This is a genomic window from Spirosoma foliorum, from assembly GCF_014117325.1.
Lineage (GTDB): Bacteria > Bacteroidota > Bacteroidia > Cytophagales > Spirosomataceae > Spirosoma > Spirosoma foliorum.
Genome location: NZ_CP059732.1, coordinates 3225414 through 3340756, shown reverse-complemented (window position 1 = coordinate 3340756; position 115343 = coordinate 3225414). Strand labels below are relative to the sequence as shown.

98 protein-coding genes and 1 pseudogene (2 of these 99 cut by a window edge) are annotated in these 115343 nt (G+C 46.1%); 58 read left to right on the top strand and 41 right to left on the bottom strand.

Going from position 1 to position 115343, the window contains the following annotated elements; all coding sequences use genetic code 11:
• On the bottom strand, positions 1-505 hold the 5' portion of the coding sequence (gene denD, locus H3H32_RS13990) for a D-erythronate dehydrogenase (RefSeq protein WP_182463294.1). It extends 443 nt beyond the left edge of the window; 505 of the gene's 948 nt are visible here — the first part of the coding sequence; it begins with the start codon at positions 503-505; its stop codon lies off the left edge, out of view.
• Between the two features lie 180 nt (positions 506-685).
• Here denD and H3H32_RS13985 point away from each other — a divergent pair, with 180 nt between their 5' ends.
• Positions 686-2089, top strand: a complete 1404-nt coding sequence (locus H3H32_RS13985) for a four-carbon acid sugar kinase family protein (RefSeq protein ID WP_182463293.1) — start codon at positions 686-688, stop codon at positions 2087-2089.
• On the opposite strand, the gene H3H32_RS13980 is transcribed toward H3H32_RS13985, so the two are convergent.
• A complete protein-coding gene (locus tag H3H32_RS13980) occupies positions 2086-2505 on the bottom strand; it encodes a DUF1801 domain-containing protein (RefSeq protein WP_182463292.1) in 420 nt (139 codons plus the stop codon). The genes H3H32_RS13985 and H3H32_RS13980 overlap by 4 nt on opposite strands.
• A 157-nt stretch (positions 2506-2662) precedes the next feature.
• The gene (locus H3H32_RS13975) at positions 2663-3016 is read right to left on the bottom strand and encodes a single-stranded DNA-binding protein (protein ID WP_182463291.1); all 354 of its coding nucleotides are present in this window, start codon (positions 3014-3016) and stop codon (positions 2663-2665) included.
• Between the two features lie 185 nt (positions 3017-3201).
• On the opposite strand from H3H32_RS13975, the gene H3H32_RS13970 reads away from it, so the two are divergent.
• Positions 3202-3867 carry an SGNH/GDSL hydrolase family protein gene (locus tag H3H32_RS13970; RefSeq protein ID WP_182463290.1) on the top strand — a complete coding sequence of 222 codons (666 nt, stop codon included), beginning with the start codon at positions 3202-3204 and terminating at the stop codon, positions 3865-3867.
• 231 nt (positions 3868-4098) lie between these two features.
• Here the strand turns inward: H3H32_RS13970 and H3H32_RS13965 are convergent, their stop codons facing one another.
• The 3 genes from H3H32_RS13965 to H3H32_RS13955 form a co-directional block, all read right to left on the bottom strand.
• Positions 4099-5577 carry a DEAD/DEAH box helicase gene (locus H3H32_RS13965; RefSeq protein ID WP_182463289.1) on the bottom strand — a complete coding sequence of 493 codons (1479 nt, stop codon included), beginning with the start codon at positions 5575-5577 and terminating at the stop codon, positions 4099-4101.
• 196 nt (positions 5578-5773) lie between these two features.
• Positions 5774-6547, bottom strand: a complete 774-nt coding sequence (locus H3H32_RS13960; protein WP_182463288.1) for an SDR family NAD(P)-dependent oxidoreductase — start codon at positions 6545-6547, stop codon at positions 5774-5776.
• Between the two features lie 100 nt (positions 6548-6647).
• Positions 6648-7463, bottom strand: a complete 816-nt coding sequence (locus H3H32_RS13955; protein ID WP_182463287.1) for a phytanoyl-CoA dioxygenase family protein — start codon at positions 7461-7463, stop codon at positions 6648-6650.
• Positions 7464-7692: 229 nt separating this feature from the next.
• Here H3H32_RS13955 and H3H32_RS13950 point away from each other — a divergent pair, with 229 nt between their 5' ends.
• Positions 7693-8784, top strand: a complete 1092-nt coding sequence (locus tag H3H32_RS13950; RefSeq protein ID WP_182463286.1) for a BamA/TamA family outer membrane protein — start codon at positions 7693-7695, stop codon at positions 8782-8784.
• Between the two features lie 118 nt (positions 8785-8902).
• On the opposite strand, the gene H3H32_RS13945 is transcribed toward H3H32_RS13950, so the two are convergent.
• Positions 8903-9559: a phosphatase PAP2-related protein gene (locus tag H3H32_RS13945; protein WP_182463285.1), complete on the bottom strand. Its 657-nt coding sequence runs from the start codon at positions 9557-9559 to the stop codon at positions 8903-8905.
• 229 nt (positions 9560-9788) lie between these two features.
• Between H3H32_RS13945 and H3H32_RS13940 the strand changes: the two genes are divergently transcribed.
• A complete protein-coding gene (locus H3H32_RS13940; RefSeq protein ID WP_182463284.1) occupies positions 9789-10901 on the top strand; it encodes a BamA/TamA family outer membrane protein in 1113 nt (370 codons plus the stop codon).
• 33 nt (positions 10902-10934) lie between these two features.
• On the opposite strand, the gene H3H32_RS13935 is transcribed toward H3H32_RS13940, so the two are convergent.
• From H3H32_RS13935 to asnS, 4 genes are all read right to left on the bottom strand, one after another.
• Positions 10935-11270, bottom strand: coding sequence for a DUF5615 family PIN-like protein (locus H3H32_RS13935; RefSeq protein WP_182463283.1), 336 nt, complete (start codon positions 11268-11270; stop codon positions 10935-10937).
• A gap of 2 nt (positions 11271-11272) precedes the next feature.
• Entirely contained in the window at positions 11273-11602 is a 330-nt protein-coding gene (locus H3H32_RS13930; RefSeq protein ID WP_182463282.1) for a DUF433 domain-containing protein, read from the bottom strand.
• Positions 11603-11635: 33 nt separating this feature from the next.
• On the bottom strand, positions 11636-12718 hold the full coding sequence (locus H3H32_RS13925) for a complex I subunit 1/NuoH family protein (protein WP_182463281.1): 1083 nt from the start codon (positions 12716-12718) through the stop codon (positions 11636-11638).
• Positions 12719-12812: 94 nt separating this feature from the next.
• Positions 12813-14252 (bottom strand): asparagine--tRNA ligase, encoded by a 1440-nt coding sequence (gene asnS, locus H3H32_RS13920; RefSeq protein ID WP_182463280.1) that lies wholly within the window; start codon positions 14250-14252, stop codon positions 12813-12815.
• Between the two features lie 170 nt (positions 14253-14422).
• On the opposite strand from asnS, the gene H3H32_RS13915 reads away from it, so the two are divergent.
• The 4 genes from H3H32_RS13915 to gloA2 all read left to right on the top strand — a co-directional run bounded on the left by H3H32_RS13915 (position 14423) and on the right by gloA2 (position 16656).
• Positions 14423-14920, top strand: a complete 498-nt coding sequence (locus H3H32_RS13915) for a SixA phosphatase family protein (RefSeq protein ID WP_182463279.1) — start codon at positions 14423-14425, stop codon at positions 14918-14920.
• A 38-nt stretch (positions 14921-14958) separates the two neighbouring features.
• Complete coding sequence (locus H3H32_RS13910) at positions 14959-15963, top strand: IS701 family transposase (protein ID WP_182462186.1); 1005 nt, start codon at positions 14959-14961, stop codon at positions 15961-15963.
• Between the two features lie 106 nt (positions 15964-16069).
• Positions 16070-16261, top strand: coding sequence for a hypothetical protein (locus H3H32_RS13905; protein ID WP_182463278.1), 192 nt, complete (start codon positions 16070-16072; stop codon positions 16259-16261).
• Positions 16262-16266: 5 nt separating this feature from the next.
• Complete coding sequence (gene gloA2, locus H3H32_RS13900; RefSeq protein WP_182463277.1) at positions 16267-16656, top strand: SMU1112c/YaeR family gloxylase I-like metalloprotein; 390 nt, start codon at positions 16267-16269, stop codon at positions 16654-16656.
• Between the two features lie 111 nt (positions 16657-16767).
• Here gloA2 and H3H32_RS13895 read toward each other — a convergent pair whose 3' ends face one another.
• On the bottom strand, positions 16768-17964 hold the full coding sequence (locus H3H32_RS13895) for an aminotransferase class V-fold PLP-dependent enzyme (RefSeq protein ID WP_182463276.1): 1197 nt from the start codon (positions 17962-17964) through the stop codon (positions 16768-16770).
• A gap of 92 nt (positions 17965-18056) precedes the next feature.
• Here H3H32_RS13895 and H3H32_RS13890 point away from each other — a divergent pair, with 92 nt between their 5' ends.
• Positions 18057-18593: a DUF8685 domain-containing protein gene (locus tag H3H32_RS13890; protein ID WP_182463275.1), complete on the top strand. Its 537-nt coding sequence runs from the start codon at positions 18057-18059 to the stop codon at positions 18591-18593.
• A gap of 177 nt (positions 18594-18770) precedes the next feature.
• Here the strand turns inward: H3H32_RS13890 and xerD are convergent, their stop codons facing one another.
• Positions 18771-19691, bottom strand: coding sequence for a site-specific tyrosine recombinase XerD (xerD, locus tag H3H32_RS13885; RefSeq protein WP_182463274.1), 921 nt, complete (start codon positions 19689-19691; stop codon positions 18771-18773).
• 95 nt (positions 19692-19786) lie between these two features.
• On the opposite strand from xerD, the gene aroQ reads away from it, so the two are divergent.
• From aroQ to H3H32_RS13775, 21 genes and pseudogenes are all read left to right on the top strand, one after another.
• A complete protein-coding gene (gene aroQ / locus H3H32_RS13880; RefSeq protein WP_182463273.1) occupies positions 19787-20209 on the top strand; it encodes a type II 3-dehydroquinate dehydratase in 423 nt (140 codons plus the stop codon).
• 70 nt (positions 20210-20279) lie between these two features.
• Positions 20280-21302 carry an aminotransferase class V-fold PLP-dependent enzyme gene (locus H3H32_RS13875; RefSeq protein WP_182463272.1) on the top strand — a complete coding sequence of 341 codons (1023 nt, stop codon included), beginning with the start codon at positions 20280-20282 and terminating at the stop codon, positions 21300-21302.
• 109 nt (positions 21303-21411) lie between these two features.
• Positions 21412-21987 (top strand): MarC family protein, encoded by a 576-nt coding sequence (locus H3H32_RS13870; RefSeq protein WP_182463271.1) that lies wholly within the window; start codon positions 21412-21414, stop codon positions 21985-21987.
• Positions 21988-22360: 373 nt separating this feature from the next.
• Positions 22361-23395, top strand: coding sequence for a glutamine synthetase beta-grasp domain-containing protein (locus H3H32_RS13865; RefSeq protein ID WP_182463270.1), 1035 nt, complete (start codon positions 22361-22363; stop codon positions 23393-23395).
• Positions 23396-23524: 129 nt separating this feature from the next.
• The gene (locus H3H32_RS13860; protein WP_182463269.1) at positions 23525-25714 is read left to right on the top strand and encodes a glutamine synthetase III family protein; all 2190 of its coding nucleotides are present in this window, start codon (positions 23525-23527) and stop codon (positions 25712-25714) included.
• Between the two features lie 153 nt (positions 25715-25867).
• Positions 25868-27040, top strand: coding sequence for a M28 family metallopeptidase (locus tag H3H32_RS13855; RefSeq protein ID WP_240543766.1), 1173 nt, complete (start codon positions 25868-25870; stop codon positions 27038-27040).
• Between the two features lie 128 nt (positions 27041-27168).
• On the top strand, positions 27169-27732 hold the full coding sequence (locus tag H3H32_RS13850; protein WP_182463268.1) for a hypothetical protein: 564 nt from the start codon (positions 27169-27171) through the stop codon (positions 27730-27732).
• Positions 27733-27837: 105 nt separating this feature from the next.
• Positions 27838-28302: a pyrophosphohydrolase domain-containing protein gene (locus H3H32_RS13845; RefSeq protein ID WP_182463267.1), complete on the top strand. Its 465-nt coding sequence runs from the start codon at positions 27838-27840 to the stop codon at positions 28300-28302.
• Entirely contained in the window at positions 28303-29550 is a 1248-nt protein-coding gene (pepT, locus tag H3H32_RS13840; protein WP_182463266.1) for a peptidase T, read from the top strand.
• Positions 29551-29676: 126 nt separating this feature from the next.
• Positions 29677-29898: a DUF2281 domain-containing protein gene (locus tag H3H32_RS13835; protein WP_182463265.1), complete on the top strand. Its 222-nt coding sequence runs from the start codon at positions 29677-29679 to the stop codon at positions 29896-29898.
• Positions 29898-30281 carry a type II toxin-antitoxin system VapC family toxin gene (locus H3H32_RS13830; RefSeq protein WP_182463264.1) on the top strand — a complete coding sequence of 128 codons (384 nt, stop codon included), beginning with the start codon at positions 29898-29900 and terminating at the stop codon, positions 30279-30281. The genes H3H32_RS13835 and H3H32_RS13830 overlap by 1 nt, the downstream gene beginning before the upstream one ends.
• Before the next feature lie 4 nt (positions 30282-30285).
• On the top strand, positions 30286-30924 hold the full coding sequence (locus tag H3H32_RS13825; RefSeq protein WP_182463263.1) for a ribonuclease H1 domain-containing protein: 639 nt from the start codon (positions 30286-30288) through the stop codon (positions 30922-30924).
• A gap of 117 nt (positions 30925-31041) precedes the next feature.
• Positions 31042-31863, top strand: coding sequence for a tRNA1(Val) (adenine(37)-N6)-methyltransferase (locus tag H3H32_RS13820; protein ID WP_182463262.1), 822 nt, complete (start codon positions 31042-31044; stop codon positions 31861-31863).
• A 36-nt stretch (positions 31864-31899) separates the two neighbouring features.
• The gene (locus H3H32_RS13815; RefSeq protein WP_182463261.1) at positions 31900-32190 is read left to right on the top strand and encodes a nucleotidyltransferase family protein; all 291 of its coding nucleotides are present in this window, start codon (positions 31900-31902) and stop codon (positions 32188-32190) included.
• Positions 32180-32533 (top strand): annotated as a pseudogene (locus H3H32_RS37500) (HepT-like ribonuclease domain-containing protein). The gene H3H32_RS13815 and the pseudogene H3H32_RS37500 overlap by 11 nt, the downstream one beginning before the upstream one ends.
• Before the next feature lie 4 nt (positions 32534-32537).
• Positions 32538-33533: a glycosyltransferase family 2 protein gene (locus tag H3H32_RS13800; protein WP_182463259.1), complete on the top strand. Its 996-nt coding sequence runs from the start codon at positions 32538-32540 to the stop codon at positions 33531-33533.
• Between the two features lie 45 nt (positions 33534-33578).
• On the top strand, positions 33579-34181 hold the full coding sequence (locus H3H32_RS13795) for an inorganic pyrophosphatase (protein ID WP_182463258.1): 603 nt from the start codon (positions 33579-33581) through the stop codon (positions 34179-34181).
• A 116-nt stretch (positions 34182-34297) separates the two neighbouring features.
• On the top strand, positions 34298-36064 hold the full coding sequence (sppA, locus tag H3H32_RS13790; RefSeq protein WP_182463257.1) for a signal peptide peptidase SppA: 1767 nt from the start codon (positions 34298-34300) through the stop codon (positions 36062-36064).
• Positions 36065-36154: 90 nt separating this feature from the next.
• Positions 36155-37348, top strand: a complete 1194-nt coding sequence (locus H3H32_RS13785) for an AraC family transcriptional regulator (protein ID WP_182463256.1) — start codon at positions 36155-36157, stop codon at positions 37346-37348.
• Positions 37349-37459: 111 nt separating this feature from the next.
• Positions 37460-38659 (top strand): acyltransferase family protein, encoded by a 1200-nt coding sequence (locus H3H32_RS13780; RefSeq protein WP_182463255.1) that lies wholly within the window; start codon positions 37460-37462, stop codon positions 38657-38659.
• A gap of 21 nt (positions 38660-38680) precedes the next feature.
• Complete coding sequence (locus H3H32_RS13775) at positions 38681-40630, top strand: pyrroloquinoline quinone-dependent dehydrogenase (protein ID WP_182463254.1); 1950 nt, start codon at positions 38681-38683, stop codon at positions 40628-40630.
• Between the two features lie 22 nt (positions 40631-40652).
• On the opposite strand, the gene H3H32_RS13770 is transcribed toward H3H32_RS13775, so the two are convergent.
• Positions 40653-41855, bottom strand: a complete 1203-nt coding sequence (locus H3H32_RS13770; protein ID WP_182463253.1) for a DUF6563 family protein — start codon at positions 41853-41855, stop codon at positions 40653-40655.
• A 391-nt stretch (positions 41856-42246) separates the two neighbouring features.
• Between H3H32_RS13770 and bioB the strand changes: the two genes are divergently transcribed.
• A complete protein-coding gene (gene bioB / locus H3H32_RS13765; protein ID WP_182463252.1) occupies positions 42247-43242 on the top strand; it encodes a biotin synthase BioB in 996 nt (331 codons plus the stop codon).
• 232 nt (positions 43243-43474) lie between these two features.
• On the opposite strand, the gene H3H32_RS13760 is transcribed toward bioB, so the two are convergent.
• Complete coding sequence (locus tag H3H32_RS13760; protein WP_182463251.1) at positions 43475-44236, bottom strand: hypothetical protein; 762 nt, start codon at positions 44234-44236, stop codon at positions 43475-43477.
• A 385-nt stretch (positions 44237-44621) separates the two neighbouring features.
• On the opposite strand from H3H32_RS13760, the gene H3H32_RS13755 reads away from it, so the two are divergent.
• Positions 44622-45413 carry a UDP-2,3-diacylglucosamine diphosphatase gene (locus H3H32_RS13755; RefSeq protein ID WP_182463250.1) on the top strand — a complete coding sequence of 264 codons (792 nt, stop codon included), beginning with the start codon at positions 44622-44624 and terminating at the stop codon, positions 45411-45413.
• Between the two features lie 17 nt (positions 45414-45430).
• Here H3H32_RS13755 and H3H32_RS13750 read toward each other — a convergent pair whose 3' ends face one another.
• The 4 genes from H3H32_RS13750 to H3H32_RS13735 all read right to left on the bottom strand — a co-directional run bounded on the left by H3H32_RS13750 (position 45431) and on the right by H3H32_RS13735 (position 48370).
• Positions 45431-46159 (bottom strand): carboxypeptidase-like regulatory domain-containing protein, encoded by a 729-nt coding sequence (locus H3H32_RS13750; protein WP_182463249.1) that lies wholly within the window; start codon positions 46157-46159, stop codon positions 45431-45433.
• 259 nt (positions 46160-46418) lie between these two features.
• On the bottom strand, positions 46419-47252 hold the full coding sequence (locus H3H32_RS13745) for a phosphatidate cytidylyltransferase (protein WP_182463248.1): 834 nt from the start codon (positions 47250-47252) through the stop codon (positions 46419-46421).
• The gene (locus tag H3H32_RS13740; protein WP_182463247.1) at positions 47233-47451 is read right to left on the bottom strand and encodes a putative signal transducing protein; all 219 of its coding nucleotides are present in this window, start codon (positions 47449-47451) and stop codon (positions 47233-47235) included. The genes H3H32_RS13745 and H3H32_RS13740 overlap by 20 nt, the downstream gene beginning before the upstream one ends.
• Before the next feature lie 37 nt (positions 47452-47488).
• On the bottom strand, positions 47489-48370 hold the full coding sequence (locus H3H32_RS13735) for a CPBP family intramembrane glutamic endopeptidase (protein WP_182464333.1): 882 nt from the start codon (positions 48368-48370) through the stop codon (positions 47489-47491).
• 246 nt (positions 48371-48616) lie between these two features.
• Between H3H32_RS13735 and dusB the strand changes: the two genes are divergently transcribed.
• The 6 genes from dusB (at position 48617) to frr (ending at position 53582) form a co-directional block, all read left to right on the top strand.
• Positions 48617-49609 (top strand): tRNA dihydrouridine synthase DusB, encoded by a 993-nt coding sequence (gene dusB, locus H3H32_RS13730; protein WP_182463246.1) that lies wholly within the window; start codon positions 48617-48619, stop codon positions 49607-49609.
• 88 nt (positions 49610-49697) lie between these two features.
• Positions 49698-50606, top strand: coding sequence for a DMT family transporter (locus H3H32_RS13725; RefSeq protein ID WP_182463245.1), 909 nt, complete (start codon positions 49698-49700; stop codon positions 50604-50606).
• Positions 50607-50649: 43 nt separating this feature from the next.
• Positions 50650-51156 carry an acyl-CoA carboxylase biotin carboxyl carrier protein subunit gene (locus tag H3H32_RS13720; protein WP_182463244.1) on the top strand — a complete coding sequence of 169 codons (507 nt, stop codon included), beginning with the start codon at positions 50650-50652 and terminating at the stop codon, positions 51154-51156.
• 18 nt (positions 51157-51174) lie between these two features.
• Positions 51175-52128, top strand: a complete 954-nt coding sequence (locus H3H32_RS13715; RefSeq protein WP_182463243.1) for a sugar phosphate isomerase/epimerase family protein — start codon at positions 51175-51177, stop codon at positions 52126-52128.
• 65 nt (positions 52129-52193) lie between these two features.
• Positions 52194-52925 carry a UMP kinase gene (pyrH, locus tag H3H32_RS13710; RefSeq protein ID WP_182463242.1) on the top strand — a complete coding sequence of 244 codons (732 nt, stop codon included), beginning with the start codon at positions 52194-52196 and terminating at the stop codon, positions 52923-52925.
• 96 nt (positions 52926-53021) lie between these two features.
• On the top strand, positions 53022-53582 hold the full coding sequence (gene frr / locus H3H32_RS13705; protein ID WP_182463241.1) for a ribosome recycling factor: 561 nt from the start codon (positions 53022-53024) through the stop codon (positions 53580-53582).
• A 105-nt stretch (positions 53583-53687) separates the two neighbouring features.
• Here frr and H3H32_RS13700 read toward each other — a convergent pair whose 3' ends face one another.
• The gene (locus tag H3H32_RS13700; protein WP_182463240.1) at positions 53688-53942 is read right to left on the bottom strand and encodes a hypothetical protein; all 255 of its coding nucleotides are present in this window, start codon (positions 53940-53942) and stop codon (positions 53688-53690) included.
• A gap of 189 nt (positions 53943-54131) precedes the next feature.
• On the opposite strand from H3H32_RS13700, the gene H3H32_RS13695 reads away from it, so the two are divergent.
• The 5 genes from H3H32_RS13695 to H3H32_RS13675 all read left to right on the top strand — a co-directional run bounded on the left by H3H32_RS13695 (position 54132) and on the right by H3H32_RS13675 (position 69452).
• On the top strand, positions 54132-55325 hold the full coding sequence (locus tag H3H32_RS13695; protein ID WP_182463239.1) for a glycosyltransferase: 1194 nt from the start codon (positions 54132-54134) through the stop codon (positions 55323-55325).
• Between the two features lie 221 nt (positions 55326-55546).
• Positions 55547-56386, top strand: coding sequence for a TolC family protein (locus tag H3H32_RS13690; RefSeq protein WP_182463238.1), 840 nt, complete (start codon positions 55547-55549; stop codon positions 56384-56386).
• Positions 56387-56395: 9 nt separating this feature from the next.
• The gene (locus H3H32_RS13685) at positions 56396-58585 is read left to right on the top strand and encodes a GumC family protein (RefSeq protein WP_182463237.1); all 2190 of its coding nucleotides are present in this window, start codon (positions 56396-56398) and stop codon (positions 58583-58585) included.
• Between the two features lie 107 nt (positions 58586-58692).
• The gene (locus H3H32_RS13680) at positions 58693-65394 is read left to right on the top strand and encodes a polyketide synthase (RefSeq protein ID WP_182463236.1); all 6702 of its coding nucleotides are present in this window, start codon (positions 58693-58695) and stop codon (positions 65392-65394) included.
• 5 nt (positions 65395-65399) lie between these two features.
• Entirely contained in the window at positions 65400-69452 is a 4053-nt protein-coding gene (locus H3H32_RS13675; protein WP_182463235.1) for a non-ribosomal peptide synthetase, read from the top strand.
• A 239-nt stretch (positions 69453-69691) separates the two neighbouring features.
• Here H3H32_RS13675 and H3H32_RS13670 read toward each other — a convergent pair whose 3' ends face one another.
• The 5 genes from H3H32_RS13670 to H3H32_RS13655 all read right to left on the bottom strand — a co-directional run bounded on the left by H3H32_RS13670 (position 69692) and on the right by H3H32_RS13655 (position 77619).
• On the bottom strand, positions 69692-72259 hold the full coding sequence (locus H3H32_RS13670) for a glycosyltransferase (protein WP_182463234.1): 2568 nt from the start codon (positions 72257-72259) through the stop codon (positions 69692-69694).
• A 442-nt stretch (positions 72260-72701) separates the two neighbouring features.
• Positions 72702-74141: an MOP flippase family protein gene (locus H3H32_RS13665; RefSeq protein ID WP_182463233.1), complete on the bottom strand. Its 1440-nt coding sequence runs from the start codon at positions 74139-74141 to the stop codon at positions 72702-72704.
• 55 nt (positions 74142-74196) lie between these two features.
• On the bottom strand, positions 74197-75150 hold the full coding sequence (locus H3H32_RS37495) for a T9SS type A sorting domain-containing protein (protein WP_240543765.1): 954 nt from the start codon (positions 75148-75150) through the stop codon (positions 74197-74199).
• On the bottom strand, positions 75092-76528 hold the full coding sequence (locus tag H3H32_RS37490) for a hypothetical protein (RefSeq protein ID WP_240543764.1): 1437 nt from the start codon (positions 76526-76528) through the stop codon (positions 75092-75094). Before H3H32_RS37490 ends, H3H32_RS37495 begins: the two co-directional genes overlap by 59 nt.
• A gap of 83 nt (positions 76529-76611) precedes the next feature.
• Positions 76612-77619 carry a T9SS type B sorting domain-containing protein gene (locus H3H32_RS13655; protein ID WP_182463232.1) on the bottom strand — a complete coding sequence of 336 codons (1008 nt, stop codon included), beginning with the start codon at positions 77617-77619 and terminating at the stop codon, positions 76612-76614.
• Between the two features lie 128 nt (positions 77620-77747).
• Here H3H32_RS13655 and H3H32_RS13650 point away from each other — a divergent pair, with 128 nt between their 5' ends.
• The 4 genes from H3H32_RS13650 to H3H32_RS13635 all read left to right on the top strand — a co-directional run bounded on the left by H3H32_RS13650 (position 77748) and on the right by H3H32_RS13635 (position 82167).
• Positions 77748-78497 (top strand): 4'-phosphopantetheinyl transferase family protein, encoded by a 750-nt coding sequence (locus H3H32_RS13650; RefSeq protein ID WP_182463231.1) that lies wholly within the window; start codon positions 77748-77750, stop codon positions 78495-78497.
• Between the two features lie 113 nt (positions 78498-78610).
• A complete protein-coding gene (locus H3H32_RS13645) occupies positions 78611-79564 on the top strand; it encodes a hypothetical protein (RefSeq protein ID WP_182463230.1) in 954 nt (317 codons plus the stop codon).
• A 303-nt stretch (positions 79565-79867) separates the two neighbouring features.
• Positions 79868-80407 carry a gluconate 2-dehydrogenase subunit 3 family protein gene (locus tag H3H32_RS13640; protein ID WP_182463229.1) on the top strand — a complete coding sequence of 180 codons (540 nt, stop codon included), beginning with the start codon at positions 79868-79870 and terminating at the stop codon, positions 80405-80407.
• Between the two features lie 41 nt (positions 80408-80448).
• The gene (locus H3H32_RS13635) at positions 80449-82167 is read left to right on the top strand and encodes a GMC oxidoreductase (protein WP_182463228.1); all 1719 of its coding nucleotides are present in this window, start codon (positions 80449-80451) and stop codon (positions 82165-82167) included.
• 188 nt (positions 82168-82355) lie between these two features.
• On the opposite strand, the gene H3H32_RS13630 is transcribed toward H3H32_RS13635, so the two are convergent.
• The 6 genes from H3H32_RS13630 to H3H32_RS13605 form a co-directional block, all read right to left on the bottom strand.
• A complete protein-coding gene (locus H3H32_RS13630) occupies positions 82356-83567 on the bottom strand; it encodes a glycosyltransferase (protein WP_182463227.1) in 1212 nt (403 codons plus the stop codon).
• 372 nt (positions 83568-83939) lie between these two features.
• On the bottom strand, positions 83940-85070 hold the full coding sequence (locus tag H3H32_RS13625) for a glycosyltransferase family 4 protein (protein WP_182463226.1): 1131 nt from the start codon (positions 85068-85070) through the stop codon (positions 83940-83942).
• A complete protein-coding gene (locus H3H32_RS13620) occupies positions 85067-86515 on the bottom strand; it encodes an O-antigen ligase family protein (RefSeq protein ID WP_182463225.1) in 1449 nt (482 codons plus the stop codon). The genes H3H32_RS13625 and H3H32_RS13620 overlap by 4 nt, the downstream gene beginning before the upstream one ends.
• A gap of 130 nt (positions 86516-86645) precedes the next feature.
• Positions 86646-87587 carry a glycosyltransferase family 2 protein gene (locus H3H32_RS13615; RefSeq protein ID WP_182463224.1) on the bottom strand — a complete coding sequence of 314 codons (942 nt, stop codon included), beginning with the start codon at positions 87585-87587 and terminating at the stop codon, positions 86646-86648.
• Positions 87566-88738: a sugar transferase gene (locus H3H32_RS37970; protein WP_305791900.1), complete on the bottom strand. Its 1173-nt coding sequence runs from the start codon at positions 88736-88738 to the stop codon at positions 87566-87568. The genes H3H32_RS13615 and H3H32_RS37970 overlap by 22 nt, the downstream gene beginning before the upstream one ends.
• Positions 88739-89009: 271 nt before the next feature.
• Positions 89010-89519, bottom strand: a complete 510-nt coding sequence (locus H3H32_RS13605) for a response regulator transcription factor (protein ID WP_182463223.1) — start codon at positions 89517-89519, stop codon at positions 89010-89012.
• A 418-nt stretch (positions 89520-89937) separates the two neighbouring features.
• Between H3H32_RS13605 and H3H32_RS13600 the strand changes: the two genes are divergently transcribed.
• Positions 89938-92577: a YfhO family protein gene (locus H3H32_RS13600; RefSeq protein WP_240543763.1), complete on the top strand. Its 2640-nt coding sequence runs from the start codon at positions 89938-89940 to the stop codon at positions 92575-92577.
• A 67-nt stretch (positions 92578-92644) separates the two neighbouring features.
• Here H3H32_RS13600 and H3H32_RS13595 read toward each other — a convergent pair whose 3' ends face one another.
• The 3 genes from H3H32_RS13595 to H3H32_RS13585 all read right to left on the bottom strand — a co-directional run bounded on the left by H3H32_RS13595 (position 92645) and on the right by H3H32_RS13585 (position 95053).
• On the bottom strand, positions 92645-93310 hold the full coding sequence (locus tag H3H32_RS13595; protein WP_182461889.1) for a hypothetical protein: 666 nt from the start codon (positions 93308-93310) through the stop codon (positions 92645-92647).
• A 4-nt stretch (positions 93311-93314) separates the two neighbouring features.
• Positions 93315-93848 (bottom strand): COG3415 family protein, encoded by a 534-nt coding sequence (locus H3H32_RS13590; RefSeq protein ID WP_182461887.1) that lies wholly within the window; start codon positions 93846-93848, stop codon positions 93315-93317.
• A 206-nt stretch (positions 93849-94054) separates the two neighbouring features.
• Entirely contained in the window at positions 94055-95053 is a 999-nt protein-coding gene (locus H3H32_RS13585) for a glycoside hydrolase family 43 protein (protein WP_240543762.1), read from the bottom strand.
• A 370-nt stretch (positions 95054-95423) separates the two neighbouring features.
• Between H3H32_RS13585 and H3H32_RS13580 the strand changes: the two genes are divergently transcribed.
• From H3H32_RS13580 to H3H32_RS13570, 3 genes are all read left to right on the top strand, one after another.
• A complete protein-coding gene (locus tag H3H32_RS13580; RefSeq protein ID WP_182463222.1) occupies positions 95424-96563 on the top strand; it encodes an FIST signal transduction protein in 1140 nt (379 codons plus the stop codon).
• 3 nt (positions 96564-96566) lie between these two features.
• Positions 96567-98096: an ATP-binding protein gene (locus tag H3H32_RS13575; protein WP_182463221.1), complete on the top strand. Its 1530-nt coding sequence runs from the start codon at positions 96567-96569 to the stop codon at positions 98094-98096.
• A 151-nt stretch (positions 98097-98247) separates the two neighbouring features.
• The gene (locus H3H32_RS13570; RefSeq protein WP_182463220.1) at positions 98248-98622 is read left to right on the top strand and encodes an Hpt domain-containing protein; all 375 of its coding nucleotides are present in this window, start codon (positions 98248-98250) and stop codon (positions 98620-98622) included.
• 98 nt (positions 98623-98720) lie between these two features.
• Here H3H32_RS13570 and H3H32_RS13565 read toward each other — a convergent pair whose 3' ends face one another.
• Entirely contained in the window at positions 98721-100316 is a 1596-nt protein-coding gene (locus H3H32_RS13565; protein ID WP_182463219.1) for a right-handed parallel beta-helix repeat-containing protein, read from the bottom strand.
• Positions 100317-100658: 342 nt separating this feature from the next.
• On the opposite strand from H3H32_RS13565, the gene H3H32_RS13560 reads away from it, so the two are divergent.
• The 6 genes from H3H32_RS13560 (at position 100659) to H3H32_RS13535 (ending at position 107448) form a co-directional block, all read left to right on the top strand.
• Positions 100659-102116 carry an O-antigen ligase family protein gene (locus H3H32_RS13560; protein WP_182463218.1) on the top strand — a complete coding sequence of 486 codons (1458 nt, stop codon included), beginning with the start codon at positions 100659-100661 and terminating at the stop codon, positions 102114-102116.
• Positions 102091-102840 carry a TolC family protein gene (locus tag H3H32_RS13555; RefSeq protein WP_182463217.1) on the top strand — a complete coding sequence of 250 codons (750 nt, stop codon included), beginning with the start codon at positions 102091-102093 and terminating at the stop codon, positions 102838-102840. The genes H3H32_RS13560 and H3H32_RS13555 overlap by 26 nt, the downstream gene beginning before the upstream one ends.
• The gene (locus tag H3H32_RS13550; protein WP_182463216.1) at positions 102840-104546 is read left to right on the top strand and encodes a GumC family protein; all 1707 of its coding nucleotides are present in this window, start codon (positions 102840-102842) and stop codon (positions 104544-104546) included. Before H3H32_RS13555 ends, H3H32_RS13550 begins: the two co-directional genes overlap by 1 nt.
• Positions 104506-104874, top strand: a complete 369-nt coding sequence (locus tag H3H32_RS13545; RefSeq protein ID WP_182463215.1) for a hypothetical protein — start codon at positions 104506-104508, stop codon at positions 104872-104874. Before H3H32_RS13550 ends, H3H32_RS13545 begins: the two co-directional genes overlap by 41 nt.
• Positions 104875-105028: 154 nt before the next feature.
• Positions 105029-106180 carry a glycosyltransferase gene (locus H3H32_RS13540; protein ID WP_182463214.1) on the top strand — a complete coding sequence of 384 codons (1152 nt, stop codon included), beginning with the start codon at positions 105029-105031 and terminating at the stop codon, positions 106178-106180.
• Between the two features lie 116 nt (positions 106181-106296).
• The gene (locus tag H3H32_RS13535) at positions 106297-107448 is read left to right on the top strand and encodes an acyltransferase family protein (RefSeq protein WP_182463213.1); all 1152 of its coding nucleotides are present in this window, start codon (positions 106297-106299) and stop codon (positions 107446-107448) included.
• Between the two features lie 181 nt (positions 107449-107629).
• Here the strand turns inward: H3H32_RS13535 and H3H32_RS13530 are convergent, their stop codons facing one another.
• Positions 107630-108973, bottom strand: a complete 1344-nt coding sequence (locus H3H32_RS13530) for a lipopolysaccharide biosynthesis protein (protein ID WP_182463212.1) — start codon at positions 108971-108973, stop codon at positions 107630-107632.
• A 355-nt stretch (positions 108974-109328) separates the two neighbouring features.
• Between H3H32_RS13530 and H3H32_RS13525 the strand changes: the two genes are divergently transcribed.
• Positions 109329-110510, top strand: coding sequence for a glycosyltransferase family 2 protein (locus H3H32_RS13525; protein WP_182463211.1), 1182 nt, complete (start codon positions 109329-109331; stop codon positions 110508-110510).
• A 297-nt stretch (positions 110511-110807) separates the two neighbouring features.
• Here the strand turns inward: H3H32_RS13525 and H3H32_RS13520 are convergent, their stop codons facing one another.
• From H3H32_RS13520 to H3H32_RS13500, 5 genes are all read right to left on the bottom strand, one after another.
• Positions 110808-112007, bottom strand: a complete 1200-nt coding sequence (locus H3H32_RS13520; protein ID WP_182463210.1) for a glycosyltransferase family 2 protein — start codon at positions 112005-112007, stop codon at positions 110808-110810.
• A gap of 10 nt (positions 112008-112017) precedes the next feature.
• Positions 112018-112968, bottom strand: a complete 951-nt coding sequence (locus H3H32_RS13515) for a glycosyltransferase family 2 protein (protein ID WP_182463209.1) — start codon at positions 112966-112968, stop codon at positions 112018-112020.
• Positions 112947-114116 (bottom strand): sugar transferase, encoded by a 1170-nt coding sequence (locus H3H32_RS13510; protein ID WP_182463208.1) that lies wholly within the window; start codon positions 114114-114116, stop codon positions 112947-112949. Before H3H32_RS13510 ends, H3H32_RS13515 begins: the two co-directional genes overlap by 22 nt.
• Positions 114117-114145: 29 nt before the next feature.
• On the bottom strand, positions 114146-114556 hold the full coding sequence (locus H3H32_RS13505) for a response regulator transcription factor (protein ID WP_182463207.1): 411 nt from the start codon (positions 114554-114556) through the stop codon (positions 114146-114148).
• A gap of 204 nt (positions 114557-114760) precedes the next feature.
• On the bottom strand, positions 114761-115343 hold the 3' portion of the coding sequence (locus H3H32_RS13500) for a sensor histidine kinase (RefSeq protein ID WP_182463206.1). The gene runs 539 nt beyond the window's last position; the window shows 583 of its 1122 coding nt (coding positions 540-1122); its start codon lies beyond the right edge, outside the window — the gene reads right to left on this strand; the stop codon is at positions 114761-114763.

The following is a 115343-nucleotide window of genomic DNA, read 5'->3' as shown; positions in this document are numbered from 1 at the left end:
AGCGTAAAACACGCCCATCTACGAAGTTTTTTCGCGTATACTCATTGACTAATAACTCGCCCATCGCTTTCTGACTTCCGTACGAAGATCGGGGCGTAACAACCGTCATGTCATTGACGATTTCGGGCAGAGGGCCACCGTAAACGGCGAGTGAACTGGCAAAGACAAACCGGATGCCAGGGCGTTGATGTCGACAGGCTTCCAGCAAGTACCGGGTACAATCCAGATTCACCTTCCAGCCCAGATCAAAATCTTTTTCCGCATGACTACTCACTACCGCTGCGAGGTGAAACAGAATCTCAGTATCTGCCGTAACTAGTTTTTGAGCAGCTCCTTCTTCTGAAAGGTCCATCTGTAGGCAGCTTATACGATCGTCATTCCCAGGATTTTGGGGCAGAATTAGATCGACTAAAACTAACTTATCAAAAGCTAATGAACTGTTAAGTAATGCTTTGGCCAGCCGTTGGCCAAGGAAGCCAGCACCACCAGTAATGATTAATTGCATAGACGTAAAATTCGAAGTAAGTAGGGCTGACAGTTTCACTACTCTTGATTGTGTAATACGACCTGCTGGCCACTGTCATAAAAAACAGTGAACGCAAGTGCATAGTACTGGTCGCAGTATAAGCAATAGAACCAACTCTGCTTTATTTACTTGTTTTACTTTAAAAGTTCGTTGTAATAGATGTATTTGACTGTAGATCAGAAGGTGGCGCAACTTCCGCCCGACTATCCAGAGGAGATGCTTAGCGCCATTCGGGATGAGTTTGTTCAGAGTGGGAAAACCATTGTGGTGCTTGACGATGACCCGACGGGAACGCAAACTTCCTCTGATGTAACGGTGCTGACATCATGGCGAGTGGCGTTGATTACGGATGAGTTGAAAAAGAAACCGTCCATTTTATTCATTCTCACCAACTCCCGTAGTCTACCCGAATCGGAGGCAATTGGGCTTGCGCACGAAATCGGCACAAACCTGAACGAAGCTGCGAAGGCGAGTGGGAGAGAGATTGTTGTAATCAGCCGAAGCGACTCTACATTAAGAGGGCATTTTCCCGCTGAAGTGGATGCGTTATCTGAGACGCTCAACATGACTGATGCCGTGATCGTTTTAGTGCCTGCGTTTATTGAAGGTGGTCGAATTACGATTGATGATGTTCATTATCTAATTGACAACCAGACGTTAGTGCCGGTTTCAGATACGCCTTTTGCTAACGATGTGGTGTTTGGTTACCAAAACGCCAATCTGAAACAGTGGGTAGAAGAAAAGACCAAAGGAAGTATAAGCGCACAGAACGTTAATTCAATCACCATTGATGACCTCCGACTGGGTGGACCACAAAGGGTGATTGAGAAGCTACAAGCCTGCCCGAACGGATCAGTCTGTATTGTTAACGCAGTTAGTTATCGCGATTTAGAGGTGCTTGTAATGGGATTACTTCGTGCCGAAAAGTCTGGGAAAAAATTTCTGTATCGGAGTTCGGCAACCCTGGTTCCTATCCGTGCGGGCATGGCCTCTGGCAAAATAGTCACTCCGCTAAAACAGAAGACAGGCTCTGGAAATGGATCACTCGTGATGGTAGGCTCCCATGTTCCTAAAACAACCAGTCAACTTTCCTGGCTTCTGGCCAATGGAACAAGTAAAGCAATCGAAGTAAAAGTTAGCGAGGTATTGACGTCAACTGACCCATTGGCGAAAGCCACTGCTATTAGTCAGCAAACCGATAAATGGCTTGCATCAGGTAATGACGTGGTCATTTATACCAGCCGACAGCAGGAAGTTGGCGCAGATTCAGCGAGTAGTTTGACGATTAACTCGACGGTCTCCAATTTTTTAGTCAACATTCTGAAGTTTCTGACAATACGGCCCAAATTTATTGTTGCTAAAGGTGGAATTACGTCCAGTGATCTGGCATCAAAAGGGCTTTCTGCCGAAACAGCATTGGTTTTAGGGCCCGTAATTCCGGGCGTTCCTGTCTGGAAGCTGGATGCGAAGAGTAAATTTCCAGAAATAAGCTACGTTGTTTTTCCGGGTAATGTAGGGGATGAAACCGCATTGCTAGACGTATGCAGAAAGCTTGACGTTTAAGCTGGATACTGGCTTTTTATGTAGTTAATAGCCCTATCTACCATTGTGTCTAGTACCTCTGTATCAATATCTTCCAGCTTTTGTATGTAAATGCAGCTCTTGCCTGTTTTATGCTTGCCCAAGCGTTGCAGTAGTGCCTGTTTATGCTCACTGTCGAATGCCATGTAAAGGGTAATGGCGTTGGCTCTGGCTGATAAGCCAACCAAAGGGGCATCGCCTTCGCGGCCACTCTCATACTTGTAATGGTAACTTCCAAAACCAATAATGGCAGCCCCCCATAGTTTAGGCGCTAAGCCTGTGTGGTTTTGTATAAACTCAACAATTGCCGAACAATCCTGTCGCTTTTTTTCGTCAGAAATACCGGCTAGATAATCGGGTACACTATCCTCCGTTTCAGTTGTTTTGTTCTTGGCCATTGCGTTGGTGTATCGACTGTTATTTCGCTCATCAATAATCAAAAAAATGATCTAAGAATACAAGTTCTGAGCTTCATATTCTTAGATCATTTTCGCTGGTTATGAGTACCTTAATGCCTATTTCAGCAGGCTATGCCTTTGGTGATACTTAATGGATTTACTCGTCGTAATTGGCGTCGTTTCGTTTGTCCAGTAGGATAAGTTGGTCGGCAATGATTTCGGTGATGTAGCGCGTCTTGCCTTCCTTATCGTCATACTGCCGTGTTTTTAGTTTACCTTCAACAAAAACAGAACTTCCTTTTTGGAGGTATTTGTGAGCTACTTCGGCTAGCCCTCGCCATAAAACAACGTTATGCCATTCGGTAGTTGACTGTGATTGGCCTTTGTCATCTTTAAACGTTTCAGTCGTAGCCATCGAGAATTTTGCAACGCTGATATTGCCTTCTAGTTGCTGAATTTCCGGGTCTTTGCCCAGGTTGCCGATTAAGGTTACTTTGTTAAGTCCTCTCATTGTTTTAGGGGTTAGATCGCCTGGGGGACAGCCTTAAGCTGACTACAAACGATTGGTTGTGATTACGGTTTACGTGGATTATTCCCTAAGACTGTAAAGTGCCTAACTGGTAACTAGTGTTTACTTGTGATGACCTCGTCGGCTAAAATGAGTAATGGTTATACGCTCGTTGCTTTATAAGAATTATGACTACAATCTATCGATCTCTGCTTTTCCTTCTGACCGTTGGGCTGCTTGCTATGAGCGCGGCTAAACCAACTCGTGTTGTCTTTTTTGGGGATTCTATCACCCAGGCTGGGGTTAACCCTGGCGGTTATATCGACCGTTTGAAAAAATCAATGCCTGCCGATCAATATGAACTGATTGGCGCCGGAATTGGTGGGAATAAAATCTATGATTTGTTTCTACGCATGGACGATGATGTGCTGGCGAAACAACCCGATGTTGTTGTTATTTGGGTAGGCGTCAATGACGTTTGGCACAAAGCGTCGATGGGCACTGGTACAGACCCTGATAAGTTTATAAAATTCTACGATGCTGTCATTAAAAAACTAAAAGCAGCGAATATCCGAGTGATCTTATGTACTCCGGCTGCAATTGGCGAAAAGACGGATATGACCAACCAGCAGGATGGCGATCTGAATCAATACAGCCAGTTTATTCGTGATATCGCCAAACGTCATGATTTAGCACTGGTCGATTTGCGCAAGGCATTTTTGGAATATGATCTGAAAAATAATACTGAGAATAAAGATCGCGGTGTTTTAACGACTGATCGTGTTCACCTGAATGATGCGGGTAATCAGTTTGTGGCCGAGCAGATGCAAAAAGTCTTAACGGCTGCTAAATAATGGTCCTGTTTAAACTTTTCCTTTTATAAGAAATACTAGCCTATTTTTTGTCATTCCGACGTCAGGAGGAATCTCAAGCTTGACCAACAAGGGACTTTGAGATTCCTCCTGACGTCGGAATGACAAAAAACTCAGTTTATATAGAATCAAGTTCAATAGTTTCCCTACACGAGAACAATAAAAAATCCCCAGAAGCCAATCTGGGGATTTTTTATTGTTCTTGGTTTCAGATTAATAATTTTTATCTGGATTGAAATTGCTGAAACGACTGTTGCTCGTTCCTCGACTTGGCCTCTCAGCATTAGGAGCTGTCTGTCTAGTATTGGTGGGACCACCTTCGCGTTGGGGAGAGCTATTTCGATTTGGATTGGCAGGGCGGCTTTGCTGATTACGAGGCTGATTTCCTGTGGATGAGTCTGCCTGACGATTACTATTATTACCACCTTCGCGCCGGAAAGGTCTTTGGTTGGGACTCTCAGTTGATCGCCCACCATTTCCTCTCTGACGATTGCCGTTCCGATTCTGTCCCTGCCGCTGGGCTGGTGCAGGTGTAACCGCAGCAGTAGCTATATCGAGTACATAAGGATGATTTTCAATCACCGGAACGCGCTTGCCAATCAATTTATGAATGTCGCGCAGGAACTCCGTTTCTTCGGCGTCGCAAAACGACAACGCAATACCATCGTGGCCAGCCCGACCTGTCCGACCAATGCGGTGCACATAGGTTTCGGGAATATTAGGCAACTCGTAGTTGATTACGTGCGACAGTTCATCGACGTCGATTCCTCGTGCGGCAATATCTGTGGCCACCAACACCCGTGTTTCTCGACTCTTGAAGTTAGAAAGGGCACGTTGCCGAGCGTTTTGTGATTTATTGCCGTGGATGGCTTCGGCCCCAATACCCGCTTTCAACAGGTCTTTAACGACCTTATCGGCACCGTGTTTGGTTCGGGCAAAAACCAACACCGATTTGATTTTCTGATCGCTAAGAATATGTACAAGCAGCTTCCGCTTATCCTCGCGCCCTACAAAATAGACTGCCTGGTCAATAGTGTCGGCTGTTGACGAAACCGGAGTCACTTCAACTTTGGCTGGATTACGTAAAATAGTATCGGCCAACTTGGCGACATCCGGCGGCATGGTTGCGGAGAAAAACAACGATTGGCGACGCTCAGGTAGTTTCGCGATGACTTTCTTAACGTCATGGATAAAACCCATATCGAGCATCCGGTCGGCTTCATCAAGAACAAAAAATTGAATATCCCGAAGAGATACAAATCCCTGATTCATCAGATCGAGTAAACGGCCAGGGGTAGCAATCAGCACATCGACACCCGCTTTTAAGGAGTTTACTTGTGCATGTTGCGAAACGCCACCAAAAATAACCGTATGGCGTAAGTTCAGGTGTCGTCCATAAGCCGCAAAACTTTCCGAAATCTGGATCGCTAATTCGCGGGTTGGAGTCATTACCAGCGTTTTAATACGCCGTGGACCGTTAGGGTTTTTAAGTCTGTCTTCGTTCAGAAGTTGCAGAATTGGTATCGCGAACGCGGCCGTTTTACCCGTGCCCGTCTGAGCACAACCCAGTAAATCCCGGCGATTCAACAAAATTGGTATGGCTTGTTCCTGAATGGGAGTGGGGGTAGTGTATCCTTCTTCGGCAAGTGCTTTGAGGATAGGATCAATTAATGATAATTCGGAAAATTGCATGTGCTAGTTGGACGTCGGTAGGCTTTGGAATAGGATATGTAATTTGGCCCAACACCCAACGTCTTTGTAAAGTTATATGGCTATAACGGCAGTGTAACAAATAAAGTGCCATTTACTGGCGAAGTACAATTTATACGCGAAAGGCTGTTATCTGTGTAGAGATAACAGCCTTTCGCGTAGTGTAAAACAAATACGATTACTCGTAAATACTACCAGCTGTTTTTTCGACTAATCCTTTGGGGAGCAACCAGGCCATCAGCTTGCCCGCCTTATTCAACAGGCCCGTTACGACTTCAGCTTTACCGGCAAACATGGCATCGACGGCTTGCTTTGCTACATCTTGGGGTGTCATATTGACTTTCTCTGCGGCCTTTCGCCCTTTGTCACCTATCTGCGCGCGATCCACAAAATTGGTGTCGGTAGCGCCGGGGCAAACGCAGGTTACAGATACGGACGTGCGTTTTAACTCCTGGTGCAACCCTCGACTGAATTGAAGGACAAAGGCTTTTGCTGCCGAATATAAACTTAACCCTGGCACAGCCTGATAGGCCGCAGAACTGCCAATGTTCAGAATATAAGCTTTGGATTGTTGACGAAGTTGGGGGAGAAATAAATACGTCAATTCGACCAGAGCCGTCATGTCGACTCGCATCATATCGGTATGCTCGGCCAGAGCGTGTTTCTCGAAAGGACCGCTCAACCCGTAACCGGCATTATTGACCAATACTTGAAGGGTATATTTCTTTTGGCTGCACCAGTCATACACCTGCTGCGCTGCTCCGGCTTCAGCTAAGTCGATAGCAAGAAAATCGGTTTTAATGCCATGCTCACTGGCTAATTGCTGAGCAACTGGTTGGAGTGATGAAGCCGACCGGGCAACTAATAACAAATCGTACTTTTTCCGGGCTAGTTCATGGGCAATGGCCAGGCCAATGCCTCGGCTGGCTCCGGTGATAAGGGCGTAAGCCATAAATAAGTTGTCTGGTTATTAAAGTTATAGGGTTATAAAGTCGTAAAGTCTGCTAATGAACCTTACAACTTTATAACCCTATAACTTTATAACTTCTGGATTAGATGTTGACTTTTGAAATAAAGCGGTGATAGAACGGCGTTTTGCTGTTCTCGTTTTTAGGCATGTACTTGCCCGTAACGACCGGCACATACATAACACGACGACGACTAGCTTCGCCAACGTAAGGCGATTGCTGCGCCCGGTGCCAAAGGCGTCCGTCGTGTACCGAAAGATCGCCAGCGTTCATATCGAACCCAATTTCGTGCTTGTCGGGATCGTTGTCGACGAAGTACTTTTTGCGGAACAACATTTTAAAGATGCCCTGCTTGTGGGTACCCGGAATAACCCGCAATCCTCCGTTTTCGTAAGGAGTAGGGTTGAGGTGAATACCAACGTTTAACATTGGCATGATGCGCTGACCTAAGAAAATGTCGCGGGGGCTATCGGTGTGCCAACCCATCTGCGAGAATTTACTATTCGGTGTGCGAACGTAGTGGTTCAGAATAAGCCCGTCTTTTTCGATTTCAGCAATACGACCTTCGTATGGTTGAAGCAGATCGACAACAGCCTGAAGGCGTGGGTCCTGCAAAAATTCGTGGAGTGCTTTGCTGTGCTGCGACAGGAAACACATCCGTTGAATCATAGGATTGCCTTCTTCATCCTGACCGAATTTTAAGGGTACACCATTTACTTTGTCGCGTCCTTCGGCCAGCCACTCTTTTTCAATTCGCTCAACTTCGCTAATAAAAAGTTTAACTGTTTCGGGTTCAATAAAGTTACGGAATACGATGACGCCATTTTTATTGAAAAATTGGCGTTGTTCCGGAGTAATTGTTTCGCCCAGTTTAAAGGGCGGCAAGTTTAATTTGCTCATATCGGTGGTTTACAAATCGGAAGTTCCGTAGTTGATGCCAACCGGCGACCGTGCTTTGATTGATAGGCTCAGTCTTAATCGGTTTATTAAAGGCCCAAATCTACGAAATTTACAATTTTAGGATTACTTTGCCGCAATTTAATTAATACGACTTTAATTAACGGTTATTCAAGTTATTGTGTCTGGTTTTCTTGATAAAAGGTTGTTTTTGCTGTTAATCAGCTCATTAATGGGTATTCAGGGTACTCTATTGGCTCAGTCGGATAGTATCCCAGTTCCTCGCGAACCTACACCTAATCAATTATTGCGAACACGAAATACGCTAATTTTGCCTTTGGTCGCTCGCTCTATCGAAACCGACTGGTCGATAGGGGTGGCGAGTTCATTTACATTTCGGTTTGGTCATACAGATACACTTACAACTCGTACATCAAATACGCAGGCGCTGGCTCTCTACTCACTGCGAAAACAATTTATTGCGGCCATCAACGGGACCACATATTTTCCGGGTGAGCGAATTATTCTCAACTACCAGCTTTCCTACAGCTATTTCCCCGATAAATTTTGGGGATTAGGTAAAGAGGCCCCTGATGAAAATGAGGAATCTTATACCTTCAAGCAATACTACGCCTACCTGCATTTTCAACGCAAGGTCAAAGAGCGGGTCTTTGCAGGCTTAGTTTACGAATATCAGCGCTTGCTGAGTGTCGACTACCAACCCGGCAAACTTTTCGACCAGTTAGCGGTGCCGGGCCGTAACCCCTACCATATTTCGGGTGCGGGTTTAAGTCTGACCTACGATTCGCGTAACAATGCCTTTGCTCCCGACCAGGGCGGGTTTTTGCAGGTATATTTCAACCACTTTGCGCGCTTATTTGGTTCCGACTTTGGCTACACAAATTACGTAATTGATTTTCGGCGGTTTCTTCGCATCTATCGGCAGCAGGTATTGGCCATACAGGCTTATGGCTTTTTTAACTCAGGAAATGTGCCCTTGCGCAGTTTAGCCAGCTTTGGTGGGTCGAATAGTATGCGCGGTTTCTACGACGGCCGCTTTCGAAGTAAAAATCAGATTGTTGCCCAGGTTGAATACCGAGTGCCATTATTCTGGCGATTGGGCGCCGTTGGTTTCTTCGGTGTTGGGAACGTGGGCGATCACTTCAATGATCTTAATTTTCAGGAGGTTAAGTATTCGGCTGGGGGAGGGGTACGTCTGGCGCTGAACCGCAAAGAACGCCTGAACCTTCGTATCGACTATGGATGGGGATTAGGTCAGAGTTTATCGAACGGACTCTATTTTCAATTAGGCGAAGCGTTTTAATTGTTTCAAACTTAATGTTTCAAGGTCAAGGTTTCATGTTCCAGTTCCGTGTCCGCTTCTACAGAACTTGGACCATGAAACCTTGACCTTGAAACATTAAGTTTGAAACAATTAAACTTTATTTTTTTTCATTCCAACCACTCAGCGCGATCCATTTCCCCAACCGGTATTGTGGATAGGTGAACGCGAAGGCCCCTAGTACATCAATCGTATAATGCACATGCTGAACAAGCAATAAACTCCCAACCAGCAGTGATCCTAATAGAACCCAAAGCCGATCCCACCAACCTCGCAGACAGAGGAATATCAGGAAAATGGTTGATGTATGGCCTGAATAAAATAAGTCTTTTGTGATGTAAACCTTACCATAGAATGCATTCGTGAGCGGATCGATCATTGGTATCAGCCCAACTGGCGGATTGAGGGGGAACAGGTTGATACTGAGCATTCGGGTCAGGGTAATGATGATGTAGCTGTAGATAAACATCATAAATACCGCCGGGCTATGTCGGGCACGAATCAGGATCAATAAGCCTGCTGCCCAGATTACACCAAAAATAATTAGTGAGACATCGTGAGGAGGCAATTGAGCAACTACCCAGTCATTCAAAACCGGGCCGGTATGTTGTTCAATTGTGAGAAAAAAATAATTAAATGAAGACAGTAAAGCAATAATACCAATCATGCCGATAATAAACTTTCGGCGGAAAATGGGTGATTTCCAGGCGGCTTGCCAAATTAAATCACCAGTTGGATCAGGTGTGAGAATTGACATGTACTACAATAAAAGGGCGCAAATTTACGAACCAGACAGATATTATGCTGATCTATTCCTAATCCAACCTAACTAATCAAAAAATAGTTGGTTTTAGGTTAATCTACATTAAATGATATTTTCGTACTATTATCGTTTATACTAAACCGGAAGGGTAATTCGATTTTAAAGTTGATTGCCGAAACGTAGGTTTTAAAACGATCGCTAATATGCTGTACAAGCCTTTCTGATGCGCTACTATTTGGGTTGGGTTGGATTACTTTTTCTGCCAATTCTGGGGCTTGGTCGTTCAATGTCGCACCCGCCAGGTGTGGCTATGCCGCTTGCCGATACGGCGAAAGAAGCGCACCATCGGTTTCAGCTTATTCCGCTGCCGGTAATTTTCTATACGCCAGAAACCAAGATCGCGTACGGTTTATTGGGGGTTTGCCTGTTTAAAACGGATAGCACTGCCCGCACATCCAATGTAGATTTTGCAATCATTCATACGCAAAATGCCCAAACTGTTATTGAGCCAACCTACACCATTTTTACGAAAGGTGAAAAATACCTGATTCGGGGAATGCTCCTCTTTACGAAGTTTCCCGAGTTATATTATGGCATTGGCCCAGGAACGACTGATGACGAGGAAGAGCTTATTTCCTACAAAAGCCTGCGTGCCTACAACCGTTTTTTACGAAGGGTAAAGCCGGGCTGGTTTGTCGGGGTTCAGCAACAGTATTTTAAAACATTTGATATAAGTCGCTCGTCGGATCGGCAACTGCCTGCCCAGACGTTGATTGGTAGCCTGGGAAGTGTTGTGAATGGACTCGGAGTGGCCAGTTTAGTCGATACGCGTGACAACATCTATTCGCCCGTTCGGGGTTGGTATGCTGATGTGTCGTTTATGGAGTATGGTAAGCTGCTGGGTAGTGAATTTGGGTTCACTAATTTCCTGTTCGATATTCGCCACTATCGGTCTCTAACGCCAAATACGGTGCTGGCGGGGCAATTCTATTTAAACCTGAATCTTGGCGAAGTGCCTTTTAAACAGGCCGCTACGTTAGGCGGATCATCATTACTACGAGGTTACTACAATGGTCGCTATCGGGATAACAATGCGGTAATTATGCAGGCCGAGTTACGACAACACCTTTTTGGTCGAATTGGCGGGGTTGTCTTTGCGGGCGTAGGAGATGTCGCACACAAACCTAGCGAATTTGAAGTAGGCGATCTGAAGCCAACAGGCGGGGCTGGTTTGCGTTATCTGATCAGCCGGAAAGAGCATCTGAATGTTCGATTTGATGCGGCCGTCGGAAATCATACTCACGGTTTTTACGTGAATATTTCAGAAGCGTTCTGAACAATAAAAAATTGTTTTTTATCCGACATAGCCTCATAAATTGGGCCGTTGGACGCGTAATAGTCGACCCGTAGTTTCAGTAGTTAGGCAAGAGTTAACTCGATCGGCAAGTGCTACAAAATCAATATCAAAAGTGCATATAATAATGCCAGCGTGTTGAGTAGATTGTTGGTGCAATTTGATGAAATCTTTACGATTTAAGGTTAGTAAGCAGCGATTTATAGACATGGCATAGGCTAAAACTTCGTCATCAGGTATAGCTAAACCAGCCATATCTGTTTGTAATAAGGTTAAAACATCGTGACCCAATTGACGCAGTCGTTCAACGGATGGAGCCGGGAAATTTTCATCGGCAAGGAGCAATGCCATTACTAGCCCTCGTTTTCGGTAATTAGTTGGGCAATTTCGGGCGTATGAGAACGAACATAAGCCCAGGCATTAGCTAAATCTTCTGCTCGTAACGAAGGGTAAGCTTGTAGTAAATGACCATCTGTTGCTCCTAATGAGCGAGCCTGCTCCAAGAGCCAAACGGGTATACGCGTTCGAACAATGCAGGCAGCCCCATTCGCGATGTCTGGATGGCTTTCAATTCCCGGAAATATATCACCTAAGTCCTGAACAATCCACTGTAAAACCTGCGCTTTTTCTGCACGGGTCATACGGCTAATCAGCTTTTCGGTTTCCTGAACAACGGTGCTCATAATTAGTAAAGATAAACAGGAAATCAATATAATCTAAATCATCAACAACCGCCAGACTCCTGAAATCAATAACAGAATCAATCCAATGGGCGTCAGGACTTTCCAGCATAGATGCATCATCTGATCGACCCGAATACGAGGAAACGTCCAGCGGACCCACATCTGTAACAAAACGGCCAGAAACACTTTCGATAAGAGCCAGAACCCACCTGTGAGTTGCCCCCAGAAAGTCCCCGGAGCGCCACTTGTCCAGTCGGCGAGCCGGACAGGGCCGATGTTGGGTAGGGGAGTATTCCAACTGCCCAGGAATAATATCGCGCCTAAAAACGATACCAAGAGCATCATGGCATATTCGGACAAGTAAAGCAGGGCGAACCGCATGCCCGAATATTCGGTATGAAAGCCACCAACGATTTCAGACTCTCCTTCAGGCAAGTCGAACGGAGCGCGGTTGCTTTCGGCGAGTGTGCAAATGAAGAAGATAATGTAAGCGATAAGCAGGAATGGGTTGCGAAAGATGTTCCAGGAGAAAATACCTCCCCAGCTCGTTACATCGATGCCCAGTGCTTTCAGACCAAACAGATAATTTGTCTCTTGCGTATAGATACCCTGCTGGAAACTCAACGTCTGTAAATTGAGCGTCTGGCAAATCATGACAACACACAAAATCGTAAGCCCAAGTGGAATTTCGTAAGAAATGATCTGAGCCACCGACCGCATCGCGCCAAACAAGGAGTATTTGTTATTGGAACCCCAACCGGCCATTAGGATACCCACTACATCGAAAGAGACAATGGCCATGAGGTAAAAAACACCGACTGCTGCGCCCGAGCCTTGTAAATCGGGGGTAAGCGGCATGACGGCAAAACCGGCAAAAACCGATGCAAAAATGAGAGTTGGCGCTAGTAGAAATAGTTTCCGATCGGCAGCCGTGGGAACAATGTCTTCTTTCTGAAGCAGTTTCAGCAAATCGGCGAAGAGTTGCAATAGACCCCATTTTCCTGTTTCCATTGGCCCAAGCCGATCTTGCATAAATGCCGAGACCTTACGTTCGGTATACACACCAACGACTACAAAGCCGGAAGCCATTGCCAGGAAAATAGGGAGTGCAAGCACAATTAGTAATGATGACCGGGTCGCCGGTGCGATTAGGAATGATGAATGATGAATGAGAAGCCCATTAGACCATCATTCATCATTGATAACTCAATTAAAACTCAGCCGTTTTGGGCGCTCTTGGGAAAGGGATCACATCGCGGATATTTCCCATGCCTGTTACGAATAAAACTAGTCGCTCGAAACCAAGGCCAAAACCGGCGTGGGGTGCTGAACCGAATCGGCGAGTATCCAGGTACCACCAGATCGCTTCGGGTTCGATACCTACTTCGTGCATCCGGGCTTCGAGTTTTTCCAGATTGTCTTCCCGCTGCGAACCGCCAATGATTTCACCGATGCCTGGGAACAATACGTCCATTGCCCGAACCGTCTTACCATCTTCGTCCTGCTTCATGTAGAACGCTTTGATTTCGCGGGGATAGTTGGTCAGAATAACGGGTTTCTTAAAATGCTTCTCAACCAGATAGCGTTCGTGCTCCGATTGCAAATCGACGCCCCAGCTTACCTCGTACTGGAATTGGCCTTTCTTGGCAGGCTTCGAATTAACCAGAATGTCGATAGCTTCCGTGTACGTCAGTCGTACAAATTCATTGCTGATGACGAATTGAAGTTTTTCGAGCAACCCGAGTTCACTTTGTTCTTCTTTCTTTTTGGTTTTCTCTTCCTCTTTCAGGCGATTATCCAGGAAAGCCAGATCATCCGCGCAGTGTTGAAGCGCATACCGAATCACGGTCTTGACGAAATCTTCGGCCAGATTCATGTTGTCCTCCAGCTCGTAGAAAGCCATTTCTGGCTCAATCATCCAGAATTCGGCCAGGTGACGCGTCGTGTTCGAGTTTTCGGCCCGGAACGTAGGTCCGAAGGTATAAATCTTACCTAGCGCCATTGCCCCTAATTCGCCTTCCAACTGACCCGATACCGTCAGGTTGGTTTCGCGACCGAAGAAATCCTGGCTATAATCGACTTTGCCATCTTCGGTGAGGGGTGGCTTGGTGGCATCAAGCGTTGTTACGCGGAACATTTCACCCGCACCCTCGGCGTCGGAAGCCGTAATAATGGGCGTGTTGAGGTAAAAGAACCCGTTATCGTTAAAATATTTGTGTACCGCAAATGCCAGCGCGTGCCGAATCCGTAGAATGGCACTGAATGTATTGGTACGCGGGCGCAGGTGGGCTATCTCACGCAGAAACTCCAGCGAGTGACGCTTAGGCTGCAACGGATATTTTTCAGGATCGGCAGGACCGTATATGAGTACATTGGTAATTTTAACTTCAACCGCTTGCCCCGCTCCCTGCGACTCGACCAACTGACCCGTAACAGCCAGGCAGGCTCCGGTAGTAATCAATTTCAGGGTTTCTTCGGGAAGTTGACCGGCTTCGGCTACAGCCTGAATATTATTAATGGTAGAGCCGTCATTGAGGGCTATAAATACGGCGTTTTTACTTTCGCGCTTGGTGCGAACCCAGCCCTTTACGGTCACGGTTGTGCCGACTTGGGCGGTCTTTAATAGTTGCTGAATTGGTAAATAACTCATACTAGAACGGCGACCAGATAGTGGTTGTAGCCGCAAAAGTACGGATTGTCAATTGAAACGCCCACAGACAATTTAATTCCTCAAAAACTCCAATGATTAGTTACGTGCCAATTGCGGCCTTATTTTTGCAGCGAAATACGACACCACTTCTCAACATAATTCAACCGAGTATGTCAATTACGCTCTATATTGTCCGTCATGCTAAAGCAGAAGACAGAGCAATTTTTATGGCTGACCATGATCGTCAGCTAACGCCCGACGGAATTATTGCCGCTGCCCGTATGGGCCGTTATCTGCATCGGAAAGGTGTCCAGCCCGATCAGATGATAAGCAGTACAGCTCCTCGGGCTAAAGATACCGCGAAGGTATTTGCTGAGCAGTTGGGGTTTGATCTGACTCAGATCCAATTAGATGAAAAGCTGTTCGATGGGGGACCAAAGGCCTATCTGGCCGCGATCAATGCGTTGCCACCTTCAACGAAGACAGCTATGATTTTCGGTCATAATCCGGATGTCTCGTATCTGGCTGAATTTCTGACCCATGAGAATATCGGGTCGATGAGCAAAGGGGCCGTGGCTGCGGTTACGTTCGAGACTTCGGACTGGGCAGAGGTTTCTGGCCGGACCGGTAGTTTAGCCTTTCAGATTGGCCCAAAACAACTTGTATAGGACTTACGCAAAAGTGGTAAATTGAAATAAAAAATAGCTTGAAGGTCACCGCACAACTTTACGGACAGTTTCTACTGAGTAGCCAGATCAACTATACGGCTACCTACTTGGCTGATCACCTGGAAGGGATCACCCATGACAATGTGCAGTACTTTCTCAAAGCTAGCCGAGTGGCACCTCGCCAGGTCTGGCAACATGTCCGCCACCAAATTCAACTGGATACCGATGGCTATATCCTCTTTGATGATACCGTGCTCAATAAAGAACATAGTCATAAAATTGAACTGGTTCGTCGGCAATACAGTGGAAATGCTCATGGAATCATCAAAGGCATCGGTGTGGTTAATTGTGTCTACTTCAATCCTAAAATTAATCAGTTCTGGCTCATTGACTACCGTATTTTTAATCCCGATGAGGATGGAAAAAGCAAGTTGGATCATGTGTTGGACATGCTTAACCAACTAGCACCCCGCCAGATCAGTTATCGAATCGTCTTAATGGACAGTTGGTATGCTGTGACCGACCTCTTCAAGTGGCTCATTACCAATGAAAAACTGTTTTACTGTCCTATCAAGAGCAACCGTAAGGTCGATGATTCAGGTGGCAAAGAACCGTATCAACCTGTCAGCTATCTGAGCTGGTCAGCTCAACAGGTGCAGCAGGGTAAGCTGGTTAAAGTACACAAGATGCCTCAAAACACCTATCTTAAACTGTTCCGCGTACTGGTGTCTACCCACCGGACGGACTATATCGTCACCAACGATTTAGCTCAAAATGAGACGAGTGCCGCTGAAGAAAAAAGTGGTATTCGTTGGACAATTGAGCAGTTTCATCGAGAAGATAAGCAGATCACGGGTCTGGAATGTTGTCAATGTCGATTAGCTCGTAGTCAACGCAATCACATTGGCTTAGCGGCTCTGACTTGGTTACGTTTTAAACAGTTGGCTTATCAGACTAAGAAAACGGTTTACCAACTCAAACAAGGCTTATTAGATGCTTACCTTCGTCAAGAGTTGGCGAATCCTTCAGTTGCCTTTGCGTAAGTCCTATTGTAAATGAATAATGGATAATTGATAATGAGTCAAAACGCTGTTTGTGTAATGCCGTTAATTATTCTACATTTTTCATTCTCCATTATTCATTAAACCAATGAATCGTAATCGTCGCATTTTCATTATCGTGTTTATCGTCTTTACAACCATCGTGGCCCTGTTCGCTATTGACATGGCTCGGCGGACGACCGCTCCCTGGAACAAACATCGGGAACTCGAACGAGCGTTACCTGCTAAAGATGGCACAGCCGTTGATACGGCCGCGACGGATACGTTACTTGCTCCTTAACGACTATGCTCCAACTTGCTGCTGTACACCACATTGCCATTATTTGCTCGAATTACGAGGTTTCGAAACGATTTTACACCGAAGTGTTAGGGTTTTCTGTGCTGGGTGAGTATTACCGGACTGAGCGGCAATCGTATAAATTAGATCTGGCGCTGAACGGACAGTATTTAATCGAACTCTTCTCGTTCCCCAATCCGCCGAAGCGCCCCTCCCGGCCCGAATCGGCAGGATTGCGCCATTTGGCCTTTGCGGTGACTGATCTTGATAGTGCCATTGCTCACTTAACGGAAAAAGGCGTAGTTACTGAACCCGTTCGTATCGATGAAACTTCGGGCCGACGCTTTACCTTCTTCGCCGATCCCGACGACTTGCCGCTGGAGTTGTATGAGATGTAAATGCGTAGAGACGCATCTTTGCGTCTCCTCTCGCGCCAGCCACTAGGATCGGATGGTTTGTATGTATTTGGATACTATTGCTGACGCGAGAGGAGACGCAAAGATGCGTCTCTACGTGAGCACACTCTGCAAAACCCTTACCAGCGCATCGACATCCTCTGGCGTGTTGTACAGATGAGGTGCGATACGTAAAACGCGTGCTCGGGCCGATACCGATACATTTTCGTTGAGCAAGGCCTGTTGAATAGCCATTGGATCGGCATGATCGGGTAACCATAAACCAACTAAGTGGTGGCTGCGCCCCGAGCTGCCATTCTCGGGTTCTAAGCGGCAATCCAGTTCTTCCAGTTTCGACCAGGCGTTTGCCATAAGATCTTTGGTATAGGCCTGAATACGGGTGGGTTGCCAGTCGATCAGCTGTGATAGAGCCGTTTCGAGCATTGGCATCTGAAGAAAATGCGTATGCTCGCCTACGTTATAGCGATATGCTTTTGAACGATAGAGAGGCTGGTAGTCCATCAGTCGATGAAACTGGTTGCTGTCGAGCCGATTCATCCAGCCTTCTTCAAGCGGCACGCCATCATCGAAAGCTGGACCAAAATAGGCCAATCCGAGGGAGTAAGGACCCATCAGCCATTTGTAGCCAGCACAAACCAGCGCATCGGGTTGAACGGTAGCCAGATCAAAAGGAAGTGCACCAATCGCCTGAGTTCCATCAATTACCAACCAGGCTCCTACTTCGCGGACTCGCTTACCAATCGCTTCCAGATCAAATCGAATGCCGTACATCCAATGGACGGGTGGCACAACGACTAAAGCGGTACCGCTATCGATAGCGTCCAGTAGTCGTTCATTCCAGATGGCTCCCTTGGGAAATTCGGTAGGCATGCCAACTGTCGTGATTGTCAGGCCCAATTCGGTACTAACACGGTTCCAGGCATATACATCACTCGGAAACTCATCTCCAATAAGTACAATTTTCTGCCCGGCTTGAACTCCTTGTTTAAAAGCCAGATTACGAGCTACTACGGCCATGCCATAGGACACAGAAGGTACGACCGCAATCCGATCTGGATCATCACTATTGATAAGCGTCGAGAACTGTTCCCGAACTCGAATGGCTCCACTGAAAAAATCATCTGGTCGTAATCCGAAGGGATTTGCCTGCTGGCTGAGGGCTGAATGACCAGCTTGTACGACTGCTTTGCTGAAGGGTGCTCGGGTAGCACAGTTCAGATAGTGAATAGTCTCTGGTAAATTAAATTGATCTTTTTGACAAAAAAGAGGATTGGGGTCTGCAACAGGCATAAGTTGTCTGGGATGAAGTAGTTATATGATGAAAGGCTATTCTGGCACGGGGTTTGTTTAGAATATCCTGAAACGTAAACAGTACCATTTTTATGAATACCCTATTGGGCATTGGTTCCCGCGTGCGTCATGCTGAGTTTGGTGATGGCGTAATTATTAATCTGAAAGCCAGTGGACACACCATTACATTTCTCGAGCATGGCGTGAAGATAATCAAATTCGATGCGCCCCTGACCATTATCGAAGCGCTTGAACCGGATGGTGATCTGGTAAGCTTGTTTGATGTTGAGCAGGCGCTCACGCGAGTCCTCCAGAAGTGGGTCGATCAAACTGAACTGGTACCACTCGGCGATAAATGGAAAGGAGGGAAGCTGATCATGAAACCCGGCCGGACTGATTTGGCACCGAAAGAAATGCCAATCGATGCTTTCTTTCATAAAATAGTAATGGTAAGGGATCGGCTACGAGTACTCGAACAACGGGTAAATGCCAGCCAGCTCGATGATGAAGAGAAGATAAACATTCAACAATATATCACCCGGATTTACGGTAGCCTGACTTCGTTCAACCTGCTATTTAAAAATCAGCACCAACAGTTCGTGGGTGAGAAAGCCACCGCTGAGGCCTAGTTTGCTGACGCGTAAGTTGAGAAAAGTAGTTTCAATGTTTCATATAGTTTTGGGTTAGTTAGATTGGGGGTTCCCCGCCGTCGGCTTCGACAGCGGGGACTTTTTTTGACCGGGATTTTAACAAGATTTAAAGGATTTTCTTGATTTTTATTCTCAATTATCAATCTTGTGAATCTTTTAAATCTTGTTGAAATCCCGGTTCCGACTGCGAGGGTGATACTCCTTAAGCGTTTGCTGCAAATAATCCCGGTCGAGGTGGGTATAAATTTCGGTGGTGGTAATTGACTCATGGCCAAGCATTTGCTGGACGGCTCGCAGGTCGGCACCACCTTCAATCAGGTGCGTGGCAAAAGAGTGTCGGAAGGTGTGTGGGCTGATCGTTTTTCTGATCCCCACTTCCTCTGCCAGCTTTTTGATGGTTGTAAAGACCGTAATCCGCGATAGTTGTTTACCCCGTAGATTCAAAAAAATGGTGTCTTCGTCGCCCTTTTGAACCTCCAGTTGAGTACGCACATGCTCGACATATATGCGGGTGTAATGCATGGCGTCCTCGCCGATTGGTACCAGCCGAACTTTGTCGCCTTTGCCTAGAACGCGCACAAAGCCTTCGGTAAAAAAGCAGTTTGTCAGGCGCAGGTTGAGTAGCTCCGTTACCCGTAAACCCGAACTGTAGAGAACTTCGAGCATAGCTCGATCGCGGGTTCCACCAGGAGTCGACAAGTCAATAGCAGCCAGCATATCTTCAATTTCGGGGAAACTGAGTGTATCCGGAAGCTTGCGCCCTAACTTAGGCGCTTCTAACATTTGCGTTGGATCGCGATCAATCAAATTTTCGAGCAGCAGGTACTTGAAAAACGACTTGATTCCCGATAGCATCCGGGCCTGACTATGAGCCGTTAGCCCTAATTCGCCAAGATATTTCAGGAAATTCATCAACTCTTTTTCCGTCACCTGCATAGGTGTTCTGGCCGGATCAGTCAGCAGAATGTACTCATGGAGTTTCTCGGCGTCGTGCAGATACGCTTCCACTGAGTTTTCGGCTAATGACCGTTCGAGTTTGAGGTAGTTCTTAAAGGCGTTTATATAACTTTGCCACACAGATAGATTTACGATTTACGAAGTACGAGTTACGATGTAGAGCTCCGAATTAGTAAATATCGTACCTCGTAAGTCGCAACTCGTAAATCAAGTACATGAAACAAATTCTCATTATCAACGGCCCCAACCTTAACCTATTGGGTAAGCGTGAGCCAACTATTTATGGTAACCGATCTTTCGTTGAGTACCTGGAAACCCTCGAAGCGAAGTTTCCGGAGGTGCAACTTCGCTATTTTCAGTCGAATCACGAAGGCGAACTGATTGATAAAATCCACGAATTAGGTTTCGACATCGATGGAATCGTGATCAATGCAGGCGCTTATACGCATACGTCTATTGCCATTGCGGATGCTCTGTCGGCAGTAACAGCCCCAGCTGTAGAGGTGCATATCTCGAACGTTCACGCTCGTGAGTCGTTCCGGCATCACAGTTACCTTTCTGCAAAATGCAAAGGCGTTGTTGTGGGTTTGGGGTTGATGGGGTATGAAATGGCGGTGAGGTATTTAATGGATGTATGAAGTAGGATATAGGATATATTTTTTGCAAATCATACATCATACATCATACATCATACATCATACATCATAAATGATCACCTTCTATCCTGGCCCATCGAAAGTTTATCCGCAGGTAGCTGAGTATGCTGCCGAAGCAATACAACAGGGCATTGTGAGCCTTAATCACCGAAGTGCAGGCTTTATGGATATCGTGAAAGAGACGGTGCAGCTACTTCACGAAAAGCTCGATATTCCGGCCGATTACCACATTGCCTTGGTTTCGTCGGCGACGGAATGCTGGGAAATTGTGGCTCAGTCGCTGACTGCCGAAACGAGCTTACATCCGTATAGTGGGGCCTTTGGGAAAAAATGGGCTGAGTATGCATATCGAATCAAGCCCCCTACCAACCTAAATGAAGCCGATGTATTGTGTATCGTTCAAAACGAAACGTCCAATGGCACACAGGTGACGATGGAAACGCTGGCCCAGTTCAGGCGGGATTTCTCTTCGCTGATTGCGGTCGATGCGGTTTCGTCGATGGCGGGCATTGCTTTTGACTGGACGCTGGCCGATGTTTGGTTTGCGTCTGTACAGAAATGTTTCGGACTTCCAGCAGGCTTAGCCGTATTGGTGTATTCGCCAGCTGCGCTCAAACGAGCCGAGGAAATTGGCGAGAATAACCACTATAACAGTCTGTTATTTATCCACGAAAATTTTTCGAAGTTTCAGACGCCGTATACCCCGAATGGGTTGGGCATTTATATGCTGATGCGCGTTCTACAACAGGTGCAGCCGATTGCCATAGTCAATACCCTGACAAAAAAACGGGCCGCCGATTGGTACGCCTTTTTTGAAGAGGCCAGCTTGACCCTTGATTCACCAGCTTTCAAGCTATTGATCAATGATCCTGCTACTCGTTCAGATACAGTGATTGCCGTAGAAGGTTCTGAAGCTGCGATAAAGGCTATTAAAGCTGCCGCTCAGCAGGCGGGTATAACTCTCGGAAATGGGTATGGCGACTGGAAAAATACAACCTTCCGTATTGCTAATTTTCCGGCTATTTCTGATGAAGAGATTGGAACTTTGAAAAAGTTTCTGGAGTCATATAAGTAACGTGGACGGAAGTCCGCGTAGCCGAAGGCTAACTGGTAAAGTATAAAACATAATTAGCCTTCGGCTACGCGGACTTCCGTCCACGTTACATTGTGATCAATTTATCGTTATGTTCAGCATCAGGGAAGTTATTTCCGTTACACTCATATTATTCTCGGTAATTGACATCGTTGGGTCGTTGCCGGTATTGATTGACCTTCGTAAAAAGACGGGGAAAATAGAATCGGAGCAGGCTACGTTTGCTTCGGGGGTGTTAATGATTTCGTTTCTGTTTGTTGGGGAAGAAATTCTGAAACTATTCGGGGTCGATGTCGCGTCGTTTGCCGTGGCAGGGGCGTTGATAATTTTCCTGATCGGTCTGGAGATGATTCTGGGACGAACCATTTTCAAATCAGAAATAGCTTCGGGTGGTGCCACCCACATTGTACCGATTGCGTTTCCGTTAATAGCCGGGGCTGGTACGCTGACAACCATCATTTCGTTACGGGCTGAATACCAGACACTCAATATAATTATCGGGATTATTTTAAACCTGATCCTGATTTACGTAGTTCTGAAATCATCGGGCTGGCTAGAAACCCGTCTCGGACAGGGTGGGCTGGATGTACTCCGTAAAATATTTGGAATCATTCTACTAGCTATTGCTATTAAGTTATTCAAAACGAATTTGATTGCTGATTTCTGATTCTATAATCAGGACGTTCAGTTTGTGTTCATACAGGAATTCAAAATAGCCTTTTGTCAGAAGACTAATTCTGGTAAAAGGCTATTTTTTGTAAAAACGCCTGTTTTTCAGGGAATCAGCCCTGTTTTTAAAGGTACTAACTGCTTCTATACACTTTTTTATTAATAGACGCTTAAAATTATAAAGTGATAAATTTTTTGCCCGAATGTTGTATTTTATAGGATTGGGCGAATTAAAATTATAATATTTCCTGAAAAACAGTAAAAAGTATGGTTATAGGGGTTCTTGGCCTTTATATTTTATTGTAAAGCCGTATTATATTTGCCGAAAGTCTAGTGAAGAAACCCCTATTCAAAATAATCCACTGTACATCATGGCAAAATCGAAGTTAGAGTACATTTGGCTCGATGGCTACAAGCCCACCCAAAGCCTACGGTCCAAAACTAAAATTGAGGACGATTTCTCAGGCAACCTTGAAGACTGCTCGATGTGGTCGTTTGATGGATCTTCAACCGAACAGGCTGAAGGTGGTAAGTCAGACTGTCTGCTGAAGCCAGTTTTCATCTGCCCTGATCCACAGCGCAAAAACGGTTATCTGGTTATGTGCGAAGTACTGAATGCTGATGGTACTCCTCACGTGACTAATGGTCGTGCTACGATTGAAGACGACGATAACGATTTCTGGTTTGGTTTTGAACAGGAGTACTTCCTGTGGGACATGAAAATTGATAAGCCACTGGGCTTCCCAGCCGAAGGCTTCCCAACTCGCCCACAAGGTCCTTATTATTGCTCGGTAGGCGCACAAAATGCGTATGGCCGTTACATTATTGAAGAGCATCTTGACGTTTGCCTCGACGCTGGCCTGAACGTAGAAGGTATCAATGCTGAAGTAGCGACCGGACAGTGGGAATTCCAGATCTTCGCGAAAGGCGCTAAAGCTGCTGGTGATCAAATCTGGGTTGCCCGTTACTTACTGGAGCGTATCGGTGAAAAATACGGTATTTCAATCAACTGGCATTGCAAACCCCTGGGCGATACCGACTGGAATGGTTCGGGTATGCACGCTAACTTCTCAAACTCAGTACTACGTACATCGGGTAGCAAAGAAGTTTATGCAGCCATCTGTGAATCGTTCGGTAAGACACCTGAAGTTATCAAAGAACACATTGATGTGTACGGAGCTGATAACCACCTGCGTTTGACCGGTAAACACGAAACGCAGTCTATCGATCAGTTCTCGTACGGTATCTCTGACCGTGGTGCTTCGATCCGTATCCCAATTGCTACGGTAGAACGCGGCTGGAAAGGTTGGTTAGAAGACCGTCGTCCAAACTCGGCTGCTGATCCATACAAAGTAGCTGCAGTTATCATCAAGACCGTTAAATCGGCTGATGTGGTAGCGGCATAAGCTAACATACCTGATTATACAAAGCCCGACTGCGTGAGTGGTCGGGCTTTTTTTTGTTATCCATTGTAATCTGTCGTGAAGGCGTGTAAGTTTGGCAAATAGTTTAACCTAAAACCCTTTAACTAGTCAATGTCCAATTTCCGTTTTAAAGCCCTTGAGATTGCCCAAAACCGTCAGGCTATGCAGGTAGCTGCTCCTACTGAACGTGTTGGCGATTTTTTTGGAAGTTATACGTTTAATAATGAAGTAATGCGGACGCTGCTTTCGCCCGAAGCGTACCTGAAAGTAACCGAAGCAATCAATACCAATGGTCAGATCGATCGGGGAATTGCCGATGAAGTAGCGAGTGCTATGAAGTCGTGGGCCACATCGAAAGGAGCAACTCACTATACGCACTGGTTTCAGCCGTTAACGGGCGAAACCGCCGAAAAACATGATGCTTTTTTCGATATTACCTTCGATGGTAAAGCGGTTGAGAAATTCAAAGGAAGTGCCTTGGTGCAACAAGAACCCGATGCTTCGTCATTTCCGAACGGTGGCTTGCGAAATACCTTCGAAGCGCGGGGCTATACCGGCTGGGATCCCTCATCGCCCGCTTTCCTGATGGATAACGGAGCGGGTGGGAAAACACTCTGTATCCCGTCTGTTTTTATCTCGTACACCGGCGAAGCGTTAGATTATAAGACCCCTTTGTTGAAAGCACTCAATGCCCTGGATAAAGCGGCAACGGCTGTTTGTCAGTACTTTGACCGGAATATCACGAAAGTAACGCCAACCCTCGGACCAGAGCAGGAATACTTTGTGGTCGACCGAGCTTTATTTTATGCACGCCCTGATTTGGTACTAGCTGGCCGAACGTTATTTGGGCACGCACCCGCCCGTGGACAGCAATTAGAAGATCACTATTTTGGGTCAATTCCTCCTCGCGTCAATGCCTTCATGGTGGACTTTGAGTTCGAGTCAATGAAATTGGGAATGCCTGTCCGTACGCGCCACAATGAAGTAGCGCCCGGTCAGTTCGAGGTGGCACCAACGTTTGAGGAAGTCAATCTGGCTGTCGATCATAATGCGCTCCTGATGGATTTAATGGAGAAGATCGCTGAGAAGCACAACCTGAAAGTGCTCTTTCACGAAAAACCGTTTGCAGGCGTCAATGGTAGTGGCAAGCATAACAACTGGTCGATGGGAACCAATACGGGGGTTAATTTGCTGGCTCCCAGTACCAAGCCCAAAGAAAGCCTGCGATTCCTGACATTTCTGGTAAACGTAGTGAAGGCTGTACACGATAATGCAGATTTGCTTCGGGCTAGCATCGCATCGGCTGGTAACGAACACCGCCTTGGAGCTAATGAAGCGCCACCCGCCATTGTGTCTATTTTCCTGGGTGAAGCCTTAACGCAAGCACTTAACGACCTGGAAACCAAGTCGGAAGTGACGGTTAACAAAGGAGACAATGTCTATTATAAACTAGGATTGAATCGAATTCCCAGCCTGATGCGTGATAATACAGATCGGAACCGAACATCACCTTTTGCCTTTACGGGAAACAAATTTGAGTTTCGGGCGGTGGGTAGTTCGGCCAACTCGGCATCGACAATGACTGTTTTGAATGCCATTGTCGCTGATCAATTGAATAAGTTCAAATTTGATTTGGATGCACGATTGGCGAAAGGAGAGAAGAAAGAACTCGCCATTGTCGATATTTTGAAAGAATACTACGCCAATAGCAAACGAATTCTATTTGAGGGCAACGGCTACTCCGACGAGTGGGTTGAGGAAGCAGCTCGCCGGGGCTTATCAAACATTAAGTCATCGCCAGATGCCCTAGGCATTTTTGTGCAACCCGAGTCACTGGCACTTTTCGAGCGAACAGGCATCATGAATCATGCTGAAGTTGAATCGCGCTACGAAATCGAACTTGAGAAATACATCAAAAATGTACAGATCGAGTCGCGGGTGATGGGCGATTTAGCGATGAACCATGTCGTTTCGACCGCGCTAAAATACCAGAATAAACTGGCTGAAACCGCCCGCAATCTGGTCGAGCTGGGCATGACAGCTGAAGCCGAACCGATTAAGGATATTCTACGTGAAATTTCGACGCGCGTTATGGTCATCAAGAAAGGTGTAGAAGCCATGATTGAGTCACGTAAAAAGGCCAATAACGTACTTGATACAGGTGAACGCGCTAAACTCTACGCCACCGAAGTAAAAGATCATTTTGACCTAATCCGCTATGAAGTAGATAAGCTCGAAGAGGTCGTGGACGATGAAGACTGGCCACTAGTCAAGTACCGAGAATTGTTATTTGTGAAGTAGTCAGACCGCGCGGGCGGCCCCGCCAGGATTTTTATGATTGGACCGACTGACTATGATTTAGCTAATAAGCTTTCGTTGAAAGCGAAAATCACATTTTTCCAATCATAGTCGGTCAGTCCAATCATAAAAATCCCGGTCCTAAATTATAACCCTGTGAATTCCAGCTCAGATATTCTTCATGACCTTGCTGCCTTACCGCATCGAGGCACTGCTACGCCAGAAGGGGCTGAAGCAGCACGACTCCTTCAATCGCATCTGACAGAGATGGGAGCTTCTGTACGAACAGAGCCCTTTCAGACGCCCAAAACCTATGTAACCATTGTCTACTGGTTGATTGGCGGGTTGCTTACTGGCTTGATCTTACTGCCAGTTACGGGTGTTGCTGTTGGCTTTGTCTGGTATTTTTTCTGGATGGCCTGGAAGTACTTCAACTGGCGTTATTCATTCATTGTCCGATTTCCAATACAACACACGGCAACGAATGTTATTGGAAAATGGGAAGGCAGTGGAGCGGGAGAAAATCGACGAAAAGTAATCCTGATGGCACACTACGATACAGCCCCGGTATCGTTTCTTTATAGCCCAAAACAACAGGCAAATTTTCGAATCTCCTTACTTATTTCGCTCTGGCTAATGCTTCTGGCAGCTTCGTTGGCTACCCTCGAAGTATTCAAAATTGGGCTTCCCTACCTAACCTATGTTCGCTATGGGCTCATAGGCTATTTTAGTTTACAAGCTATTGTAGGTACAGCGGGCTACTGGCTTAAAGGCTATACCAATGGCGCTAGTGACAATGCGACCGGTGTAGCTGCTGCATTAGCCACCGCCGACCGACTTCGGGAAGCGAATTTACCCGACCTGGATTTGGAAGTTGTCCTAACCAGTGCCGAAGAAGTGGGTATGATTGGGGCTCACGCGTATGTCGAAGCTCATAAACGGGAATGGAAACGAAGCCAGACACTAGCGATTAATTTCGATACCCTCGGCGCTGGGAAACTGACCGTTATTGAGCAAACGGGTACCGCCGAATTAATCCAGTATAAAAACGAACCTACGCGTTTGGCTCGGCAATTGATTGAAAATGACTTTTTTAAAAACCGCGCACAGATAGGCCGCTGGCATACCGCCGACTTCGATAGTGTATGGTTTGTACGAAACCGTATTCCTGTCTTAGCCTTATGTGCCTTAGATGCTGACGGACGAATGCCCCATATCCACCAGCCCGACGACGTATTGGCAAATGTCGATAAAGCACCCATCGATACGGCGATCGATCTTAGCGAAGCAGTGGTTGTAGAGTGGTTGAAAAATCAACCTGCTAAGTAGAATTACAAACTTTTTTGCTGTTGGTTGGTACTAAGATTTAGAAATTGCTCCTAAAGTAGGTTGGCTAATTGGGGTAATTACCACTTAAGGTTCGTTCATCATTGTTCATTAACCCTTACTTTTGTCAAATGGCTACTTATAAAAACGAAGGGTTCGACCCAGAAGAAATCAGCGCACTCAAAGAGGAGTGTAAGCAGGAAGGTAAATCGTTCGTTATTGTAGAAGACGACGATTTGGATACACTGGACGAGGGAGAATGTGTGCATATTCAGTTTCCTGGCCACTATCAGGGAGAGGAAGTTATTTTCGATACGCTGGTTTATACGCTTCGGCTGCATCATAGCAGCTTAGTTTATGAAATGGCTGTTGAACAGGTTCGGAAGACCTTTCCAGAATACGTACCCCCCGAAGAACGTAAACCCAACTACAAAATCGATCCTGAGCTGGAGGAAGAAGCCGAAACGGCTTTAACCGAAATTATTGAGGAAATCGAAGAATTGGAGACCGTCAAAGTACAGGAACACGTTGAAGTCGATGCCCAGTCTGACTACGGTATTGCGCTGGACGTTTGCCTGAACGTCGAAGAAATCACCGACGACGTTATTGAGGACTTTATTGGCCACTTTAAATCAAATACACTCTCGCTCGATACCACGCTGTATTCATTCTCCAGCGAAGAGGAAGAAAACTAAATGAATAATGGATAATGTAAAATGAATAATAAGGAATGGCATGTCGATAGTTAATGTCACTCGCTCCATTTTGCATTATCCATTTTACATTATCCATTATTTAACATGCAACAACCAGATTCTCTTAATCAGGTTGCGGAATTTCACCGCACCTTTCATGCTCCTGTATTAGAAACCCCCCAGATTCCTTCGGCTGCCCGTTGCCAGCTTCGGGTGTCTCTGCTGGCCGAAGAACTTGATGAATTGCGAGAAGCTATTGCTGAAGGCGACATTGTGGCGGTAGCCGATGCGCTTTGCGATTTACAATATGTATTATCGGGAGCCGTACTGGAGTTCGGGTTAGGTGATAAATTCAAGACTCTTTTTGATGAAGTACAACGCTCGAACATGAGCAAAGCCTGCCTGACCGTTGCCGAAGCTGAAGCGACTGTGGCGGAGTACCAGGCCAAAGGCTTCCCCTGCCATTTCATAGAGTCAGACGGTAAATACCTGGTGTTCCGAGACGCCGATCATAAGACACTTAAAAGCGTAAATTACTCTCCAGCAGATCTGGCGGGAATTCTGGGATAAATGAAAAACTACACTCATACAGCCGTAGATCGTTTCCTTCGTTACGTACAAATCGACACCCAGTCTGACCCCCAATCAACAGCAAATCCGAGTACTGAAAAGCAGAAAGATCTTAGTCGAGTACTGGTACAAGAGTTGCTCGATATGGGTGTTACAGATGCTGAACTGGATGAGTGGGGCTATGTGTATGCAACCATTCCAGCCAACACAGAGAAGACGGACGTACCAACCATCTGTTTCTGTTCCCATGTCGATACATCGCCCGATGTGACAGGAGCAGGGGTAAAGCCGATGATTCATCATAACTGGGATGGTTCTGATATTGTCTTGCCTGATGACACTTCGCAGATCATTCGAGTTATCGATCATCCTGATTTAGAGCACCAGATAGGTAACGACATCATAACCGCCAGCGGTACTACTTTACTGGGAGCCGACAATAAGGCGGGTGTCGCCGAAATCATGGACGCAGCTAATTATTTGCTGACCCACCCTGAGGTTAAGCATGGCCGTATCCGATTGCTTTTTACGCCCGATGAAGAAGTTGGGCGAGGAACCGAAAAAGTTGACATTCAGAAATTAGGTGCTGATTTTGGTTATACGATCGACGGAGAAGCGTTGGGCACGCTTGAAGATGAAACCTTCTCTGCCGACGGCGTTAAGATCACTATTCAGGGCGTGAGCACCCATCCCGGCTTTGCGAAGGGCAAGCTTGAAAACGCGCTGAAAATCGCTGCCGATTTGCTGGCTGTGCTGCCTAAAAATGCACTATCACCAGAAACGACGGAGGAAAAAGAGGGTTTTGTTCATCCAACCCACATGGAGGGAAATCAGGACCAGGCCGTTTTGGAATTCATAATCCGGGACTTTACCGAAGTTGGTTTACAGGAGAAAGAAACGTACCTGCAAAACCAGCTAAACGATATACTGAAAAACTACCCTGGCTCATCGGCTCAGTTTGTTGTGAAAGAGCAATACCGTAACATGAAAGCTGTACTTGACCAACATCCTGCGGTAGTCGATAATGCTCTTGAAGCCATTCGTCGGTCGGGCCTATCTGCCGAACGTCGGAGTATTCGGGGAGGCACAGATGGATCGCGATTATCGTTTATGGGTTTGCCTTGCCCTAACATTTTCGCGGGTGAACATGCCTTTCATTCCCGACTGGAGTGGGTATCTGTACAGGATATGCAGAAAGCTGTAGAGGTGATTGTAAACGTAGCGCAGGTTTGGGAGGAGCGGAGTTAGTATTACAGTTGATTCCCCGAAATACTATTCTGTACCCTAAAAGCTTTTCAACATGAAATCAAGTGTGGGACAATTTACTGTAGAAACGTGTTACTTTGGATGTAAACCTGCCTGTATATGTCAACTATGGACGCTCTAATATTAAAAAAATACGAGTCTTTACCCGCTGATTTGCGGAGAGAGGTTAGTGATTTTATTGACTTTTTGTGGAGTAAATATCAGAAGAAAGAGGCTGATTCAGAATTGATTGCTGGTAAACGGGCTGGCCTTTTTGGGAACGCCAAAGGAATGATTACTATTCTTCCTGGTTTCGACGATATACCAGAAGGCTTTGAAGAGTATCAATAATGGATTACATACTTGATACACAAGTTTTTATTTGGCATGCAATCGGAGACTCCAGACTGAGTAGGAGAGCCAAGCAACTAATTGAATCGGATGCGGTTTGCTGGATAAGCATTGCCAGCATTTGGGAAATGGCAATCAAATATAAATTAGGAAATCTGGTATTCGCCAAACCGTTTGACGAACTGATTCAGGAGCAAATTACTTTATACGACTACAAAATTTACCCTATTGAACTTCGTCATACATTTCTTCTGAGTCGTTTGGAGCAACATCATAAAGACCCCTTTGATCGATTGATTATTGCCCAATCAATTGTTGATGCTATTCCGGTAGTAAGTGCCGATTCTGCATTTGACCTTTATCCTGTTAATCGAATCTGGTAGTGTTATGGCCGAGAAAAAGCCAAAATTTTATGTTGTCTGGCAGGGTCGAAAGCCGGGTGTTTATGATAGTTGGGACGAAGCTAAAGTTCAGACAGATGGGTTTCCTAAACCCTTGTTCAAATCATTCGACAGTGAGCCAGCCGCCCTTAAAGCCTTCAAAGATAAACCTCATGTTCATATCGGTCAGGGTACTAAACCGGCAGGTAAACAGGGGAAACTAGATGGATTAGTAGGCTTGCCTATTCAGGATAGTTTGGTTGTCGATGCCGCCTGGAATACGGCTACCGGCGATATGGAATATCAGGGTATTTACCTGGCTACCAAGCAAAAACTGTTTTTGAAAGGCCCTTTTGCCGATGGGACCAATAACATCGGTGAGTTTCTAGCTATTGTTCATGCATTGGCGTTGCTTCATCAGAAAAACAGCAATATTCCCGTGTATTCTGATTCGAGAACGGCTATTGGCTGGGTTCAGAAGAAAAAGGCCAACACTAAACTCGAGGAAACATCCCGAAATGCCGAACTCTTCGAACTACTCGACCGGGCCGAAACCTGGCTCAAAACCCATCGATTCGCTAACCCGGTCCTGAAATGGGAAACCACGGTCTGGGGCGAAAATCCGGCAGATTTTGGCAGAAAGTAAGGTGATGTATGATATAGGGTCGGGGCCGCCCGTGCGGTATGATGTATAACTATTAAATGCACCTTCTATCATACATCATACCGCACGGGCGGCCCCGACCCTATATCATACATCACATTGTTTTCCTTTAAGCAATTCACCATTCAGCAGGATCGTACGGCCATGAAGGTCTGTACGGATGCCTGTGTGCTGGGGGCCTATGCTGACGTAGGAGTAGGCGGGCGTGTGTTAGACATCGGTACAGGGACAGGTTTGCTGGCGTTGATGGCTGCACAGCGCAACCCAACAGCGAGTGTAGATGCAGTCGAGGTAGACGATGCCGCTTTTAGTCAGGCTAGTGAGAATGTAGCTGCCAGCCCATTTGCGGAACGGGTGCAGGTGGTGCATACCCGCATTCAAGAATTCCCCCTCACCCCCGGCCCCTCTCCCAGAGCGGGAGAGGGGAGCAGACTTGGAGACAGAACGTCTTCCCTCTCCCAAAACGGGAGAGGGGCCGGGGGTAAGGGAAAACTTTACAACCGAATCCTGACAAACCCCCCATTTTACACTAACCATCTCCGCTCACCCGATGCTGCGGTAACTAGGGCGCTTCATACCGATGAGTTACCTTTTCCGGAACTGCTTGAGGCTGTTGTTCGGTTATTGACGGTAGAGGGGCAGTGGTGGGTACTCTTGCCTCCTTATGAAACAGAAAAGTTAACGGAGTTGGCGAACGAAGTGGGTTTAAAACCGTTTCAACGACTTTTTCTAAAGCACAATGAGAAGAAGCCTGTTTTTCGGGTGATTACGGGTTTTTCGTTTGTAGATGGGCCAATCATTGATGAAACGCTGAGAATTTACGAAACTAATCCGCGAAGTCAGGCTGATGGAAAGGCACCGCCTGCAACCTATACATCAGAATTTCGAGCTTTACTGAGCGATTTTTACCTACTGTTTTAAAATAGTAACTTTGCCGTATCACTAGTTGCTTTCACTATGGAAAAAGGCCAGATTGTGCAGGAGATTCAGCATTATTTTGCCGATAAACCGGTTGAGCGAGCCTGGTTATTTGGGTCGTTTGCAAGGGGTGAACAAGAGGCCGATAGCGACATAGATGTTTTACTCGAGCTTGATTTTTCAGAGCCAATTGGGTTAGAATATATACATTGGTGGATGGATTTAGAAAAAAAACTAAATCGTAAAGTGGACTTAGTTTGTGAAGGTACTTTGTCTAAATACATAATTCCTTTTGTAAATCAGGATAAACAGTTGATTTATGAAAGGTAGATTGCCGAACAAAGCCCGCCTTGAACATATTCTGGATGCCTTAAAAACGATTGACATATTTATTGAGGGGCTAACATTTGATGAGTTTGCCGTAGATATAAAAACTACATTTGCCGTAGTAAAAGCGCTGGAAATTGTTGGAGAGGCCGCTAATCATATCACTGATGAGATTCAGTAATTAGATAACACAGTTGACTGGGGTGCCATAATTGCCCTGCGACATATACTTGTACATGAATATTATGGTATTCGACCCGAAATTCTTTGGCGTATCATTACAAAACACACGGCTGAACTGAAACCTAAAATTCAGGCGTTAATTGATCAATTAACGGAGCCTTAATCCAATGTCAGAATTGCTTCAACTAACCGTTCTGATTCCGCTCTACAACGAAGATGAGTCGCTGCCCGAACTGCACGACTGGATTGTACGAGTCGTAACAGAACAACAGTATACATACGAAATCCTGTTCGTTGACGATGGCAGCACCGACGAGTCGTGGGCTGTAATCGAACGACTGGCACAGGCTAATTCGGCGGTGCGTGGTATTCGGTTTAATCGGAACTACGGTAAGACAGCGGGTTTGCAAACGGGTTTTCAGGCGGCTCGTGGTCAGGTAGTCATTACGATGGATGCCGATCTACAGGACAGCCCCGATGAAATACCGGAATTGTACCGGATGATTACCGAAGAGAAATTCGATCTGGTGTCAGGATGGAAGCAGAAACGCTACGATCCTATCACGAAAACGCTGCCGACTAAACTGTTTAATTCGGTTTCGCGCTGGATTTCCGGGGTGCAGCTTCATGATTTCAACTGCGGCCTAAAAGCATATCGGCAGAAAGTTGTTAAAACCATAGCACCAACACTCTATGGCGATATGCACCGCAATCTGCCGATTGTAGCCAACTGGAACGGGTTTGGTAAAATTGGCGAGAAAATAGTTCAGCACCGGGCGCGCAAATACGGTACTACTAAATTTGGCCTCGAACGCTTTGTCAATGGTTTTCTGGATGTACTCGTTATCGCGTTTGTCCAGAAGTTCAGTAAGCGGCCCATGCACTTTTTCGGTACGTTCGGTACCTTGTCGTTTTTCGTAGGCACCGTGCTGGCCATCTGGCTGATCGTTGAAAAGCTGATTAATATTGCGCAGGGTGTTAAATTTCGAAACGCTACCGACAATCCCCTGTTTTATTTCGGCTTAGTTGCGATAATTTTGGGCGTTCAGTTGTTCCTGGCGGGTTTTCTGGGCGAAATGCTGGTTCGACAGTCGCTGGGTAAATCGGGCGATTTGCAGATTGCCGAGCGAGTTGGGTTTTCAGAACAGAAAGTGACTATATAATTGAATACACGTATTAATAAATAACAACCTCCATAGTAAAAAGCAATGAAGAGTAATTTTAAAGCGCATCCTTGGCATGGTATCCCAATTGGCGAATTAGCGCCCAAACAAGTGACTGTCTTTGTTGAGATTGTACCGACCGATACCGTTAAGTACGAAATCGATAAAGCAACAGGCTACCTTAAAATTGACCGACCTCAGCAATATTCCAACGTATTACCTGCGCTTTACGGCTTTATTCCCCAAACATTTTGTGGTGATCAGATAGCGAAACTGGCAACCGAAAAATCGGGTCGAACAGTTGAAATGGGCGATGGTGACCCGCTGGATATCTGTGTGTTAACCGAACGCGAAATTACCCACGGTGACCTTATTCTTCAGGCTATCCCCATTGGTGGATTCCGTCTTATCGATAAAGGAGAGGCCGACGATAAAATTATCGCCGTTTTGAAAGGCGATGCCATGTATGGTCAGTATACCGAGCTGGGTCAATTGCCCGAAGCAGTTGTAAAACGGTTACGTCACTACTTCCTGACGTATAAAAATCTGCCCGAAGAACCAGCCGTTATGGAGCTGGCGAATATCTACGGACAAGCCGAAGCCTGGGAGGTTATTCAAACATCTATCAACGATTATAAGTTGATGTAATAAAGGGACCATTCGTCCGCTGTTTTACGCTTTCAACACTTTTATAGCCTGGGAATTTACTTCCGGGCTATATTTGTAATAACCTGTTAACAAGGGTCTCACATTTATTTTAATACATGCGACAGTTTCTTAAATATGTTCTGGCTACCATTATCGGTCTGATACTGTTTTCGTTTGTTGGCTTTCTGATTCTTATTGGCTTTGCGGCTGCCTTGTCGTCGTCCAGCGATCAGAAAACGGATGTAAAAGCGAATTCAGTACTGAAAATAGATTTAGATAAACCCATTGAAGAGCGGAGTAGCGAGAACCCCTTTGAGGGTTTTGGGCCTATTATGGGTACGGGCGATGCGCTTGGCTTGGTCGAGTTGAAGAAAACCCTGAAGAATGCCAAAGAGGATGATAACATTAGCGGTATCTACCTCCAGACCGAAGACCCACAGGCTGGCTGGGCTACTGTTGAAGAAGTTCGTAATGCCCTTATCGACTTCAAACAGTCAAAGAAATTTATATATGCCTATTCTGAGGGCATGAGCGAGAAAGGGTACTACATCGCATCGGTTGCCGATAAAATTTACCTGAATCCGGCTGGCGAACTGGAATGGAATGGTCTCAATGCCGAACTGTCCTTCTTTAAAGGCACGTTGGATAAGTTGGGCTTAAAGCCCGAGATTTTCCGGGTAGGCGAGTTTAAAAGCGCCGTTGAACCGTTCATTCGGGAGAATATGAGTGAACCAAACAAGCGTCAGGTGACCTCATTCCTGAACTCGATCAACGACCATATGCTGGTTCGGGTAGCGCAAAGCCGTAACCTTCGGGTCGATTCGCTGAAACGCTATGCCGACAATCTGACGATTCAGAAACCCGAAGATGCACTCCGTACCAAACTAATTACGAACGTGGGCTATCAGGACGAACTGGAAGCTGTGATTCGGAAGCAAGTCGGCATCAATGAGAAAAAGAAAATCAATTACATTTCGCTGAGTAAATACGAAAAATCTGATACTCAGGATGAAGAAGGATCTGGCTCGAATCGGATTGCCGTCATTATCGCTTCGGGCGATATTCATTCGGGTAAAAGTGGAGACAATAGCATTGGTTCTGAAACCATCGTTGAGGAATTACGGAAGGCTCGTTTAGACGATAAAGTGAAAGCCATTGTGCTTCGAGTAAACTCAGGTGGAGGCAGCGCGTTGGCGTCGGACGTAATGTATCGTGAGGTTGAATTGGCTAAGAAAGCTAAACCCGTTATTGGCTCAATGTCCGATTATGCGGCTTCGGGAGGCTATTACATGCTCATGGGCTGCAACAAAATTGTTGCTCAACCCAACACCATTACTGGGTCTATTGGGGTATTTTCGCTGCTCTTCAACACGGAAACCTTCTTTAAAGACAAGCTCGGTGTTACGTACGATCGCGTAAAAACCAACGAAAACGCTGATTTTCCAACGGGTACCCACGAGATGACACCGTTCCAGAAGCAAACTATGCAACGGTCGACCGAGCGGATTTATGCACAATTCACGGGTAAAGCCGCGGCAGGCCGCAAATTGCCAGTGGATAGCATCCGGGCTATTGCGGGTGGCCGTGTCTGGACGGGTAGCCAGGGCAAAGCTATTGGTTTGGTTGACAAAATAGGTGGTCTGGACGATGCCATTGAATTAGCTGCGCAATCGGCTAAGCTGAAAGAAGGCGATTATAAATTACGTTACCAGCCTCGTAAGAAACCATTCTTCGAGCAGGTGATGAATTCGTTTGGGGGTGACGAAGAAAGCCGGATTCAGGCCCAACTTGGCGAACTGGCACCTTATGTAAAGTATCTGAAAAAACTTAAAACCCTGGAAGGTATTCAAATGCGAATGCCTTTTGAGATTACGATTCATTAGGTTAAAGTTTGGTTTACGTAATCCAGACCTATAAGGTTTTTAAAACCTTATAGGTCTTTTTTTTTATCTTCGCTACGTAATACTGTTTACATGCAAACGCTTCCCATTCATCTTGACCTATTTGCACTCATCATTTTCCTTGGTGTTGCACAGGGTCTGTTCCTGGGTATTTTCTTCCTGACAGGAGAGCGGGGGAAGAACATCTCCAACCGGTGTCATGGGCTATTTATGTTGGTTTTATCCGCAATCAGTGGAGAAATATTTTTAAACTATACCAACTATACATTTCGGCTATTATGGACGGTCGATTTTTCTGAGCCATTCAATTTCTTACTGGGACCACTGTTCTATTTTTTCGTTTTCAGTCGACTTTGGCAGCGATTGCCCCGGCGTTGGGGTTGGCATTTAGTGCCGTTTGGTATCTGGCTTATTAATTCGGCAACCTGGTTTTACCAGCCCATTGAATTTAAATACAACTCCTATATCCATTCACAGCACCCTGAATTACCGTTTATAAAACAGCATCTTTATTGGGAGGAGGATGTCACTGAACTACGCCATCTTATTAGCGAGATGACGCTTGTTAGCTGTTTTATCTATGCTATTCTGGCGTTACTGGCTATCCGGAAAGCGAGTCGGCAAGGCGCGTCATTACGCTCTTCAACCAAATTAAAATCCCTTCGTTTACCGAGTTGGTTGTTTGCCTTAGTGCCCTTTCTGATTGCTCTGGTTAAGCCGCAGTTTGTTCGTGATGTTGGCGACTACTTGCTGGCAACATACATCGCGATCACGATTTACACGAACAGTTTTTTAGTGATGAGTCGGTCCGATTTCTTACGAGACGAACCGATTGCAGAACCAAAAATTAGTGAACCAGATTCAACGGTCGAACCCAAAAAGAAATACGAAAAATCGGCCTTATCGGAAGAGGTTGAAGACGCTGTTCTGACAAAACTTGCCCGATTGATTGAATCCGAAAAACCCTACCTCGATAGCGACGTATCGTTACCCAAACTTGCCAGTCGGTTAAACACCAGCCCACACCACCTGTCGCAATTACTGAATGATCGGTTAGGGCAAAACTTCTTCGACTGGCTGGCGACTTACCGGATTGCCGAAGCGCAACGATTGCTGACGGATACCACAACGGCCCATTTGAAAATCGATGAGATTGCCGAGCGTGTTGGCTACAATTCGCCTTCAGCTTTCCATACCGCTTTTAAGCGGCTAACCAACCTGACCCCCGCACAGTACCGAACAAAGGGACTGAAACAGGGAGCTTAATGTCAGAACGAAGTTCGTCCCGGTCGGCACGAACTTCGTTATTGCCGGGAAATAGGTCGTTTGGGGCTTTGTGAAGGCACTTTTGCAGCATAAACTAAATCTGCAAAAACTATGCAGCCGACACTGCTTCAACGAACCACTGATCCAGTGCTTCCAACACTTAACCCGCGCCGATACGATCTTGACTGGCTCCGCATCATTGCCATTCTCATCCTGTTATTTTACCATACGGGCATGATCTATGTGTCCTGGGGCTGGCATATTAACAGCGACGAACATAGTCGGCCAATGGAACTGCTGATGCGGTGGCTTCACCAATGGCGGATGCCCCTGCTCTTCTTAATCTCCGGAGCCGGAACATTTTTTGCCTTACGAAAACGGTCATTTAGTCTATACGCTGGCGAACGTATTCGGCGACTTTTTATTCCGCTTGTATTTGGGATGTTCGTTATTGTGCCGCCCCAGATATATATCGAGTGGTTGTTTCGTGGTCGGTTTTCGGGGAGTTACAGCGAGTTTTACCCAGAGGTGTTTAAATTTCAGCCTTATCAAGATGGGGGAACGGGTGGGGCTTTTAGCTGGCACCATCTATGGTTTGTTACGTATTTATTTCTGTTCTCGTTGCTAAGTATTCCTGTATTTAGCTGGTTGAAATCCGCCAGTGGGCAACGATTCACGACTGGTTTTGGTCGCCTGATTGCGTTACCTGGTGGTGCATTCTGGATCATGGCTGTCAGTATCCTGGCTAGCCAGTATGCGCTCCGTCCGTATTTCCCGGACGAGACCCATGCCCTACTAAATGACTGGGCCTATTTTGCCGAAAACCTGTTGCTGTTCTGGTTTGGATATTTGCTGGTGAGTCGACAGGAGTTCTGGGCAATCCTTACTGAACAACGCCATATTTTCCTGGTCGCAACACTTGTCTTTACGGTCGTTATGTACGGGATGAATTACTGGTTTACGTTCGATGAGATTGATACAGTCTTCTGGCTCGACTTCACATACTTTACGAACCGGCAATGCCTGATGGTGGCTTCGGTGCTGGCGACAGTAGCGTATGGGTATCGCTACTTAAACATCAGTAAGCCAATTTTACCGAGGCTGAACGAAGCTGTTTATCCGTTTTATATTCTCCATCAGACTGTAATTGTTCTCATTGGCTATGCGGTTTTAAAAAGAACGAATCTGGGTGTTTACGATGGATTTCTGGTGGTAAGCCTTTCCACATTAGTTGCCTGTATTGTTGTGTATCTGCTGGTAATCAGGCCGTTTAAGCTAACGCGAGTGCTGTTCGGCCTCAAAGCAAAGTAAGACTACTCTAAATCTTCTGACATGAAAAATCAGCTTATTCACCTGATCATACTTAGTCTTCTGTCTGTTGCCGTCTGTGCTCAGCCAGTACAAAAACAACCTGCCAATTCAGTCGAATGGCCTGCTTACGGGAACGATGCAGGTGGCATGCGGTTTTCACCACTGACGCAAATCAATCCGGGCAATGTGAAGCAATTAACCGTAGCCTGGACGTTCCGAACGGGCGAGTTAGAGCATTACAAAGGGACCTCTGCCGAAGAAAAAGCCGCTTTCGAAGCCACGCCCATTATGGTTGACGGAACGCTTTTCTTTAGTACGCCCACCTCGCGGGTTTTTGCGGTTGATGCAGCTACTGGGCAAAAGAAATGGGACTACAATCCTGACGTGTACCTGCGCCAGGATTTATCCGAATTGACGTCGCGCGGTGTTTCTGTCTGGCCTGCCCCAAACGATAAGCAAGTAACGGGCGGAACCTCAAAACGTATTTTTGTAGCCACGATTGATGGACGGCTGATCGCGCTGGACGCCCTTACCGGTAAACCCATAGCCACGTTCGGCAAAGCGGGTAGTGTGGATTTACGGGCGGGAGTGGGCAACATTAGCGTTACGTCGCCACCCGCGATTATCGGGAATACTGTTGTGGTAGGCTCGTCGATGGGCGATAATCAGCGGTTCAATTATGATCGGGGTGTCGTACGGGCGTATGATGCCGTAACAGGTGCTTTACGCTGGAGTTGGGACCCAATTCCCCGCCTAAAAGGAGAAGCTGGTTTCGAGACCTGGAAAGGCCCTAATGCTAATCAAACCGGCGCTGCGAATGCCTGGTCCATTATTTCTGCCGATGCTGAGCGAGATCTGGTGTTTATTCCAACGACTAGCCCGAGCCCTGATTATTATGGAGGTGAGCGCCTGGGAAAAAATCTTTATGCCAGTTCCATTGTGGCGATTCGGGCCTCGACGGGCAAAGTCGTCTGGAGTTTTCAGACGGTTCACCACGATTTATGGGATTACGACAATGCGTCGCAGCCGTTGCTTTTTCCCTTTACCCTCAATGGTAAAACGGTGCCAGCGGTGGCCGCCGGTACAAAAATGGGCTTTGTCTTTATCCTGAATCGGGAGACAGGAGTACCCTTGTTACTAGTCGAGGAGCGCCCCGTTCCAAAATCGACTATTCCGGGTGAAGAAGCGTTTCCGACGCAGCCCTTCCCGACAATGCTACCTGCATTGGGCTTACAAAAAGTAGAAGCCTGGGGCATGACCCCTGCCGATAAAGCTATTGCTCAAAAACGAATTGATGGGCTTTTGTATCAAGGCATCTATACGCCACCTTCATTACAGGGCAGCCTGATGACACCGGGTAACGTGGGAGGTATCCATTGGGGAGGTATGTGTTATGACCCCACATCGGGTTTGTTGATCACCAATGTGAACCGGATGGCGGCTGTTATTCGACTACTGGAACGGGAAAAGTTGGCCGAATCGGTAAAAAATGATCAGGATTTACTTCGGGCCGAAACCGGAATGCAGTCGGGGACACCCTATGTATTAAAACGTAGCTATATGTTCACTCGAGATGAACGAGGCATTCAAATGCAAACGCCACCGCCCTGGGGAACATTAGCGGCTATCAACCTCAAAAAGGGAACGCTGGAATGGGAAGTACCTTTAGGCTATATGATGGATATCAATAAATACCCAGAAGCTAAGCAATGGGGTTCGTTAAACTTCGGAGGAGCCATTGCCACAGCGGGCGGACTTGTCTTCGTAGCGGCCAGTTTAGATGGCCACTTACGTGCCTTTAAAACACAGGATGGTAGCCTGCAATGGGAAGTTCCTCTGCCGGCAAGCGGACAGGCGACTCCTATGACCTATCAGGTGAATGGACAACAATACGTGGTGATAGCCGCCGGAGGGCATGGTAAGTTAGGAACCAAGCTGGGAGATTACCTGGTAGGGTATCGATTGCCCTGATGGTAGAGTGAGGAGAGCTGTTTCAGTGGGTTATGGTAGGATAATTGCGTTGATTTAATTTTTCCAGCAAACGATACTGCTCTGGTCCATTTCCCGGATTAGGCAGCATAGCAAGTTCGTTCAATAAATCATCTTGACCTGATAGCATCTCCTTCAATTTATCCTGTGTTATTCTGAAAACTCCACCTGTTTGCATATCCAGGGCTATACAGTCTTTATCGGTATACGTAGCCACAAGGCCTATTAGGCCAAATGATGCGCCGGAAATTATACTTGAGCTAATATAATTGTCAATCCAGAGTAAATAACGCCCCATACTTTTCACTTTAACAAACTGTCGGGCTGAGCTTCCACTCTGGTAACGTTTACTGATAAAGAGATTTTTGCCATCACTGAAGCCAAAGAAACTGTTTTTAGACCGAGAGCCAGTAGACTTTCTCAAGTCAGCGAAGCCGTTTTTTTCCTCAACTACTAACTTGCCAATCAATGATGGGCGATTTTGTCTTAGATCACTAAAGTTCTGGTAAACACCTGGCCTAAGCTGCTTGCAACGGAGTAAGTTGTCTTCATTGCTTTTTGTGCTATCATAGATAGCTGGTGCAAGATTCAGATCTCTAGCTGCATTAGCGGCTTCTAACGCTAAATCGCTGTAAACGGCTGGCTCAGTAGTCGGATTTGCCAAAAACTTGTTGAATTTAAGGAAGGCTATGGCTATACCTTGCTTGAGTACTTCGGCGATGGTTTTACTGCTGTTCTCAACAATGAGATCGACATTGTAAACCGGCTCCATTTGTTGTGTAGTACTCACAGAAGGAGACTTGTTTGTTATCTGTGAGCTATTGATATACTTCGAGAAGGTAAGGGCGAGATCAAAATGGGTAGTCTGTGGTGTGCCACTAACCGTAAATTCATGAATTGTGAGTGCATAAGAGGGTAGTTTGTTGTCGACATTCGGTAAGGAGTTAATTATAAAATTGGTCAGTGTAGACTGAAAGCCACTTTTAAGTTGGATTTCAGCCGTTTTTCCTGATGCATATTGCCAGGCTCCAATACGATTTAGGGTGTCTAGTCGGGCATCAATTACAGAATCGATGGCAAACAGACGACCGGGCGTATTCATGGACAAGTCTGGTTGAAATAATAATCGGATAACAGCGGATTTCTGAGCAACTGCTAATTCGCTAGTAATCAAGAAGAACGTAAATAGGGTATAGAGGGGTTTCATCTAAACTAGTTTTGGTTAACGTTTTATGGTTGTGGATGTACGTTTCTGAATTCGACGGTAACGGTATTGTTTATTTTAAGCGCACAACTAATTCTAAAAGTATAAATTGGAACTATGAGAATTATGCATCAAATGGTAACTTATATGTACTACTAAAGAGGTTATAGGAAATAAATTACTTTTAATAGAACAGAGATCATACAAAAATTAGAGAAGCTTATACGAAGACGTATCAGTTGTAGGATTTCAAAACGACAGGAATCTCACACATATTCAAAATTTTCCATTGAGAACTAATCAGGTAGTGTAGGATTCCTCTTCTTATTTGCACCGAAGCACTTCACTGGCTATTTTTGACCCTTTTACTAGCTTACTTAATTTACCCAGCGCTATGCTTCGTACCGATTGGACCCGTGCTGAAATAGCCGAGATTTATAATTCACCCGTACTGGATTTGATGTATCGGGCTGCTACCGTTCATCGTCAGCACCATGATCCGCAAGAAGTGCAGGTCTGTACTTTGCTATCGGTCAAGACGGGCGGCTGTCCCGAAGATTGTGCTTATTGCCCACAGGCAGCGCGCTACCATACCGCCGTGAAAGTTCACAAACTGATGGAAGTGAGCGAGGTGTTAACAGCCGCACAACGGGCCAAAGATACGGGCAGTACACGTTTCTGTATGGGAGCTGCCTGGCGCGAAGTGCGCGACAATAGTGATTTCGATAAAGTGCTCGACATGGTGCAGGGTGTCAACGAAATGGGCCTTGAGGTTTGCTGCACGCTAGGTATGCTTACCGAAAGCCAGGCGCAAAAACTGAAAGATGCAGGCCTATATGCCTATAACCACAATCTCGATACCAGCGAAGAGTTTTACGGCGACATCATCAGCACACGCACCTACGATGATCGCCTAGATACGCTTGGTCATGCCCGCAAAGCAGGTATTTCAGTCTGCTCGGGAGGTATTATCGGGATGGGCGAATCCGACCAGGATCGTATCGGTATGCTGCATACGTTGGCTACGTTACCCCAACACCCTGAGTCAGTTCCGGTGAACGCGTTGGTGCCTGTAGAAGGTACACCGTTAGAAGATCAGCCACGCGTATCGGTTTGGGAAATGATTCGGATGATTGCTACGGCGCGTATCATTATGCCGAAAGCCATGGTTCGCTTATCGGCCGGACGAGTTCGTATGAATACCGAAGAGCAGGCTTTATGCTTTCTGGCGGGTGCCAACTCGATCTTTGCCGGAGACAAGCTCCTGACAACCCCAAACCCTGATGGCGACGCCGATCAGGAGTTATTCCAGACGCTGAATATTCGTCCGCGTAAAGCATTCAAAGATGCTTCCCAACCAGCGGTTGTATTTGAGCAGGTACCTGTGTAATCTAGATCTTTATACATGTATCTGTTTTTTGTCATTCCGACATCAGGAGGAATCTCGAGCTTGACTTATGAGGAACTTTGACCGGGCCGCCGGAGCGGATTCCTCCTGACGTCGAAATGACAAAAATAGTCTAGTATTTTCTGTAAAAGGATAAGTTTAAACAGACATGCGTACATAAAAAAGAGCCGCTTAGTAATCTAAGCGGCTCTTTTTATGAAATTATATATGCCTATTACAAGCGACGAACGTATTCGTTATCGGCGATTTTTTCAATGAGCACTTCGGCTAAGCTTTGCGCCTGTTCTTTTTTCGCTTCAGCTTTACCTTTTGTTTCAACGGTCACATTGATGATGTGATTGTTGTAGAGAACGTGTAGCGCGCCAGTTGTTGCATCCCAAACGGCTTTATCACCAACATTTGGAACCGCTTCGTAATGACCCGTGCTAGCGGCATGCTCTGTATGCGTAGCAGCAGCGGTTACACCGCCATGTTGTGGCTGGTGATCATCGGTCGAATGAGATTCGGTAGCTTCTTCATCGGTAACGATGGCTTCAGGGCTAGTGCCTTCTGAGCTACTGACAGTTGCAGTTTCAGGAACTTCAGCGACCGGAGCAGGAGCGGCAGCTGGTTTATTCTGATACATCTTGTCGAAAAGATATTCAGCCTGATTTATAGACGGATAAGGTTTCGATCCACCAAAGGAAACAAGAACTTTATTCCCTTCCCAGGTGAATTCGCAGCCGTTGTGTCCGTGGCCTTCTTCTAATTCTGTTTTTTCGCCTAAATTAAAGGTGCTGCGGACATACTCTTCGCCTAAAATGTTGCAGGGTTCGTCGTACCCAAAATCGACAGATAGCGTGTTGACGCCTGCCACTTTTTTGGCCAGAATAGGGCTGGCATCCATTTGGCTAGCTGGATCAGAAGTGTCAGAACCAGGGTTACTGCAGGCTAAACAAAGTACGGGAAAGGCCAGTAGTAGCGATTTGATTTTCATGGTCTATTTGGAGAAAAGCCAAAATTAGCGTTTTCTTAAATACCATTTTAGTCAGCCGGATGTTTTTACATGATCAGAAAATCGACAAGCCTACTCGTTAATTGACCAATATTCTTATTTCTAGACGATTAAATCGACGTTTTTAATTTGAAAAACAGATTTTTGGGTTTTGTAAAAGACTGTTAGTGAAGGACTTTCTAGTACCTTTTATCGTCAGTCAGTAATTAACCACCGATAGCCTATTAGCGATACAACTGAGAAAAAATATTCATTGACGGTTCGGCATGAATAGATGATCAGAATAGAAAAAGGTACACCCAATCGCTTCTTTCTATATCCGTATCGGGTTTCGTTATGTAGTTTTGCGGCAGAATAAACCGCATCCATGTCCGAGATCGAAACCATTCCCCTTGCTTCTGGTCGAAAAGTCTATTTCGCTTCTGATTTTCATTTAGGAACTCCCTCGCATCAACAAAGCCGCGACCGGGAGCGGATTATTGTTAACTGGCTCGATACCATCCGAGCCGATGCCGATGTGATATTTCTGGTCGGGGATGTATTCGATTTCTGGTTTGAATACAAAAAAAGCATTCCCAAAGGATTCATCCGCCTGCAGGGCAAACTCGCTGAACTCACCGATGCCGGTATCCGTATTGTGCTTTTTACGGGTAACCATGATATGTGGATGAACGATTACTTTACGCAGGAAATGGGAATTCCTATCTATCGGGAGCCACGTCGCTATAACATTGGCGAAAAACGATTTTTCATAGGCCACGGCGATGGGCTAGGGCCGGGTGACTATGTCTATAAACGTCTCAAAACGGTTTTTGAAAGCGGTTTAGCTCGCCAACTATTTCGTTGGGTACACCCCGATTTGGGTATTGGTCTAGCTCATGCCTGGTCGCGCCGAAGCCGGATCAGCAACCAGAAGAAAGGGGAGGAGCATTTTCTGGGCGAAGAGCGGGAATGGCTTTGGCTATACTCAAAAGAAGTAGAAACCAAAACGCACCACGATTTTTACATTTTTGGTCACCGGCATCTACCACTAGATTTAGCCGTAACATCTAACAGCCGCTATATCAATCTCGGCGAATGGGTTTCCGCTAAAACCTATGGAGTTTTTGATGGAGCGGATATCCAGCTCAAAATATGGGAACCTAATTCAGCCAGCTAAAGGAAAGCAATGCTGAATTAGTTGGTTTCATTCAGAATATCTTTTCGGGATACGTTTTCGCGAGGAGCCTTGTTGATTTCGCTTCGCCACTCTTTAGTCTTTAGGTCGCCACGCTTAACGGAGCGAATGAAATTAGCCCAGGCAAACGGGTTAGTAAAAGCGAATGTAGGCGTAGCACTGCGGCCAATAATAGACTCTCGTCCGAAGAACTGTTGATTCACGAAATTCTGGTGGTTAGCCAGTGCTCCCATTGGCATTGTGGCTGCCTGACGCATAATAACCGTCGGGTCCATGTTTTTGGCCAGATTCTCCCGCTCTTTCTCGTCGGGGAGTTTCAGGTTCACAAAGGCCTCTTTAAATAGCTCTTCCGTAGCATATGGATAAACCTTTACCTCTGCCAGCGTTTTAACATCTTCCTGCAACGCTACTACGGCCGAATACGTAAGGTCTGTTATCCGACGGGGAATAATGTGATATTGAGTCCGGAAACCGACATAGCTGAAAATAACACTATCGCCTGGAAACACAGGTAACGCAAAGTAGCCATTGGGGGCTGCTAAAACGCCTTTGCCCGCTTTTGGAATGTAAATGTAGGCACCTGGCAAAGCATCATTGGTTTTACCTCCGGTGATAAAACCTGTAAACGTTATCTGTCGTTCCTGCCCTTGCGCCTGTACGGTCGTAAAGAGTCCCGCTAAGGCAGACAACACCAGAATAAAAACCAATAACGTCAATGACTTCTTCATAGACCTACAATCTAAACTACAACGTAAACTAGTAAAAGGCAGTATAAGGTTTCGGCTACCCGAATTTTAAGAAAGATTAGTACGGATACCCTGTCAAATTTAAGCATTATGACTGGAAATTGCCCCAACTAAAATTTGATTTAAGGTTATTTAAGACCCTGTAATCGAATTTTAACGGATCAATTTCGGATAGGTACGGACTGGGAGTCGGCAGTAAAAGATTATCTAATTGCCTGTAAAAGTTGAGCTTATGCCTGGTTTACGCGAACAATTTGAGGAAGGTGATAATAAATGGTGCGGCAAGTAACAGCCCATCAAATCGATCTAAAAATCCACCGTGCCCCGGAATGCTGCTGCCTGAGTCCTTAATCGCGATGCTACGTTTAAATAATGACTCTACCAGATCGCCGTAGGTGCCGGTGACGACAATAATACCGCCAACGCAATACCATTGCCAGGGTTTGAGCTCGGGCGCCCAGAAGGTTAACCCAAGGGCTATCAGGCCAGCTGCTGCTGCACCACCAATACTACCTTCCCAGGATTTCTTGGGAGAAACCCGCTCAAATAGTTTACGTCGGCCGAATTTAGTTCCGGCAAAATAGGCTCCGATATCACTGGCCCAGAGTAACAGTAAGCAGCCCGTAATAATAGCCGGATGGTAGGTGCCGCCCTGCAAGGCTAAAATGATTAAAAGGGCAAACGGCATGGCCACATAGATAATCCCAAGAAACGTGAAGCCGATATTGGTAAAAGGCTTCATGTCGCGCTTCTTATAGAGCTTGATCAGGAAAATCATGGAGGAAGCCGGACAAATCAGAAAATAATTACCCGTGCCAATTTGATCGGTTTCAACAAAATAAGCCAGAATGCAAATCATGCAGCCTACAACGGTGCCGTAGGCTGTAAGCGGTTCAAATCCATCGAGGCCGAGCAGACGGTAAAATTCGCGCTGGGTGAGTGCACTGACTACGCAAAAGAGTAGCGCAAACGTCCAGGCATCATACCAGATCATAAACAGAATAAACGGAACACCTGCCACAGCCGCAATAACTCGTTGTTGCAGGTTCGATAAGTTAGCTAAACGTTGCTTCATTTTCCAGGATTACTTTGGCCAGAACAGCGTCTTTAGCCAGCACATGAACCTCGCTCTTTCCCCAGCCAATACTAGGATAACTACTACTTTGTTTATTAATGACTACTGCCGGAATGTCGTGTTCGAGCAATAAAGCCTTTGCCAGTTCGGCCCGGTGAGGTAGCGGGCTTGTATAGATTGATTCCCAGGTTTCGGTCATGGTATTGTAAAGAGAAATCGTACTGGCCGACCAGTTTCTACGTCTGCTCTGAATTTATCTGCTTAAAATAATATAAGAGGCCCGTCGTAACCAGTAAGGCAACCAATGAACCCAGAATTGGTACGGTCTCTGTGCTTTCAATATCCATGGTAGTCATTTCCTTCTGGTGTAAATAGACCATCACAACAGTAAAACCATTGTTGACGAAATGGGCTAAAATAGATACCCAAAGATTGCCTGACCACAGATATAAATAGCCAAATAAGGCACCAAGTAACATTCGGGGAAAAAAGCCCAGAAATTGTACGTGAATAGCACTGAATAAGGCAGCTGCCAGCCAAATTCCCAGATGGGCATTGCCTGTCCAGCGGATGAGATTACGTTGTAAAATACCCCGGAATAGCGTTTCTTCGCCAAGGGCCGGAATAACCGCAATGACAAGAATTGCAATCAGCAATTGGCCGACTGTTTTAAACGAAGTAAGGTACTTTGTCAGTCCTGATAGCTTTTGTTCCTGATCGCGCATCCATTGCTCAATGGGCGCCAGGGTTTGGGGTAGGTGGAGATTCTGGTTCCATTCGATAATCAACCCATCGAATGGCATAAACGCAATGACGATAAGGACGACGATACTAAATCCAGCTACTGCCGAAACGGGCCGAGGGTTAAACTGATCCCACGTTCGTCGTTCAATCGCATACCAATACAATAAAGAGGGGAGGAAAAACGTACCGAGGTGGTTAACGGCCTGAAGCAACATTAACTCATACCAGTTGGCGGGTGTGCCGGTTGGGTTAATGGCTAGTTCTTTCAGGTAACCCTGCGTTTCTGTAAAGTCCATTCCTTTACTCAGTGCCAGAATACCAAGCAAAAGATAAGTGCTGACAACACCTCCGATTAGGATAAAACCGACAAGCATAGTCAGCCCACCAATGGTAGGTGGCCGTGAATTGGAGGCTTCTTGAAAGTGGAGTGGTTGCATAATTTCGGTAAATATACGCAATACGAGTTACGAAGAATGTTTTTCGCTTGAGTTGCTTCGCAGATCAACGGAACCAAACTGCCGGGCAAATCGTAACTTGTACATCCTTTGCGGGTAGTTTTAATTACTGCTCAATTAATTAAACGAAAATAGAGCTGGGTTTGGGAACCCATTGAAACAAAAATGGTCAATATTGGTACGATACAACTTCCGGATTTTCCACTGCTACTGGCACCGATGGAGGACGTTAGTGATCCACCGTTTCGGGCAGTATGCAAAGCCAACGGAGCCGATCTGATGTACACCGAATTTATTTCGTCGGAGGGGTTGATTCGTGATGCCGCCAAGAGTGTTCAGAAACTGGATATTTTTGAGTATGAGCGTCCTATCGGCATTCAACTTTTCGGTTCGGATGTAGAAACCATGGGCGAATGCGCTCATATTGCCACGCGAGCCAATCCCGATCTGATCGATATTAATTACGGTTGTCCTGTTAAGAATGTAGCTTGCCGGGGCGCTGGAGCCGCTTTGTTGCAGGATATTCCTAAAATGGTTCGGATGACCGAATCTGTTGTAAAAGCCACCCACTTGCCCGTGACAGTGAAGACCCGACTGGGTTGGGATGAGAGCACGAAGAATATTGGTGAAGTCGCAGAACGTTTGCAAGACATCGGGATAAAGGCGTTAACGATTCACGGACGTACGCGCGTACAGATGTATAAAGGTGAAGCCGATTGGACGCTTATTGGTCGTATTAAAGAAAATCCACGGATTCAAATTCCCATATTTGGTAATGGTGATATTGACTCGCCTGAAAAAGCGCTGGAGTATAAAAACCGTTATGGGGTAGATGGGGTAATGATTGGTCGGGCCAGTATTGGGCATCCCTGGATTTTTAACGAAATCAAACACTTTGTTAAAACAGGCCAGCATTTGTCTCCACCTACCATTTCTGACCGGGTAGCGGTATGCCGTCAGCATCTTGATTTTTCGATTCGCTGGAAAGGAGAAATTGTAGGACTCTTTGAGATGCGTCGACATTATGCCAATTATTTCAAAGGACTACCCGATTTCAAACCTTATCGGATGCGCTTAGTGACCACCGATTCGTATAGTGGCGTAAGTGCTATTCTGGATGAAATAGCTGAAACCTACGACATTGCGCTGATTGCTTAATTTTCATGTTGGGGTCGACTGAATTACAGGACTAGCCGGATTTTCGCATAAAAAACTATCTTGCAGTTTCTGTAATTCTACCTCAACAATGACTGCTGAAGAACCTGTCGTAATTCCTCAGAAACGACCACTATTAGCCTGGATACTGCTTTGTGCGCTCGCGTTGGTCTGGGGCAGTTCATTTATTCTAATCAAACGTAGTCTGGTTTCCTTTCCGCCAGAGCAGGTTGGGGCTGGGCGATTAGTCTTTGCACTTTTCTTCTTTACGCCTTTTCTGGCGAGGCAAAGCCGTCAGGCCGATGTTCGTGTGGCCGTTCGACACCGCTGGGTAGCCTTGCTGGCATCGGCTGTAATTGGGTTTGTTGTCCCGGCCTTTCTATTTGCCGAGGCAGGTGCGCATCTCAACAGCTCGTTAGCCGGTGCCTTAAATTCACTAAGTCCATTATTTACGCTGATTCTTGGTGGGGTATTTTTCGGGCAATCGCTCAAGATTCGGCAAGCTGCTGGTATTTTACTTGGTTTGGCGGGCTCGTTACTCTTGGTATTTTTTAGTGCAACGGGTTCATTTCAACTAAATAAATATGCGCTTTTGGTTGTACTGGCCACAATTTGTTATGGTCTGAATACAAACCTGATTGGGCGCTACTTGAGCCACCTTCCTGCACTCATATCGACCGCTTGGCTGTTTGCTTTTGCGGGTCCAATCGCCCTACTCACGCTTATGCCGACCGATTTTTTGAGCCGGGTTATTACGCATGAAAATAACTGGTCATTGGGGGCATTGGTTACCCTTGGCGTATTTGGCTCGGGCTTAATGTCGATCTTTTTTAATCGGATTATGCAACTGGCCTCGCCTTTATTTGCTGCTTCGGTCACATATCTAATTCCCATTGTTGCCTTGATGTGGGGTGTTTTAGATGGCGAAACCATCTATCTGGTGCAATTTGCCGGAATGGGCGTATGTTTAGCTGGAATCTGGCTGGTAAATAAATCGTAGTTTATTTTCTTCAAAACAATTAACCCGGCGAAACCAAAAAAATATGTATACCGCAACGCTTGTCGACTCGGAACTTGCTCCTTTCTCAATTGACTTTCTTCCCGAAGGCCAGACGCTCAACGGCGAACTATTTGCCTGGGACCTGGTCAAACTTTCTGATCGGACGTTCCATATTTTACACCAGAATCGCTCATTCACAGCCGAAGTACTGGAACTGAACACAGCCGAGAAAACGGTCACGCTGAAGATAAATGGGCATATTTATCCAGTAAAACTAAAAGATCGTTTCGACCAGCTGCTTGAAAAAATGGGCATGGGTACGTTGGCCAGTGCAAAAATTAATGAGCTAAAAGCGCCAATGCCTGGTTTAATTGTGGGCATTAGTGTACAACCGGGTGATGAGGTTCGTAAGGGGGATAGCTTGCTGATTCTGGAAGCTATGAAGATGGAAAACATGTTGAAGGCACCTGCTGATGCGACAATAAAAACTATTCGAGTTAGCAAAGGTGATCGGGTCGAAAAAGGGCAGGTATTGGTAGAATTTGCCTAAAATGGTATTTAGATGAGCATGGACTCCTTGCATTCTCGTCGTTATTTTCTGAAACAGGCTACGCTGGTTGCTGGCTCATTGCCATTGCTACCTTCGGCTATGAATCAGTCGATTAATCGGGTCGAAACATACTTGCCCGACATTCATATTTTCTCGAAACATCTGCAATTTCTGAACTACACCGATATGGCCGATGCTGCGGCCAGTATGGGGTTCGATGGAGTTGACCTAACCGTTCGTCCCGATGGCCATGTGGTACCTGAGCGTGTAGAGGACGATTTGCCAAAAGCGGTTGATGCGCTAAAAAAAGCCGGACTTCCACCTAAATTGATGACCACAGCCGTCGGCGACGCGACCAATCCGACTGACCGACAGCTGCTGGAGACGGCCGCTAAATTAGGCTATAAGGCATATCGGATGAAATGGTATGCCTATGACGATAAGCGCTCCATGCCAGACTCGATTCTACAGTTTCAGAACCAGTTACAAGCGTTAGGAGAACTGAACAAGCGCCTGAATTTAGTTGGATGCTATCAAAATCACGCGGGTTTATTAGTCGGTGCGTCGATCTGGGAGCTTTGGGAAATTCTTAAAAAGGCCAACCCTCAGTATATGGGTATTCAGTATGATATCCGACACGCTACGGTCGAAGGAGGAACATCCTGGCCGAATGGCGTTCGTTTATTATTGCCGCAGATCAAAACTATTCCAATAAAAGATTTTCGCTGGGAGAAGAAAGGTAGTCAATGGATTGTGCAGGATGTACCACTGGGAGAAGGCATGGTTGATTTTAAAACGTACTTTCAATTATTGAAAAAAGCCAACCTGCAGGTGCCTGTGTCCCTGCACATTGAGTACCCAATGGGCGGAGCCGAACATGGGGCTACACACCTATCGATTCCCAGAAATGATTTATTTATGGCGATGAAGCGAGACCTGAACCGACTTAAAGAAATGTGGAAATCGGCATAAGCCAACCTTTGGGCGTTGCTTCCTTCCTGCCTTTTTTCCTATATTTGCCCGCAAAATTTCCCTACATGACATCGCAGACAAAGTATAAACGTATCCTGCTCAAGCTGAGCGGGGAGGCTCTGGCTGGGCCAAATGGTTACAATATTGATCCAGTTGTGCTCGAGCAATACAGCAAGGAAATCAAAGAGGTAGTCGATTTGGGCGTACAGGTAGCCATCGTTATTGGTGGGGGCAATATTTTCCGGGGCGTGTCGGGTGAACGCTCGGGAATTGACCGGGTACAAGGCGATTACATGGGTATGCTGGCAACAGTTATCAATGCGATGGCCATTCAAAGCTCGCTCGAAAAGCATAAGATGTATACACGAGTCATGTCGGCTATCAAGATGGAGCAGGTTTGCGAACCTTACGTACGTCGGCGGGCAGTACGTCACCTCGAAAAAGGTCGAGTTGTCATCTTTGCGGCAGGAACGGGTAACCCTTATTTCACAACCGACTCAACGGCAGCCTTACGGGCAATTGAGGTTGAGGCCGATGTAGTGCTCAAAGGCACGAAGGTTGATGGAGTATACACCGCCGATCCGATGAAGGATAAAACAGCGACGCGGTATACGAGCATTACCTTCGACGACGTTTACGAAAAGAAACTGAGTGTTATGGACCTTACAGCCTTCACGCTTTGTCAGGAAAACAATCTGCCCATTATCGTATTTAATATGAATAAGCAGGGTAGTTTGCTTAAGCTGATCGAAGGTGATGACAATCAGGGCACGCTCATTACAATGAAATTACCATAATTAAATTGAATGATTGAGTGACTGAATGATTGAGTGGCAGATACATTCAATCATTCAGTCACTCAATCATTCAATCACTCAATCACTAAGTAAGACATGGAAGAAATCGAGTTGTTTCTCGACGATGCAAAGGACACGATGGAAAAGGCGCTTAAGCACTTAGCCATTGAATTGACTAAAATTCGCGCCGGGAAGGCTAATGCAAGCATGCTCGATGGCATTCAGGTTGAATACTACGGAATGCTGTCGCCGTTGCATACGGTAGCATCGATCAATACACCCGATGCCCGCACTATTTCGATCAAGCCGTTCGAAAAAAAGCTCATTGGCGAAGTAGAAAAGGCGATCCGTAATTCAAACCTGGGTCTTAATCCAAACAATGATGGTGAACAAATTCGCCTGAGTATTCCCCCATTAACCGAAGAGCGTCGGCGTGACCTGGTTAAAAAGGTGAAACAGGAGGTTGAAACTGCCAAAGTCAATGTTCGGAACATTCGTAAAGACACGAACGACGACATTCGTAAACTCACGAAAGATGGCGTTTCGGAAGATGCCGTAAAAATAGGTGAGGAACGCGTTCAGAAACTCACCGATGCGTTCATTGCGCGTGTCGACGAAATATTTGTAGCGAAAGAAAAGGATATTCTGATAGTTTAAGCTGTCGAATCATCCTAGTCATAAGGATTCAGTCCTCAATGAAAACCGGTCTTTTATGATCGGTTTTTTTATGTGATAAAGATAGCTTCCCTGTTGGCAACAGGCTTACGTTGTCTGCCGGATAGCTGCTTTCAAATAATCTTTTGCGGTACGGCTGATTGTCTCCTCATTAACCGAAACGACTAATTCGCCCCGGTGTTTATAGGGAAATACTTCTCCAGTTAATGCGTCAAAAATGCCATACGGTAGCAGCTCATATTCTTCATACCCCCAGAATAAAAAATCAACCGCGTCAGAGGGGTCGTCGAACCCCACGGCGTAGCCAATTTCCTGCTGAGCGAAAACAACGATGTAGCGCATGTTCTGATATACGAACAGATTGGAATTAGGGTTGCGTCATATAGTGTGACTTGGTCACAAATTATTGGTCTTAAAAGGCAAGGATTCTGTGGGGAGGAGTTCGGTTGGAAGGGGAACAAAGACCAATTTCCCGAGAAATTTATTAGACGGTAGGTTGTGGCAAGATAGGGTTGATTATTTTAGTTAATTATGCAGTTTTTCTACGCTATATATATCCTATTTTTAGGAATTATTTCACTAAATGTCTTATATTGGATTGTATTCGCTATAGCTGGCCGATTGGGTAAAGCTGATGATACGGATCAGGAGCAGACTCCCGTTTTTTTTAGGAAAATAGGCGTTTTAATTCCCGCTTATAAAGAAGATGCAGTCATTATTGAATCTGTTACTGAAAACCTGAAACAGATATACCCATCAGACCGATTTGACCTGGTTGTCATTGCCGATTCATTCCTACCTCAAACACTTAGCCAGTTGGCTGCCTTACCTGTTAAAGTTCTTCCCGTTTCCTTTGAGGTGTCTACCGTTGCCAAAGCCATTAATTTAGCGTTAAACAGGTTACCGATTGAAGAGTATGATATACTAGTTGTGTCAGATGCCGATAATCATATGGCACCTGATTTTCTGAGCCGGATAAATACAGCTTTTGGGCAGGGGTGGAGAGCCATTCAAGGACATCGGGTTGCTAAAAATATCAACACAAGTATGGCTATTCTGGATGCCATCAGTGAGGAAATCAATAACCATATTTTTAGGAAAGCCACGCGGGTATTAGGATTCTCGTCGGCTACCATTGGATCGGGTATGGCATTTGAACCCGCGATTATGAAAGCGGCAATGACAACGCAACATACCATGGGTGGCTATGATAAAGAGCTGGAAACCAATGTGGTATTAAATGGTCATACAATTGGCTATCTGGAACATGCGTTCATTTACGACGAGAAAGTTGCCCAGCGGGCGGTCTTCGAAAACCAGCGTACTAGGTGGATTGCCGCTCAATGGCAGTTTGTGAAATTTTATTTCTGGAGCGGTGTAAAGGAGCTTTTCTCGGGTCGATTTGCCAGTGGATTCAAAGTAATTCAAGCTATAATCTTACCCAAGATTCTCCTGTTAGGACTTTTGGTGATCAGTTGCCTGCTTGGGATACTGACCGGAAATGCATTGTTGTGGCAAATTCCAGTTGTTTTGCTGTTACTACTGATCGTCAGTTTGGTAATATCGGTGCCTACGTATTTGTGGAAGCGGGTGAGTATGAAGGAATTACTTCTTATCCCGATGATATTGCTCAGCTTTGTTCGGGCGGTGTTGAATATGCGGAAGGCCTTTAAACGATTTATGCATACTCCCCATACGGGATCGGCTGATACGCAAGTGCCTTAGCAGATGAACTGATTGGGCCTGCTCGAATAGGCAAGTGTGACAAAATAGGAATAAAATAGTCAAAATCAGGAATAGACAGGTAGCAAAAGTATAAAACTGGTAGTTGATTTAAAGTTTTGATTTTGCCGGTAAATGAAAATGATAAGTTATTGTGTTCTAGAAATAGGAAACTTATTGGATAGATACTTGTAGTACTAAAGACATGCGTAAATTTTTATAGAATGAGATTCCGTTTATTTCGATTAAACACAATACTTATTTGCCGGTTTAGTCTTTTTTGCCTGATTGGAGTTCTTACTATATCGCTCTGTTCAGGGCAAAATCGCGGAGCCCGTGGGCTTGTTTCGTTTGGAGCATCGTCTGGTTTTGCTGACGATACGTTATATCTCGATATAAATCAGGACATAGCTGGTCAGTTACTGCCGTTTGATGATTTAATGAAAATAGCTGTAACGCACTCACCTTTAGTGAAGTATCAGAATGAAGTAGCCAATTCACTGAATGAGGGGTATGAAATAGCCAAATTGCAAATTCTGCAGAATGTTGCGGGAGCGGCCAATTATTCAACGGGAAATCAGGTGTTGGTCTCGACAGGTGCTCTACAACAAGGGGGAACGTCAACAGCACAGGGGAGTACCCTTGGGCAAATTGCCAACGGTTACCGGGTAGGCATTGATGTTCGGTTTCCACTGTATGAGTTGTTTGGCCGAAAACACCAGATACGTCAGGCGCAGGCTAATTATAAAGCAGCTGTACATCAGAGAGAAACGGTTGAGTTGTCGCTGAAACGTGATCTGATCGGTATTTATCAGGATATGATTACGACGCAGCAACTCCTGAAAATTTTGTTGGTTGACGAGCAGGCTTCATTGACTGCCCTTCGTGTTGGGGAAGTTGAAATTCAGAAAGGTCAGATAACTGCCGATCTGATGGCGTCGATAACCAGCCGTTATGTACAGGCTAAAACGGCCTCAGAGCAAGCGAAAGGCAGTTTTTTGAAAAATGTTCGCTATTTTGAAGCATTAGTAGGAATGCCTATCCAACGATTAAAACGTAACTAAACGAATTGTATGTCAGTCGAGGTCTTTTTGCGCTTACTGAAACAGCATATACTCTGGTTCATTCTCATTCCGGCGGTAACTGCGATAGCAGCTTTTTTTGCTACCCGGAACGAAGCCAAAGTGTATAAATCGCAGGCTACTCTTTATACAGGGCTGGTTTCCCGCTATTCGCTGTTGTCAGATCGAAATAATGCCTATCAGGATCGGTCAGCCAGCGCATTCGACAATATCCTGACTACGTTGAACTCTCGGGAAACCCTCCTTCAAATCGGGGTTTCTCTGCTTACAGATCACCTTCAGCTTCGGCGTCCCGATTCGCTGGTCTTAGGCTATGCAGGGTTCCAGAAATTGCACAATGCGATCACACCCGAATGGGAAAACTTATATTACATTGCGGCAGACTCGACACTCTTGCACAATACGATAGATAGCTTAGCAAAAACACCATCTGATAATCCAATAAAAACCTTACTGCTGAAATCAGATTCGTATTATTCAATAGCCCATCTGGGCGAAAACATAAAAGGTTCTGCCCGTAAGAATACGAATGACGTGCTGCTGATGGAATACGAATCAGACGATCCGGCAGTATCTCAGCGAACATTGCATTATGCCATTGAATACCTGAATAAACGTTATTCGACGCTCAAAACCTCCGAAACCAATTCGGTTATTGGCTATTACGAAGCCAAGTTAGAGAAAGCAAAGACAAAACTGGCGCAGGCAGAGGCTGATTTGCGGGCCTTCAGTGAAAAGCATCAGGTACTGGATTATGACGAAGAAGCCAGAAATGTTGCTTCATCGCGCGAGGCTTTAAATGGGGAATATAATCAGGAGTTAATGCGGAAAAATGCCGCTAAAGCAGCTCTCGATGCCTTAAATGGGCGTATGGGTCAACAGGGGAGTATTCGTGCTGCCAATAACGATTTGACCGAAAAACAGAAAAAATTAAGCGATGCCGAGAATAAATTAGCCAATGCCCGGGCCTACGGCCAGCCGCAAACGGTAATCGCTCAATTGCAGGCCAGTGTCAAACAAGCTTCAGAAGACTTAAAAGTCAGCGCGCAAAAATATGATGCGGCAGCCAATTCGAATGATGCCATTCCGGCGCAAACAATGGCCAATGACCGTTTAATGAAGTCGCTGGAATACGAAGAATCGTCAGCCCGATTAGAACTCTATAAGAAACGAATGGATGACTATGCGGCCAAGACCAATGAGTATGGGCCGTTAGGGACGCAACTCCGTCAATTAAATCGGACGTTAGCCATTGCAGAAAAAGAATACCTGGACCTGATACAGAATGTCGATCAGTCGAAAACGCGTCGTCAGGATGTATCGATCGGTGGAACATTGGAGGTGTTAGATGCTCCTGATTTTCCGTTAGTTCCGTTGCCATCCAAGCGTATACAAATGGTGGCTATCGGCTTTGGGGTTGGACTTTTCATTGCCCTATTGCTGACAGCTCTGCGTTTCTGGTTAGACAAGCGCATCCAGTCGCCCGAACAGGCCGAATCCATGATTGGGATGCCTGTTGCCGCTTTGTTCCCAACGGTCAAAAAACCACAGGTATTTACAAGGGCTTCAATGGCATCGCGGAGTATGTTTGAACAGCTCTTCAACGCTATCAATGTTGAGGTGACCCAAAACACCACTAAGCCATACCCACCCATAATTACCCTCTTTAGCATCCGATCGAAACAAGGTAAAACCTGGGTGGCTAATGGATTGGTTGACCTCTATGAAAACGCTGACCAGAAGGTAGCCTATTGCTATCCACGGGTGACCGGAAAAGAGCAACGGGAGTTTAAACAAGGGGTAACATATTTCCCGTACACCATTCGTCCCGATTTTATGAACGTTACGGGCGTCGATTACCTGGTTGATTATAGTCAGGGTTTCGATGGTTCACAATTTGACCGAATTATTCTTGAACTCCCCGCTCTGATTAATAATCAGATTCCGGTTTATCTGCTCAAAAGCAGTGCTTTATCCTTATTAATCATTGATGCAAGTAGTCCCTGGGCCAGGGCCGAAAAGCAACTGTTAAGTATGTATGTACGCGTAACGAACCAACCCATATTTACGGTATTGAACCGTGTGGAAGGGAATTACGTCGAGGTGCCGGGTAGGGCCGATGTCATGCCAAAGCCTGTTAGTCCGGCCACCTCACTACAACCCCAACGGAATATGCTTTGAGCATCACTAACTAACGATAAGTAAACACACTGGCAGATTCATTCGTCCACCAGCGAGTACTACACTCGTGCATAAGGCGAATTGTTGATCCTCAATCAATTAACTGTATGGGTGTCTATGAAGACATAAGCCGGGGCATCCTTTCCCCGCAGTTTGTTCATCAGCTTGTCGAGCAAGTTGTACTTGACAATCCAGAGCATTTGGCACTGGTGTTTAAGGATAGTGAGCTCACTTATCGTCAGTTGAACGATCGGGCAGATGCACTCGCTCAGGCTATTCTAGATACCGATCCAGAGGCCGAACATATCGGGGTAAGCACGACCCGCAATCTGGAAATGATTGTGAGCGTATTAGCGATCCTGAAATCTGGGAAAGCCTATTTACCGCTCGATCCTGCCTATCCGGAGCATCGGCTACAGCAAATTAAGGCCGATTCTGGTCTTCAAACCTGTTTGACGACGGCGCAGGATGAACCGCTTTTTAGCCAGTTAGGATTTCAGGTAATTCTGTCGGATCGGGCCTATGCTCAGCCCAAACAAGTAGTGAGCCCACAAGCCAGCATGGCTTATGTGCTATACACCTCTGGCTCAACGGGTAAGCCAAAAGGTGTTTGCATGGGGCATAGCCCACTCATGAACCTATTGCAGTGGCAATCGAAACAGTCAACGGCGGGTTTGGGCACTCGGACACTTCAATTGGCTCCGTTAAGTTTCGACGTTTCATTTCAGGAGATTTTTGCCACACTAAGTACGGGTGGCACACTGATACTGATCGATGAAACGCTTCGTCTGGATCTGAACGCATTATTACGCTTCATTGACGAACAGGCAATCAATCGACTCTTTCTGCCGTTTGTCGCGCTCCAATACCTGGCTGAAGCTGCCGTAAGTACCCAATTATTTCCGGCACAGTTGCGCGAAATCATGACGGCTGGGGAGCAGTTGAAGATTACCCCTCAAGTTGCTCAATTCTTTGCAGCATTGCCCGATTGCGTTTTATTTAACCAATATGGTCCTACGGAATGCCACGTAATCACGCAATTGGCTTTAACGGGTGACTCTGCCAACTGGCCACCCCTGCCGACTATTGGTCAGGTGATTGATAACGTTAGCGTATTTGTAGTTGATGATTCGCTGACCATTCTGCCTGATGGCGATGTGGGAGAACTCTGTTTTGGCGGGGCTTGCCTGGCTGAAGGCTATCTGAATCAACCGGCACTAACCAGCGAAAAATTCATTGAGTTAAGTACTCCGCAGCAAGAAAAAATGCGGATTTATCGCACGGGCGATCTTGGTCGTTTGTTGCCCGACGGGACAATCGAGTTTCTGGGACGTCGTGATGATCAGGTCAAAATTCGTGGGCATCGGGTTGAATTGGGCGAAGTTGAAGTTATTATCAATCAACTTACAGGTGTTAAACAGGCTGTAGTTGTTGCTCGTGAAGGAAATGACGGACAGAAACGCTTAGTGGCTTATCTGGTAGCCATTGATGCCCAAGTATCCAAAGCGAGTATTCGAACTCAATTGGAACAGCAACTGCCCGACTACATGATGCCCTCTGCGTTTGTTTGGTTAGATGAGCTTCCTAAAACCAGCAGTGGCAAGGTCGATAAGAAGCAGCTACCAGGGCCCGAACAAAAGCGACCAGATCTGGCAGTGCCCTACCAAAAGCCCCGAACCGACCTGGAACGGAAAATCGCAGGGTTGTGGGCTGAGTTGCTTCAAATCGATAAAGTTGGTCTGGATGATAATTTCTTTGAGCTTGGCGGAAATTCGCTGCTAGCTCAGAAAACCGTTGCCCAGTTAAAACAGCAGCAACAAACGTTACCCGTTACCAAACTATACCAATATCCAACGATTGCCGGCATTGTTACTTACTTACAGCCGCAAAAAACAGAACAACCCAATCGACTGACGAAGGATGTCTCAAAAGCTAACAGAGACTCGTCGGCTAATCAACGAGACGATGTGGCAGTCATTGGCATGGCAGGTCGTTTCCCCGGAGCAAATACGATTGAGGCTCTTTGGGAGCTGCTGAAGCAAGGTAAGGAAACCACCCGCTTTTTTACTGATAGTGAGCTAGATGCCAGTATACCTGCTGGCCTTAAAAATGATCCACTTTACGTAAAAGCAAGAGGAGTCATTGATCAGGCCGACCAGTTTGATGCCCAGTTTTTTGGACTGACGCCCAATGTGGCTCAGCTCATGGACCCCCAGCAGCGTATCTTTTTGGAGATAGCTTGGGAAACGCTCGAACAAACAGGCTATCTGCCCCAGCATTTCGATGGTCGTGTGGGGGTATTTGCTGGTTGCGGAAACAATACGTATTACCTGAACAATGTACTTGGTCATCAAAACCTGGTTGACCAGGTGGGCGCGTTTCAGGTGATGACCCTGAACGAAAAAGATTATATCGCTTCCCGAACAGCCTATCAGTTAGACCTGAAAGGCCCAGCCGTCAGCGTATATTCGGCTTGCTCGACATCGTTACTGGCTATTTCGCAGGCAGTTCAGAGCATTCGAAACGGGCAATGTGAGTTGGCATTGGCTGGTGGGGCTAGTATCACCACCCCGCTTAACAGTGGGCATTTGTATCAGGAAGGCGCAATGCTAAGCCGGGATGGCCATTGTCGTTCGTTTGATGCGGACGCCCAGGGAACTGTGTTTAGCGATGGAGCAGGGGTTGTTTTGTTGAAAAATGTAGACGCTGCGTTGCGTGACGGCGATACAATTTATGCGGTTATTAAAGGAGTAGGAGTTAATAATGATGGCGGAGGCAAAGGCAGCTTTACCGCGCCAAGCGCCGAAGGGCAGGCAGGTGCTATCGCTATGGCTATTGCTGATGCTCATATTGATCCTGCCACCATCAGTTATGTCGAAGCCCACGGAACAGCCACTCCGCTAGGTGATCCGATTGAAATTGATGGGTTGATACAGGCATTTGGTGAACAGGCTGAAAAGCAATACTGTGCCATTGGGTCCATCAAAAGTAATATGGGCCATTTAACTCAGGCGGCAGGCGTGGCCGGGCTGATTAAAACGACCCTGGCTTTATATCATAAGCAACTCCCGCCGTCCATTAATTACGACGCACCTAACCCCGCCATAGATTTCGAAAACAGCCCATTTTTTGTCAATACCAAACTTGCTAATTGGGAAATTAATGGAGCCGATGCGAATCCACGCCGGGCAGGTGTGAGCTCGTTTGGTGTTGGGGGAACAAACGTGCATGTAGTACTGGAAGAGTTTCAACAGGAAGCTCCTGTGTCGGATAGCGGTCGGCCTGCTCAGCTAATTAGCTGGTCGGCAAAAACACCCGCCAGTTTAGATGCCTACGCGCAAAACCTTGTCACTGAACTCGATCAGCAACCGACTCTGAATCTGACAGATGTAGCGTTTACCTTGCAAACAACACGTGCTGATTTTAAGCATCGTCGGTTTGTAGTAGCCTCTACACCAACTGAATTGCGGGATAAATTAGTAGACCGTTCGAAATCATCGGGAATAAAAGCAACGACTGAACGTCCCGATGAAGTTGTTTTCCTATTTCCGGGCCAAGGAGCGCAATACCTGAACATGGGCCGGGATTTGTACGAAAACGAGGCTGTATTCCGACAGGCTGTAGACAGTTGTGCGGCCTTGCTGAACCCATATCTGGAGACGGACATTCGTGAGGTGATGTACCCCGAAAGTCTGAGTTCGGAGGCTGAACAGCGGTTGAAAAATACGCGCTATACCCAACCCGCGCTCTTTGTTACAGAATATGCTTTGGCTCAGTTATGGATGAGCTGGGGAATAGAACCCTCTGTTTTTTGTGGGCATAGTATTGGCGAATTCGTTGCGGCTCATCTGGCGGGTGTGTTCTCGCTTTCGGATGCGGTAACCTTAATTGCTGCTCGTGGACGGATGGTGAGCGAATTGCCAAGGGGCAGTATGCTTTCTGTTCGACTGGCAGCGGATGCAGTACTGGCAATCATGCCGCCAACAATCTCGATGGCCGCCATTAATAGCTATACACTCTGTGTTGTGGCTGGTCCCGATGAAGATATTGCCGATTTTGCGAGATTGCTCGACGAACGGGAAATTCCTAATCAACCGCTGTTAACGAGTCACGCTTTTCACTCCGCCATGATGGACCCAATTGTGGATGAGTTTAAGGCGATTGTAGCAGGTGTTTCGCTAAATCGTCCGCAAAAGCCAGTCGTCTCGACCGTGAGTGGTACTTGGTTGACTGATGCACAAGCGACCGATCCTACTTATTGGGCAACCCATCTTCGGACTACCGTACGTTTTGCGGATGCCCTCAATACGCTCCTTACGTTCGATAACCCACTCTTTTTAGAGGTTGGGCCAGGTCACGTAACGGCCACGTTGGCTCGTCAGCAGGCAGCTAAAAAGCCAGTAACAGTTTTGGCTGGTTTAGCGAATCAACCTGATTGGACTAAAACCTGTCAGGCTGTTTTAACGACCTTAGGTCAACTATATGTGGCTGGGCTTACACCTGACTGGAAGGCTTTTTATGCTGGGCAGCAACGCAGCCGCGTCGTATTACCGACCTATGCATTTAACCGAAAACGCTGCTGGGTCGACCCAGTCGTTAAACCAACCAACCCGTTGGAAAGTACGCATTTTGCTTCCTCTAATCAATCGTTATCAATACCTAACCCACCAGAAACGCAAGCTCCAGCGGTTACTATGAGAAAAAATACCCTACTCAACAAAATCAACCAACTCCTCGAAGACGCATCCGGTATTGAAATGGATAGTGTCGCACCTGATACAAGCTTCCTGGAGATTGGCTTCGATTCATTGCTACTGACACAAGTAGCCTTGACGCTCAAAAAAGAATTTGGCCTGCCAATTACGTTCAGGCAATTAACTAGTGAATATACATCGCCCGAACAACTGGCCAACTACCTCGATCAGGCTTTGCCTGCTGAGGTTCAACCACCAGCTCCCGTATCAGCGCCAATTCCAACGGCGGTGAGCCAACCTGTTGCTGTTCAATATGTACAGAACCCAGCTCCGCACAATCCTGCCCTGGATCTGATCGCGCAGCAATTACAATTATTGGCGAAACAGCTTGAATTACTCCAGGGTGGCAGCGTGGCAGTTCCCGTTGCCCCTTCTGTAGCCCCCGCTACTATAAAGTCAATCCTGACACCTGCTAATGGTGCTACCAATGGGAGTTCGAATGGCCATCATAAACCCGACTCGACCCCTGACCTGACTCCTGAAGAAAAGGTTGAGCTGAAAAAGCCGTTTGGTGCCACGGCCCGCATCGATCGACAGGCTTCGGAATTAAGTACCAAACAGCAGGACTTCTTACAACAATTTACAGAACGGTACATCCAGAAAACAGGCAAGAGTAAAGCATACGCACAGGAGCATCGGGCTCAAATGGCCGATCCTCGGGTGGTTTCGGGTTTCCGGCCACTAACGAAAGAAATTGTCTACCCGTTGGTTGTCAATCGTTCAAAAGGCAGCCGACTCTGGGATATTGATGGCAACGAATACATTGATGCGCTGAATGGCTTTGGCTCAAATATGTTTGGCTATCAACCCGATTGGGTCAAGGAAGCACTACATGAACAAATTGAGCTTGGCTTCGAGGTGGGGCCGCAACATGAACTCGCTGGTGAAGTTTGCCAGTTGATTTGCGAGCTTACTGCTACTGATCGGTCGGCTTTATGCAACACTGGTTCCGAAGCTGTATTAGGTGCCATGCGAATTGCCCGAACCGTTACAGGTCGATCATTAATTGTTGCCTTTTCGGGTTCCTACCACGGCATTGTCGACGAAGTACTTGTACGCGGAACTAAAAAACTGAAGTCATTTCCGGCGGCACCGGGTATTATGCCCGAAGCAGTCCAGAACATGCTGATTTTGGACTATGGGACGGAAGAAAGTCTTCAGATCATCCGGGAACGGGCACATGAATTAGCAGCTGTTCTGGTAGAACCCGTGCAAAGCCGCCGGCCTGAATTTGTTCCTATTGAGTTTCTGAAGGCAGTGCGGGCCATCACCGAAAAGTCAGGTACCGCGCTAATCTTTGATGAAGTAATTACTGGATTCCGGACGCATCCGGGTGGGGCTCAGGCACTGTTTGGAATTAAAGCAGATTTAGGTTCCTACGGCAAAGTGGTTGGGGCCGGCTTGCCCATTGGTGTCATTGCAGGTAAACGGGAATTTATGGACGCGCTTGATGGCGGGTTCTGGCAATATGGCGATCACTCGGTACCTGAAGTGGGTGTGACTTACTTTGCCGGAACATTTGTTCGGCATCCATTGGTGTTAGCTGCTGCCAAAGCGTCCTTAACTCATATGAAGGAAGTTGGACCTGGTTTGCAACAAGCGTTAACCCAAAAGACGCAGCGACTCGCCGATGGTCTTAACGCGGTACTAAAAGAGTATACGCTACCTATTAATGTAGTTCATTTCGGCTCACTTTGGAAAATAAAGTTTAAGGAAGATATAGTATATGGGGAGTTGTTGTTTACTTTAATGCGTGAAAAGGGAATTCATATTTGGGATGGATTTCCGTGCTTCCTGACAGAAGCCCATACTGATCAGGAATTAGAGATAATAATTCGCCGGTTTACCGAAAGCGTTCGGGAACTGATAGATGCCGGTTTTTTCAAAAAAGATTCAAATCCAATAACCAGTACTGGACAAGTTGGTGCAAGTTTGGCTAAGGATACCCCACCTGCTCCTGGTGCCCGATTGGGCCGGGATCGGGAAGGGAATCCCGCTTGGTTTGTCCCAAATCCAGATCAGCCCGGAAAATACCTCCAGGTTGAATTAAATTGACTAGGATGGCGGAAAGCATTACAAACGTAAATCTGATTGCTGTTGACTTTGATCCGTTTGATGGGCCAGCTATTGTGCGACTGGCCCCGGCTACCGAACCCCAAACGGAAATCTGGGCAACCTGCCAATTAGGTGGCGCTGATGCCAGCCGATCATTTAATGAGTCGGTTTCATTGCGATTTAATGGCTTGCTGGATAAACCGGCGCTGGAGCAAGCCTGGCACGCATTAGTACAACGTCACGAGTCGCTACATTCGGCTTTCAGTGCCGATGGGAGGCAAATCTGTGTATTCGACCAGCTTTTTATTGATCTGGTTTATCAGGATTGTTCCGACAAAACGCCTGCCGAACAGGAGCAAATCATTGAGGAATATGTAAGGCAGGATGCCTTGTATCTGTTCGACCTCCTCAATGGTCCTTTGGCAAAAGTTGGCCTGATTAAACTGTCCGATACCGCGCATCATTTCACGATTACAGCCCATCATATCGTGTGTGATGGTTGGTCGCTGGGCATTATGCTCCAGGACTTGAGCGAGCTATATTCTGCCTATACGCAGCATAAGTCGCCAGCGTTGCAGGAAGCTCCCGCCTATAGTCAGTATGCAGCCGATCAGCTTCAATTTTTAGCAAGTGGAACGTATCAGCAGGTAGAGAAATTTTGGGTCAACCAGTACAAAGAATCGGTGCCCGTACTGGATTTGCCGACTGACTTTGCCCGACCTACGTTACGTACCTATAAGATTGCCCGTCGAGATTATCCAATGAGTGGTAAACTGGGGCTGGCGGTCAAAAAAATGGGTGCCAAAGCGGGTTGTAGCTTTGTGACTACCTTATTGGCCAGCTTCGAGGTTTTTCTACATCGACTGACAGGACAGGACGATATTGTTGTTGGTCTCCCAACGTCAGGGCAGTCGGCTACGGGTTATTTGGGTCTGGTTGGTCACTGCGTCAACCTACTACCTCTGCGAAGTTTTCCCCGTCCGGAGCTTAGCTTCCTTTCGTTTTTAAAACAGCGTAAAGAAGATGTACTCGATGCGTATGAGCATCAGCAGCTAACTTTTGGCAGTCTGCTGAAGAAAATATCCATTGTCCGAGACCCTTCTCGTATACCGCTCGTCCCCGTTATTTTTAACGTGGACATGGGGTTGGATGATGGGGTTAACTTTCATGGGCTTGATTATCAGTTAATCAGTAATCCCCGCGAATACGGAGCCGTAGATTTATTCCTTAACATCAGCGGGTCGTCTGCAACGGCTGAATTGGTTCTGGAATGGGCGTATAATACGCAACTGTTCAAGGAGAGTACGATTGACCGGATGATGGGCGAATTTGAAAACGTACTGGAAGCAGTAGTCGACAATCCGTCCATACTCATTGAAGATATTTTACTCGCCGATCAGTCTGAACAGATTCGGAAATTAACGCTCTGGAATAATACGCAGGCAGATTATCCGCGTACCAGTTCGTTGCAGGCATTGCTCGATAAAACAGCAGCAACCTATCCGGATAAAACAGCATTGGTTTTTACGAAAGGCCAAACCTTAACCTATCGCGAACTAAATGAACGGGCCAATCAGATAGCTCACGCCATCCTGCAAACTGGCCTGGGAGGTACGAAGCAGAAAGCTGTAGTGGGCGTTGTGCTGGATCGATCGCCGGAGCTGGTAATTACGCTCTTAGCGGTTCTAAAAGCTGGTGCCGCCTATGTACCAATCGATCCGGATTATCCACACGATCGGGTTGAGTTTATGTTGGCCGATTCATCGGCCAGTGTACTCATTACCGCCAAAAAATACCATGCAGCTGGCCAAACTGCCAATCAGACAACCGTAATTCTGATTGAAGAGGTACTGGCTAAGCTGGATACGTATTCGAAGAAAGCCCCCGACGTGCCCGTTACTGGAAGCGATCTGGCGTATATCCTCTATACATCTGGTTCAACAGGGCGGCCGAAAGGTGTATTGATTGAGCACCATAATCTGGTTAATCTGCTGTACAGCATGATTGCCTGGCCGGGTATCACGAAAGAGGACGCCTTGCTGGCGGTAACGACCGTTTCGTTTGATATTGCGGGCCTTGAGTTGTTCCTGCCTTTATTGGTTGGGGCTACCCTCGTATTGGCCGATGCTGAAATGACGAAAGATGGCCGGGCCTTGCTGGAAGCCGTCCCAGCTTACCAGGTCAGCATTATTCAGGCTACGCCGGTCACGTATAAAATGATGCTGGCTGCTGGTTGGGAACAGCGGTTGCCGCTAAAAATTCTGTGCTGTGGCGAACCCATGTCGAAGGATTTGGCGCAAAAGCTAACCGCACGCTGTGGCACGCTCTGGAATATGTACGGCCCGACGGAAACGACGATTTATTCAACTGGAAAGCAGATTCTAGCCAGTGATGAAATCATTACGATTGGTCGACCGATACACAATACCCAGGTATATATTCTCGACGAACATCTGAACCCTTTGCCGGAAGGGAGTATTGGTGAAATTTATCTCGCGGGTGAAGGCGTAGCGCGGGGATATCTTAATCGACCCGATCTGACGAAAGATAAGTTTGTGCCCAATCCATTTGAGAAATCGGCCAGACGGATGATGTACCGAACGGGCGATTTGGGAAAGTTTATGCCTGATGGCGAAATCCATTGTCTGGGCCGTATTGACCAGCAGGTAAAAGTTAGAGGCTATCGGATTGAGTTGGGCGAAATAGAACATGCCTTAATCACACAGCCGGGTGTAAGTGAAGCGGTAGTTGTGGCTCGTGAAGAACGGGCTGGCGATCAACGATTAATTGCGTATATCGTAAACAACCCGCCACTGACCAACGCTGCCTTTATGAGCCAGGTGCTCATATGGCGAACCAAACTGCAGGATGTGTTGCCGGTATATATGGTTCCGACTGATTTTGTCAGTCTGCCACAATTGCCTATCACGCCGAACGGCAAGGTTGACCGTAATGCACTACCGAAACCTGCCAGTATGTTGACGGCTAAGGGCAGCGAAGCAGAACCCGTTACGGAGGCCGAAAAATTGATTACAGCGATCTGGAAGGAGGCACTTGGCCTCGAAAAAATTGGCGTAGATGCTGACTTTTTTGAGTTAGGCGGGCACTCGATGATTGCCGTGCAGGTAATGATCCAACTCGAAAAAGAGACCGGAAAACGTCTGCCGCTATCGACCTTATTAACGTACCCAACGATTCGAAAACTGGCGCAGGTAGTTGAGGCCGACGGCAAGCCAACCAATTGGAAATCACTGGTTCCCATTCAGCCAGAAGGCAATAAAGTACCGATCTATATTATTCATGGTATTGGGCTTAATCTGTTGAATTTTAGTAGCTTACTGAGCTATATGGACCCTCAGCAACCTATCTACGGATTGCAGGCTCGAGGGTTAGATGGTATCGATGAACCGCTGGACGACATTGGCGAAATTGCTGCCTTTTACGTTAGTGAGGTAATCGACCAAAATCCAGAGGGGCCGTATGCCATTGCTGGCTATTCGTTTGGGGGGTATGTTGCTCTCGAAATGGCCCGCCAACTGAAGGCAATGGGTAAGGAAGTGAAAATGCTTGCCATGTTCGATACCAATGCTCAGGAGTCGGATACGAACCGATCAATGATGAACTGGTTGCAACGGAAAATTCTTCGCCAGTTTCCCAAATTAATTTGGTTTACGAGTTCGTTGGTGCGTCAGCCAGTCGCTACGCTACGCTACCAGCAGGTGTACGTTGAGCGGCAGGTTGACCGATTGCTGAAAGCAACGGGTCTGCGTGAAAAACCAAAGCCGAAAGAAGGTCTTGACTTGTTTGAGCAAATCATTGAAAAGCATGAAAGCGCCTTTGAGAAGTATACCATGAAGCCCTATGATGGCATCGTGGATCTGTTTAAAGCGCAGGTACGGCTTTACTTTGTTGACGATAATAAGTACCTGGGATGGAAAAAATATGCGACGAAAGGCGTTCGTGTGCACAATGTTCCCGGCGATCACGAGTTAATGCTTTTGCCGCCAAACGATAAAGCATTTGCTGAGGCCTTACAGCGAGCGCTGGATAACGCTTAGGCATATAAAGCCTTTATAACGGGTTCGGTCCGGTGCACAAGAATAGTTCTTGTTCACCGGACCGAACTCGTTTAGGTTAATATGAATCATATGGTTTTTTTGTCATTCCGACGCAGGAGGGATCTTAAGATGTCCTAGTTCTCTAATAAAGATACTTTAAGATCCCTCCTGCGTCGGAATGACAAAAAATGATCAGCCATAACATCCGTTAAAAGTTATTTTAACAGGGTTTTGCACGCCTAATAGGCGTCTTGAACGGCACGCGCTTGCTGTGGGTTCAGAACAACCCCCCGAATTTCTGGATAACGTTCGTCTATGATTGCCAGAGCATCTCGTACCCATGTATTTTCGGTGGGGTTGGGCTGGGCATCACCAAAATGGGTAATCAGAATTGGCTTCAGGCGGATGTTATAGTCTAAATGCAGGCGAATCGTGTTGTGGGCCAGTTGATATAAAGCCGCGAACGAATGGTTTTGGTGGTCTTCGTCCAGATCTGGATTGTTGATGACCTCGAGCCCAAGCCAATCTACGTAACTGGTGCCCGGATAATGGTTTACGATTGTGGACGGCTGCGTAGGGCACCAAACCCAGATCACATTGGTTACCTCTTGTTTCTGTAAAAAATTGACCATGTACTGCCATGCTTGCCGGTAGCGTACTAACGTGCTTTCCTGCTTTGTGCCCCATGCCCGCGTTGTATCGTCAAAGGCTGGTGCGAAACTGAGCAACACCGGCTCTTTGTACCGTTTTATAGCACCAACCAGTTTTTGTAAATCGGTGTTATAACGGCCTTCTTTAAGGTTGCTCAAAAAGGCTTGTAACTCCGTCTCTGACCGTTGTTTATGAGCCGATGTGTCGATAAGTGCAGGCTCCAGGTAGAGAAGGGGTAATTTATTTAAAATGGTTGACAGATTTGGGTCAGCAATGGCTTGTTTACCGGTAGGATTAACAGACCAGGCCAGATGCTGGGGCGAAATTACCTGAATGGGCAGCACTACGGGTTTTGAGGTAGCTGTTCGTTCTGTTGGTTGGCCGCTTGTTTCCAGACCATAATAGAAAGGCTGTGTAGTGGCAAAGCGAACTTCGTGAGGAAGCGTTGACGTTTTTTTGCGACTGGTATACGCTACTAAACCCGTTGTTAAAATCACGACCACACCAAATAGCGGTATGGCCGAAAGGCGTATCCAGCTATACAAACCGTATCGCATTTGCCAGATAGCAATACGAAGAGGCCACACGATTGGCCGCTGAAACGAGATTTTGGTAATCCAGTTTTTTACCATTCCCAATACTTTCTCCTGCCCGATCAACACATTGAGACTCAAAATATAGCCATTCAGAATAGCGAATGTGATCATCAGTTCCGAATAGATATTGCTCACGGCAAATCGCCCATAGTGATAGATGCTATAGCCAATAGCGCCCACAGTTAGCAACAATATCAGCAGGTTGGGTAGGCAGAGAATGAAGTTATTGCGCGGCTGGTCGCGCTTTGGGGTTGGCAGGTAAGGGACATCTATTCGGAAAATGGTGTAAATAAGCCCCAAAGTATAAACCCACCAGGTACCGCTACTTAGTACACCGCCAAGCGTATGAAATCCTGCTTCATGTTTTTCGATGAGCCAGCGTTGCGCATATTGCCGGATCAGAAAAGCCGTGACCAGAAGCGGTAAATAGGCCGTCCCGAATACCAATAGGTCCAGCTTCAGCGGAAGCCTCATCGTGACCAGCGAAATGATCGGAATGAGCAGGTCAATCAATTGAACAATACCCAGTAAGTAATATAAAGGCATTGTCAGGTAATGCAGTCGTTGCCGCCACGACAATTGACTAAATACTTTTGGATACGTAGTCACAAGTAGTTCAAACGTTCCGCGTGCCCATTTGAGTTGTTGCTTATAATAGGCCGATAAAGTCGATGGTACTAAGCCGTATGATAGGGGCAGCGGTACATAAACCGACGCCCAGCCTTTGCCGTGCAATTGCATGGCGGTGTGCATGTCTTCGGAGAGTCCGGCAGCGTGACCACCAATCGAATCGAGTGCTTCCCGTCGGAAGGTACAATTGGCTCCAATAGCCTGCGCGGTTCCATAGTTTCCCATGCAGGTCATCATTGGCCCATAAAATGTGTAGGTCTGCTCGGCAGCCCCAAACGCAACCAGGCTTTCCCGGTAATTATAATAAGCCTGTACGCACTGTACAAAGCCAATAGTAGGATCTTCGAAGTAGGGGAGAACGTGATCCAGAAAGTCAGGCACTGCTACATGGTCGGGGTCCAGAATAACACAGATCTCGCCCGTAGCTTGTTTGAGGGCATTGTTAATGTTACCGGCCTTGGCATCCTTCTTATCGGTACGCGTAACGTGCCGAACTCCCATTTCGGCGCAAACCTGCCGCAGATAAGGATCATCGGCCTCATCGCACAAATAAGTCGTGTGAGGGTACGGAATTGCCTGAATGGCTTGAAGAGAGTTCAGTATCATCTCGTAGGGCTCGCCTGCACAGAACGTCGTCATGATGTCAACGCTCCAGGTTCTTGTGGCTTTCGGAGGAGTTGAGGGAACAACGTTCCAATAATGATACCACTCGTGCAACAAGCGCAGCAATTTGAAAGATACCGATATAGTCAGTAAAGCAAACAGCCAGGAGTAGCCTCGATTGCTCGGCTGAAGATACACCCAAAGGAATCCTACAATAAACAATATACCAACCGAAATGAGTATTCTGATTAGTCGTTTATCGCTCTTTTTAAAGGAGAAATTATAGGCTTCGTTGGGGGTTGGTTGAGTAAAAAGTTGCCAGTTCATGATGGGTTAGCTATGTGCGTTGTTAAAGGCGCTTCAATCTCACTTGACTGGAGCGCCTGAAAAAGGCACATTAAATTGGGCAATCTAGTCGCATGACGATTGGCTATATCTGTTTCCTGACAGCTTAGCGTTGCATAAAAAACAGATTGCGTATCTATACGACTTGTTTTTATGACTTCGAAAAGTTGAAGTGGTCAAAATAAATTACTTATAAATTTTAGCGAGTGACACTTTTGGGAGGCCGTATGACCCCGATGGGGTCAAATGTTTATAGCTAAGAGGGTCTCTCTATAAACATCTGACCCCATCGGGGTCAAAAATATAGTTGAATATAATTTCGCTTAATTACCCCAGAAATGCCACTCGCTTGTGGTTGCTTGTACTGTTGCCCTTTACTGGAATCTACAGCTAAAAGCAGGGAGAGGAAATTTGACAATAAGACTTACATGAGCCCCTGTCGATAGGCTTTTAATTCAGAGAATGAAAGCTTATACGCTAATGTGAAAACGGCATAAACAACCCCACCCAAGGCGATTTCTACCATAGTGTTGACTAAGCCTGTATAACCAACAAATGATTTGTACAGGCTAATGATACCCACCATCACCAGGCAAAACGTAACGGGTTTCGCTATGTTTTTCAGGAATTCGCCTATGAAATCGCCAATCAGGTAATGCACCATACCAAAGTTGACGAGCATATTAAGAAAAGTGGTTAGCATAAACGCACTGGCTATACCCGTTACGCCCCACCGAGTTCCAAAGAAATAGACGAGTGGAATTTTGACGATTAATGTACCTAAGTTGAGGTAGAAGAGCAGGTTAGGCTTTCCCTTGGTGAAGGCAATTGTATACAAAGGGTGGCTCAGGCAAATGAAAATTCCAACAAAGACGAAAATGCGAATTAGCTCGGCCGTTTGATCCCAGCCAGGACCATAAATTAAGGGGACAACACCATCGGCCGTAATGAATAGGCCCGCCAAAAGCGGCAGGTTACAATAGCTAATGAAATCCAGAATCTTCAGGTACGACTTTTTCAGGTCGGCGGTGTTTTCCTTCATCTTGGCCAGTATTGGGTAGGCAACCTGCAAAATGATCGGGTTGAGTTTCATGATCGGGAAGACGCACAACTGATACGCAATGGTGTAGTAGCCAAGCATTTTGACGCCTAACATACCCCCGAGAAAAATGTTGTCGACATTCGTTTGTACGAAGCCTAAAAAGCCATCGCCCATGCCGAAGAGGCCAAAACGGAGGTGTTCCTGGATGTTACCCAAATTAAAGAATAACCTCGGCTTGAAAAACTGACGCCCGAATGTAATCTGTAGCGCAGATTTTATGGTCTGCATCACTAACGACCCAATAATAAGCGACAGTTCATGGTAGCCGTTATAGGCAAGCGTTATCGTAACCGCCGATCCAATTACGGTTCCACCAATGTCAATAATGGCAACAGATTTGAAACGAAGCTCTTTTTCCAGCAAGAACATGTAGATCTGGCCAAAGTAAGCAATCACGAAATAGTAAGAAGATAAGTTTAGTACATGGTCTAGTTTAGGCTCGTGATAAAACGATATAATGAACGGGGTACTGATATGAATGACGATAAAGATGAATAAGCCAATCAGCAGATTTAGGTAATACAACGTTGATAAAACGTTTGGGTCGCTTTCCTGCTTGTAGATGATCGAATTCGAAAAACCGAGATTGGCAAAGACCGTAAAAAACGCAATAATCAAATTGCTGATACTGACAATGCCAAAATCAGACGGAGCCAGTACGCGAGCGAGTATGGCGACCTGCACGAATTGAAACAGGGTTGAAATAACAGTGGAAATGGTGATCCACTTACCCCCGTTCATTGCCTTTTTTGTATTACTCATGTGGAAACGCTACTCGACTATCTGGGTTGTTGTTTATAAATTAATATGGTCAAAACTACTGGGCTTTAACCCATTTTCTGACTACCCTTGCCTTCCCCTGCTGGACCGCCAGCAGATAATTACCTTTTGGTAATTGCCTTAAATCGAGTTGCGTACGAAAGATACGCCCTGACTTTGGCAAACTTACTTGTCTGAACCGTTGGCCTGTGCTGTTGTAAACACTAATTTCTACTGGACTCAGACTGTTATTCTCTACCAGTAAATCTACGGAATTTGTTGATGGAGCCGAGACAAACTGTAAGGTGCTTAGATCGGGAGCACTAATTGATACCGGTACGACAAAGACTGGCGTTTCACTGACGCTTAATCGTATGGTGCCTGTTTGACTTACCTGTATCCTTCGGGTCATCTGATCGCGACCAGCAGTTGGTGTACAAATTTGTACGGTATCGCCCTTCGGAATCGCTAACGTATAGGTATCTGTTCGATCTCGCTCATCAGGTATCATGAGTACATAAGACGAACGGCCATTTAGTTCGTAACGATCAATGAGTAGATCGGAGGGGCCGCCAACGGGTTTAAGCGACTCTTTATAGCGATAATCGCCCAATAGGTTCATTGCCTGGTATATATAATCCGCAGCGGGTTTGCGGGTTTTATCCGTATTCAGTAAACCCATCGAACTAAACTGAACCGGATTGGCTGGATTATCGTCGTAGGCCTGAAAGAAAAATACACGATCAATACCAACCCGACTGAACAATAAAGCGGTTCGCAGAATCCAGTCGGCCTGCGTTTCCAGAGCGGTCTTCCTGCCAGTAGACAGCGCATGGAATGGGCTTCCCTGATTGATATCGTAACCCGTTTCCGTAATCCAGACGGGCATTCCATTTGCATACTGACGGGCTAGTTTGACAAATGAAGCTGCCTGAGCACCCACACCGGCCAGCTCAGGAGCCGCTCCGCGCTTTCCTCCGCCCCCCCTGCGACGATTGAGCGTCGTTTGCATATAGATGTTGATTGATAACGTCCCAGCAAAGATTTACCGAACCGTCGGGGCGATACCCTCTAAACTCTTTACACCAGTCGATCATTGCCCTGATATAGTCGGTGGTTGCCGTAGACATACCACCCATGACAACTGTTACTGAAGGGTCGGCGTTTTTTACGCCTACGCCTGGCCCTAAGGTGTTTTTATGTCCATCATAAAATGCGGATAAATTAGCCGCATACTCCCTTGCCGATTGGTATCCGTTACGGCCTTTCCAGGTTTTATCCGGCTCGTTGTTGCATTCAATGTAGCGAACCAACCCTAGGCCCATCTTAACCGAGTTGACACCTGCTGTCGTCTTCACCGAACTCACCGATAATAGCGATGGGTTTATTCGCTTATTGAAGCCATAGCGGGCTATATACTGAAAAGCCACCCGAGCATGGGCAAGGTATGATTTGGGCGAAGTAAGATCGGAACCGTACTGAGCGGGAACGTTGCTATAATCACGGCCACCTGCTGGGTAGGTGTTCTCCATCCACTTCGGGAGCGTTTGAAAACAGGCTAATAGGTCAATTCCCTCTGCCTGAAGACGAGTATACATGGCATCATAATCCCAGCTTCCACTGAACGTAGGAGTATAGGTGTATTGGCCTTTACTCGCTTCCAGTTTATCCCAGTCCATGTATTGCCGCATCAATGAAAAACTCTTCAGGGCATTTACACGCGTATCATCTACAGGGCGAAGCGCCGATGGGGCATCGGGATTTTCAACGTACCATTCAAATCCATTGATACCCAGTTTATGTCGAAAAGGAGTTATTGGTAATTGAGCAAGCGCTGGTTCATGCCCTTTTTGGTAAGTACCGTATAGTTCAAGTTCGGTTGGGTAATCACCAGATGTGTTCAGGACCAGGTAGCGGGCGTTGGTGATGGGCGTCTTAAGGTTAAAAACATCGGGCTGGTCGGGATCGGGGCCGACCCATGCCTGATACTTACTCCCAATAAAACGGGCAATTGGAACGCGCTCCCATCGGTCTGTTAATATAGAGAGCGTGACGGGTTTATCCGTATTCATCCCCGCACCATCATAGAGACGAATACTTGAAATACTCAATTGTTCTCCTTCGAGCAAAGGGTAATACGCATCGAAGTTCGTTAGAATTTTTCCCCAGCCGGTATTAACACTTTCAGTTGTTATGCCATCGAAAAGACCTTCAAGTCCCGTTGATACATTATTGATCTGATACCAGCGTTTGGGGTCAATGGGTATTTTGATGGAAGTCCCATGCCGAAAGGGAGCGGGAGGGGGTAATGCCTGGCTGCTTTCCTGCGTCTTTATAAAAAGCAGCAGTACGAGCAAGGCTCCCAATAATGTTATTAAAGTTCTTTTCATGGGTTAGATGACCTGACAAGCTACTGTCTGGCATTCGGATGATTCGTTAATCGTGGACATCGCCCAAAAAGGCAAAACCCGGATTAACGCATCAGTAAAATACGGCCAGTTTGAACGGTTTCACGTTTGGGTGATGAGCTCGACTTATAGGTAATCTCCCAGGTATAAGTGCCTACAGCACAAGGTGTACCCGCAAAATTGCCGTCCCATTTGTGAGCCGGATCAGAACTGGTAAAAATTAAACTGCCCCACCGATTGTATACTTTTAAAGTAAACGAGTCTGAGGCAGCAGACTGAAGGAAAACAGACATGGTGTCGTTTACACCATCATTGTTTGGCGTAAAAGCATCCGGAACATACACTAACTCAGGTTGCCCTACACACTCGCTGCACTGTTTTACCTGTAAATCGTCGATAAGCATATCATTGCCACACCCTAAATCGCCCTGATTGTTAATTAACTTTACAACAATCTCGTCATTAGATTCTGGTGCCGTAAACAAAATTGAACAACGACGCCAGGTGGGTGTGTCTGTCTGCAGAATCTGACCAATATCGATCGATTGAATAAGCAGTCCCTCTGTCGTCTCTACACGTATTGTCAGATTAGGGATCAGCGCATCCAGGCACGTTCCTGTTTTCAGTAGATTCAGCACCCACATCGAAAATTCATAACTGGTTCCTTTGCAAAGAGCCCCTACGGGTTGCTGATAAAATAGTCCAGCTTTGTCTCCTCCATTGATAACCAGCATATTGCCCTGTACATCGCCCGCAGTATGATCAGTTGCAACCGTGTACCAGGTTGCATTGAAACAATCGCTCTCGAGTGCTGACGTAATGGTGTATTGGCCATCGCCTGGGCAATCTATTGGCTCGTACTCATAGGTAGTTAATCCGGTTATTGAAACAGGGTTGCTGGCAGTACCAAATGTTTGATTGAATACGATTCCTCCAGATGGGTCTGCACAAACCTGAGCAGTAGCGGCTTGGAAACAGCTATAGAATAGCCAGGCAACCAGGCAGATTGCTATTCGTAACTTGTTCGCTATCAGAAAAGTGTTTCTGATAAATTTACGGATCGCAGAAAACATACTTACCTTTTTGGACTGAACTGCCGAAATTTGGTCACCATTTTTTACATTGAACTGTCTAGTAGTGGACTATACTAGTTGAGTGGGTAACTTTACGGTCTGATTTTTAACTAATGGCAGGATAATTTATGCCTGATGCCTTCCTATCCAGTACGACTCTGTCAGCTGTTTCGTGGCAACCTTTGTCGGCCTGTTCTTATGCCGATACAGTAGCGATCTTTCGGTTTTACGTAGCCAATGCTGTTGATTATCAATACCCTGAATTACAAGATCACGAAGTTGAACGGGCACAGCTGTACCATCGACAGGAGGATCGTCTTCGCTACATTTATACCCGACGTATCTTACGAATCTTGCTTGGGCGCTATGTAAACAAGCGCCCGCATGAGCTATGTTTTATTGAAGGTATCAATAAAAAGCCCGAACTTGACGATAATGCAGGTTGGTTTATGAATGTCTCACACTCAGGCGATTGGATCGTTGTCGCTATTGCGAAATCCAGTGTAGGCGTCGATACCGAATGGGTCAATCCCGATTTTACATTTCAGGACATAGTACCGCAAAGTTTTAGTCAGCAGGAGCAAGAGTATATAGAAGCTAGTGCCAATCGTCGTTTCGCATTTTACGACTTATGGACCCGGAAAGAGGCCCTACTTAAAGCGACGGCGAAAGGACTGGATGACGATTTTGCGCAAGTTCCAGCTCTGGTCGGTACATATGTACTGGAAAGTCGGCTGATTGGGGCGTCAGGTCATTGGGTGGTGGCTGGCTTTTCTATTTGCGATGACTATCCGGCTGCAGTTGCCTATCGGCCAATAAACGAGGTACCTAAATTTTATACGGTTGATAGTGGCTTATTTTCTCATTTTGAGTCATAAATATAGTCATTCTAACACCGGGTTTTAACCCGGTGCATTTCATTCTGTTGTTTTTGCGCCGGGTTTTAACCCGGCGGTTGGAGGCAACTGTTTACTGAACTAATCAGATCTATATGCAGCAATTAATGCTGAAGTTCCTTTACGTTGTTGCGTCGCTGCGCTATCCCGGAATCCGACGGGATCTGCGGTATTTTGTTCGAGATAACTATTACGCCCGGCTCAATCAACTTCGGTTTATTGGCGCCGATTACTTTACCAAAAAGCCCTATAAAGTGGTTGATTATCACGGCGAATTTGATCAGGAGTTACGTTATGTTCTCCCGTTTGCCTACTGGCATCACCTCAATGGAACACTGAAAAAAACCATATCCTGTACCAATACAAAGGAGTTTTATTTTTTTAGTGAACAGCACGTAGAGCAATACGAAAAACGGGTTTGGCAGGCTGGATATGGCTATTATGATGTGCCCAACATGACCCATAGTCCAACGTTTAGTTATACGAAATTTGCTCAGGTTCCTTTTAAAAAGCAGTACAAAAATGACCTGTTTGTCTATAGCAAACCCATTTTACTAATTGCCAACAAATACAATATTGAATGGGATAAACCACCCATCAATTTTCTGGGCATAGCCGAGCTGGATCGCATTATTTCAACCTACAAAGAAAAGTATCAGATCATTTACAATCGCCCACTCTCCACTCAAATCGTGCTGGACAACAGCGAAATAATGGATTTGAATGAGCATGAGTGGATTCGGAAACAGCATCCCGAAGTAATCCTGATGCATGATCTACACGAACAGCACAAAGGGTCGGTCAACAATTTCAATCATCTTCAATTACTGGTTTACGCCAATACCGACCGATTTATTTCGATGCACGGCGGAACTGCTGCGCTGGCCAGCTATTTCGGTGGGATAAATATCATTCTGTCGCATCCGGGCGGTGGTATGGAGCACCACTTTAACGAATACGAGACTATTTTTCCGTCTCTTTCTGGCGCTAAAATCCTACACGCAAAAACCAAAGATGACGTGTTTCAATACCTGAGTGAACACTATTAGGCCCTGCCTCCCTGGCATTTAATCTACATTCAACAACGGTTCGATTTTATAAATGCGCAAACTCTAAAAAGGATTGCGTGGGAGTCGTTGTGCCGATATTGAGAAATACGTACCTTTGATTAGGTCTATAGTTTAATTATTTGAAGTAATTGTTGGCTTTTATTTGGCTTGGTTAGTATATCCTGCCTGGTATTTGCGTTTATAAGATAAGTGCTACGAGTCTTCAATTGAAAAGATTGTAACGCAGCTTCCTGACAGAAAGGCAAATAGATCAAGAAGAGAATTTTAATTTTTATAGCTGTTATGCAACGACGTTCCGTACTGAAAAACTTAGCCATGACCTTCGGCGGCCTAGTAAGTCTGCCAGCCTGGGCTTCTGGCTGGACACCAGATGCGCCGGGTTATGTTTCTACCCTGGCCTTCGACGATGAGCTTCTTTTGAGTGAAATTGTGGGGACAATTATTCCGGAAACGACTACGCCGGGCGCAAAATCGCTCAAAGTACACCAGTTCGCGATGCGGATGATTGCTGATTGTTACGGCGAGCCTGCTCAGACGTTGCTGAAACAAGGGCTTCCATTGGCAGACTCAACAGCGCAGCAAGCCTATGCAAAGCCATTCAGTGGCTGCGATGCGCCCCAACGCCTGGATGTACTGGCCAAAATGACTACCTCAACCGATACGCGTGGAAAAGCATTTGTCGATATGATCAAGCAATTGACCATCCAGGGGTATATGAATTCTGAATACTACCTGGTTAACGTGGAGAAATTCAACATGGCTCCCGGTTTTTATCATGGTTGTGTTCCTGTATCCAAATTGGCTGTACAGGGTGGTCGGTAGTGTAATTTTCAATAGTCAATTTCCCCTTAGCACGTTATCTCATGTCTTTCTTAAATATAGATTCTGTTAAAGATCGCACGTTCGATGCCATTGTTGTTGGCTCGGGTATTAGTGGTGGCTGGGCTGCCAAAGAGTTGACCGAAAAAGGCTTGCGTACACTGGTTCTGGAACGAGGACGCGATGTAAAACACATTGTAGACTACCCAACCACGATGATGCAGCCCTGGGAATTTCAACATTTGGGCCAGTTAACCAAAGAGATGAAAGAGGCTAACCCGATTGCCAGTCGATGTTACGCCTTCCGGGAAGATGCCACGCATTTTTTTATTAAAGACAACGAGCATCCTTATGTTCAGGAAAAACCTTTCGACTGGATTCGGGGCTATCAGGTTGGGGGTAAATCGTTGATGTGGGCTCGCGGAACCCAGCGTTGGTCGGAATATGACTTTGATGGTCCCGCTCGCGATGGCTTTGCCGTCGATTGGCCTATTCGTTATGCCGATATTGCTCCCTGGTACAGCCATGTTGAACGCTTTGCGGGTATCTCGGGAAACAAAGATGGATTGGCTGCATTGCCTGATGGCGAGTTTTTACCGCCACACGAACAATCCTGTATTGAGAAGCACTTCACGGATGAAATGGCGAAGCATTATAAAGGAACTCGTCCCATTATCATTGGTCGTTGTGCTCATTTGACAAAGCCGCAGCCTATTCACTTTAAGCAAGGGAGGGCACAGTGCCAAAACCGATCTTTATGCCAGCGAGGTTGCCCGTATGGAGGCTATTTTAGCAGCAACTCGTCGACACTCCCCTGGGCAGCTCAAACGGGGAAAATGACTCTCCGTCCCGATTCGGTTGTTCACTCCGTTATTTTTGATGAGAAGAAAGGGAAAGCATCTGGTGTGCGGGTGATTGATGCGCATACCAAAGAGATGACAGAGTATTATGCCCGAATCATCTTCGTCAATGCCGCCTGTCTGAACAGTAATCTCATTCTCCTGAATTCAAAATCCAGCCGTTTCCCCAATGGTCTGGGTAATGATAATGGTTTACTGGGTAAATACGTAGCTTTTCACAACTTCCGGACAACCATTTCGGCCGAACACGAAGGCTTTCAGGATACAACGACCGAAGGTATTCGTCCGAATGGGAGCTATATCCCTCGGTTCCGAAACGTGTTCAAACAGGAAACCGACTTTCTGAGGGGCTATGCGGCCGGGTTTGGCTCCAGTCGGGCAACCAGCGTAGACACGTCGGCGATGGGCGAAGACCTGAAGTCGAGCCTGATGCAGCCCAAGTATGGCAACTGGCGTGTCAGTTCGCACATGATGGGCGAAACCATTCCGAAGGAGAGTAATTATGTGACGCTCGATTCAACGTTGACGGATGCCTGGGGAATTCCTCAACTGAAAATTTCGGTGGCTTATGATGATAATGACGAAAAAATGATTCGCGATTTTCATGAGCAAATGACTGAAATGTTGACGATTTCAGGCTTTAAAAACATCCAGACGCACGATAAACCAGACAAAGCACCCGGACTCGATATTCATGAAATGGGGGGAGTTCGGATGGGGAAAGACCCAAAAACATCCTTGCTGAATAAGTGGAATCAGCTTCATAACTGTAAAAATGTATTCGTTACAGATGGAGCCTGTATGACATCCACGTCAACCCAAAACCCATCATTGACATTTATGGCCATTACAGCACGAGCCGCCGACCATGCCGTGAAAGAAATGAAGAAGGGATTGTTGTAGGGGTGCGTTTATAAATTCAAGCCATCAGTAGACGTATGTTGATGTGGTGTCGGTTTCTTAAAACTGACACTGTTGCTGACGCGAAAATGTCGGTTTTGAGAAACCGACACCACGCTAATACTAACACGGAGAACACAGAGTTAATAATCAATCTCTGTGTTCTCCGTGCCTCTGTGTTAAAAATAACTTTACAGAACAGCTTCTTTAGCCCAGGCGTTGGGCACTTGCCGAATAACAGCTTCAAATTCTTCGGCCCGTCGTGACCAGGAGTTGTTTTTAGCCATGTCGATTCGGGCATTTACGCGTTCAGGATTTGAATCTGCTAAGGCCCGGCGAAGTGCCTGTGCAAACTTTTCTGGACTGTCGGCCAACTCAATTACCCCGTCGAAATCATCAAGTAGCGAAAAAGGAGTTGATACAACAGGTAAGCCAGCCGCTAAATACTCATTGATTTTCAGTGGGTAAATGGTATACGTATGCTCATTGCAAACAAACGGAATCATGGCCGCCTGCATCTGAGCCAGCAAAGGCGGGAGGTCCGCTGGTTGATGTGGCGGTGTAAAAATTACATTTGAATAGGTGGATGCGAGCTTTAAAAGGCCGGGTTCATGGACTTCACCGACAAACTGAAACGTAACATCTGGCATCGTACGGACACAATGCTCGACTAACGATAGATTGATTCGATTATCCGCAGTCCCCAAATACCCTACTATTGGTTTTTCTGGTGCTGGTTGCTGTCGAGCGATCTGGTAGGCCTGATTGAATAAATCGAAATTAACCCCATTTTTCACGCAATAAGCATTCGGCTGTAAGGCTGACTTAGAACGTCTTAAGGTCTCTGAAGTAGTCACCACCGCATCCACGCTCCGAAGATAATCGGGCTCGAAACGGCTGCCATGCCGACTCATCCAGTTAATAATCGTTATTTCATCAAAGCAATAGTAAATCGTAGCGCACTCATTGAGCTGATGAAGCATCGGCAACCCAAAAACCGGGTTCAATCCATTAATTACCAACGGTCGAGCCATGTTTAACTCACGCATGACGCGTCGAAGCCCTTTAACCAGTCGCTTTACATTTTGCTGAACCAACAAATCGTGTGGTTTGGCGGACATCCAGTTGACGGGAAGCATTAATGGGGGCGTCCACACATAAACCTCGCTACCATTGGCAAACGTCTTTTTCGTGAGTGGGTTCTTCAGCCGGACAGCTTCCTGAACAGGCATATCCTGACGGCCCGCCACACCCATAGCCCAGTCTTTCAGGGTATATTGATAATCAATGTACAAAACTCGGTATCGAGCAGAAAATTCGGTCATTAGTTGCACGACCGCTTTCTGGAAATCACCCTCCCAGGTAGTCTGCCCGAGACAAACTATACTATCAAACTGCTGCATGTATGCAAGAAAAAGCGTCCTTTCGGATAAATGAGAGCATTAAAGACAACTAGATAGGTGGCGATTAACGAACGTGGTATGTGGCTATGGATTAGCTATAGAATTGAGCGAGTAAAAATAAGGGTTTATCTGATTCGGAAATACGTGTAATTCTACTTAGTTTTTGGTCTTATCGCCATAAGAACGAGAACTCGGAAAATCGAGTAGACATTCCTGCTTAAAGAGTCATGCAAGATTAGATTTGCCCATTTGATGTGATCCCGATGGTGTCATGCGTTTATAGCAAATAGGTCTTTCTATAGACATATAACCTCATTGGGGTCACACAAACTATAAATTGTAGTTGGATAGTTCACGTTGTGAATCGACGACTTATTGATTCATGGAGTCGGCATAAACAGTCAGTAATTGATTGGCTGTTGCTTTCCAGGAGAATAAGGCTGCCCGTTGCAGTCCTTTCGTTCGTAATTCGGCTCGTAGATTGGGTTGTGTGATGAGCCGATCAATGCCCGCCATCATTTCTTCGGTTGATGTTGGATTTACTAACAAAGCGGCATCACCGGCTACTTCTGGCATTGATGAGGTCGACGACGTTAAAACGGGTGTTCCGCAAGCCATAGCTTCTAAAATAGGCAGCCCGAAACTTTCCCTTAATGATGGACATAGGAAAATGGTGGCTGCGTTATATACCAGTGGTAAAATGTAGTTTGGAATGTAGCCGCACAAAATAATATCGTTGGCCAGATCTTGCCCGTCAATTTCGCCAAGAAGATCGGTGAGCGTAGCGGTAGGCAAGTTCGAAATAACGACAGGTAGCGTCAGTTTACCTTGTCTTTTTAGTCCTAATAGCGCTTTTAGTACGCCTTTGACATTCTTTTTGGGATCGGTATTTCCTAGGAAAAAGATAAACTCTTTGGGTAATTCATATTTCGACCGAACGGTCTCAATTTGCTCCATATCCTTGATTACCTTAAACTGGTCGCTAACAGCATTCCAAATAGCTACAACACGTTCTGGCGATAGGTGTAGATGATCAACAATACGCTGCCGTTCAAAATGAGATACCGTAATGATCCGTTCACATTCCACTACAATTCGGGGTACGTTCCAACGCCGATACTGATTGCCAAATCGTTGATACCAGCTACCTGCCAGCATAGGCTGATTTTCCAGGAAAATAATATCGTGCAGGGTAAGCACAATAGGTACTGAGCAATTCAGAGGTGCCGTGTTGGCTGTGCAATGTAACAAGTCAATACCGTGTTGCTTGACTGCTTTAGGCAACGCATATTGTTCCCATACAGGGTAAGGCCCTCCAGGTAACTCTACGATTTGCATATTGGACGAACTAGGTAATCCGTCGCGATCTTCATCCGGTTTTACAAAAACGACGAACTCATGCTCCGAACAGGTAGCCAGTGCTCGAATCGTTTCGAGCGCTACGATGTCCATGCCGTGCTTGTGAGGTCGTAGGAGACGTTGTGCTTCGATTCCGATTCTCATGCTTGCTTATGGGTATCCCACCTATCGCAGGTGGTAAACAGAAATGAATTGATAAATAAAATTGAACTGGTAGGAAACTGGCCCAGAATTGGGTTGGTGTAACTCACAACGCATATACCGGTGAATTCGGCCAGCAATGCAATCATCATCGTCGTTACCCAGGGGTCTTTTAGTTGCCAGATTTTAATGGTACCGATAAGGATAAAACTGGCCAGCATCAATAAATAAAGGGTGAGCCCAACAACGCCGGTTTCAATCCAGATCTGAACATACCAGCTGTCAGTTGGTATTTGTGCGGCAAAATAATTGGGTGAAAAGCGTTGTCCGGCGCCCGATGAGGTTCCAATTCCTGCGCCAAATGGTTTGTCTTTCAGGAAGTTTCTTAGCTTTTGCTGGTTCTCAAGACGTACCAGGAAGGAAGCATCTTCGGTAGGGTGCAGCGCTGAACGAATCCGCCAGATTTGATAAACAGAGTCACCAATGTGGGTGAACAGCAGAATGGCGAGTACGGGGCCAGCCACCATAAGTCCTCGCAAAATGTGAACGGGGTTTCGCTTCAGGCCGAAATAGGCTGGAAAACCAGCTAGAATTACGAATAAAGCACCCCGTGTACCCGAAACGGCAAATCCCCAGAAAAGAATAATGGCCAGGAGTACGTAGACAATACGGTACAGCCAGGAGTCAGTTTCAAAGAATAGAATAAGGCAGAGCAGGGTTACACCAGCCATTTCAGAACCAAATTGACCGGCGTCGGAATAGAACGAAAAGCTGCGTAGTTGGCCCCACAAAATATGCTGTTTCTCAGCACCTTCGGCCAGCCACCGGAGTTCGGCGGGTTCCAGACCAATGTACTGCTGCTTAAAACCCCACAAGGCTGCAAAGAATGACCAAACGAGCCATACTATAAAAAGTACCTTTATATCCCCTTTGGTAATCGGGTTGACAGATACAATAATGGCAAGCAGGAACCAGCTTAACGAAAAAGAACGAGCGTGGTAAAACCAGGAAGAAGGGTGGGGGTGCTCGGGATTAAAATACTCCAGAATAGTAAACGAAAGCCACACAATCAATACCCAGAAGGCTGGACGACGGAGCCTTTTCCATTCCATTCGTTTCCCATTCAGGAATGTACTCAGCAACGTCAGTACCAGTATCCCGTCGAGTCCTGTACCTACGGCTATATCAGCAGTCAGAAAGCGGGTAAACCCAATTAGAAAACTCAGATTAAGATAAATGAGCAAGCCGAGCCTTGGTTCTAGCAATACACCCACCAGGAGAATGATAGCTATCGGGACCCCAACCGACATCAGAACGCCCATAGTACCCCACGACCCAATGAGCCAGCCAGCGGTTAAGGCACACAACACGCCCACCAATGTGAGCAACCAACGGTTGTTGCGCCATTGGTCTGCAGGGGAGAGCGTATCGTTAAACAAAGGATTCATTAATTAACTATTGGGCTTTAAGTCTGGTACTTAGATGAAGAGGTTGTCTTATTAATTAGACTCTATCAGGAAAGTGGGGTCACTAGACTATTAGCTTACAATTTGTATTTTTTTGAGTTTGTACCTTGCGTTACACCGGTGATAAACTTGTTGAGGTCAAATTCCAGAGGGTACCTTTGAGAAAGGCTTTGGCGTGCGTTATCTTGCCGGATACAGCGTAGGAGACTACGTGTTTTGGGAGCACACATACCCCAAAAAACAGGTAAAAGACAAGGCGCTGAAATGACGAGGAGTGCCGTCGCATAAACAGAATGCGATTACGGGTCAGGTAGTATGTGCGGAGGGGGCTATTCTGCCCAACAGATGCCGATTCTTTATGCAGAATAGAGGCTGTTGGCTGATAATAAATTATAAAACCAGCATCCCGAATCCGTTGCGACCAGTCGAGTTCTTCGTAATACAGAAAAAAACGCTCGGCAAACCGCCCAACTTTTTCGACTACGTTCCGGCTTACCATCATAGCGCAACCGTGGGCGAAATAGGTAGAATGAGGCTCATCGAACTGGCCATTATCCGTCTGATTAAAGCCAATAGCCGTTGCCGTACCTGTGTACCGATTCATTGGATTATAGCCCGCGTACTGAACAAGCTGGGGAGCATCGAAGAACCTTATTTTGGGGCAGGTAACCCCAATCTGTTTATTTTCGCCGAAGGGCTTTAATAATTCATCGAGTAACGATGGCGATAGTTCGGTATCGTTATTGACAACAAAGAAAAAGTCACCCTTCGCTTCTTGTATTCCCAGATTGTTGCCGCCCGTAAACCCTAGATTCTCTTCACTCCGAATCACCCGAAGATGAGGGTATAAGGTCGAATCGATGTAAGTCGTTAATGGTTGAATAGAGGCATTATCGACCACAATAATTTCGTAGTTCGGATACGTAAGGCTCTTGGCCGATTCCAGAAACTGGCGGGTTATTTCAGCCTGGTTGTAGTTGATCGTAATGATCGATACGAGCGCCGGCTGATCGCTGGGTTGTCTGCTATCGTCTATACGTTCTCTTTTTGCCATAAGCTGAAAAAGGTTTTCCAGATAATCTCGAGATCCGTCTTGAACGAGAAATTGGTTGTGTATTCAATGTCGAGCAGTGTGCGTTCCCGATCAGACATTGTACCTTGTCCTTTCGCTCGTTTCTTCACCTGCCACAAGCCCGTTAAGCCAGCTGGACCAGCAAACCGTTTGGCAAATTCATCGGAAGTCAATTTCTCGGCTTCATACAGCGGTAATGGGCGATTTCCTACCAACGACATGTCGCCGATCAGAATATTGATTAGCTGAGGAAGTTCATCAATGCTACTGTTGCGAAGAAAGGTGCCAAATCGAGTTATACGAGGATCGTTACGGAACTTCATGAATTTGGCCGAGCCTTCTGACTCTTCCAGGTATAATTTTTCACAGATTGATCTGTTGTGATCGACAAGCAGGCTCTGACAGGAAATTCCTTGTTCACGACAACTGCTGCACAACTTCATAACACCATTTACGGCTTCGCCATTGGGTTTGGTTTGGGCGTAAATATTTTGAGACGATAACTGACTGAGCTGTTGATCGGCTGATACAGTCATAGTCCGAAATTTGTACATATCGAACACATGGAAATTAGCACCAGCACGTTTTGATTTATAAATAACAGGCCCTTTAGAGTCCAGAAGTATCAGTAGTGAAACTAATAGCATGACTGGCGAAAGGAGAATAAGTATGATCAGCGAAACGCTCAGGTCAATAGTGCGTTTCCAGAGCGGTAGTTTAAAGTGCTGGACAACTGGGCTGGGGGAGTCATCACGAAAAGACTGTACCTGACTGTGTAGCCCCAGATAGTAATCAAGTTTTGCCTGAATTTTATAGTTTTCCTCGTTGATGACCAATATATCGGTTACGCCTGCAGCAAGCGTTGATTTTATTAAGTGAGTTTCCCCGAAGCGACAGGTGATCAGGAAGGGTACTAAGCGATAGTCGGCTTTGTTTCGGACCATCGTGACCATCGCCTGGCCACAACGTTTATCCGCGATAATCAGGTCTACTTTCTGACTATCGGTTAGCCACTTTTCGGCATCATTCCCAGACCTGAATCGCACGATTGAACAGGTTGCGCCAGCAATGGTAGCAAGCCGGTTGGCGATTAAATCGTCTTCCATTACCAATAAGACACAAAATGAAGGCATTCGATATTCAGTTGGGGAAATTTTAATAAGTTCTAATTCGCTGGCATTAACAATTGTGTGGTATACCGTTATCGTGCGGATATACGCCTGACGCCAGCCTAAGAAATTCTTAAGAGGTTGTGATTAAATCTGAATTTTTCGTACAATAATCCCAGATCTGTAGATGTATTCTCTCAGATTCAGTTAGCGAGTGCTTTAAACGAATTGATTGATCCAGTAAGAATAGTTTTGGATAATACCCGTTAAGGTATTATCTCAACCAATTCAGGAATTACGCACTTTGGGGAAGAAGGTAGCTGCCAAACAACATCGAGAAAATACGAGATTTCTGAAGCCAAAAAGGCTTGTTCTCCGATTGCTCCGTCATCGAAACCAATCGCCGTTGCGGCTCTTCGATAGGAGAATCGGCGCGTCGTAGCAAAGCATGTAGTTTAGCTTTGACTTCAAGTGGATTAAAGGGTTTCGACAGAAAAGCATCGACACCTTGCTCCAAACACTCTATGCGAGTTGCACTGTCTGGTGCGTTAGAAAGAATGACCACAGGGGTCTGAGAAGCCAATCGGCTCATTCGAATAAGCTTGGTTAATTCAAGCCCACTAAAAAAAGCCAGATCAAGTTCCGTAAGTACACAATCAAACCGATTACCCTGGATCAACAAACGGGCTGCTTCTTGTCCTGTACTAGCCACTGTAATTTTAAAATCTTTACTAAGCGTTTGTACAAGTATATCAACCACGTATGGATTTTCATCCACGACAAGTAAGTGGTGTTTGGTGTTCATTTTATTAATTTTTTAAGTACTTATGGGTTAGATTTTGAATTTTTAGACTATCCCCCAAATCGCCGGTTACTATTTGTAGTAAAAAAAAACTATGCCCCACTGCCTTTTGCGCCGACTCGTTCATGGGGGAAATAAGTCTATTAAATTAAATAATATTGATATATTGTTTTGTTAACTTATTGACTATTATCTATTTATGTAGATTTTTGCTATGTCGGCGAAACCTGCATCTACAGAAGATCATGCCATAGGAGGGGGAACTGAGTAAAATACAAAATTGATTAAGCGGTAGGTAATTTAATGTAGTTATGATCCATTTTAATCCAATTGAGGAAGTTTTTTGATAGCCAACAATCCGTAGGTATCCTATCCGTTTTGGTACAAAGCCGTATCTTTGGGCTATGTATACGTTGCTTTTATGAACCAACCAACCCTTTTCCAACCGCATCGGCGGACTACTCTGCTTCCTCACTTGATTGCCGTACTGGGGCTACTCGTACTGGCTATCATTTATTTCTCGCCGGTTTTGTCCGGTAAAATTCTGTCGATGCACGATGTGCAGGAAGCTTCGGCATCGGCTCGCGAAATCCGCGAAATAGCTCAGCAAACTGGGCAAAAGCCGCTATGGACCGATGCTGTTTTTAGCGGAATGCCAGGCTACATGATCGATTTTAATTACCCATACATTCTGGTTTATAAAGCCGTGATGGCCGTAGTTAATATACTGCCCAATACGGCCAGTATCATCTTTATGGTGATGCTGAGTATGTATATTCTGCTGGTCGTGCTGGGCTGTAATCCGTGGCTCTCGGCTCTTGGTGCTGCTGCCTATGGGTTCGGTACATTTAGTATAGTCAGCCTCGAAGCAGGGCACGTTTCTAAACTTTTTGCGCTGGCCTATGGAGCTGGTATGCTGGCTGGGGTGATTCTGGCGCTCCGGGGCCGCTATTGGATTGGTGCTGCTCTGATGGGATTCTTTATGTGTATGGAACTTGGAGCCAATCACATACAGATTACCTATTACTTATTTATGACAATTGGCCTGTATGTACTCATTGAAGGAGTTAGCCTGATACGGGCAGGTAAAGGTCGCCAGCTCACACTTGGGTTGCTAACGCTGGCCGTGGCTGTTGGCCTGGGGGCCGGAAGCTTCGGTAAACGGCTACTGGTTCTCAATCAGTACACCAAAGAAACAATTCGGGGTAAGTCGGAACTGACGGCTAAAACAACCAATCCTGATGGAAAGGCACCTAGTAGTGAATCGAAAGGTGGTTTAGATAAGGATTATGCCTTTACATATAGCTACGGTAAGGGCGAAACCTTAACGCTGCTTATTCCGAATGCTGCCGGTGGCGCTTCATCGGGAGGGGGCCTGTCAACGGATTCTGAATTTTATAAGGCCATGGTAAACCGTGGTATTGACCCTTCGGCTGCCAAGCAAATGGCCGAACTAGGGGCGCCAACCTACTGGGGCGATCAGCCAATTGTAGGTGGTCCTGCTTATGCGGGCGCAGCATTGCTGTTTTTGTTTATTCTGGGCCTGTTCGTAATTCGGGGTTCGATGCGCTGGTGGCTATTGAGCGCCACGGTGCTGATGGTTATGCTGGCCTGGGGTAAAAATCTGCTGTTTTTCAATGAGTTTCTGTTCGATTATCTGCCTTACCTGAATAAGTTCAGAGCCATGACGATGGCCTTCTGTCTGGCGCAATTATTCATTGCAGCAGGGGCGGCTCTTGGTCTTCAGACAATTGTAAATCAGAAATTAACCTTTGCTCAACTGAAACAACCCTTATTGGTTAGTCTGGGGCTAACGGCGGGTGTTGCCTTAGTACTGGCGGTAATGGGTGGAGCATTTTTCTCGTTTCAGTCACCAAACGATGGCCGGATTCTGTCCAGCATTTTCGGGGAAGCGGGTAAGGAATTTCAGAGCGCCCTTATCAGCGATCGGCAGAGTTTGCTGAGGGCCGATGCTATTCGGTCTATTATCCTGATTCTACTGGCTGCTGGGGCAGTATGGTTGTTTATCACCGATAAAATCAAAACCGTTATCTTCTATCCGCTGGTGTTGGCAATCGTTGTTTTTGATTTGTTTTCGGTTGACAAACGCTTCCTGAACAGTGCCGATTTTGTCTCCAAAACAGTTGCCAGTGTTCTGTTTGAGCCAACCGCAGCCGATCAGCAGATTTTGCAGGATAAATCACTGGATTATCGGGTGTTCGACCAAACGGGGTCGTTTATGGAAACTAACCGGACATCGTATTTCCACCGATCAATTGGCGGTTATAATACGACCCGATTACGGCGCTATAATGAGCTTATTAGTCATGCGTTCCAATCGAATACGCTGAATATTCTGAATATGCTGAATGCCAAGTACGTTATTCAACCTGGACAGCCTGACCCTGCCAATCCGCAGCAACAGGCTGGTCCCGTTGTTATTCCAAATCCAGAGGTGTTGGGTGCAGCCTGGTTTGTTGGGAACGTACTGCAGGTAGCTAATGCCGATGAGGAAATGGCGGCCATGAAGACGCTGAATCCCCGCGATTCGGCTGTCGTCGATAAACGATTTGCGGCCGAATTGGGTAATTTGCCCGGCAAGCTGGATCATACAGGTAGCACGATTCAACTGACAAGTTATCGCCCCGATAAGTTAATTTACCAGACCAATGCAGCACGTGATGGACTCGCTATTTTCTCGGAGGTCTACTACCGGGGAGATGAGGACTGGCAGGCATTCATCGATGGTAAACCTGCGCCACACCTTCGGGCCGATTATGTACTGCGGGCCTTGCGTATTCCGGCGGGTAAACATACCATTGAATTTCGGTTTGATCCGCCTTTAGCGCACACGGGCGATACCGTTGACTTGATCTGTAATGTCTTATTGATTCTGTTAATTGGCTTTGTTATCTTCCATGAAGGACGCAATCGCCGTAGTGAACTTGTATCTGAGCCAACTCCTGTAGTGCCTTCATCACCAGAAATGCCATTTAGTACCTCAGAACAGACGAAAGCAACTCCACCACAACGTAAGACGGGAGGGACAAAAACTCGGTAGTGACTAAAAACCTATAAGGTCTTTGAGACCTGCTGTACGCCATAAAGATTGATCAAAGCTCGCGCCATTAAGTTTGGTGTTTTGTTCTTTGAAAGACGGTTAACTTTTGGATGCATTGCTCAGTCAGAGTGGTGGCCGCTAGTTCTTTGACCACCTTGTAGTCAGAGAGAACCTGCCAGCTTTGGCCATCAGCTCTCAGCCGTAGCTGAACCCACTGATGGCCAAAGGATAAGCCCACACTGTAAACCTTGCCAAAATGGACGATTTGCCCACTCACGGAGACTTTTCGTGTATAAAGTTTAGGCATCAGAAAACAGTACACACGCTCAATGGAGAAGTCGGCTGGGCTGTAAGCTCGACGACTTGTTTCCAAAGTAGGATAAGCGGCCAGTCGGCTTTTGCCTGCCAGCCGATGCACGGGATAACGAGTTCGCTGTAGAACCAGGCTAGCTTGCAAGCGTAGCTGCAAATCAGTCAGATCGGCGGCTTTATTGATCTCAGCCCAGCGAGCTGTGGTGTCCTGCATTTTCTCGACGCGCCCGTTTTGTTGGGGGCAGTGGGGCTTGTTCCAAATCATATCCACATCAATCCCAATGAGCCATAGGGCCAAGACAGGGGTAAGTTGGCCCGAAGGGGCACCTAGCGGTAAGCCATTATCGACGCGCATGGCCCCCGGCTTACCCCAGCGGGCAAACGTCTCAATGAGTCGTTGACGGACTTGCTCAAGGGGCACTTGGCTAATGCGTTTGTGGGGGGAAAACCAACGCTTCCAGACCGGCTCCGCTGTGTTCGTCGGTGATCGTTAGGTAACAGGCTGGCTGCCCGTCGACCAGGGTTAAGTTCTCTTTGGCATCCACCTGCCAAATATTATGAACCGCCTTCGCTTGTCCAATATGAACTTGGACTGGCTGCTGGCGGGGCTTGGTAAGGTGTTGCTGGCGAAACCATCGCTGGAGGGTACGTACCGAAGGCGTTCGCTGGGGTCCGTAGCGTTGAAGCAGTTGCTGGTGAATCAGGGGTGCTCCCCAGGTAGGATGATGGCGTTTGAGCCACAGACTAGCTCGCTCCAGAAGTCCTTCGCTCCGCCGTTGTTTAGGGCCGCAGTTGGCGTAGCCAACCTGTAAATGTCCCTGCCTCCTATAGCGAGCAGACAGATTACGTACTGTAGCAAAAGGCAGGTCGAGTTGCTGAGCGATTGTCGCCAGACTAAGTCCTTTTTGTTTAAGGGCCATAAGTTGCTCTCGCTGGCCCATTTCAATGGCGCGTCCCATACATGTTAACCGTCTTGTCAAAGAACAAAAATACTAAACTAAATGTCGCTATACACTACATAGCTTTAGGTCGTACAGCAGACCTTATAGGTTTAAATTAGGCTTAACTCATAAAAAAGGTCGACTCTACATCAGAGCCGACCTTTTTTAATGAATTAAAATTGCATCTCTGTGGCCTCCCAAGGCCATTTATGAAGCCAACGATTTCATTTTAATGCCTGTGCCGATACGCCTTCGACAGTAATTTTTACGGGCTTGATGGCGCCCTTCTCATCAAAGTACATGCGATCGATGCAGGTTTCCCGGTGATTGCCATCGGTTTCGGTTAATGGACGCCGATGGTAAACAATATACCAGGTATCCGTTCCTGGGACCTGAATAACCGAATGGTGACCGGCGCCAGTTGCCACGGCAGGATCTTGCTGAAGAATTTTTCCAACCCGCTCAAATGGACCAAATGGCGAATCGGCAATGGCATAGGCAACGGAGTAATTAGGTCCTGTCCAGCCACCTTCTGACCACATAAAATAATACTTGCCGTTTCGAACAAACATGGTAGGGCCTTCCACATAATCTTTAGGCGTTATTTCCCGAAAGATAGTACCATCGGCAAAGGGGAGAAACCCGGTGAAGTCGTCTTTCAAACGAGCAATGTTGCAGTGACCCCAACCACCGTATAGCAGATAATACTGTCCGTCTTTGTCTTTAAAGACATATTGGTCAATGGGTTGAGCACCATTGTGAATCTGCCCGACAAGTGGTTTGCCCAGATAATCCCGGAATGGCCCCGCTGGGTTATTGGCAACCGCAACGCCAATGCCACCCACTTCTTTTTTGTCGTCGTGAATATCATTCGCCCCAAAGAATAAAAAATACTGACCGCCTTTTTCGATGATCGCCGGAGCCCACATAGCTCGTTTGGCCCATTTTACAGCTGTAGAGTCGAGGATTCGACTGTGCTTGGTCCAGGTTACTAAATCGGGCGACGAAAAGGCGTCGAAAAACACCTGTTGGTTATACTTTGCCGAATAAGTTGGGTAGATCCAGTACTTTTTGCCGAAAATAACACCTTCTGGATCGGCGTACCAACCCGGAAAAACAGGATTACCCGAAGTCTTTGCCGCAGGCTTCTGGGTTTGAGCCAGTGAAAGTGACGAGGAAAGCGCTAAAAAAAGAATGGGAATGCAGACGTGGAAACGGGACATGCTCGGAATAAGTTAATAACTGAGTCGTAAAAATAAGACGGAATCAGCTAAGAAGCGCTTTGCCTTGTTTGAGGTGAAATTGGATTGGGGTGTACATGGTGAATTAGGCCTATTTAAGTTTAGAGAAGGATTGAATACATTAGCAAGAACGAATAGTTAGGACAATCGTAGCCCATAATTAGCGCTCCACAGTAGTCCATATAGACATATAATTATATGGATGAAATCAAGATATGTTAGTATATTCTATTAAATAGTAAATAAATGTTGACATTGGCTTTTAACGGTAAATTTAATTGCTTTTTTGGGTAGTTTTGTTTGTAAAAGAATGGCCTGATCTATGCTTGTCCATTTGTTATAAAAGAGAGATATGAAAATAAGACAAGCGAAGTTTTCGAATGGCAATTGGGAGACTATGTCTGAAACTCCCGGATTTCTGCCAGAAAAGGCATCTTTGGTGTTAGCATTCGGCGAACGAAGGATACTGGAAAACACAAATCCGTATCAATACTTAGACCAACTGTTCCCCGAAGCTCAGATCATCATTAACTCTACGTCTGGCGAAATTATAGGCGATAAAGTGTACGATGATACGATCGTTGTTACCGCCATTGAATTCGAAAAGACAACGGTGAGAACCGTTCAGCTTGATATTACTAATCACAAAGAAAGCTATCAGGTAGGCGAAAAACTGGCCAAAGCCCTCGACGAAGAAAATCTGCAGGGAATTATTCTGATATCCGACGGTGGTGTCGTGAATGGGAGTGAACTGACCAACGCCACCAATCGATGGTTGAACCGACCAGTTCCTGTTATTGGCGGTCTTGCTGGCGATGGTCCTCGTTTCGAACGAACAGTCGTTGGCGTCAATCAGAATCCTGTGTCAGGTAAAGTTGTTGGTATTGGTTTGTACGGTACTGATTTGAAAATAGGGCACGGTACAATGGGCGGTTGGGATGTGTTTGGTCCCGAACGCGAAGTGACCAAGTCGGTCTACAATGAATTATATCAGATCGATGATCGGGATGCTCTTGATTTATACAAAGACTATTTAGGGCGATACGCCGAAGGACTACCCGGAACTGCGCTTCTTTTTCCATTGTCAATTCGAGTGACGCCCGATTCACAGCCATTGGTACGGACTATTCTGTCGATTGACGAAACCAAAAAGAGCATGACGTTTGCTGGCGATATACCCGAGGGAGCCAGTGTTCGGTTTATGCGGGCTAACCTGGATCGGTTGGTGGAAGCATCGGCTCTCGCTGCCCAAAACGCACTGACGCAACTAGGCAAAGCTCCCGAACTGGCCCTATTGATCAGTTGTGTGGGTCGTAAGTTAGTGTTAGGGCAACGTACCGAAGAAGAAGTAGAAGTTGCCTGCGAGATTTTTGGTAGCGTTCCATATATGACTGGCTTTTATTCGTATGGTGAGATAGCGCCGGCAGGCCCAGCGTCTCCGGGTGAGCTTCATAATCAAACAATGACTATAACTATCCTTTCTGAGCAGTAAACTATGGAAGAAAGTAAGTTGCATAAGATATTATCCCGCCAGATTCATCGACACCTGACAGAAGAATGCTTGCAGGATAAACACATCCAGCAGTTTATTCAGGCGGTTAATGAGTCTTATCAGAATTTTGATCGTGACAAAGAATTGCTGGAGCACTCAGCTTTAGTGAACGATCGGGAGTATACTGCAATCAACCAGAAATTAAAGGAGGAAGTTAGTCAACGACGCCAGTCAGTTGAAAAGCTTATTGAAGCCATTGAGCTTATTGAAGTACCTGAGGGGGAGGTTATTTCCGATTTCGACCTGAATAACCTGGTTGGATTGGTTAATTTCCTGCAACGACAGATTGAGTATCGAAAAACGATTGAAGCCGAACTAAGACAGGCTAAAGACGAAGCCGAAAAGGCAACGCTGGCCAAGTCGGATTTTCTGTCGATGATGAGTCATGAAATCCGTACGCCACTGAATGGTATTGTGGGCATGACCTACCTGATGTTGCAGGAAGAAGTGCCGCCTTCCATGAATGAGAACCTGAAAACACTCCAGTTTTCGATCGAACATTTGCAGGCGCTTATCAACGATATCTTGGATTTTAGTAAAATCGAAGCCGGAAAAGTTGAACTCGAAGAAGTTACCTTCGACTTCAAGCAACTGCTGTCGAACATTAAACGGGCACAACAGGCCAAAGCGCAGGAAAAAGGCAATCGGATTCGGTTGATGATCGACGATGACATACCGGGCGCGCTCGTTGGGGACTCACTCCGGATTGGGCAGGTCCTCACTAACCTGGTATCTAACGCTATTAAATTCACCTTACAGGGCACCGTTACCATTGAACTGGCGCTTGAGCATCGAACGGAGGATATGGCAACGATTTATGTATCTGTCCAGGATACGGGAATCGGTATTGCTCCCGATAAGCAGCAGGCCATTTTTACAATGTTTACCCAGGCCAACTCAGCCACAACCCGCAAGTTTGGCGGAACAGGATTAGGTCTGGTCATTACCAAGAAATTACTGGAATTATATAACAGCGCTATTCACGTTGAAAGTGAAGAGGGCAAGGGAGCTACGTTCTCGTTTACGTTGAACTTGCCAATTAGTCGGACCGCACCTGTGGCGGTAGTAGCGCCCGATGCGGTGGATGATAAGACGTTGAAAGGACTCCGGATTTTATTGGTAGAAGATTATCCGGTTAATGTAAAAGTAGCGTTGAAATTCCTGAATAAATGGGGAATTGAGGTTGATACGGCTGAAAATGGACAAGTAGCTGTCGATAAATGTCTGGTTGGTCAATATGACTTGATATTGATGGATTTGCAAATGCCTGTAATGGACGGCTATACAGCAGCATCAGAAATCAGAAAGACGAATACCACCGTTCCGATCGTTGCCCTGACAGCCTCTGCTACATTCAGTAACCGGGATCGGGCCGTATTAGTGGGGATGGATGATTACGTTACGAAGCCATTCAACCCCAAAGATTTATTCAATAAAATCGCCAAGTATAGTCAACGACAGGTAAGTATTTAGGGGAATGGATAATGAGTAATGAATGATGAATGATGAATGATGAATGATGAACTAGTATTCATTACCCATTTTACATTACTCATTATCCATTGTTCATTACTGATTATCCATTAACAGTATAATTTTATATCAATTTAGGGCTTCATTAATTATGGCAGATTCAAATTCGGTTGCATTACACGCTATTGATTACAATCGACTTAATGAATTGTATGATGGCGATAATGAGCAGATTGCCAGTCTCTTCGAATTATTTCTCGACGAAGTATTGCCTGATTTTGACGAAATAGAAAATGAAATTGACCAACAAAACTGGTCTGAAGTAGCCCAGATTGCGCATAAAATGCTTCCATGGGTAGGCATGGTTGGTCTGACAGCGTTAGAGGCCAAACTACGCGCTATTGAAGCACAAGCTAAAGCTGGTTCAGACAAGGCGGAAATAATGGCAACCTGGATGCAATTTAAAACAGGGCTTAGCCAGGCTAGGCCCTTGATTCGAGAAGAGCTGGTTAGATTAACGAGTTAAGTTGCCCGATAAAGTAGGTTTAACAACAGAGAAACAGAGCTTTAGCGATTCTAAACCTATAAGGTTTTAAAAACCTTATAGGTTTGTGATTTGTCCCTTCACATTTTTACAAAGCGAGTGGTGTACACCTGCTGATCGGCCAGTGACACCCGGAGTACATATGACCCCACGGGTAATTCGGTCATATCTTTCGTAACAGTCGACTCCAAATTCGTGTAATAAAGGTGGCTTTGAACCAGCCGACCGTTTAGATCGTACACCAGAAGTTCTTTAATCTGTGCTTCGGTTGGCAACTGAATGGTTAATTCGCCACGACAAGGTGTAGGGTAGACGAGCATGGATGTTGCCGATAATTTCGTCTCGAAGGGCGAAGCCTCTCTGGCACTGGAAGAAACGTATTCATAAGCGCCAATGTCATAGGCGTTAGCAGCTGGTCGGCTGGTTCCAAGCAAATCGGTCGTAATGCCCCAGCTCGAAAGATTCATTCCTGCATTGACCGCTGGCGACGTGTTGGTTAACTGAAAATTTAGACCCGAAGCATTAACAAACTGTGCCGCAGCGATCGATGAATTAGTCAGGTTGTTATTCTGTGTGGCCGTAGCGCCTTGCCCGAAAGCGATGTACCGATTCTGCCAGATATTGACCAGAATATTATTGACAATGGTATTTATATTGTTTTCGTTATACAGTTTTATGCCTTCTTTGCCAGTAGTAACAATCGTGTTTTGCAGGAAGCCCGCAGGCGTATTCACCGAAGAACCCGTTCGGTTATCACAGAAAATCCCATTTGAGCCCGAATTGGCTATTACATTGTTATAAACGATCAAATTGCCTGTGTGACCTAAAATAATCAACCCGGCACTGGCTGCATTAGTAATAATATTGCCGTAAAAAAAACCCCCCGAGCCTTCGCCGATCTGGATGCCATTATCCTGATAGGTAGAAAATGGCGATGCTCCCGGATTCCGCACGGTGTTGCGATAGACCTGTGCATTGGGTGCACAACCATACTGAATCCCCTCGGCCCCTGATCGTTCAATGAGATTGTTATAAATCTTGAGTCCAATTACATCGTGCGGGTAAATAACCTGTGACGTATTATCACAGGTTTTGTTCATGCCCGCACTCCAGAACGAATTACCTACGTAGATACCCTCGCCATATACATCATGGATGTAATTATCATGGATGTTTACATTGTACATCGTAAAACCACCCCGTTGCGTTGTTGGGTCGCAAGTGGGATCGGTTTTGGCCATAATGCCAGCAAAAGCCATATTCATTATTTCAACCTGCTCAACTTCGCTATCTGAGCTTTTGTTCGTAATGGCTAAACCAGAGCCTCCTCCCGACTGGTTGATCAGAAATCCGTATGGAGTCTGACTGTCGCCCGAACCTGTCAGTTTAAAATACAGGCAATTGTAAAATTGAATGCCACCATAATTGGCTGGATCACCTACGGTTACTTTGCCCCCGCAGTTTATGATTTTAATAGGAGCAGCTGCTGTACCCTGCATATCCTGAAAACGCAGATAGGTATAAGTACCAGCCTGAACACAGATAATTTGACCGGGCTGAACGGGGTATTGCTGGGCTTTGTAAATGCCACTTTTATTGATAGTGAGATCGCATTGACAAGCAATAGCCCGAACGATTAGAAATAAGCAAATCAGAAGAAGCAGAGCAGTTTTCATAACGTACATTATTGGATCAAGTGGTTAGTTAATTAAAATACCTATTTAACGAATCGCCAGTTGCCTCACTATTTATCACCGCTTCAAAATCCCTGCTGATAACCAGAATCTTTGTTATCAGAATCATTAATATTTACTGTATTATGATTGTTTCATCATGGAATACAGTACTTTCTTGACTATATTTACATGTAGTTTATATATATGCTATTTAGTAACATAAGGTTAAACCTGCAAATTAGCGGCATTATATTTGCATATATTTTTATAGGGTTTCATACGAGATAATCTATACTGTATACGTATAAGCCGTGTTTTTACTTACGCTGGCAACTATATATAATGTTAATTAACCGACAGATATTAGTTAGTTTACTACTTGTTTGTTTACTGGTTGCGTTAGCTTTTGCCATTGGTGAAGGACAACTCATTGCGTTGGGGGGCATTATTGCCATACCGATTGTAATTGCCTGCATGGCCATTTTAATACGGTTTCAATCGGCAGGTATCTATGCTGCGTTTGCTATTTCATTCATATCCATCGGTTTACCTCGCTACATACCAGGACCACTAAGCTTATCGGTTGATATTCTATTAGTCATTAATCTGCTCTGCGAATTCTTCCGGCGATTTGAGAGTAAAGAATGGCCCAACCTACGCGGAAATCCAGTCCTGATCGTCATTCTAATGTGGTTTGTCTACTGCCTGATGGAAATCGCTAATCCAGAAGCACGTAGTCTGGCAGCCTGGTTCTACGATGTGCGGGCGGTAGCGTTTTACCTGGTGCTCGTAGTCATACTTGGCCTAGAAGTGATTAATACCGAAAAGGATATGAACCGGTTTTTTGTCATCTGGTTGTCGTTTTCGGTAGTAGGCGTTCTGCATGGTATGCGTCAATTATTCGTGGGGCTCGACTCGGCCGAAAAAGCCTGGCTAAATGCCGGAAATGCCTCTACGCACATTCTGCATGGACAGTTGCGTGTATTCTCTTTTTATTCGGATGCGGGCCAATTTGGAGCTGCCATGGGGCATGCCGGATTAGTCGGGATGATTCTGGCGCTAGGGCCGCTGGAACGAAAAACACGGCTCTGGTGTGCTGTCGTAGCTGTTCTGTGTTTTTATGGGATGATCATTTCGGGTACTCGGGGAGCCTTGTTCGTTCCGATAGCGGGCATAGCCGCTTACCTTTTTCTGACCCGAAATGTGAAGGTGCTGGTTATCGGAGGGTTAATGGCGGGGCTGGTTCTGGGTACACTTAAATTCACGTTCATTGGCCAGGGAAACTATCAGGTTCAGCGTATGCGTAGCGCCCTGGACCCGAATGATCCATCATTACTGGTACGGCTCGAAAATCAGAAGAAACTTCGGTTGTACCTAGCGAGCCGCCCTATTGGAGGAGGCATCGGTTCGGCTGGTTACTGGGGCCTACGGTTTAGCCCGAATACAGTTCTGGCTCAGACACCCACCGACAGTTGGTATGTGAAAATATGGGCGCAAACGGGCATTATTGGCCTATATCTGCACCTGTTTATGATCGGTTTCTGGTTAGTCTATTTCTTTATTCGAATCTGGAGAATGTCGGTAGGGGCCACACGACAAAAAATGATGGCTCTTTACGCTGGCGTAGTCGGTATTGCTGTCGCCAGTTATGGCAATCAGATATTCGGTCAGTTACCTACTGGGATTATTATTTATCTCAGCGTCAGTTATATGTATCTTTTTACCCGCCCATCTTATGAACCCGCCAAACCTTCCTCTACGCTTTCGGAAACCTATGCACTTTCATCATCTGGTGTCTAAGCTGATGAGTATAGGGTGTTTGCTACTTGTTCTGCACACCCACGTAAAGGCGCAAACCACACCCGTGCCGACAAGCAATTTGTCGAGCGCTATCTCCAGATGGACAATTCCACCGCTCGATACGGTGCTAAAGCTGGCTCGTAATCATTCATCATCGGTAAAATTACAGGAGGCCATGACGGAGCGAGGATCATATTACATAAAAAACCAGAAGCAGTTTTGGCTGGATGGCGTGGGGGTCGATCTTCAACTGGGGCTAGGTAATCAGGCGTTATTGATTCAACAGGCGAACGGCTCGCTTGAATCGTTTCAGAATTTCAACAACGGATACCGGGCTAACCTGAATGTTCGCCTTTCGCTCTACAACATTCTGGGCCGAAAAAACCTGGTCAAAATGGCGGAGTCGGAATACGAGGCCGCCCGACAGCGGGTTGGTTATGCTATCCAGGATGTCGAAACCATTGTTATTACGAAATACTATGCAGCTCAGGCAGCCTGGGCAATGCTTCATATAAAGGAAGAATCGAAACAGGTTAACCGATTGAGTCGACAAATGGCCGAAAAGGATTTTTCGAAAGGCAATATATCGGTTACCGAACTGGCCCGGATTGTTCAGATTTCCACCTTCGCCGACTCGGAATACGAAACGGCGAAACAGGCTTTCTACGAGAATATACGGATTTTGGAAGTGTTGACCGGTTATGAATTATTCCCTGGAAACTGATGAACTTTAAGAAATTCACACGCCTTCTTTGGGCTTATAAATGGGTGCTACTGCTGTTTCCAACAGCATTGGCTGGCGCTGTTTTCTACCTGACTAAAATGGAGGAACGGTCTTTCACCACCAGCACCGTTATCTATACCGGTTTTGCGTCGGGCTATACCATCGAGATGGATAGTCGCCGGGATTTCGTTTCGATCAACAATGCGTTCGATAACCTGATCAATACGATTAAAGCCCGAACAACCCTTGAAGAAATTGGCATTCGGTTGTTGGCGCACCATTTAATGATCAACAAACCCACGCCCGGCGTAGCCACTGCCGGGACGTTTAAGAAGTTGCGGGATGTCGTACCCGAAACGGTTATCAGGCAGGTTGTCGATCCGTCGTCCGTGGAAAATACGGTGCAGAATATTTACCGATACGCCCAGATTCCGAAAAACGTAATTGGCGAAAAGCTACTGAATGATAAAAAATCGATTTACGGGGTGCAGGGAATCCTGTCAAAGCTGACCGTAACTCGGGAGGGAAACAGCGATATGATTCGTCTGACATATACAGCCGATGACCCGTCTGTTGTGAAAGAAACCATCGAGTTGGTGTCGACGGTTTTCATGAAACGATACCGGGAAATTAAAGTAGATGAAACCGGGAATGTGGTCGAGTATTTTATGGAGCAGCTCAAAAAAGCTTCGACCAAATTATCGGCTGCCGAGAACAAACTCACTGATTTCTCGCGGGATAATCGAATCATCAACTACTACGAACAGACCAAGAGTTTTACCATTCGGGATAAGGATTTTAGCCTCGATATCGATAAGGAAAAATCGAATCTGGCGGCCAATAAGGCTACGCTGAAAGATCTGGAAAAAAAGCTGAGTATTCGTCAGGATATTGCCCTCCAATCGCAGCAGTTAACTAATATCCGTGATTCGCTGGCCGTATTGAATACGCGGCTGGCGATGATGGAAATGAAAGTGGGGTCAGGCTCATCGCAAAAGCAGCAACTAAAAGATCGGATTGAGCAGCTTGAGAAACAGGCCAAAGACAATATTTCGGGCTTGTACGATATCAACAACTCGGTGAAAGGGTTGCCCTCCAAACTACTGTTTGACGAGTGGACACAGACGTTCATGAACGTTGATCAGGGGGAAGCCCGGCTTCTGACATATTACGACATTCAACGGGATTATGATGACTTCTACCGCCGGTTTGCCCCGCTAGGCTCGAAAATGGGGCAGTTGGAGCGGGCGATCAGTGTGGCCGAACGGGAATACCTGGAGATACTTCACGGGTTGAGTGTCAGTAAGCTTCGGGAGCAGAATATGCTGATGTCGAGCAATTTGAAAATTGTTGACCCTCCCATTTTTCCTGGCAAACCGGAACCATCCAAGCGCCTGATTCTGGTAATCGGGTCATTTGTCGCGGGCCTTGTTCTGATCATCGCTTACATTATCGGGAAGGAATATTTCGATAACTCATTGAAAAATCCGGTGCGGGCAAGCAAGCAGGTTAACATACCCTTTGTAGGTGTATTACCTATACGAAATAGACTACATTCTCGAAAAGAGTTCGAGCGTCTGGAATCCATTGCCATGAATCAGTGCCTGGCTCAAATGGCGCTGCTGACCAAAAAAAGTGACCGATCGCCCTATTCTGGTAGTGGTCGTGAGCGTTCGAAGAGGAGTGGGCAAAAGTTATTTTATTAATAAACTACGGGACAAACTGGAGAGCTTTCCGCTGTTCGAGAGGCCCCAGTATATTTTCGAAGAGCTTCCGCCCTTGTTGTATACACTGGCTCCTACAGCATTGGTGAAGCAAGCGGATTTAACCCTTGTGGTGACTGATGCTTCTATGACCTGGAAGCCTGTCGACAAGAATGTATTGACTACGTACCTAAGCGGGATTACGCATCCGGCCGGGCTGTTGCTCAACCGGGCTCAGTACGATGAGCTGGAAGATGTGGTTGGTGATTTATCGGACAAAGACGGCGATTCAAGCAAAAAGTCCAACTCTAAACTTGTGCCTGAATACTAACCTAGTGCTTTACCAAAATAGATTCTGTTGATTCTATCGGATTCTATTAGTAATATTTTGCTGATAATCAGTGAATAAGTCATCAAGTAGAATCAACCGGGCGGGCGAACCCGAGAATCTCTAGAATCTAAATTGGACAAGTACTAGCTATCTCATGGCGTTAAATCTGGTCTGCGTCGCTTTTCCGGCTTGGGAGGGCAACTATGTGAAGAGCACAGTAGAGCTCATGAAACGTATGGCCCAGCGCCAGAAAATACTTTATGTAGATTATCAGTATACGTATAAAGATGTATTATTTACCCTGATAGGTCGTGCGAACGCCCCCGTAAAGCGAATGCTTGGCCTGGCTCCCCGGTTACGAACCATGCCATTGCCAACGGAAGGGACGATTTTCGTGCTGACTCCTCCGCCGGTTCTGCCGGTTAATTTTCTGACGAATGCCAACTGGTACGACCGTGTTCAGCGGCTGAATGGCTGGATCATTCAGCGAAGTATCCGGCGTGCCATGAAAAAACTGGATTTTTCGGAACCCGTCGTGGTGAATGCCTTTAACCCCTTTTTGGGTAATTATTTACTGGGTAAACTAAACGAACAACGTACCGTATACTATTGCTATGACGAAATCAGTGAGTGTGCCTGGGCAAGCAATCACGGTTTGCGCGTTGAACGGCAGTTTTTAGGGAAAGTAGATGGAGTTGTAACCACATCTATTGGTCTGGAACAGAGTAAATTGCCCTGGACAAAACAGTGTTTTTTAGTTCAGAATGGCGTTGATTATCCAGCATTTGCCGCTGGCTATGTAGATAGCTCCGTTAAGGCTACGATGAAGCCCGTGATCGGGTACATTGGCACGATCGATAGTCGATTAGATTATTCGCTTCTTAGAGAACTAGCAAGTCGGTTCGAGAAGGCACAGTTGGTTTTGGTAGGGCGGATTGTGGCCGACAAACCCTCGGTGGAGCCCGATCTGGCACAACTCCGTAGCCTTCCGAATGTGGTGTTGGTGGATGCCCAGCCACCTTCTGCGTTACCCGATTTATTGAAGAGCTTTCATATTGGTATTATTCCGTTTGTCAAGAATGCTCAGACAGCGGCTATTTATCCGATGAAAATCAATGAATATTTAGCGGCTGGTTTACCCGTTGTGAGCACCGATTTTGCCCCGCTCGATGAATTTGCATCCGTTATAGCGACTGCCACATCAACCCCAGCGTTTGTACAGGCTGTTCAGCGGGCTTTTGAAACAGATTCGACCGAGAATCAGCACCTGCGACAGCAGCAGGCACAAAAAAAACTCCTGGGATAATCGCGCAGTAGAGTTTGAAACTATTATTTTTGATATACTTACAAAATGATACCTTATTTGTATATTGATTAATATTAAGTATTCTATCTGATGATATAAAATCAGCTGCCCTTTCTATGCAAACTTCTATCGATCCAGTAGCTCAAGCAGTCCCTAAAAGTCCTCCTACCAAAAAAATATTCTTCCCAAATCTGGATGGTGTACGTGCCATTGCTGCTACGATGGTGGTTGTGTCGCACATCGAACTGCACAAAATACTGTTTGGCATTAACCGACTCGAAAGTGCCAACTTTCTGGATCTTGGTAAAATAGGGGTATGTATCTTCTTCGTACTCAGTGGTTTTCTCATCACCTATTTATTGCTGGAGGAACGGGAAGCTTTTCGCAAAATCAACTATAAAGACTTTTACATTCGGCGGGTTTTACGAATTTGGCCGCTTTATTTCCTGGTACTACTGGTCGGTCTTTTTATTTATCCCGGATTCGATAATCCAACGGGCTTCTGGCTTTCGGTCTTTTTTCTGCCCAATGTAGCGTTCATTCTTAAGTTATTACCAACGGCTATCGATCCCGTATGGTCTATTGGTGTCGAGGAACAATTCTATGTTTTTCAACCCCATCTGCTTCGGATCAAAAAACTGAAAACGCTTTTTTGGGTGATTTTGATAGGTATAATTTCCCTGATGGTTATCCGCGCTGGCCTGGGCTATCTTAAAAATACGGGTCAAGTAGCCCCTGAGTGGTGGGAGTTTCTGTTTAAATCTCGCTTCGACAGTATGTTAATGGGCGCATTATTTGCCCTGCTCTTCTTTGATCGTTCAACCCATACATTGCGTTTAGAAAAGGTTCAGCGGCTTTTATTCAGAAAGGAAGTACAGGCGATTACCCTGATTGGAATGGTTTCGTATGTACTGGTGATTATTTTCAAAAGCATCTCCGTTAATTATATCGTGCTTTCGATAATGGCCGGTATTATCATCACCAATATCTGCGAAACAAAATCCAGCATCCTTTCGCTACAGACCAAGCCTTTAGCCCAGTTAGGGAAAATCTCCTATGGGATTTATCTGATGCATAAATTCCCGATCATGCTGACCTTATTTATTGCCTCTAAATACTTGCAGGCCACCAACAGTATTCTGGTCAATCTCTTTATTTATGGCGTCACGTTCGGACTCACGTACGTATTGGCTTCCTTGTCGTATTCGTATCTGGAAAGCTATTTCCTTAAACTGAAAAAGCGATTTGGTCACTTTACCAAGGACTGATTAGGTAGGCTGGGAGTAGATTTTTCGAGAGCGATCTAAGTGATTTTCTAAAATTTGGTTTAGCTAGTTTTTTGTCATTCCGACGCAGGAGGAATCTTAAATTATCCTAACTTTTAGATGAGGAAACCTTAAGATTCCTCCTGCGTTGGAATGACAAAAACTTCATTTAGAATGATAGCCTCTAAGAACGAGCAAACTTTGCGTATAGTAAAAATAGCCCTTTGTGCCCTGCCCGAACAACTTGCCATCCGGTGATTGGTAGCCGTTTGCCGATCATAGAAAAGCCAAGCACTACGCCCGTACCAAACGTAAAGATTGAGACAAAAGCAACGGCCGTTACCGAGTGAAAAATTTGCAGGGCAATTAGGTCGCCTAGTATATTGATAACCAACATGATAAATATTTTTGTCATGTTGGCTTTAGGAACGCCAATGGAGTCAAGTAATACGCCTACGTACCGATCAAGTGGGATAAGCGCACTGTAAACCATGAATATCCGGAAGATCACCGTGGCATCACGGTATTGACTACCTCCCAAAGCTGTTACCAGGGGTTCGGCGAAAATAATGCAGAACAAAGAAACCGGTAGGAGAGCAATCCAGAGCCCACCCGCATTTTTTCGAAAGAAATCGGCAAGCCGTTCGGGTTGATTGGCCCGATGAAGCTTTACCATTTCTGGAATAGAAGTTACCACTATGCTTCTTATGGGAACTTCAAGTAGTTGGATCAATCGTTGAGGAATGGAGTATAAAGCTACGGCATCGGTCCCTAAAAAAATGCGGATCAAATAAATATCAGAACTACGTAACAGGTTGGAACACAGCAGGGCACCGATGCTGTACTTCCCGTAATTCAGTAGAGGTTGCCGTTCAAGGGCCGTTCCAGTAAAGTAACTCGACATAAATGCCCAGCCAGTAGTAATGGATACCAGGCTACTGATCGCCATTGCCAGTAAATAAGCTAGTCCTACTGCCTTGATGCTGAGTACATTATTGACGTACACCAGACTCAGAAGAACCAGAAAAATAAGCGGATGAATGAGCTTAGACCACTGAAGCGAGCCAAAGCGGGATTTGGTTTGCAATAACCAACTGGCTACGGAAAGTGGTAGGGAAACAACGCCCACCAGCAGGAGCCACAAGAGCGAGTCTACGTCCATAAGTGGGCCAACTATCCACCGGCTAATCAGAACGCTTAAAATCAGCAGCGACCCAGACAAAACGGTAAACAGACTCCCGACCTGCCAGGCAGCTCCCGCCCAGTTCCTTAATTCATCATCGTTTTCACAGTGCGATGCCTGCTGGATTAACGCATTCAATACCAGTCCCGTACGGACCGTGTCAAATAAAATGTAGGATGTCAGCAAGAGACTCCATTCGCCGAAATCGGACTTGGTAAGCCAGCGGGCCAGTAAAATAAAGGTTAATAATCCCAGCAGCATCGAAACGCCATTGCCTAATAAGGACACAACGGCATTCTTTCGAAGTAGCGATTTCAGGTAGTCAACGGTTAATCTGGATGGCATAATGGGCGGATTTACTTAGCAAATTCACTTCACTAAGTGAAAATGAAGCGAATAGAAATCAGGGCTAAACTGGATGCTTTGTTTGAGGTTGGACTCTGGTAAATTTACTTATGGTATGGTGAAAAAAAAAACTTATCAATCAAGTTTATTAATAGGTAAAAATATATCTTTGTTAGATATGTAATCTTAAAATTATACACTATTTGGTACCATCAAATTTTACACTCTTTACAGGCATGGTATACGATTTGTAGCAAATACCATCAGCCAACTTAATCAGTATATGCGTCAGTATTGACGAATAGTCTAGAAAAGTCACCACCTATTAATTCTCCTTCATTAAACTTTACGTAATATGGTTTTTGTAAACGCCCTGGCTATGTTGATTGCATCATACACGGGCATAAATGTATTTTATTTAAGCATGGCAGCCTTTGCTGGTTTGTTCAGCAAGGATAAACCAGTTGCTACCATCGAGCCTGAGCAACTTCCTAAAATGGTTGTTATGATACCATCTTATCGGGAAGATACAGTTATTCTGGAAGCGGCTCAGGCTAGTCTTGATCAGGATTATCCGTCAGACCGATTTGATGTTGTTGTGATTGCCGATTCACTACGCCCCGATACAATTGCTAAACTCCGCAGTTTGCCCGTTCAGGTTATCGAGGTTTCGTTCGAGGTTTCGACCAAGGCGAAGGCGTTGCAGGAGGCTGTATCGGCTTTGCCAGCTATTTATGACGTTGCACTTATTCTGGATGCCGATAACGTTATGGCTCCTGATTGTCTGACCAAACTTGGGCCTGTTTTTAAGCAGGGTTGGAAAGCTGTACAAGGGCACCGAACCGCTAAAAATACTAATACCAGTGTGGCCATTCTGGACGCAATTAGCGAAGAAATGAACAATTATCTGCTCCGAAAAGGGCAGCGAGCACTGGGTATGTCAGCCACGTTGATCGGTTCCGGGATGGCTTTCGAGTATCAACTTTTTAAAGAGTTTCTACCCCAGGTTCAGGTCGTTAGTGGGTTCGACAAAGAGACCGAAATGGTTTTGTTACGGCAACGGATTCCGGTCGAGTATGTTGAGTCAGCGATGATTTATGACGAGAAGGTACAAAACCAACAGGTGTTTGAGCGGCAGCGTACGCGCTGGATGGCGGCTCAGTTACGCGTCTTGCGGACAAATTTCTGGCCGGGTTTAAAAGAGCTGTTTAACGGCAATATCGACTATGCGAATAAGGTATTCCAGGCGATGTTACTGCCCCGAATTCTGTTGTTGGGCGTATTAGCACTCGGATTTGTCCTTAGCTTATTTTCGGGTGGAACCTACTGGCCAACCCTTATGGGGACGCAATTAGGACTTGCCTTAGTTACGTTCTATATTGCCACGCCCGGTTGGTTACTCAAAAAGGTAGGCGTTACCGAGTTGTGGGGAGTGGTTGTGTTATTCGTCCGTTTTGTCCGGTCAATTCTAAAAGTAAAAGAGGCTCGCAACAAATTTATTCATACCCCCCACGGTATCGAATCGAATAATGCCTGATAAGTATTTGAACAGGACAGCGCGAACGTCTTCGTTCGCGCTGTCCTGTTTCTAGCTTCTGATTGATTATCGATTTTCTATTTCGACCAAATTGATTCTGAGTAAGGCACAGCGCGACGCTGTTTTTTATACTCGCCTGGTTAAAACCCGGCGCATGTCATCCACTCTATGTTTCTGCGCCGGGTTTTAACCCGGCGGAGTACTTCACGGCCTAGTCCAGAGACTACGCCGAACAAAGAGGCTTTTAATTCTATTACTTACTGGCAATAGAATCTAAGAATCTATTTTATCTATTCACTACGTCAGCGCATCAACTGCCGATGCTCGTCGAACCTTCTCCCAGGTACCCGACTGATTTCCACGTAAATAGCGGACCAGACCCGCCAGCGCGCATACGTTCATAAACGTAAAATAGAACGGAACAAAAACGGCTTTCCAGCGAAGTTGCCGCTTCTCCAGCAAATAGCCTAACCACGAAGCGCCGTAGAAGAAAACCTGGCCCACCAGAAGCCAGCTCCAGGGGGAATCCACTTGCCAGCCATCGCGCAAAACAAGACCTAAATTGAGCAACAGGATAAGTGGTAAGCATAGGGGCGTTACGGCCCAACGCATAACCCGGTGCGACACATATTCGAAGGTGAGCACGCCATATCGGAAGGGATTCAATAATTTTTTCAACCAAACGATCGACTGAAAACCACCTGCTGCAATGCGTATTTTGCGTTTTTGTTCGTCAATAATGGAGAAAGAAGGACGCTCCAACGCATACGCATCTGGCTCGTAAGCCACCCGATAACCTCGTCCAGCAATCAGCAACGAAATCATAAAGTCATCCAGAATTGTATTGGGCGATACGGGTTCGTACAGGTCTGTCCGAACTGCGAATAACTCCCCGGCGGCCCCTACAATTGTGTGCAGTTCGGCGTCCCAGCGCTTTAATTGCGATTCGTACTTCCAGTAAAGCCCTTCGCCCGAACCGGCAGCTGATTCACTATCGGTCGTTTGAATTCGCTTTTCGCCGGCTACTGCGCCTACTTGTGGGTCCCGAAAATGCCGTACAATATTTCGAACGGCATCCAGATTTAGCTGCGTATTCGCATCGGTAAAGATGACAATGGGCGTTTTCACCTGTTGCATGGCCATATTCATAGCCGCCACTTTACCACGTCGTTCAGTGCCGCCCAGAATGTCGATGGCGTCACCGTAATTTGCTCGTAACCAGTCGTCAGAGCCATCTGTCGAACCCTCTGTGACGAATAGGAAATGAATCTTCTCGCGTGGGTAATGCTGCCCGAGTGAATTTTCAACTTTCGCGGGCAGACAGTCCAGTTCGTTGTAGGCGGGTACAATTAAGGTGACCTCGGGCATGTAATCGGCCGATACATCGGAGACGGCTGGTCGTTTGGGGCGTAGTTTAATGAGGGCCCACACAACCACACCGTAGCCAAGGTAGGTATAGACCACAAGGCCGATACAGAGCAGGAGAAGTATTTCCATTTGTTTGTCTTTAGTTACCCGCCATTGCCACTGGCATCGGTACCGCTGCTGTTGGCTTCGTTGTATGCGTCAAATTCCAGGTAATGGCATCCTTTACGGCTTTCAGGTAAGTTGGTTGCCAGGACACGGTGTATTTGACCAATGCTTTCGGGAGCGCCATGCAAAAATAATACAGATAAAAAATCAATAGCGGAAAGCCCGACACATTTCGGCGCATAAACCACAGCCGGTTCCGCGTGTGGTAGTAGACCTTCATGGCACTTGCTTTACCAACACTCATTGACTCCCGATGATAAATCAGAGCATCCGGCTGGTAATAAATCTGAAAACCAGCTTTCCGTATCCGTGCCGACCAGTCTAATTCTTCGTAATATAGAAAAAAGCTCTCATCGAGCGAGCCTGCCTGTTCCAGCACCGCCCGACTAACCAGCATAGCCGCTCCGTGTGCAAACCAGGTTGGCCCTGGCTGGTCGTGCTGCCCCTCATCGGGTTCTTTGAGGCCAATTGCCCAGGTTTGTCCTTTGTAGATGTTTAACGGCCGATAACCCGCGTACTGGATAACGTTGGGTTGCGAATGATACCGGATTTTGGGGCATACAACGCCAACGTCGGGGTATTGTGCAAACGGAATCATCAATTGATCCAGCAGATTCGGCGTAACGATGGTGTCGTTGTTCAGCAGGAAAAAATAGTCGCCCTGCGCGTGCCGGATACCAAGGTTATTGCCGCCCGAAAAACCAAGGTTTTCGGGACTGACTACCAGCTTTACATTCGGATAATTGCCTTGCTGAATGCGGTCGGCAATGTCGTCATTGGACCCATTATCGACCACAATAACCTCAAAGCGCGGGTAGGTCAATACCTTCGTCGATTCCAGCATATCGCAGGTAACCTGTGCCTGCTTGTAGTTGATGGTAATCAGCGAAATGAGGGGCGTGGTTATACGTTCTCCTTCTGCCATACTGCCTTCAGGGTTCTCACCAGAATAACCATATCGGTGCGTAAGGAAAACTGTTTGGCATACAACACATCAAGCTGAATACGTTCCTGATCCGAGACTTTTTCTTTGCCTCGTTTGGTTACCTGCCATAAACCGGTTAAACCAGCCGGAGCGGCAAAACGACGAGCGTAGCCAATGTTGGTCAGTTTTTCGGCTTCGTATAATGGTAAAGGACGATTGCCAACAAACGACATGTCGCCCCGCAAAATGTTGTACAACTGAGGCAACTCATCGATACTGGTGTTCCGCAGAATTTTGCCTAGGCGGGTCACCCGTGGGTCTTCCTTAAACTTGCTGAACATCGCTTTGGCCTGTTGTTCGCGGTGGTACTGCGTTTCACAGATTTGCTTTTGATCCAGAAACAACGGACGCTGACAAGGCGTATTGGCCAGCCGACAGGTTTCGCATAGTTCGTCTTCGGGCTTTTCCTCAACAACTTTATTGTACATGTTCTGCGATGCCATACCCGCCAGCAGTTTATCGGCTCCTGTGCTCATCGTACGAAACTTGTACATGTTGAATATCCGGAAACCCATGCCAACCCGTTTCGATCCGTAAAAGATCGGCCCCGGTGAGTCGAGTTTTACCAAAGCTGCCACAACCAGTAACAACGGCGATATCATGAGCAGAATCGTGAACGAAAGTCCAATATCGAACGCTCGTTTCCCGATGGGCATCCGGACCGATACAGGCTTATGAACAACCCGCCCATTCTGTTGATAATCCCGTTTCTGGATCAGGTAACTCAACCGAATCCGAAAGGCATTCTCCGAATAATTGAACGGAAATGCATCGATTACATACCCATGATATGGCTCGGCGGTGATGTCGATATGCTCCTGATCTGTTAGAAGAATGATCGGGATTTTCATGCGGCTTAATTTTGCTTTAAATGCATTCAAAAAGCCAAGCGTGTTGAAGTTGTCGTTAAACAGGATCAGATCGATTGGGGCATCGCTATCTAAATAAGCAATTGCCCACCAGCCATCAGGTACGCTTACTACCTCAACCTGCGATTGAAAGGTTTTCTGAAAAGCTTTTACCTGCTGTTCATCATTTTCTACATAGAGTACCCGAAAAGGGGCCGTAGTTACGGTTTGGGCCTTCATAATCAGTATCGGAATGCAATCGATGTATATTAATCAACATTAGGTTGCGTCACCTTACTCATTTCGACCCGGCGCAATACAGTCGAGATCTTGGTTTTTACCTCCATTGGGTTAAAAGGCTTGATGATATAATCATCAGCTCCCATGTTCAGGCAGGCAATGCGCGTATCGCTATCGGCAAACGTGGAGAGCATAATAATCGGCAGGCTCTTGAAGGTCGGGCTGGACCGAAGCATGGCTATCAGATTTTTGCCATCCATATGCGGCATTTGAATATCCGATAGAACGATGTCGACATGGTTGCCTTCTTCTAACCAGGCCATTCCTTCCATGCCATTCTCTGTTGTGACAACCTCAAAGTCATCTTTCAGCGTTTGTCGCAGAACTTTACGGATAAATGAGTCATCTTCTATTACTAAAACAGTATATAAATTTTTCATAGGGAATGTAAGGTTGCTCTGTAAAAGTAATAAATAATCATTTGTTGGTCTTTAAAATTAACTATATGGTTATAAAAATCCAATAAAGTAAACAAATTACATCCATTAGCAACAGCTTTTTTTTCGAAACACGTGTAAATTAATTTTACGGTAGGTAGCCGCAGACTTTGCTGCCAAAATGCCGGAATTGCCACCTCCGATTGCTCACTTGTTCCACTCAAAATAGAAGGTACTTCCTTCTTGTGGCGACGAGTTAACCCACACACGACCACCCTGTTCTTCGACCAGTAATTTCAGGATAGACAAGCCAACACCAGTACTACTTTCAGCCGTTGCTGTAGCACTATTCGACGCTTTCTGAAACAGATTGAAAATAGTACTCTGTTCACCTGAGGCAATGCCCGAACCATTGTCCCGCACGTAAAACTCAACGTGATTCGTAAAATCACGGTAACCAATTTCAATCAGCCCTTCCGATTTGTCGTTGTACTTGATTCCATTACTAATCAGATTTTGTAGTACCTGCTGGAGCTTTAATTTCCGGGTGTTCAGAACGGGCAATGGACCATGTATCCGAATTTTAATGTGTTTGGGCGGAAACAGGAGTTTGGCAATTTGTTCGGCTAACTCCTGAACATCAACTTCTTCGACGGCCTGTTGGTCCATACTCTTGCGGGAGTAATCGAGCAGTGAATTGACCATGTTTGCCATGTAGTACGATGCTTCTTTTGAGTGAGTTATGTATTCGAGCAGTTCCTCTTGCTGAATGCCCGCGGGACTTTCGGCG

Bases quoted from the DNA above. Each gene is read 5' to 3' on its own strand.
- H3H32_RS13985 (WP_182463293.1), top strand. From the start codon at position 686: ATGTATTTGACTGTAGATCAGAAGGTGGCGCAACTTCCGCCCGACTAT.
- H3H32_RS13980 (WP_182463292.1), bottom strand. From the start codon at position 2,505: ATGGCCAAGAACAAAACAACTGAAACGGAGGATAGTGTACCCGATTAT.
- H3H32_RS13975 (WP_182463291.1), bottom strand. From the start codon at position 3,016: ATGAGAGGACTTAACAAAGTAACCTTAATCGGCAACCTGGGCAAAGAC.
- H3H32_RS13970 (WP_182463290.1), top strand. From the start codon at position 3,202: ATGACTACAATCTATCGATCTCTGCTTTTCCTTCTGACCGTTGGGCTG.
- H3H32_RS13965 (WP_182463289.1), bottom strand. From the start codon at position 5,577: ATGCAATTTTCCGAATTATCATTAATTGATCCTATCCTCAAAGCACTT.
- H3H32_RS13960 (WP_182463288.1), bottom strand. From the start codon at position 6,547: ATGGCTTACGCCCTTATCACCGGAGCCAGCCGAGGCATTGGCCTGGCC.
- H3H32_RS13955 (WP_182463287.1), bottom strand. From the start codon at position 7,463: ATGAGCAAATTAAACTTGCCGCCCTTTAAACTGGGCGAAACAATTACT.
- H3H32_RS13950 (WP_182463286.1), top strand. From the start codon at position 7,693: ATGGGTATTCAGGGTACTCTATTGGCTCAGTCGGATAGTATCCCAGTT.
- H3H32_RS13945 (WP_182463285.1), bottom strand. From the start codon at position 9,559: ATGTCAATTCTCACACCTGATCCAACTGGTGATTTAATTTGGCAAGCC.
- H3H32_RS13940 (WP_182463284.1), top strand. From the start codon at position 9,789: ATGCGCTACTATTTGGGTTGGGTTGGATTACTTTTTCTGCCAATTCTG.
- H3H32_RS13935 (WP_182463283.1), bottom strand. From the start codon at position 11,270: ATGGCATTGCTCCTTGCCGATGAAAATTTCCCGGCTCCATCCGTTGAA.
- H3H32_RS13930 (WP_182463282.1), bottom strand. From the start codon at position 11,602: ATGAGCACCGTTGTTCAGGAAACCGAAAAGCTGATTAGCCGTATGACC.
- asnS (WP_182463280.1), bottom strand. From the start codon at position 14,252: ATGAGTTATTTACCAATTCAGCAACTATTAAAGACCGCCCAAGTCGGC.
- H3H32_RS13915 (WP_182463279.1), top strand. From the start codon at position 14,423: ATGTCAATTACGCTCTATATTGTCCGTCATGCTAAAGCAGAAGACAGA.
- H3H32_RS13905 (WP_182463278.1), top strand. From the start codon at position 16,070: ATGAATCGTAATCGTCGCATTTTCATTATCGTGTTTATCGTCTTTACA.
- gloA2 (WP_182463277.1), top strand. From the start codon at position 16,267: ATGCTCCAACTTGCTGCTGTACACCACATTGCCATTATTTGCTCGAAT.
- H3H32_RS13895 (WP_182463276.1), bottom strand. From the start codon at position 17,964: ATGCCTGTTGCAGACCCCAATCCTCTTTTTTGTCAAAAAGATCAATTT.
- H3H32_RS13890 (WP_182463275.1), top strand. From the start codon at position 18,057: ATGAATACCCTATTGGGCATTGGTTCCCGCGTGCGTCATGCTGAGTTT.
- aroQ (WP_182463273.1), top strand. From the start codon at position 19,787: ATGAAACAAATTCTCATTATCAACGGCCCCAACCTTAACCTATTGGGT.
- H3H32_RS13875 (WP_182463272.1), top strand. From the start codon at position 20,280: ATGATCACCTTCTATCCTGGCCCATCGAAAGTTTATCCGCAGGTAGCT.
- H3H32_RS13870 (WP_182463271.1), top strand. From the start codon at position 21,412: ATGTTCAGCATCAGGGAAGTTATTTCCGTTACACTCATATTATTCTCG.
- H3H32_RS13865 (WP_182463270.1), top strand. From the start codon at position 22,361: ATGGCAAAATCGAAGTTAGAGTACATTTGGCTCGATGGCTACAAGCCC.
- H3H32_RS13860 (WP_182463269.1), top strand. From the start codon at position 23,525: ATGTCCAATTTCCGTTTTAAAGCCCTTGAGATTGCCCAAAACCGTCAG.
- H3H32_RS13850 (WP_182463268.1), top strand. From the start codon at position 27,169: ATGGCTACTTATAAAAACGAAGGGTTCGACCCAGAAGAAATCAGCGCA.
- H3H32_RS13845 (WP_182463267.1), top strand. From the start codon at position 27,838: ATGCAACAACCAGATTCTCTTAATCAGGTTGCGGAATTTCACCGCACC.
- pepT (WP_182463266.1), top strand. From the start codon at position 28,303: ATGAAAAACTACACTCATACAGCCGTAGATCGTTTCCTTCGTTACGTA.
- H3H32_RS13835 (WP_182463265.1), top strand. From the start codon at position 29,677: ATGGACGCTCTAATATTAAAAAAATACGAGTCTTTACCCGCTGATTTG.
- H3H32_RS13830 (WP_182463264.1), top strand. From the start codon at position 29,898: ATGGATTACATACTTGATACACAAGTTTTTATTTGGCATGCAATCGGA.
- H3H32_RS13825 (WP_182463263.1), top strand. From the start codon at position 30,286: ATGGCCGAGAAAAAGCCAAAATTTTATGTTGTCTGGCAGGGTCGAAAG.
- H3H32_RS13815 (WP_182463261.1), top strand. From the start codon at position 31,900: ATGGAAAAAGGCCAGATTGTGCAGGAGATTCAGCATTATTTTGCCGAT.
- H3H32_RS13800 (WP_182463259.1), top strand. From the start codon at position 32,538: ATGTCAGAATTGCTTCAACTAACCGTTCTGATTCCGCTCTACAACGAA.
- H3H32_RS13795 (WP_182463258.1), top strand. From the start codon at position 33,579: ATGAAGAGTAATTTTAAAGCGCATCCTTGGCATGGTATCCCAATTGGC.
- sppA (WP_182463257.1), top strand. From the start codon at position 34,298: ATGCGACAGTTTCTTAAATATGTTCTGGCTACCATTATCGGTCTGATA.
- H3H32_RS13785 (WP_182463256.1), top strand. From the start codon at position 36,155: ATGCAAACGCTTCCCATTCATCTTGACCTATTTGCACTCATCATTTTC.
- H3H32_RS13780 (WP_182463255.1), top strand. From the start codon at position 37,460: ATGCAGCCGACACTGCTTCAACGAACCACTGATCCAGTGCTTCCAACA.
- H3H32_RS13775 (WP_182463254.1), top strand. From the start codon at position 38,681: ATGAAAAATCAGCTTATTCACCTGATCATACTTAGTCTTCTGTCTGTT.
- H3H32_RS13770 (WP_182463253.1), bottom strand. From the start codon at position 41,855: ATGAAACCCCTCTATACCCTATTTACGTTCTTCTTGATTACTAGCGAA.
- bioB (WP_182463252.1), top strand. From the start codon at position 42,247: ATGCTTCGTACCGATTGGACCCGTGCTGAAATAGCCGAGATTTATAAT.
- H3H32_RS13760 (WP_182463251.1), bottom strand. From the start codon at position 44,236: ATGAAAATCAAATCGCTACTACTGGCCTTTCCCGTACTTTGTTTAGCC.
- H3H32_RS13755 (WP_182463250.1), top strand. From the start codon at position 44,622: ATGTCCGAGATCGAAACCATTCCCCTTGCTTCTGGTCGAAAAGTCTAT.
- H3H32_RS13750 (WP_182463249.1), bottom strand. From the start codon at position 46,159: ATGAAGAAGTCATTGACGTTATTGGTTTTTATTCTGGTGTTGTCTGCC.
- H3H32_RS13745 (WP_182463248.1), bottom strand. From the start codon at position 47,252: ATGAAGCAACGTTTAGCTAACTTATCGAACCTGCAACAACGAGTTATT.
- H3H32_RS13740 (WP_182463247.1), bottom strand. From the start codon at position 47,451: ATGACCGAAACCTGGGAATCAATCTATACAAGCCCGCTACCTCACCGG.
- H3H32_RS13735 (WP_182464333.1), bottom strand. From the start codon at position 48,370: ATGCTTGTCGGTTTTATCCTAATCGGAGGTGTTGTCAGCACTTATCTT.
- dusB (WP_182463246.1), top strand. From the start codon at position 48,617: ATGGTCAATATTGGTACGATACAACTTCCGGATTTTCCACTGCTACTG.
- H3H32_RS13725 (WP_182463245.1), top strand. From the start codon at position 49,698: ATGACTGCTGAAGAACCTGTCGTAATTCCTCAGAAACGACCACTATTA.
- H3H32_RS13720 (WP_182463244.1), top strand. From the start codon at position 50,650: ATGTATACCGCAACGCTTGTCGACTCGGAACTTGCTCCTTTCTCAATT.
- H3H32_RS13715 (WP_182463243.1), top strand. From the start codon at position 51,175: ATGGACTCCTTGCATTCTCGTCGTTATTTTCTGAAACAGGCTACGCTG.
- pyrH (WP_182463242.1), top strand. From the start codon at position 52,194: ATGACATCGCAGACAAAGTATAAACGTATCCTGCTCAAGCTGAGCGGG.
- frr (WP_182463241.1), top strand. From the start codon at position 53,022: ATGGAAGAAATCGAGTTGTTTCTCGACGATGCAAAGGACACGATGGAA.
- H3H32_RS13700 (WP_182463240.1), bottom strand. From the start codon at position 53,942: ATGCGCTACATCGTTGTTTTCGCTCAGCAGGAAATTGGCTACGCCGTG.
- H3H32_RS13695 (WP_182463239.1), top strand. From the start codon at position 54,132: ATGCAGTTTTTCTACGCTATATATATCCTATTTTTAGGAATTATTTCA.
- H3H32_RS13690 (WP_182463238.1), top strand. From the start codon at position 55,547: ATGAGATTCCGTTTATTTCGATTAAACACAATACTTATTTGCCGGTTT.
- H3H32_RS13685 (WP_182463237.1), top strand. From the start codon at position 56,396: ATGTCAGTCGAGGTCTTTTTGCGCTTACTGAAACAGCATATACTCTGG.
- H3H32_RS13680 (WP_182463236.1), top strand. From the start codon at position 58,693: ATGGGTGTCTATGAAGACATAAGCCGGGGCATCCTTTCCCCGCAGTTT.
- H3H32_RS13675 (WP_182463235.1), top strand. From the start codon at position 65,400: ATGGCGGAAAGCATTACAAACGTAAATCTGATTGCTGTTGACTTTGAT.
- H3H32_RS13670 (WP_182463234.1), bottom strand. From the start codon at position 72,259: ATGAACTGGCAACTTTTTACTCAACCAACCCCCAACGAAGCCTATAAT.
- H3H32_RS13665 (WP_182463233.1), bottom strand. From the start codon at position 74,141: ATGAGTAATACAAAAAAGGCAATGAACGGGGGTAAGTGGATCACCATT.
- H3H32_RS37495 (WP_240543765.1), bottom strand. From the start codon at position 75,150: ATGCAAACGACGCTCAATCGTCGCAGGGGGGGCGGAGGAAAGCGCGGA.
- H3H32_RS37490 (WP_240543764.1), bottom strand. From the start codon at position 76,528: ATGAAAAGAACTTTAATAACATTATTGGGAGCCTTGCTCGTACTGCTG.
- H3H32_RS13655 (WP_182463232.1), bottom strand. From the start codon at position 77,619: ATGTTTTCTGCGATCCGTAAATTTATCAGAAACACTTTTCTGATAGCG.
- H3H32_RS13650 (WP_182463231.1), top strand. From the start codon at position 77,748: ATGCCTGATGCCTTCCTATCCAGTACGACTCTGTCAGCTGTTTCGTGG.
- H3H32_RS13645 (WP_182463230.1), top strand. From the start codon at position 78,611: ATGCAGCAATTAATGCTGAAGTTCCTTTACGTTGTTGCGTCGCTGCGC.
- H3H32_RS13640 (WP_182463229.1), top strand. From the start codon at position 79,868: ATGCAACGACGTTCCGTACTGAAAAACTTAGCCATGACCTTCGGCGGC.
- H3H32_RS13635 (WP_182463228.1), top strand. From the start codon at position 80,449: ATGTCTTTCTTAAATATAGATTCTGTTAAAGATCGCACGTTCGATGCC.
- H3H32_RS13630 (WP_182463227.1), bottom strand. From the start codon at position 83,567: ATGCAGCAGTTTGATAGTATAGTTTGTCTCGGGCAGACTACCTGGGAG.
- H3H32_RS13625 (WP_182463226.1), bottom strand. From the start codon at position 85,070: ATGAGAATCGGAATCGAAGCACAACGTCTCCTACGACCTCACAAGCAC.
- H3H32_RS13620 (WP_182463225.1), bottom strand. From the start codon at position 86,515: ATGAATCCTTTGTTTAACGATACGCTCTCCCCTGCAGACCAATGGCGC.
- H3H32_RS13615 (WP_182463224.1), bottom strand. From the start codon at position 87,587: ATGGCAAAAAGAGAACGTATAGACGATAGCAGACAACCCAGCGATCAG.
- H3H32_RS37970 (WP_305791900.1), bottom strand. From the start codon at position 88,738: ATGCCTTCATTTTGTGTCTTATTGGTAATGGAAGACGATTTAATCGCC.
- H3H32_RS13605 (WP_182463223.1), bottom strand. From the start codon at position 89,519: ATGAACACCAAACACCACTTACTTGTCGTGGATGAAAATCCATACGTG.
- H3H32_RS13600 (WP_240543763.1), top strand. From the start codon at position 89,938: ATGAACCAACCAACCCTTTTCCAACCGCATCGGCGGACTACTCTGCTT.
- H3H32_RS13590 (WP_182461887.1), bottom strand. From the start codon at position 93,848: ATGGGACGCGCCATTGAAATGGGCCAGCGAGAGCAACTTATGGCCCTT.
- H3H32_RS13585 (WP_240543762.1), bottom strand. From the start codon at position 95,053: ATGTCCCGTTTCCACGTCTGCATTCCCATTCTTTTTTTAGCGCTTTCC.
- H3H32_RS13580 (WP_182463222.1), top strand. From the start codon at position 95,424: ATGAAAATAAGACAAGCGAAGTTTTCGAATGGCAATTGGGAGACTATG.
- H3H32_RS13575 (WP_182463221.1), top strand. From the start codon at position 96,567: ATGGAAGAAAGTAAGTTGCATAAGATATTATCCCGCCAGATTCATCGA.
- H3H32_RS13570 (WP_182463220.1), top strand. From the start codon at position 98,248: ATGGCAGATTCAAATTCGGTTGCATTACACGCTATTGATTACAATCGA.
- H3H32_RS13565 (WP_182463219.1), bottom strand. From the start codon at position 100,316: ATGAAAACTGCTCTGCTTCTTCTGATTTGCTTATTTCTAATCGTTCGG.
- H3H32_RS13560 (WP_182463218.1), top strand. From the start codon at position 100,659: ATGTTAATTAACCGACAGATATTAGTTAGTTTACTACTTGTTTGTTTA.
- H3H32_RS13555 (WP_182463217.1), top strand. From the start codon at position 102,091: ATGCACTTTCATCATCTGGTGTCTAAGCTGATGAGTATAGGGTGTTTG.
- H3H32_RS13550 (WP_182463216.1), top strand. From the start codon at position 102,840: ATGAACTTTAAGAAATTCACACGCCTTCTTTGGGCTTATAAATGGGTG.
- H3H32_RS13540 (WP_182463214.1), top strand. From the start codon at position 105,029: ATGGCGTTAAATCTGGTCTGCGTCGCTTTTCCGGCTTGGGAGGGCAAC.
- H3H32_RS13535 (WP_182463213.1), top strand. From the start codon at position 106,297: ATGCAAACTTCTATCGATCCAGTAGCTCAAGCAGTCCCTAAAAGTCCT.
- H3H32_RS13530 (WP_182463212.1), bottom strand. From the start codon at position 108,973: ATGCCATCCAGATTAACCGTTGACTACCTGAAATCGCTACTTCGAAAG.
- H3H32_RS13525 (WP_182463211.1), top strand. From the start codon at position 109,329: ATGGTTTTTGTAAACGCCCTGGCTATGTTGATTGCATCATACACGGGC.
- H3H32_RS13520 (WP_182463210.1), bottom strand. From the start codon at position 112,007: ATGGAAATACTTCTCCTGCTCTGTATCGGCCTTGTGGTCTATACCTAC.
- H3H32_RS13515 (WP_182463209.1), bottom strand. From the start codon at position 112,968: ATGGCAGAAGGAGAACGTATAACCACGCCCCTCATTTCGCTGATTACC.
- H3H32_RS13510 (WP_182463208.1), bottom strand. From the start codon at position 114,116: ATGAAGGCCCAAACCGTAACTACGGCCCCTTTTCGGGTACTCTATGTA.
- H3H32_RS13505 (WP_182463207.1), bottom strand. From the start codon at position 114,556: ATGAAAAATTTATATACTGTTTTAGTAATAGAAGATGACTCATTTATC.